Here is a 98410-nt window from a genome sequence, read left to right as displayed (position 1 = left end):
GAACCATAAGTGGCCGTTACCGAAGAAACGGATATGTACTCAGCCAGACTGAACATATCTCATACCCCCCAACCCACCACGCAACTATTGGTTACAAGTTGGTGATAACCTCACCGTTCCCCCACCCAGACCCGTCTCCCCGATGCCCAGTGAACCCGCGCTGCTGTTACGTCACCACCGCCCTTTCATCGCGTTCTGGCTGGCGCGGATCTTCACCGCCAGCGGTTTCCAGATGCTCACCGTGGCCATCGGCTGGAACCTCTACCAACTGACCGGCAACGTGCTGGACCTGGGCTTGGTCGGCCTGGTGGAGTTCGTACCGCGGGTACTGTTCATGCTGCACACCGGCCATGTGGCCGACCGCTATGAACGGCGCAAGGTCGCAGCCATCTGCCAGACCGTTCAAGCGTTGATCGCGCTATCCCTGGCAATCGGCGGACTGACCGGCAATGTCACCCGCGAGATGATTTTTATCCTGGCATTCCTGCTGGGCGCAGCCCGCTCGTTTGAAATGCCCACCACCCAGGCCCTGCTGCCGAGCATCGTGCCCACTGCACTGTTTCCCCGCGCCGTGGCGTCGTCGCAGTCGGCGCAGCAATTGGCCACCATCGTGGCGCCGGCGCTGGGCGGTCTGCTGTACGCCTTTGGCAGTGTCTGGGTCTACGGCCCCACGGTGGTGCTGTACCTGATCGCCTGCGTGCTGACCCTCAACCTGCCCGCGCGCCAGACGCCGCTGAACAAGGCCAAGGCGACCATGGATTCGTTGCTGGCCGGGATTCGTTTTATCCGCAGTCGGCCGGACATCCTCGGCGCGATTTCCCTGGACCTGTTCGCCGTATTGCTGGGCGGCGCCACGGCCTTGCTGCCGGTGTTCGCCAAGGACATTTTGCTGACCGGGCCGTGGGGCCTTGGGCTGCTGCGCTCGGCGCCAGCGGTCGGGGCGTTGTTGATGTCGTTGTGGCTGGCGCGGTTTGCCGTCGACCGGCATGTGGGGCGGATCATGTTTACGGCGGTCGGGGTGTTTGGCGTAGCCACCATCGCGTTCGGCCTGTCGACCTCGTTCTGGTTCTCCCTGGCGGTGCTGGTGGTATTGGGCGCAGCGGACATGATCAGCATGGTGATCCGCGCCTCGTTCGTGCAACTGGAAACCCCGGACGAAATGCGCGGCCGGGTAAGCGCGGTCAACGGGCTGTTTATCGGCGCGTCGAATCAGTTGGGCGAGTTCGAGTCCGGGATCACCGCCCACTGGTTCGGCACCGTGCCCGCCGTGGTCATGGGCGGCATCGGCACGCTGGTGGTGACCGGGGTCTGGATCAAACTGTTCCCGACCCTGGCCAACCGCGACCGCATGCATGTGCCGGTGGAAGAGCCCGCCAAGGTTTAGAAGACCTTGTCGAGGGTGACGGGAAAGTCCCGCACCCGCTTGCCGGTGGCGTGATACACCGCGTTGGCCACCGCCGCCGCCACCCCGACTATCCCGATCTCGCCGACGCCCTTGGAACCAAGGGCGTTGACGATCTCGTCGTGTTCTTCGACAAACAGCACATCTATCTCGCCGATATCCGCGTTTACCGGAATGTGGTATTCGGCCAGGCTGTGGTTCATGGAGCGACCCAATGCGTGATCGACCTGGGTCTCCTCATGCAACGCCATGCCGATGCCCCAGACCACCCCGCCGAGAATCTGGCTACGGGCCATCTTCGGATTGACCACCCGCCCGGCCGCAATCGCACTGACCACCCGGCTGACCTTGATGGTGCCCAGGTCCTCATCCACCCGCACTTCGACAAACACCGCCGAATGCGTGGCAGAGGCATAGCCTTCGCGCTGTTTGCCCGGCTCGCAATCCACCTGCACTTCCAGCGCCTGCTCGCCGCTGTCTTGCACCAATTGCGCCAGGGAGATGCGCTGGTCACCGGCGTGCATCTGGCCATTCTCAAACCGCGCCGACTCAGCGTCTTTGAACGCCGGGTACGTCTTGCGCGCAATGTCCAACAGCTTGGCGTTCAACGCTTCACAGGCCTGTTGCACCGCGCTGCCCACCGACGACACGGTAAACGAGCCGCCCTGCAACGGCGCCGTCGGCAGCGATGAATCCCCCAGCAGGAACGTCACATCGCCTACCGGCACGCCGCTGGCCTGGGCGGCGATCTGCGCCATGACCGTGTAAGTGCCGGTGCCGATATCGGTGGTGGCACTGCTGACCGTGAGCTTGCCGAGGTGGTCGATGCGTGCCTTGGCGCTCGCCTTCATTTGCAGGGCCTCCCACACGCCACCGGCCATGCCCCAACCGATCAGTTGGCGACCATCGCGCATGCTTCGCGGCTCCGGGTTGCGCTGGCTCCAGCCAAAACGCTCGGCACCTTCGCTGTAGCATTCGCGCAACGCTTTGCTGGACCAGGGCTTGTCTTCGTTCTGATTGCGCTCGGCATAGTTGATCAGCCGCAATTGCACCGGGTCGATGCCCAGGGCGCAGGCCAGTTCATCCATCGCGCATTCCAGGCCGATCACCCCCAGCGCTGCGCCGGGGGCGCGCATGTCCAGCGGTGTGAACACGTCCAGCGGCACCAGCTTGTAGGTCAGCAGCACGTTATCGCAGTGATAAAGCATGCCGCTCCATTCCACCACGTGTTCGCTGAAGTCCTCGAAGCGCGAGGTCTGGCCGATGGCGGTGTGGCCCAGGGCAAGCAAGCGGCCATTGGCGGCAGCACCCAGTTGCAGGCGCTGCAAGGTGCGCGGGCGATAACCGAAGGTGAACATCTGCTGGCGCGTGAGGGTGACGCGCACCGAACGCTTCAGGGCCAGCGATGCCATCACTGCCAGCGGCAACTGGTACTGCGGGCGCAGACCGGAACCAAAGGCGCCGCCGACGAACGCGGCGAAGATCCGCACCTGGCTTTTATCCAGGCCGAAGACTTTCTGCACATAGGCCTGGCAGTTCTGCGGGCCCTGGGTCTTGTCGTGGATATGCAGGGTGCCGTCCGGCTGATACAGCACGGTACTGGCGTGGGGTTCCATGGGGTTATGGTGTTCGATGGGCGTGCTGTAGTGCAGATCCAGGCTCGTGGCGGCGCCGGTCCATTCGGCCTGGAAGTTGCCGCGCGGCTTGGGCGGTGTTTGCGGCGACGGGTGCGCCTGCTCCTGCAAGGCCAGCAGATCGGTCTCGGCAGGCTCGGCGGCGTATTCGATCTGCACCAGGGAACCGGCGTGGCGCGCCAGCTCCAGGTTGTCGGCAATCACCAATGCCAACGGCTGGCCGCTGTAGAGCACGCGGTCGTTGTACAGCGGGCGAAACGGCGAGCCGTCGGCAGCATCGGCATCGGCGTAGCTGTCGTCGTAGCTGGCCAGTTTCGGGCGGTTGAGGTGATCAAGCACCATCACCACACCGGGCAGCGCCAGGGCTTGGGACGCATCAATGCGGATGACCCGGCCCTTGGCGATGTTGCTCGACACCACGCTGCCGTGCAGCAAGCCATCCTCGGGAAACTCACCGGCATAGCGCGCTTGCCCGGTGACCTTGAGCAGACCGTCGACCCGGTCCAACGGTTTGCCGATTGCGCTCATGACGTGGCTCCTGCAACAGCAGCATCGCTCAGGGCGCGAATGATCGCGCGGCGTGCCAGTTTGATCTTGAAGCCGTTGTGCTCCAGCGGCTCGGCGTCTAGGAGCAGGGTTTCGGCGGCAGTGCTGAAAGTTTCGCGGCTGACGGACTGGCCGATCAGCGCGGCTTCCACCGCGCGATCACGCCATGGCTTGTGGGCGACGCCGCCCAGGGCCAGGCGGGCGTCGACGATCACATCGCCATCCAGCTCCAGCGCCGCCGCGACGGATACCAGGGCGAAGGCGTAGGAAGCCCGGTCACGGATTTTAAGATAGTGACTGTGGGCAGCCAGGTGGTCGGCAGGCAACTCGATGGCGGTGATCAGTTCGTCGTCGGCCAACTGGTTATCCCGCTGGGGTGCATCGCCCGGCAGCCGGTGAAAGTCGGCGAACTCGATGACCCGCGCACCACCCCGGCCCTGCACATGCACCCGCGCATCCAGGGCGGCCAGGGCCACGCACATGTCCGAAGGATGGGTGGCGACGCACTGGTCGCTGGCGCCGAGGATCGCGTGGATGCGGTTCAAACCGACCCGCGCCGGGCAGCCACTGCCGGGCTCGCGTTTATTGCAGGGCACGGCGGCGTCATAGAAGTAGTAGCAACGGGTGCGTTGCAGCAGGTTGCCGCCGGTACTGGCCATATTGCGCAATTGCGGCGAGGCGCCGGCGAGGATGGCCTGGGACAGCAGCGGGTAGCGTTCCTCGATCAGCGGGTGCCAGGCCAGGTCGGCGTTGCTCACCAGGGCACCGATCATCAAGCCGCCCCCGGGAGTTTCTTCCACGTCGCGAAGTGGCAGCCCGGTGATATCAATCAGGTGCTCCGGGCGGCTGATGTTCTCTTTCATCAGGTCCAGCAGGTTGGTGCCACCGGCGATAAACCGCGACGCCGGGCTGACCAGGTGCACCGCCTCCTGCACGTCGGCCGGCTTGCTGTAATGGAAGGGATTCATTGCTCACCTCCCTGCACGCGGCACGCCGGCAAGGCTTCTTCGATGGCATCGCGGATGTTGTTGTAGGCGCCGCAGCGGCAAAGGTTGCCGCTCATCAGTTCCTGGATCTGCGCGGTGTCGTGGGCGCGGCCTTCACGGGCCAGGCCCACCGCCGAGCAGATTTGCCCCGGCGTGCAGTAGCCACACTGGAAGGCATCGTGCTTGATAAAGGCCTGTTGCATCGGGTGCAGGTCGTCGCCCGAGGCCAGGCCTTCGATGGTGGTCAATTCGGCACCGTCGCACATCACCGCCAGGGTCAGGCAGGCGTTCACCCGTTTACCGTTGAGCAACACGGTGCAGGCGCCGCACTGGCCGTGGTCGCAGCCCTTCTTGGTGCCCGTCAGGTCCAGTTGCTCGCGCAGCAGGTCCAGCAGGGTGGTCCAGGGCAATACATCCAGTTGGATGGGGTCCCGATTGAGGGTCAGGCGTATCGGATGACTGACGAACGGCTTGGCCGCCGCGCCATTGGGGGTTGCGCTCATAAACACCTCACGGATTGGTGTGCAATCGCGGCGTTCAGAAAAGTCGCCGTCTTAGCGGTCCGACTTCCGGAGTTTATGAGCGTTCAAGGCAATTGATGGGTGGCGATCAGCGAATGCCGAGGGTGGTGACCAACTGGTTGCGCGGTGGGTTGATCGAGGTGTTGCTGTACTGGAACGTGCCGCCGGCTTCGACATTATCCAGCTGGAACGTATAGATGTAGCCCATCAACGTTCCCGCGCCGCTGCATGGCTGGCTGATGGAACCCACCTGGCAGACGGCGGTGGTGCTGATACGGGGCACCGACGCGCCGTCGAAAAATGCCTGTGGGCTGTTGCCCAGGCCGACTTCCATCACGTACACCAGTGTCTGCCCGCGGTGCGTGCACATCTGGGTGCTGTCGGCCCGCTCGGGAATGGTTTCAGTGCACTTGGCCGACTGAACCTTGAATACCCGCACCTCGCTCAACGCCGGTGCAGGCGCGCCCCACGCCGGTGCCGCACCGAGCCACAGGCCGATGCAACCGAACAGAGCTAGACTCCAGGCGCTGGCTTTTTTCATGCTGTCGATGACCCTGTAATAAACGTCGGCGCAGTATGCCTCAAGGCCATGATCAAGCCTATGCGCCACTGGCCCTCGGCTGCTGGTATGATGCGCCGCTTTTTCCGATCCTCTCTGGAACCACAGGCGCTTGGCGCAGTTTGTGCTTTGACTTAGAGGTCAACAAATAACGACGCAAAATAGCGTCACAGGGAGCAGGCATGCTGGAAAAGCTGTTTCAACTCAAGGCACACAACACGAATGTGCGCACCGAGATTCTCGCGGGCGTCACCACCTTCCTGGCCATGGCCTACATCCTGTTCGTCAACCCGAGCATCCTCGGTGAGACCGGCATGGACAAGGGCGCGGTCTTTGTCGCGACCTGCCTCGCGGCGGCCATCGGTTCCACCGTGATGGGCCTGATCGCCAACTACCCGATTGCCCTGGCACCGGGCATGGGCCTCAACGCATTCTTCACCTACACCGTGGTCCTGCACATGGGCCACACCTGGCAAGTGGCGCTGGGCGCGGTGTTCATCTCGGCAGTGCTGTTCTTCCTGCTGTCGATCTTCCGCATCCGCGAATGGATCATCAACAGCATCCCGCTGCCCCTGCGCTCGGCGATTGCGGCGGGTATCGGCCTGTTCCTGGCGTTGATCGCCCTGCACAACGCCGGCATCGTGGTCAGCAACCCGGCCACCATGGTGGGCCTGGGCGACCTGAAACAACCCGCGCCGATCCTCGCCACCCTCGGCTTCGCGCTGATCGTTGCGCTGGAAGCCCTGAAAGTGCGCGGCGCGGTATTGATCGGCATCCTGGTGGTGACCATCGCCTCCATCGTGCTGGGCTTCACCCCGTTCGGCGGCGTGATGTCGATGCCACCTTCGCTGGCCCCGACCTTCCTGCAACTGGACATCAAGGGCGCCCTGGACATCGGCCTGGTGAGCGTGATTTTCGCGTTCCTGTTCGTCGACCTGTTCGACAACTCCGGCACCCTGATCGGCGTCGCCAAGCGCGCGGGTCTCATGGGCAAGGACGGCCACATGCCGAAAATGGGCCGTGCGCTGATCGCTGACAGTACGGCGGCCATGGCCGGCTCGCTGCTGGGCACCTCGACCACCACCAGCTACATCGAATCGGCGGCGGGCGTGAGCGCCGGTGGCCGTACCGGTTTGACCGCCGTGGTGGTCGCGATCCTGTTCCTGCTGGCGCTGTTCTTCTCGCCACTGGCGGCCAGCGTTCCGGCCTTCGCCACCGCACCGGCGCTACTGTTCGTTGCCGTGCTGATGACCTCGGGCCTGGCCGAAATCGACTGGGACGACATCACCGTCGCCGCACCGGTGGTGATCACCGCCCTGGCGATGCCATTCACTTATTCCATCGCCAACGGCATTGCCTTCGGTTTCATCGCCTGGACCGCCATCAAGCTGCTTTCGGGCCGCTACCGTGAGCTGAACCCGGCGCTGGTGATCCTGTCGATTCTGTTTGTGATCAAGCTGGGCTGGTTCAACGCATGACTTTTGACGCCGCAAGCTACACCTTTCAACTGGAAGAAAAGGTCACGCGCCTGCGTGACCTGCTGGCGCCGTTCGACGCGCCAGAGCCTCAGGTTTTCGACTCGCCGTTGCAGAACTTCCGCCTGCGGGCGGAGTTCCGCCTGTGGCGCGAAGAGGGTCAGCGCCACTACGCAATGTTCTCCCAGGACGACAAGCGCACACCGATCCTCATTGAAGAGTTTCCGATTGCCAGCCTGCGCATCAACCAATTGATGCCGCAACTCAAGGCCGCCTGGCAAGCCAGCGCCGCCCTGAGCCACAAGCTGTTCCAGGTGGAGTTCCTCACCACTTTGGCCGGCGACGCGATGATCACCCTGTGCTATCACCGACCGCTGGACGAGCATTGGCATACGGCGGCGAACAAGCTGGCGGCAGACCTGAACGTCAGCATCATCGGCCGCTCCAAGGGCAAGCGCGATGTGATCGGCCGCGATTACGTGGTCGAGAAACTCGACGTCGGCGGTCGCACCTTCAGCTATCGCCAGCCTGAAGGCGCGTTCACCCAGCCCAACGGCACGGTGAACCAGAAGATGCTCAACTGGGCATTCGAAGCCCTGGGCGATCGCAGTGACGACTTGCTGGAGCTGTACTGCGGCAACGGCAACTTCACCCTGCCCCTGGCCACTCGCGTGCGCAAAGTGCTGGCCACCGAGATCAGCAAGACTTCGGTGAACGCGGCACTGAGCAACCTCGATGAAAACGCGGTGGATAACGTCACCCTGGTGCGTTTGTCTGCCGAAGAGCTGACCGAGGCCTTGAATGAAGTGCGGCCGTTCCGCCGCCTGCACGGCATCGACCTCAAGAGCTACGAGTTTGGCAGCGTGTTCGTCGACCCGCCGCGTGCCGGCATGGACCCGGACACCTGCGAGCTGACCCGGCGCTTCGAGAACATCCTGTACATCTCCTGCAACCCGGAGACGTTGGCGGCGAACATTGCGCAACTGCATGACACGCACCGGATTACCCAGTGCGCCATGTTTGACCAGTTCCCGTGGACGCACCACATGGAATCGGGTGTGTTGTTGACCCGGCGTTAAATCCCCAGCACTGCAAAAATCAAAATGTGGGAGCCGTCGAGCTTTAGCGAGGCCGCGATGGCGGTGGGTCAGACAGAAAAATGTCATCAGCCCCGCCGCCATCGCAGCCTCGCCAAGGCTCGACAGCTCCCACAGTGGATCGGTGTGTTAGCCGATATAGCCATCATGCCGATGGCTGGAAATACCCCGCCAACGCCCGCAGGTCCTGCTCGTTCAGCAACCCTGCAAAATACTTCAGTTGTATCCGCGCCAGCAGATACGCATGCCGCGCATCCGCCAGGTCGCGGCGTGCCGTGAACAGTTGCTGCTCGGCATCCAGCACATCGAGGTTGACGCGCTCGCCACCGGTCACGCTTTTCTTCGTCGCCGTCACCAGGGCGGTGGCCGAGCTGACCGCCATTTCATACGCCCGCACTTTGGCCGCGCCGCTGGTGTTGAGGTTGAATTGCTTGCGCAGTTCGATCAGCGTCCTGGCGGTCTGCGCGTCCAGTTCATATTGGGCCTGGGACAGTTGATTGGCGGCCTGGCGCGTCGACGCCGACACCGAGCCACCGGCGAACAGCGGCAGGCTGACCTGGATGCCGACGCTGTTGGTGTCGTACTTCTGGTTGTAGCTGCTTTCCGAATCCGAGCTGGTCTGGCGGCTGCTCGCATACAGGCTGACCTTGGGCATGTGCCCGGCGCGCTTGCGCTCCACTTCGTATTCGGCGACGTCCAGCGCGTGGTGCTGGGATTTGAGCTCCGGGTTGTTGGCCATCGCCATTTCCCGCCAGGTCTCGAAACGGTTGGGCTCCAGCGGCGGGATCTCGAACTGGCGAGTCAGCGGCGCCAACTCGTCTACCTGCAACGGCTGGCCCACAATCGCTTCCAGCTCGCGCAAGGCTGCGTCCTGGGTGTCCAGGGACTCGATCTCTTCGGCCTGGGCCAGGCTCAGGCGTGCCTGGGTTTCCAGCACATCGGTGCGGGTGCCCTCGCCGCCCTTGAGCAGCCGTTCATTGAGTTGCAGGCGCTCGGCATACGCGCGTTTCTGGGCGCGGCTCAGCTCGATCCGCTCCTGGGCCAGCAACGCCTGGCTGTAGGCGCTCAACACCCGCACGGCCAGTTCCTGGCTCTTGCTGCGAAAGCGTTCATCGGCAAACAGCGCCTGCGCTGCACCCTGGCGATAGCGCGCATAGGCTTCGTAATCGAGCAGCGGTTGTTGCAGGGTCAGGGTCGAGGCATAGCTGCGGTAATCGCGGTCGCTGGTGACGTTGCCCACCGCCGTCGACTGGGTGACTTCGGACTCATTGCGCGAGTTGTTGTAGCTCCAGGACAGGTTCGGCAACAGCCCGGCGCGGCCGATGATGCGGTTTTCCTCGCCGGCCTCGCGCTCCTGGATTGCCGCCTGAAACGTCGGGTCGTTGCGCAGGGCCAAGTCATAGGCGTCGAGCAATCCCAGCGCCTGAACCGATCCACTGCAGGCACAACACAGACCGAATAACAGCGCCTTCATTCTTCCACCAACGCCATGTGAGTCCGATCCAGCAAGGGTTTGAACAGGTAGTTGAGCATCGAGCGCTCACCGGTTTTGACGAACGCTTCCACCGGCATGCCCGGGCGAATCTGCAAGCCGTCGAGCTGGCGCATGCCAGCTGCACTGACCTGGGCGCGCAAGGTGTAATACGGCTCATCGGTGCGCTCGTCGACCTGGCGGTCGGCCGACACCAGCGTCACTTCACCGGCAATGCGTGGGGTGGTGCTCTGGTTGAACGCCGAGAACAGCAACTCCACCGGCAAGCCCGGGTGCACCTTGTCGACCATCTGCACCGGCACCCGCGCTTCCACCAGCAGTGGTTCGCCCTGGGGCACGATGTCCATCAGCGCCTGGCCGGGCTTGATCACGCCGCCTTCGGTGTACACCTCCAGCCCCACCACCACGCCAGCCGCCGGCGCGCGCACCAGGCTGTTGGCCAGTTCGAATTCGGCCGAGGCCAACCGGTTGCGCAAGTCGTCGCTGCGGGTGCGGGTTTCGGCCAGTTGGCCGCGCAGGTCTTTCTGGAAGTCTTCGCCGAGCTGGCGGATGCGCAGGCGCAGTTCAAGGACTTGCCGTTGCAACTGGCCGATGCGGCCGAAATCCTCGGCAATCGCACCGTCGAGCTGGGCATACAGCCGTTCATTTTCCAGCAGCCGATTGCGCGGAATGTAGCCGTCCCGCGCCAGCTCGCGCAGGCCTTGCAGTTGTTCATTCATCGCGGTGCGTTGCAGCACTTTGCTGGCCTGGGATTCCCGGGTGCCGCGCAATTGTGCCTCGGCCCCGGCGATGGTTTCCCGCAGGCCTTGCTGCTCCGTGGCCAGGGCCTGGGCGCGACTGCTGAACAGTTGCCGTTGCAGGCTCAAGGTGGCGGCGGCCTCAGGCTCGTTCAGCAGTTCGGGACCGAAGACGATGGCCGACAAGCCTTCGCTCTCGGCACTCAAGCGCGCTTCGCTGGCCCGGGACGCAATGAACTGGCTGCGCAAAGACTGCATCTGCCCGCGCAACGGGGTTTCCTTCAGGCGGATCAATACCTGGCCGGCGCTCACCACCTCGCCATCGCGCACCTCGATCCGCTCGACGATCCCGCCCGCGGGGTGCTGCACCGTCTTGCGGTGCCCCGACACCATGACCTTGCCGGACACCGCCACGCCCTTGTCCAACGGTGCCAGCGCGGCCCAGCCCAGGAACCCGGCAAACCCGCCGAGCACCAGCAACCAGCCCAGGCGCGCGTATTTTTTATCGTCCAGCGCCAGCACGTTGTTCACCGGCGGCACGCTGTTGTCCGTCACAAGCACAGGTCGGCTCATGCTTTTTTTCCTTCACCGAGGCGGTAGCTCATGCTCATCGCCGACACCGGTTTGGGCGGCGCGGTCGCCGGTTTCTGCGTGGCCTCCAGCACCCGCGCCGTGGGCCCGAACGCCTGCAACTGGCCGTCCCGCAGAATCAGTAATTGGTCCGTCAACGCCAGCACAGGGGTCTTGTGGGTGATCAGCACCAGCGTGCGACGCTGCGCCTTGAGCAAGGTGATGGCATGGAGCAAGGCCTGCTCGCCGGCCTCATCGAGATTGGAATTGGGCTCATCCAGTACGATCAGCGCAGGCACGCCGTACAGCGCTCGCGCCAGCGCGACACGTTGCTTCTGCCCGCCGGACAACCCGGCACCGCCCTCCCCCAGTTGGGTGTCGTAGCCTTGGGGCAACTGCAGGATCAGTTGATGCACGCCGGCCATTTGCGCGGCAGCGAGCACCTTGTCCGAATCCACGGTGCCGAAACGCGCGATGTTGTCGGCGATGCTGCCGGCGAACAGCTGGATGTCCTGGGGCAGATACCCAATGTGCGGGCCGAGTTGCTGCTTGTCCCATTGCGCCAGGTCCGCGCCGTCCAGCCGCACCTTGCCGGCCAAGGGCGCCCAGGCCCCCACCAGCAACCGCGCCAGGGTCGACTTGCCGCAACCGGAAGGCCCGATCACGCCCAGCACGTCACCGGCAGGCAGGCTGAACCCGAGGTTGGCCAACGCAGGCCGACGACTGCCGGGCGCACACGCGCTTACCTGTTCGACCGTCAACTGGCCGCTGGGCGCCGGCAAGCTCATGCGCTCGGTGCGCGCCGGGTTGGCCGCCAGCATCAGGGTCAATCGCTCATAGGCCAGGCGCGCCGAACTCCACTGTTTCCACACGCCGATCAGCTGGTCGATAGGGCTCAGTACCCGCCCCATCAGGATCGAGCCGGCGATCATCATGCCCGGCGTAATAGCCCCCTGCACCGCCAGCAATGCGCCCAGACCGAGGACCAATGACTGCAACGCCAGGCGTACGCCCTTGGACCAGGCACTGATGGCAGCGGTCTTTTCACTGGCCAGGTTCTGCGCCGCCAGAAACGCCTGGTGCTGGGCAAACCAGCGCGCACGCAGGGTTGCCAGCATGCCCATGGCTTCGATGGCTTCGGCATTGCGCAGGTTGGCCGTGGCCTGCTGGCTGGCGCTGATCGACAGCTGATTGGCCTGAGTCAACGGTGCCTGGCCGATGTGCTGGTTGGCCCACGCCAGCGCCATCAGCATCAGCGCACCGGCCAGCGCCAGGACGCCGAGCCAGGGGTGGAACAGGAAGATCACCAGCAAGTACACCGGAAACCACGGCGCATCAAAAAATGCGAACAGCGCCTGGCCGGTGGCGAACTGGCGCAAGGTCGTCAGGTCGCTCAACGCCTGCCCGGCCGCCTGGGTGCCGCCCTTGAGTTGCGCCTCGAACGCGGCGTCGTACACCCGCTGGTTCAGGCGCATGTCCATCTGTGTGCCAAGGCGGATCAACACCTGGCTGCGCACCCACTCCAGCGCGCCCATCAAGCCGAACAAGCCAAGGATCATCAGCGTCAGCATCAACAGGGTCATCGAGTTGCCGGAGGCCAGCACCCGGTCGTAGACCTGCAACATGTACAGCGCCGGGGCCAGCATCAACAGGTTGATCACTGCCGAAAACAAGCCAATGTTGAGGAAGCCACTTTTATAGGCCGTGAGAGCGGCCAGGGTTTCGTTGCCGGCATGGCGCATCGAGGGAGTCTCATGGGGGAAATCGGGAAGCGCCGCCCGCGTTTGACACGCCGCGCGCCGCTGCGCAGAATTTGTCACCGCCGTCGCCCTGGCCTTCGAAACTCACGGCGACGACGGGGTTTACGCAGCGAATGGGAGAGCGATCTTCCATTCGCTTTTTTCATTGCGCAGCCACATCAGGCAGCGAGTGCCCAGTCCTGTGCAACGTCCTGCACGCCTACCAGGGCGACGTCGGTGGTGGTTGCCGTAGCGTGTGCTGCCAGGCCGGCCGAGATCTCGTCGAAGGTGTTGGCGGTGGACAGGCCGAAGTCGTCCAGCAGGTTGTTGAGCACGGTTTCCAGTGCCGAGGTGTTGCCTTGCATCAGGCTGTAGATCACGTTCTGAACGTCGTTGCCGACGCGGCCTGCACCTTGTGCCGCGCTCAAGTCAAGGCCGTTGAAAGCCACTTTGAACGCATCGAGGGTGAAGTCGCTGCCATTGCCGCCGCCCAGGCCGGTGCCCAGTTGAACGTTATCCAGGTTGCCCCACAGGTAGTGGTTTTCGTTGTGGCTGGCTGGCAGCGCCGGGTTGAATACGTAGTGCAGGCCGTTGCTGGTGTTGCTGTCGGCAATGAACGCGTAGTCGGAATTGTTGGCGCCGTGGGTCGAATACTGGTCGCCGCTCAGGGAGCCGTTGCTGAAGCCGCCGGTGTTGCTGCTGCCGTGACCCGCAGTGTTGAACCCCAGTGCCCAGTCGGTCAGGTAGTCCGAGACGGAGTAAGCACCGAGCGCAGCTTCGTAACTAACAGAAATAGTCATCACTTAACCTCATTATAAACAACACGATTGATCAGCACGCTCATACAGCGCACTTTTTGCCCACCCTTGGGCAAAACCGTTGGTTGATAAAGTGCCGTGGCACCTTGATCAGAACTTGTATTCGAGCATCCCGCTCAACGTTCGCCCGCGCGCCAGGCTCAGGTTATTGGCGTCCCCCATCGCAACGAAGTAGGCCTCATCGGTGGCGTTTTCCAGCGCCAGGGCGATGTTCAATTGGTCGGTCATCCAGTAGCTGGCGTACAGGTCATAGAGGGTGTACTGGGGCCATAGCGCCTGGTCGATGAAGTCATAACCTTGTGAGTCGAGGTTCTCGCCATTGCCTGAGCTGTAGCGCACGCGGACGCCCATATCGAGTCGCTTTTCCAGGAAGCGCGCGCCCAGGGTCAGCGAGCCGCGATCAGCCGGCATATAGGTGGCGTTGCCCATGATCCGGCCACAGCTTTCCTTGTTGTTGGCGACATCGTCGTCCAGCACCTCATACGTGGTCACCGGGCGCAGGCCGGTCGTGCCGTTTGGCCGGGTGTAGCGTTCATAGCGTGTGGTGGACGGCCCGTTCTTCTTCGCCCCGCCCATGTAATAGTTCTTCGAGCAGAACTCATTACTGCCGATCATGTGGGTGTAACTAAGGTTGGCGTACGCCCGCCCCATGTCGTAGTTGAGCTGGTACTCCACCCCCCGAAAGCGCGTGGGGTTGGTGTTATTGACGTACGCCATCGTGCCGAGAAAACCGCCGACGGAGGTCTCCGGCAAACTGACGCTGTGATTGAGGAAAGAGAAGTTCTCGATCCGGGTATCGAAGTAAGCCACCTTCATGCCCAGGCGGTCGTCACCGAACAGCAGTCCCTCTTTGAATACGTTCACGCCCATTTCCCAGTCCCGCGACTCTTCGGGTTTCAGGAACGGGTTGGGAAACACCCGCTCTGATGAGCTGCCACCGTGAGGACGCCCGGTCATGAAGGTTTCCGTTACCGCCGGCGGGCGCCAGCCCTTGCCCCAGCGGGCGTAGAGTTGCATCCAGTCCAGCCCCGGCTTTATGCCGATACCGAACGTGGGAGAGAACTGGCCCTCTTCTCTATCAATGTCGAACACTTCCTCGACACGCTTGGCACCTACCGTGCTGCTGTAGAACCGATCGCGCCGGTAGAGCGTCATCCCGGTGACCCCTTCCAGCCGATAGCGGTCGTACCGCAAGCCCGCATCCAGCGTCAGCCAGTCGCCATATTCGTACTGCAGGTTGTTGAACAGGCTGGCGATGGTGCGTTTGCCACCGGGCGTCCCGCCTTCAACGTAAGGCAACAGGCCGGAAAGGTTAGTGGCCTCGACCTTGTTGGTACTGGGCTTGAACTTGTCTTGATACACCTCCACGCCGTAGTTCCAACTCACATGACCCAACGCATCGAAGTCGAACCGCGATGTGTTGTCGCCCTGTACACCCCAGGTATCGGTCTGAAAATGATCCGTGTAGCCCGCCACATAGTTGCCGGAGGTCAGCGACGCGGTGTTGGGCGCATTGTCCCGGTCCATCTGTGTGGTGACGTAGTAGACCTTGGCCTTGAAATCGATCAGCGGGTTATCCGGCGTGTAGCGATAATCCAGTCCGACGTTCCTGGCATTGAGGTTGTTCTTGCTGACGCGTTGGTAGTACACGCTCTGGTTATCCGGGGCGGTGTAGGCCCACGCGTCATTGCTGTCGCTGTCACTTTCCAGGTAGCTCAGTTGCACCCGTTGGTCATTGGGCAGGTTCAGGCCGAACTTGACGATTTGCGAGCGGGTCACGCTGCCGGTGTCACCGACCTCACTGTTCAGCCAATCGTCGAAGGCCGCAGGCTGGGAGTCACGGGCGCGCAAATGAGTACCCAGTTTCTGGTCGTTGTGGGTACCGGCGCGGTAGTCGCCAAAATGCCGTTCGCTGTACCCCAGCAGCACGTCGCCGCGCTCGTCGCCAAAGGCAAACACACCGCTGCCGTTGAAATAGGTGCCGTTACCCAGTTCACCAATCCCGCTACCGGCACGCAGACGCCCGCCATAGTCCTTGCCATCGGCCAGGAACTCACTGGCCTCCAGGGTCTTGAAGGATGCAATCCCGCCCAACACGGCAGCACCGCCCTGCCCGGACTGGCTGCCCTTGTCGATTTCGATGCTGGAGATGAATTCCGGGTCGATCAACATCGTGCCGTTGCGCTGCTGGTGGCCGTTGACGTTGAAGTTCTGGCGCATGCCGTCGATGTTCATGTTGACCCGGCCGTAGTCCTGCACGCCGCGGATGTTCACCGACAGGCCCGGGTCACGCTGGTTGACGGCGGTGTACACGCCGGCGGTTTCTTCGAGCATGTCGGCGGCGTGGCGTGGTGGGCGTTTGTCGATCTGCTCGCGACTGATCACGGCCACCGAGCGCGGTGTGTCATACACCCAGTCGCTTGGCTTGCCGTTGGTGTTGCCGGTGATGGTGGTGGTGCCCACGGTCAGCGCACCGTCATGGTCGGCGCCGACGCGAGTCAGCGTCACCTGCCGGTCCCCGGTAAAGCGGTATTCCACCGGTGCACTGCCCACCAATCGGCCGAGGCCTTCCTGGGCGCTGTAACGGCCCTTGAGCGCGGTGCTGGTGAGGCCTTGCAGGCGCGCGCTGTCGAACAACACTTGCAACCCGGCCTGGTCGGCGAACGTCAGTACGGCAAGGCCCAAGGGTTGCGCCGCAATATCAAACGTCAACGTGACAGGCTGTGATTCACCGACTGGCGCCTCGGCGGCCTGCACCTGGCAGGCGGAGGCTAACAGCCCCAGGTGGATGGCAAGGGCCAACCGGCTACCGGTGTTGCGCCCCTTGGTGATTGCAGACATCGACGTTATCCCTTCGCTGACCATTCTTGTTTATGCGAATACTTCTCACTTAACAGGACGTGTCAGGCGTCGGAACTCAGTAAGGTTTTTTTGAAAGTTTTTTCAAAGGACGTAAACGGGGCCCGGCCCCCCATCAATAGATCAGGCTCAGCCCCGCCAGATCAAAGCGCTGCACCTGTAATTCTTCGGTCAGGGTGCCGAGGGCCGTGTCGAGCATATCGAGGCGGAACACGCCGCTGACTTCACGGGTGCCGAGGTCGGCATTGGTCAGCACCACCTTGCCCGGCCGGTAGCGGTTGAGCTGTTCGATGACCTTGGCCAGCGGCAAGCGGTCGAAGATCAGCACACCGCGACGCCAACTGGTGGCACGCTCCAGGTCGAAGTCGTCGAGGGCGACCACGCCGTTCTCCGGGCTGTAGCGCGCAGCCTGGCCTTCCTTGAGCACAGTTGCTTTCTGCGGCAGCGCCTGCAGCGTGACGGCCACACTGTGCTGCAACACTCCGACCCAGGCCTGCCGGTCGTCCTCACGCTCGACCACAAACCGCGTGCCCAGGGCACGGGTTTGCCCGCTGGCGCTGTGCACCACGAACGGCCTTTTTTCCTCACCGGCCATGGGCGCCACATCAAAGATGGCCGAGCCCTTGATCAGGCTGATGCGCCGCTGCACACCGTCAAACTCCAGCTTGATCGCACTCGCAGAATCCAGTTGCACGCTGCTGCCGTCCGCCAGGTGCACGGTGCGCACTTCGCCTTTTTGGGTGAAGTAATCGGCCTGCATCTGCAGCAGCGCCTCAGGCCCGCGCACCCAGCCGACGCCCGCCACCACCAGCAACAGCGCAACACTCGCCGCCATGCGCCACGGCCTGCGCCGACGAGGGCCGCGCACCGGCGCAGCGGTAGCGGGCGGCCGCTGGCGATGCACCGTCTCATCGCGATGCACCTCGCCCAGCGCCGCCCACGTCTGCTCGGCAAAACGCAGCGCCGCTTCATGGCGGCTGTCTCTGGCGATCCATTGGCGCAGCTCGGCCTGCTCCTGATCGGTCAGGGCGCCGGCGTGCAGGCGCACCGCCCAATCGGCAGCCGCCTCGGTAATGCTGTGCTGTTGCGGACCCGGGCTATTCACGTGTGAATCTCGAATTTTTCGTTATATAACGCTGTGACGTCTGACCCCAGGTTTGTCGGTAATTCATTCGTCGGACGGCCCCGCCTCACCTTCCTGCAAACGCTGCATGACATACGCCAGCGCCTTGGCCAGGTGCTTTTGCACTGAGCTGTCGGAAATGCCCAGGTGGCGCGCGACCTGGGCATGGGTCATGCCCTCGATCCGGTTGAGACGGAAAATCTGCCGGGTACGCTCCGGCAATTCCGCCAGTGCCTGCTTCAATGCCTGCCGCTGTTGCTGCGCCATCGCCTGAGCCTCCAACCCGGCCATTTCATCTTCAATCTCGGCCAGCGCCTCATGGGGCACGGAGTCGGTCTTGCGCCGCGCCTCCTGGCGGATATGGTCGATCAGCAGATTGCCGGCCGTGCGATAGAGATAGCCCTGGGAGTTGTCGATGCGCTCGCCGGCCGGCTTTTGCGCCAGGCGCAGGAAACTCTCCTGCACCAGGTCTGCGGCCAACTGCGGGTCCCGTACCTTGCGTGCGAGATACCCGCGCAGGGTATCGGCGTGCTTGAGAAACAGGCCTTTGAGATCCACGTCCGACAAACCGACTCCCTGGAATGTTAAGGAAACAGGCGGGCATCTTAAGCGTTGTCGAGAATGATTTTCAATTGATATCAACTCTGATCCACACAACGGTGGTTTTCATTCTGCGTTCGGTAATCGAACGGTTCCCACCCACGCGATTGACAAAATTAACCATTCAGTACATTTTATCGACATACATAAAAACAACAGTGGAGAACCCTCTATGCCGCCCATCGTGCTGGTGCTCAACGGCCCCAACCTCAACCTGCTCGGCACTCGCGAGCCCGCCACTTATGGCCATGAAACCCTGGCCGACCTTGCTGCCCTGTGTGGCCGCAGCGCCGAGCAACTGGGCCTGAAAGTCGAATTCCGCCAGACCAACCACGAAGGCGAATTGCTGGACTGGATCCACGGCGCCCGCGCCCGTTGCGCCGGCATCGTGATCAACCCGGCAGCCTGGACCCACACTTCGGTGGCGATCCGCGACGCGCTGGTGGCCAGTGAAGTACCGGTGATCGAAGTGCATTTGTCCAACGTGCATGCCCGGGAAGCGTTCCGTCATCACTCGTTCGTGTCGCCGATTGCCAAGGCGGTGCTGGCCGGGTTTGGCAGCCACGGTTATCACCTCGCCCTCGAACATTTCAGCAAGAACTTGAAGGGATGAGCGCGGTGTCCAAACGTCGAATTCTGGCCGGCCTGATAGGCGCCGGCATCCAGGCTTCCCGTACTCCGGCCTTGCACGAGCGCGAAGGCGATGCACAGGGCCTGCGTTACCTGTATCGCCTGATCGACCTCGACCAGTTGCAAACAGATGCCCGCGCGCTGCCCGACCTGTTGATGGCCGCCGAGCAGATGAACTTCACCGGCTTGAACATCACCTACCCGTGCAAGCAGGCGATCCTGCCGCTGCTGGACGAACTGTCGCCCGAAGCGCGGGGCATCGGCGCGGTGAACACCGTGGTGCTTTGCGACGGTAAACGCATCGGCCACAACACCGACTGCCTGGGCTTTGCCGAAGGCTTTCGCCGGGGCTTGAGTGATGTGGCTCGAAAGTTCGTGGTGCAGATGGGCGCGGGCGGCGCCGGGGCGGCAGTCGCCCATGCGCTGCTGGGTGAAGGCGTGGAACGCTTGAGTATTTTCGACATGGACGCCGAACGTGCCCGCAGCCTGGCGAACAACCTCAACCAGCATTTTGGTACCGGCCGGGCGCAGGCCGGCAATGACCTGGAAAGCGCCATGGCCGAGGCCGATGGCCTGGTGAATACCACGCCGATGGGCATGGCCAAGCTGCCGGGCATGCCCGTGCCGTTGGGCACCTTGCGCGCCGACTTGTGGGTAGCGGAGATCGTGTACTTCCCACTGGAAACCGAACTGCTGCGCAACGCCCGCGCCCTGGGTTGCCGCACCCTGGATGGCGGCAACATGGCGGTGTTTCAGGCGGTGAAGGCGTTTGAGTTGTTCACTGGCGAAGTGGCGGATGCAGAGCGCATGCTCGCGCACTTCCAGAGCATGACCACCCAACTGTAGAAACCGGATTAGAAATGTGGGAGCGGGCTTGCTCGCGAATGCGGAGTGTCAGCCACCGGATGTTTTACTGACCCACCGCATTCGCGAGCAAGCCCGCTCCCACATTTTGCTCGGTGTTGAACTCAAGCCTGCAGGTAGCGCAACACCGACTCGCAGATCATCGCCCGATGCCGCTGCTTGACCGCCTCATCCGACAACTCGATCTGAAAGATCTCGCTGAAGGTGTGGCGGTTCGACACCCGGTAGAAGCTGAACGAGTTGATCAGCAAGTGCACGTCCAGCGGCTCCAGCCCTTCCCGGAACAACCCCAACTCGGCGCCCCGGCGCAACGTGGTGCCAAGGGCTTCGAGGATGTTGCTGTTCATCGCCTTGATCGACGTCGACTGCTTTACATACTCGGCGTTGTGGATGTTCTCGATGCTCACGATGCGCACAAAATCCACGTTCTGATCGTGGTGATCAAAGGTGAATTCCACCAGCCGGCGGATCGCTTCCCGGGGCTCCAGGGCCGTCAGGTTCATCCGTGTCTCGGTGTTGCGAATGTCGCCGTAGAGTTTCTCCAGCACCTCGACGTAGAGCTGCTCCTTGCTGCCGAAGTAGTAATAGATCATGCGCTTGGAGGTCTGGATACGCTCCGCGATCGCGTCCACCCGGGCGCCGGAAAGGCCCTGGGTGACAAACTCGACGATGGCTTCCTGGAGAATGTTCTCGCGGGTCTTTTCCGGGTTGTTCTTGCGGCTCTTGCGCGGTGCGGTGGCCGCGGCGGGAAGCTCGGAGGTCAGGGTCATGGTGCGCTCACGGCCTTAGGTGCAGGCGCTGATTATGGGCCGCGCCGCACGCCGAAGGAAGCGCCGGCACCTTACAACCTGGCCTGGCGCACCGCACCGCTGCGGGACTTGGCCATGGCCGCCAGGCGCACCGCCACGTTGGCCGCACCGTAGCCGGCGTAACCGTTCTTGCGCTGGATGATCTCGAAGAAAAACCGGCCCTCGAACGGTTCGGTATAAACGTGAAACAGTTCACCGCCCTGGGCATCGCGGTCGTAGAGGACGTTGTAATACGCGAGCTGGCTGAGGAACTCGTCATCGAAATCAAACCGCGCCGCCAGGTCATCGTAATAGTTCAGCGGGATATCCAGCAGCGGCACGCCCGCATCCTTGGCCCGGCTGACCTCGGCGAAAATGTCCGCGCAGTCGAAGGCAATGTGGTGCACGCCCGAGCCGCGATAGCTCGACAGCGCGTGGGAAATCGCGGTGTTGCGGTTCTCGGAAATATTCAGCGGCAGGCGAATCGAGCTGCAACGGCTGCGCAGTGCACGGCTTTTCACCAGGCCATAGGGGTCCGGCAGCACCACTTCGTCGTCGGCTTCGAAATCCAGCAAGCTTTTGTAGAACAACACCCAACTGTCGAGGCTGTCGGCGGGCAAGGCCATGGCCATGTGGTCGATGCGCAGCAGGCCGCCGCTGGCGGCGTTCGCCGGTTGCAGGTTGAAGTCGGTGTCGTAGAGGCCGCCTTCGCTCTGATCGACGAGGTAGATCAGGCTGCCATCCGGTGCACGCACCGCTGCCAGCTCCAGCTCGTTGGGGCCGACCAGCCCACGATACTGCTGGCCCTTGTAGGCCACCGCCCGCTCCAGGGCCTTGGCGCTGTCCTTGACGCGGATCGCCGTGGCGCACAACGACGGGCCGTGGGCCTCGAAGAAGTTATGGGCGAAGGAATAGGGTTCGCAATTGAGGATCAGGTTGATATCGCCCTGGCGCAACAGGCTGACGCTCTTGGATCGATGCTGCCCGGCCTTGACGAAGCCCAGGCGCTCCAGCCATGAAGTGAGCTTGGCGCCGAGGTTCTCATCCACGGCAAATTCCAGGAATTCAATGCCGTCGTATTCGCTGGCGGCCGGGGTTTCAAACAGGATCTCGGGGACCTGCGTCGCTTCTTGCTCCAATCGCTGGCGGGTTTTCTCTTCGAGGTACAGCAGCGAGCGCAGGCCGTCGGCGGCATTCGCCCGGGTCGGCGCGGCGCGGAAGCCGTCGTTGAAGATTTCCAGGGACAACGGCCCGGTGTAGCCGCTCTTGATGATCGGGGCGAGAAAGCCCGCCAGGTCGAACTCGCCCTGGCCTGGGAAGCAGCGGAAATGCCGGCTCCATTCCAGTACATCCATCGCGAGGATCGGTGCATCGGCCATCTGCACAAAGAAAATCTTGTCGCCGGGAATCTCGGCAATCGCACTCGGGTCGCCCTTGAGAGACAGGGTGTGGAAGCTGTCGAGCAACACGCCCAGGCTCGGATGATCGATCTTGCGCACCAGGTTCCACACCTGCTGCCAGATGTTGACGTGCCGGCCCCAGGCCAGCGCTTCATAGCCGATGCGCAAGCCCCGGCGGCCAGCGTGTTCGGCCAGCAGGCTCAGGTCATCCAGCAGAATGCTTTCATCGCCCACGGAATCGGCTGACGCGTTACTGCACACCAACACCAGGTCGGTGCCCAGCTCCTGCATCAAGTCGAACTTGCGCTCGGCCCGCTCCAGGTTGCGTGTCAGGCGGTCGCGGCGGCAGCCCTCAAAGTCCCGGAACGGCTGGAACAAGGTGATGGCAATGCCGAGGTCGGCGCACATTTGCTTAACTTCACGCGGACTGCCGTCGTAATACAGCAGATCGTTTTCGAAGATTTCCACGCCATCAAACCCGGCAGCCGCGATGGCTTCGAGTTTTTCCGGCAAGGTTCCGCTCAAGGAAACGGTGGCGATGGAGCGTTGCATGGGGCGACTCCCGGCATTGAGGCATGTCTTGTTTACGGCAAATTATTGGCCGCCAGGTTCATCACAGCAATTGAAATGTACGAACCGGTTAGTTTTATGGGCGATTATCGAACAGAATGGCAATCGGCGAATTGACGATTTTTTAGCCGCTGCGCACCATCGACAGCACATTGAGCCCCGCTTCCATTGAGCGGCCTCGGTTAACCAAGACCCTGAACACACCATAAAAATTTCAAAAAAACGGGTACTTCCTCATGCCTTCGCAAAATCCCGCCGTGGCCGTGGGCCACAGCAATCCCCATAGCGGCATCGGTGACAAAATCCGTGGCGCCATGGCTGTCGGTAAAACCCGCTGGGGCATGCTGGCCCTGGTGTTTTTCGCCACCACCCTGAACTACATCGACCGCGCCGCCCTCGGCGTGATGCAACCGATCCTGGCCAAGGAAATGAGCTGGACGGCGATGGACTACGCCAACATCAACTTCTGGTTCCAGGTGGGTTACGCCATCGGCTTTGTGCTGCAAGGCCGGTTGATCGACCGGGTCGGCGTCAAGCGCGTGTTCTTCTGCGCGGTGTTGCTGTGGAGCCTGGCCACCGGCGCCCACGGCCTGGCCACCTCGGCGGTGGGCTTTATGGTCTGCCGGTTCATTCTCGGGCTGACCGAAGCCGCCAACTACCCGGCCTGCGTCAAGACCACCCGCCTGTGGTTCCCCGCTGGCGAGCGTGCCGTGGCCACCGGGATCTTCAACGCCGGCACCAACGTCGGCGCGATGATGACGCCGATGCTGCTGCCGCTGATCCTCCACGTGTGGGGCTGGCAGGCGGCGTTCCTGTGCATGTCGGCACTGGGCGGGATCTGGCTGGTGCTCTGGGGCTTGAAGTACTACAACCCGGAAGACCATCCAAGCGTGAAGCAATCGGAACTGGACTACGTGCAACAGGAAGTCGAACCGGAACAACCCCGCGTACCGTTCAGCCGGATCCTGCGGATGCGCGGCACTTGGGCCTTCGCCCTCGCCTACTCGATGACCGCGCCGGTGTTCTGGTTCTACCTGTACTGGCTGCCGCCGTTCCTGAATCAGCAATACAACCTGGGCATCAACGTGACCCAGATGGGCATCCCGCTGATCATCATTTACCTGACGGCGGACTTCGGCAGCATCGGCGGCGGGATCCTGTCTTCGTTCCTGATCGGACGCGGGATGAACCCGATCAAAGCGCGGCTGCTGTCGATGTTGCTGTTTGCCTGCTGCATCGTCGGAGTGATCATGGCCGCCGGCTCCAGCCACCTGTGGGTCGCGGTGTTTGCGATTTCCCTGGCCATCGGCGCGCACCAGGCCTGGACCGCCAACATCTGGAGCCTGGTGATGGACTACACGCCCAAGCACATGATGAGTACGGTGTTTGGTTTTGGCGGCATGTGCGCGGCCATCGGCGGGATGTTCATGACCCAAATCGTCGGCCATATCCTGACCGTGACCAACAACAACTACACCGTGCTGTTCACCCTGATTCCGGCGATGTACTTCATCGCGCTGATCTGGATGTACTTCATGGCGCCGCGCAAGATTCCGACCGTCGAGGTCTGAGTTTCCTACCTGCGCCGCTGCTGCCAGGCAGCGGCCAACCCGCTCAGGCAAATCACCCCGATCCCGACCACGGTGGTCAGGTCCGGGGTGTGGCTGAACACCAGCCAGCCCAACAACCCCGCAAACACGATCTGGCAATAGCCGAACGGCGCCAGCAGGGCCGGCGCTGCGAAGCGGAAGGCCTGGGTCAGCATCAAGTGTGCGGTCATCCCGCAAGTGCCCAGCGCCAGCATCAGCACCCCGTGCCACAGGCTCGGTACTTGCCAGAAGAACGGCACCAGCGCACTCATCACCAAGGTATTGCACAACCCGGCGAAGAAGTTGCTGGTGGTGGGGGTGTCGTACTTGCTGAGGATGCGGGTGAGCAGTTGGTAGAAGCAGAAGAACAACGCCGACGTCAGCGGCAACAACACCGCGGGGGTGAACAGCTCACCGCCCGGGTGCACAATGATCAGCACCCCGATAAACCCGCAAATCACCGCCAGCCATTGGCCGCGGGTCACGTGTTCGCCCAACAGCGGCACCGACAACGCGGTGACCAGGATCGGCGCAAGAAAGTTGACCGCCGTGGCCTCGGCCAACGGGATAAAGTGCAGCGCCGCCGTAAAGAACAGGCTGGTGCCCAGCAGGCACAACGCCCTCGCCACTTGCAGTAAAGGGCGTTTGCTGCGCAGTACCCGCAGGCCCGATTGCGGCAGGAAGATCCCGGCCATCAACAGCGTGTGCACCAGGTAGCGGGCCCACACCACCATCACGATCGGGTAGAACCCGGCCAGGTATTTGGACAGCGCGTCGTGGCTGGAAAACAGAAAGGTCGCCACCACAATCAGCAAAATGCCTTTGAGCGGGTGGTTGACGCCGGAAAGTGGGGTACTGAGGGTCATTGCATTCTCTTGAGTGGCAGGCTGAAATGACCGCCGCATACCGCGGCATAATCTAGAACGGGTAAAGCGCCTCGCTCAAGAGCATAACCAAACACTGTTCGAACAGCGCACTAAATTGCGGTTTTCCAGTCCAACGCTTCACGCCGCCCCGCCCACTGCGCGTTTTTTAACCAAGGCTTTCTCACCATGAAAAAAACCCTGTTGATTCTTTCGACCCTGACGCTGCTCAGCGCCTGCGACAAGCAAGCCGAGACCGCCAAGACGCCCGCCCCGCCGTCTGTCCAGGCAACGTTGGTACCGCAAGTGCTGCCCACCGACAAATGGGTCGGCAAGTGGATTGGCGTCGAAGGCCTGAACCTGACCATCGCCAAGGACGACAGCATCGGCCGCGGCCACTATGTACTGACCATGAAATACGGCCTGGATGACGACGATTCCGGCACCTTCAAGGGCCAGGCATCCGAAGACGGCATCACCTTTGAACGCCCGGACGGGCCGCAGATCCTGAGCGCTGGCGACGGCGAAGCCACTGGCCTGAAATGGCTGGCCGACAAGAAGGACTGCCTGATCGTCGACACCGGCGAAGGGTATTGCCGCGACTGACACAAGCTTCATACAGGTCGGACGACACAGCGTTTAGCATCGTCAGACAGCCGGACTGGCGCCAACCCTACACACCAACAACACTGAGCTGCAGGTTCACAAAGAGGATTGCCACATGCTATGGAAAAAAGGCCGACGCAGCGACAACGTGGTAGACGCCCGCGATGACAGCGGCGGCGGTGGCATGCGTTTTGGGGGCGGCAAGGGCCTGAGCCTGACGGCCATCGTGCTGATCGTCGGCATCGGCTGGCTGACCGGCCAGGACCCGATGCAGATCCTCGGGCAACTCAGCGGCCAGCTCACCGAGCAAGCGCCCTCCGTCAGCCCGCAAACCCGTCAGGCGCCGCCGGCCAATGATGAACAAGCCGACTTCGTGCGCGCCGTCCTCGGCGACACCGAAGACACCTGGGCCCAGGTGTTCCAGGAAAACGGCCTGACCTACAAGAACCCCAAACTGATCCTGTTCCGTGGCCGGGTGAACTCCGCCTGCGGTGGCGCCACGTCCGCCAGCGGGCCGTTCTATTGCCCGGCAGACCAACAGGTATACCTGGACCTGGATTTCTTCCGGGAAATGTCCCAGCGCTTCAAGGCCGCCGGCGACTTCGCCCAGGCCTACGTGATCGCTCATGAAGTCGGACATCACGTGCAGACGCTGCTGGGCATCTCGGCGAAGATTCAGGCAGCCCGCCAGCAAGGCCGGCAGATGCAAGGCGACGGCGGCCTGCTGGTGCGACAGGAGCTGCAAGCCGACTGCTTCGCCGGGGTGTGGGCCAACCGGGCGCAAAAGCGCCTGAACTGGCTGGAGCCCGGCGACATTGAAGAAGCACTGAATGCGGCCAACGCGATTGGCGATGACCGCTTGCAGCAACAGGGCCAGGGCCGCGTGGTGCCTGACTCGTTTACCCACGGCACCTCGGCACAGCGGGTTCGCTGGTTCAAGACCGGCTTCGCCCAGGGCCAGATCACTCAATGCGACACCTTTACCGCCAAGAGCCTTTAAATGAATAAACGACTGGGTCTGCTGTTAGGTTTGTTGATCACCTGTTCCTCCTCCACCTGGGCTGCCGAACATGGCGTCAAGGTGGTCAGTCCCGATCGTTTTCACCTGGATGCCGGCGACCTGAGCGTCGGCTTGAGCCAGGACTGGCGCCAGCCGCTGCCTCAAGTTACCCGCGCGCTGATCATCGTGCATGGCCGTTTGCGCAACGCGATGACCTACCTGGACAGCGGCGAAAAAGCGGCCGAAGCCGCAGGACAAAACGCCAATACCCTGGTGATTGCGCCACAGTTCCTCAACCAGACCGACCTCAAGCGCAACCAGATCGACAGCCAGACCCTGCGCTGGAACAGTAACGACTGGATGGCCGGCGAGCCGTCCACAGGCCCGGGCCAGATCAGCTCCTACGGCGCGCTGGACCAGATCATCAAGCACCTGGGCAACCGCAAGCTGTTCCCGAACCTGAAGGAAATCGTGGTGGCCGGCCATTCCGGTGGCGGCCAGGTGGTGCAGCGTTTTGCGCTGACCGGGCATGATCACCCGCTGCTGCAAACCGAGGGCATCAGCCTGCGTTATGTGGTGGCCAACCCGTCGTCCTACGCGTACTTCAGCCCACAGCGTCCGGTGAAATTCGATGTTGCCAGTTGCCCGGGCTTCAACGACTGGAAGTACGGCATGCAAAACCTGCCGGCCTACGCCAAGGGGCAAAGTGCCGAGCAGCTGGAGCAGGCTTACGTTTCGCGTAATGTCACTTACTTGCTGGGCCAGCAGGACACCGACCCGAATCACCCGGCGCTGGACAAGAGCTGCGGTGCTGAAACCCAGGGCGCGTATCGCTTGATTCGCGGGCACAATTATTTTGACTACCTCAAGCAGCGGCACCCGCAGTTGGGCCACAAGCTGGTTGAAGTGCCGGGGGTTGGGCATAACGGGGACAAGATGTTTACGTCGCCTGAAGGGCAGAAAGTACTGTTCCAATAACCGCTGAAGAAACCGGATCAAAAATGTGGGAGCGGGCTTGCTCGCGAATGCGGTGGATCAGTCAGCCTATGTATTGACTGACACACCGCATTCGCGAGCAAGCCCGCTCCCACATTGGATTTTCATCGACCGGACTAAATCATCCGGCGCAATACCGCGCAATCTTCGGCATGCCAATCCGCCAGCTCCGGCCACGGGTTTTCCGGCAGATTGACCAGCACAGTCTTCGTCCCCGCCGCCCGCCCGCAATCCAGATCAAACCGGTAATCACCGACCATCACCATCTCTTGCGGCGCCACTTCCCACGCTCGCGCCAGCTTCAACAAACCACCCGGGTCAGGCTTGGGCGGCGCATCATCACGCCCCAACACATCCTCGGCCGCAAAGCAGTCCGCCAGGCCGATCGCCTGCAATGTCACATGGGCCAGCTCCCGCGCATTGCGCGTCAGGATGCCCAGGCGATAACCCCGCCCGGCCAATTCCCGCACCAACTCCACCGCCCCCTCCGCCGCCACCGAACCCAGCGCCAACTCACGCTCATGCGCAAGCAACCACGCATGCTTGGCCGCTGCTTCATCGGCGGGCAACGCCGCCAGGTGCGTAAGAATGTCGTCAGTCGCCGGAATATCCAGGGCCACGCGGATCGCCGCAAAATCATGCACGGCCACCGTCAGGGTGCCATCCATGTCGAACACCCAGTGCTTCACATCACTGAGGCTCATGCCCAATCCTTGCGATGACGAATCAAGCCTTCCTGGGTAACCGATGCCACCAGTTGCCCGGCGCGGTTGTACACGCTGCCCCGGGAGAACCCACGGGAATTGCCGGCCCATGGGCTGTCCATGGCGTAGAGCAACCAGTCATCGGCACGCAGGTCGGCGTGGAACCACAGCGCGTGGTCGAGGCTGGCGACTTGCATGTCTTTCTGCCACACGGTCTTGCCGTGGGGCAGCAGCGAGGTGGTCAGCAGGCCGAAGTCCGAAGCGTAGGCCAGCAGGTATTTGTGCAGCGCCGGCGAGTCGGCCAGGGCGCCGTCCGCACGAAACCACACGTATTTGACCGGGTCGGACGGCTGCGGGTTGTACGGGTCTTTCTCGGTCACCGGCCTTACTTCGATCGGCTTGGGGCACAGCAGCTTTTCGCGCATGTGCTCGGGAATCAGGTGCGCGCGCTGCTGGGTCAGCTCCAGCTCCGACGGCAGGTTCTCCGGGCCGACCACCACGGGCATGGTGGTCTGATGCTCGAAGCCTTCTTCGTCGTACTGGAACGAAGCGCTGCAGGTGAAGATCGGGTTGCCCTTCTGGATCGCCGTCACCCGGCGCGTGCTGAAACTGCCGCCATCGCGCACCCGGTCAACCGAATACACCACCGGCAACGCCGCATCGCCGGGGCGCAGGAAGTAACCGTGCAACGAATGCACATGCCGCGCCTCTTCAACGGTCTGGCTGGCCGCCGACAGCGACTGGCCGAGCACCTGGCCGCCGAACAGCTGGCGAAAGCCCAGGTCCTGGCTGCGGCCGCGAAAGAGGTTTTCCTCGATCGGTTCCAGGGTCAGCAGGTCCACCAGATCTTCCAACACTTGGCTCATAGAGCATCTCCTACAACAATCTATTGGGCATTCCGGGCTGCTTATCCGTGCAGCGTGTCCAACCATTGGGCGCGGGTGATGCGATACAACACATGATGCCGCAAGGGGTCATCGGCTGCGACCTTGGGGTGTTCAAAATCTGCCAGGGGATCGTAATGCATACCGATGGCCTGCATGACTTTTTGTGATGGCAGATTGGCTTCAGTGGTAAACGAAACGATTTCGTCCAGCTTCAGCCGGTCGAAACCACAGCGCAGGGCAGTCCAGGCGGCTTCGCTGGCGTAACCCAGGCCCCAGTGTTCCCTGGCCAGGCGCCAGCCGATCTCCACCGCCGGAGTGAACGGGGCCTCGAAGCTCACATTCAGCAAGCCGGTGAGGCCGATGAACTCGCCGCTGTCCTTGCGCTGCAAGGCCCACAGGCCAAAACCGTACTCGGCAAAATGGCCGCGAATACGCCCGATCAGCGCAGCACTTTCCAGGCGGCTCAAGGTGGCCGGGAAATACCGCATCACCTGCGGGTCGGCGCACATGCGCGCAAACTCCGGCAAGTCGGCATCGCTCCATTGGCGCAGCACCAGGCGTGCGCTTTCCAATTGCAGTATCGGCTCCATTGGTCCCCCTCCCTTGCCATGTGCGTGAGTGTAACGCGCTGTTAAGATCCGTCGCTGGTTCCCGTCAGAAATCGCCATGCCCTTGCCATTGATCTACCACGACGACTACAGCCCCGAGTTCCCGGCAGACCACCGCTTCCCCATGGATAAATTCCGCCTGTTGCGTGACCATCTGGTGGAGAGCGGCCTGATACTGGACAGCCAACTGCTGCGCCCGGAACTCTGCCCCGCCGAGATTCTGGCCCTGGCCCATGAACCTGGGTATATCGAACGCTACATGAGCGGCGAGTTGTCGCGCGAAGACCAACGGCGCCTTGGCCTGCCTTGGAGCGAAGCCCTGGCCCGGCGCACCGTGCGCGCGGTGGGCGGCTCGTTGCTGGCCGCCGAGCAGGCCCTGGAGCACGGCCTGGCCTGCCACCTGGCCGGCGGCACCCACCACGCCCACTACGATTACCCGGCGGGTTTCTGCATCTTCAATGACCTGGCCGTGATCAGCCATTACCTGCTGGCCAGCGGGCGGGTCAACCGGGTGCTGATCTTCGACTGCGACGTGCACCAGGGCGACGGCACCGCACGCATCCTCCACGACACCCCGGATGCAATCACCGTGTCCCTGCACTGCGAAAAGAACTTCCCCGCGCGCAAGGCGCAAAGCGACTGGGACATCCCGCTGCCCATGGGCATGGGCGACGCGGACTACCTCAAGGTGGTCGACGATGCCCTCAACTACCTGCTGCCGCTGTATCAGCCCGACCTAGTGCTGTATGACGCCGGCGTGGATGTACACAAGGACGACGCCCTCGGCTACCTCAAGCTGACAGACCAAGGCGTCGCCGCCCGCGATGAAAGCGTGATGCGCCACTGCCTGGGCCGCGATATTCCGGTGGTCGGGGTGATCGGCGGCGGCTACAGCAAAGACCGCCCAGCCCTGGCCCGTCGCCACGGGATCCTGCACCACAGCGCGCAGCGCGTCTGGACGTCATCAGGCTGTCATTGAGTTATGCGCGTTACCCACAATCGCTGTGGAACTGCCTGTGGATAACCTGAGTGAAAGCCCCTGCAGGCCATAAGCCGCCTGGCCTGCAGAAGGCTGTATGTTTTTTGATCAGGCAGCATGAGCATCCTCGGGTAGAATGCTCGGCCTACTTTGCCGAACCGCAGTTATCCCCATGCCCCAGACTCAAACCCCGTCTCAACACGTCATCATCATCGGCGGCGGCCCGGCCGGGCTGATGGCCGCCGAAGTGTTGAGCCAGGCCGGGATCCGGGTCGACCTGTACGACGGCATGCCCTCGGTAGGCCGCAAGTTCCTGCTGGCGGGCGTGGGCGGCATGAACATCACCCATTCCGAACCGTACCCGGCGTTTCTGGCGCGCTATGCCGAACGGGCGCCGTGCATGGCGCCGTTGCTGCGTCAGTTCGGTGCCGATGCGTTGTGCGAATGGATACACGGGTTGGGGATTGAAACCTTTATCGGCAGCTCCGGCCGGGTGTTTCCTACTGACATGAAAGCCGCCCCGCTGCTGCGGGCCTGGCTCAAGCGCCTGCGCGACCAGGGCGTAGTTATCCACACCCGCCATCGCTGGCTGGGTTGGAATGCCGATGGCAGCCTGCTTATCCACAGCCCCGAGGGCGAAAAAAGCGTACGCGGTGATGCAGTGTTGCTGGCCTTGGGCGGCGGCAGTTGGTCGCGCTTGGGCTCGGATGGGGCGTGGCTGAAGTTGCTGGAAGACAAAGGCGTGCCTTACGCGGCGTTGCAACCGAGCAACTGTGGCTTCGAGGTGTCGGCCTGGAGCGAGTTGATGGTCAGCAAATTCGCCGGGGCACCGCTGAAAAACGTCGCCATTGGCCTGGCAGACGACAAGCCACGGCTGGGGGAATGTGTGGTCACCGCCACGGGCATCGAAGGCAGCCTGATCTATGCGTTGTCGGCACCGATTCGTGAGGCGATCAACCGGGATGGATCGGCCACGGTGCACATTGACCTGTTGCCGAGTAAGCCACTGGACAAGGTGATCGCAGCGCTGAGCAAGCCGCGCGGCTCACGCTCGATGAGCAAGCATTTGCACAGTCAGTTGGGACTGGATGGGGTGAAGGCGGCGCTTTTGCGCGAGCTGTCACCGGCGGAGCACTTCAATGATCCGGCGCAGCTGGCGGTGGATATCAAGGCGCTGCCGCTGACGCTGGTGAAAACCCGGCCAATGGATGAAGCCATCAGTACCGCAGGCGGCGTGCCGTTTGAGGCGCTGGATGAACGCCTGATGATCAAGCAATTGCCGGGCGTTTTTTGCGCAGGCGAGATGCTGGACTGGGAAGCGCCGACGGGCGGGTATTTGCTGACGGGGTGTTTTGCCAGCGGGCAGGCGGCAGGGCGCGGTGTTCTTGAGTGGTTGAGGCCGGCCACCCCGGCATGACCCACTCACCCCATCACCGCCCGGCAGCAAAGTTACCTCTGACTCAACTGGCTGTTAGATCGGGATAGGCACGTTTAAAAGCTGTTACTTGCTTCTGCAGGAAAGCATCCTCTTCAGGCAGTAAAATTTTCAGATTTTCTATATAACCTGAATACGCACTGAAGAGTCTGGAAGGATCGCCGTGTTTCAAATCGTTCCATTCCTGCTTGAAGGCGTAGCTGAGTTTCTGGCCCTCTTCCTGACTGGTATAAAGCATATCCTGTAGATACTTATCCAATGGCGCCCTTATCTCAGGACTGATCGAATAATTAGCCTCATACAACGACATCAACTCTCTGAACGAATGGATTGCCTGCCCATACTCGCCGCGCGCCGCATGGTCTTCAACCCGGGACCTTAATTCGGCCACACGCAACTCTACCTGCTTGAAAGCTTTCTCGTCAGCGGCCTTGCCTTTCTTGATTTCGCCCTCTACAACAACGCCGCCGATAATGCCCGCCGCCGCCAGGACCGGCAAAACAAAAGGTACTAAAAACACAGCCATATCTACATCTCCATCTAAGTTCGTCATTCAGAAATCAGTTTCTGACTCAACCTCAGTGGAAATGAAGCATTTTAAGTTCCAGCACTTAAACACGGCGACAATTACAAAAAATATCCAAATCACAAGCAATAACTCATCAAGGATGACGAGGCACAACTTGACGCGAGCGGAATTGCTCCGCTCACGGTAGTCACTATGCGTTTACTTGATAACCAACAAGCCCTACTTCTTTTTCCGCGGCCCGGTGTTAAACACGGGCACCTCACGCACTGGCTTGATCGAAGGCTCGACCGGCGTCGCCTCCCCGCTGTCCACCCACTTGCCCAGGTTACGCTTGCCACCACCGCCGCCCGAAGCCTTGGGTTTCTTCGGCTTTTTCGGCTTCTTCACCACCTGACCAGTGGCATCGGTATCCGGCACACGGTGCTCCGGTTCGAAGTCCTGCTCCATCTTCCGGGTCAACGTCTGACGGGTCAGCATCTCGATGGCCGACAGCATGTTCACTTCATCGGCGCACACCAGGGAAATCGCCTCACCGGTGTTGCCCGCACGACCGGTACGGCCGATGCGGTGGATGTAGTCCTCGGCCACGATCGGCAGGTCAAAGTTGACCACCAGCGGCAAGTCTTCGATATCCAGGCCACGGGCCGCCACGTCGGTGGCCACCAGGATCTGCACGTCGCTGCTCTTGAAGCGATCCAGCGCACGCTGGCGCGTGGCTTGTGGCTTGTCGCCGTGAATCCCGTCGGCATTGATGCCCAGGCCCTGGAGTTTTTCCACCAGCGCGTCCACACCGTTACGGGTCTTGGCGAACACCAGCACCTGCTTCCAGCGGCCCTTGCGCATCAGGTGCACAAACAGCTCGGCCTTGCGCTTCTTGTCCACCGGCACCACCCATTGCTTGACGGTGTTGGCGGCGACGTTGCGCGGGCTGACTTCGACGGTCAGCGGGTCGTTGAGCATCTGCCCGGCCAACTGGCGGATCTCGTCGGAGAAGGTTGCGGAGAACAGCAAGGTCTGGCGCTTTTTCGGCAGCATGCGGTAGATGTTCGCCAGTTCTTCGGAGAAGCCCAGGTCGAGCATGCGGTCGGCTTCATCCAGCACCAGGGTTTGCAGCTGGTTGAGTTTCAGCGCGTTCTGGCGGAACAGGTCGATCAGGCGGCCAGGGGTGGCGACCAGCACATCAACGCCTTTGCGCAGTTTCATCATCTGCGGGTTGATGCTCACGCCGCCGTACACGGCGTAAGTGGTCAGCGGCACGTTTTGGGCGTACTCGGCGACGCTCGCATGAACCTGCTCGGCCAGTTCGCGGGTCGGGCACAGGATCAGCGCGCGCACCGAGTTGGCGCTGACTTTCGGCCCTTCCATGGTCAGCAGTTGCAGCAGCGGCACGGCGAAACCGGCGGTCTTGCCGGTGCCGGTCTGGGCCGCAGCCATCAGGTCACGGCCTGCCAGCACCGCCGGAATGGCTTGCGCCTGCACCGGCGTCGGGGTCTGGTAGCCAAGCGTCTCAAGGGCGCGCAGCAAGGGTTCGATCAGGCCAAGTGTGGCGAAAGTCATGGAAATACCGTAGGAAAAAGTCAGCGCAAGGTCGCAATGCGCGGCAGTTTACCTTATTTCCGGTTTTGGCTTTCGCCACTGTGGCAGGCTGATCAGCAGCACCGCGCTGATAATCACCAACATCGCCAGGGCTTCCTCCGTGCCGATGGTCTCACCGACAAACACAATCCCGAGCAACACCGCCACCGCCGGGTTGACGTAGGCATAGCTGGTGGCCGCCGCCGGGCGTACGTGCTTGAGCAGGTACATATAGGCATTGAAGGCGATGATCGAGCCGAACACGGTCAAGTACGCCAGGGCCAGCCAGCCTTCCAGCGGCGGCATGGCTTGGAGGTGTTCGCCGCTGACGGCACTGAGCAACAGCAGCACGAAACCTGCGATCAGCATCTCCGCCGCACTGGCCATCGCGCCTTGAGGCAGCGGCAAATGCTTGCTCCACACCGAACCAAAGGCCCAGGCCGCCGCCGCAAAGATCAGCAAGGCCGCACCGGTGGGGCTCGATTGCAGGTTGGAGCCCATATTGAGCATGGCGATGCCGATAATCCCCAGCACCACCCCGGCCCATTCCAGACGGGTATTACGCGCGCCCCAGAAATAACCACAGAGCAAGGTGAACAACGGCACCGTCGCCACCGCCAACGCGGCAACCCCGGAAGCCACGCCCGTATGTTCTGCCACACTGACCGCACCGTTACCGAAGGTCAGCAGCAAAATGCCGATCTTCGCGGCAGCCTTCCACTGCACCCACGTCGGCGCCGGGGCCCCACGCCAGCGCAGGAAGGCATACATCAGCGCGCCCGCCGTCATAAAGCGAATCCCCGCCAGCAACAGCGGCGGCCAGTACTCCACACCAATGCGAATCACCAGGTAGGTAGACCCCCAGATCACATACAACGCAAAAAAGGCGGCGATCAACGGTAAGGGAAAGCGACGTGGGCCAGGCATTGGGCAGCTCTGTGGCAGGACAAGGGAGCGTTATTTTAGAGATCCCCGGCCGTAAACATAAGTTACAAAACCTGTTTAAAGCGCCAGTACACTTTTCAAAACATGGTTATCAAGGCTATAAACCGTGCTTTCGAAAGCTATGCATTCCCGGAGCCTTATCATGGACAAATACGACCGTATGCTTCTCAGCGCCCTGCTGGAAGACGGCCGCGCGTCCTACGCGCAACTGGCGCGCACCGTGAACCTGTCCGCGCCCGCCGTGGCTGAGCGAGTGGCGAAACTGGAAGCCAGTGGTGTGATTACCGGGTATCAGGCCAAGGTCGACCTGTCGAAGGTGGGGTTGCCGATCCAGTGCGTGATTGAGTTGCGGTTGACCAATCATGGGAGCCAGAAGGTTTACGACGCGCTGTCGGAAATTCCCGAGTTGACTGAATGCCATCGGGTGACGGGCGATCCGTGCGTGATCATGCAGGCGGCGGTGGGCTCGATGCCGGAGCTGGAGAACCTGATCAATCGGGTGGCGAAATTCGGGTTCAGCAAGACCTCGATCATCTTGTCGAGCGCGATAGAGCGGCGGGTGCCGTTGGGGCAGTTGGAGGGGAATGGGAAGAGTGACAACTGAACACGCCGCTCTGCAGCTCGTTCCCACGCTCTGCGTGGGAACGCATCCGGTGACGCTCTGCGTCACGACTTCAAGAGCGGACGCAGAGCGTCCAGGGCGGCATTCCCACGCGGAGCGTGGGAACGATCGCCATAGTTGACCGAGTTGCCTGAAACACCCTCGCTCAACTGTGGGAGCTGGCTTGCCTGCGATGACGTCAGTAGCTTCACTGATTCGAAGGTGATGGTGGATCGGTCGCTGGACTGCTTGCAGCCTCGATAACACCGCAAAACTAATGTGGGAGCGGGCTTGCTCGCGAATGCGGTGTGTCAGTCAGCGCATGTGTTTGCTGATACTCCGTATTCGCGAGCAAGCCCGCTCCCACATTTGGATCTTCGTCATGTTGAAGATGGAGTTCTGCTCAAGCGACTTAGAACCCGCGATGCTTCTTCAGATGATCATTGATCTTCGCCGCCGGAACCTTCTGCAAGCTGCACAGCAATTCGTGTGACAACTCCCGCAACCCGTGGGTGCGGCGCAGTTCCTCGGCCAGGTGAGCGGTAAGGTTCGCCGCCATCTCCGCGTCCGCCATCGCCCGGTGAGCCTTGCCGGTGTGGGGCAGTTGGGCAAACGAGGTCAGGGTACCCAGCTTGTGGTTCGGCGCCGCCGGCATCAAGCGTCGCGCCAGCAATAGCGAACAGGCAAACTTCTGCAAACGCGTACGCCGGATCAACCCCAGCTCGAAATCCCAGAACTTCTGGTCAAACGCGGCGTTGTGGGCCAGCAGCGGCGTGGTGCCGACAAACTCGTTCACCTCGTTCATCACCCGCTCCGCCGACGGTGCGGTGCGCAACATGGCGTTGCTGATGCCGGTCAGTTGCTCAATAAACCCCGGCACACGCACACCAGCGTTCATCAGGCTCTGGTAGCGGTCCACGATCTGGCCCTGCTCCAGGATGACCACGGCGATTTCCGTGGCCCGGCAGCTGCTGCTCGGCTGGATGCCGGTGGTTTCAAAGTCGATGACCGCTATACGTTCCAAACCTGTTCCAACTCCGTCAAAAATCTATTTAAGCAGCAACGCGCCTTCAATCGGCACGTAGCGGCTGGCGGCGCGTATCAATGAGTTGGCCGTCAGCCCCGGCACGCCGTAGGCCACGGCTTCGACGCCGTGCTTGCTGATGATGCGGTCCAGCAGCATGTCGAAATCACCGTCGCCGGAGGCCAGCACCACTTCGTCGACATGGGCGGCGGCGTCCATGATGTCGATGGTGATGCCCACGTCCCAGTCGCCCTTGGCCGAGCCGTCGCTGCGCTGGATGTAAGGCTTGAGCTTCACGGTAAAACCCAGGTTGCGCAGGATCTGCTGGAACTGCTGTTGCTTGCTGTCGCCACGGTCGATGGCATAGGCATACGCCTCGACAATCTGCCCGCGCTGGCTGATGTCAGCCCACAGGGCCGCGTAGTTGAAGTGACAGCCGTACGCCTGGCGCACGGTGTAGTAGAGGTTTTGTACATCGGCGAACACGGCTATCTTTTTCACCGCAAATCCTCATGACACGCGCATGGACCCCGGACTCAAAGGCCCGGAAAGGTTGCCAGTATGCCAGCCACACGGGAGTTTCCGAGAAAAATCAGCCCGGGGCGACGAAGCGCCCCGGTTGAGTGTGGGTCAGACGAAGGAATCGTCGTCGCCAAAGGAGGAGGAGTCGTCGGAATAGTCGTTGTCGGCGAAGCTGTCGGAGGCGTTGTCGCTGCCCCAGCTGTCGTTGCCGGCATATTTCTGGTCGTCGTTGCCCCAGTTGCCGTTGTCGCTGGCCGGGGCCGGCTCTTCGCGGATGATCTCTTCAACCACTTGCGGTTGTTGCGAGTTGTGGCTGAACAGGCTGCTGATGCCTTCTGCCAGCATCACACCACCGGCCACGCCAGCTGCGGTTTTCAGGGCGCCGCCGAGGAAACCGCTGCCAATCGGCGCTGCGGGTGCCTGTTGGGGCTGCTGATAGTTCTGCTGGGGAGCACCGTAGTTCTGCTGCGGCGCAGGTTGACCGCCAAACGACGGACGCGCTGGTTCACGCCAGCCACCGCCCGACGACGCAGGTGCGCTCTGGGTCGGCTGCGGGTCACGGGAACCGCCGCCGAAAATGCTCGACAGGAAACCGCCACTGCTCGGTGCAGGCTGCGCCGCCTGGGACCTGGCCTGTTGCAGTTGGTCCTGCAACTCCTGGATCTGCTGGGCCTGCTGCTTGTTCTGCGCATCGAGGCTCTTGATCGCGTGCTCTTGCACCAGAATCGACTGGGTCATGTAGTACGCAGCGGCCGGTTGGCGAGTGACGTGTTCCTTGATCCGCGCTTCAGCCTGGGCGTCGCGGGGGGCTGAGTCCGTTTCGGCTTGCTGCAACCGTGAAAACAGTCCGTCGATCAGGGTTTGTTCTTCGCTGTTCATGGCGACCTCGTTAGATTGCCGGTAGAAATCTTCGCCTTGCGCACGATGTGCAAGGTACAACCCAGTTATGGGGCTGTTGCTGATTGTTTCAATGGTCTTTACGCAAGGTTTACGTTTGCTTGCATCTGCTCTTGATCGGTTAAAGTAACGCCCTTGCTTTTCGGCCTGTGAAGACCCTGATGAATCCGTTAGACGTATTGCGCGACTCCTTCTTCTTTTTCAAGCGCAACCTGGGCGCCATCGTGCAGTTGTGCCTGCCACTGGTGATCCTCGAAGCCCTGCTGCAACAGGTGCTCGACCACACGCTCGGCCCAGACGCGTTTCCCGGTTACAGCGTGGTGATCGGGCTGCTGGTGTACCCGTTGTACACCGGCGCACTGATCCTGTTCCTCGACGCCCGCACCCGGGGTGAATCGCCGCGCACCCTGGATGTGCTGGCCATGGCCCTGACCCTGTGGCCGCGCTTTGCCCTGCTGACGGCAATCAGCACGCTGCTGATCCTGCTGGGCCTGTCGCTGTATTTCCTGCCCGGCCTGTGGCTGATGGTGGTGCTGGCTTTCGCCGAATACCTGCTGGTGCTGCGGGGCATGTCGGCGCTGTCGGCCATGAAGGAAAGCCTGCGCCTGACCCGTGGGCATTTCTGGCGGATCCTGGTGTGCCTGCTGTGCGTGATGACCCCGCTGTGGTTGCTCAAGGGCGCCAGCGTGGCCGTCTATCCGGACCCGAACCCGCTGCTGGGCCTGCTGATCGACAGCGCACAAAGCTTCCTGCAACTGTTCACCAGCGTGGTGTTGTTCCGCCTGTTCATGTTGATTGGTGGCGACGCCGACGCGCGGTGATATGCTCCGGGCCTGTCCTGCAACGCCATAAGCCGAGCCGATGACCCGACTACTGCGCATTACCTTGGTGGGCCTGCTGATCCTCGCGGCCCTGCTGACCGGCTTGATCTACAGCCTGACCTGGCGCCCTGCCGACAAGGAGACCCTGCCCATCCGCTGCGTCGCGCCCCGTGCGCCGACCCTGCTGCCTGGGCAGGCGCTAAAGGTCATGACCTGGAACGTGCAGTACCTGGCGGGCAAGAACTACGTGTTCTGGTACGACACCCCGGACGGCAGCGGCCCGGACGACCGCCCGACCGTTGAAGACATGGCTTCAAGCCTCGACGAAGTGGCGCGGGTGATCCGCGACGAGCAGCCCGACATCCTGCTGTTGCAGGAAGTCGACGAAGGCGCCAAGCCTTCCAGCTACCAGGACCAACTGGCCTTGCTCCAGGAGCGCCTGGCCGACCTCTACCCGTGCAGCGCCCAGGCCTTCGACTGGAAAGCCGACTTCGTGCCCGACCTGCATATCTTCGGCAGCGTCGGCCGCAAGCTGGTGACCATGAGCCGCTACCAGATCGAACACGCCGAGCGCCTGCAATTGCCGGTGGCACGCGCCAACCTGATCAGCCGTCAGTTCCAGCCCAAGCCCGCGTTATTGCTGACCTACCTGCCGTTGAGCGATGGCGGCCAGTTGGCCGTGCTCAATACTCGCCTGGACGGCGCGGCCCCCGGGCACAACGCCGTGCTGGAACAGGTGCAGGCGACCGTCAAGCTGGTGGATAAATTCGAGAGCCGCGGCACGCCATGGCTGATGGGTGGGGATTTCAACCTGCTGCCGCTGGGACAGTTCCTGCGCCTGGACCCCGGCAAGCGCGGGCAATACTCGCCGGACAGTGAGCTGCACCTGCTGTGGGAAAAGTACCCGATGATCCCGAGCAACAGCCAATCCAGCGGGATTGACCGGGACCAGTGGCTGACGTATTTCCCGAATGACCCAACCGTAGAGGGGCCGGATCGTACGCTGGATTACCTGTTCCACAGCTCGCGCATCAAGAAGGTTGAGAGCAAGGTGCGCCAGAGCGATACGGTGCGCATCTCCAATCATTTGCCGGTGATTGCGCGGTTCCTGTTGCCCGCCGCGCAGTAACTAACACTGCAAAACAGTGTGGGAGCTGGCTTGTGTGGGAGCCGGGCTTGCCCGCGATGCAGGCACCTCGGTCTATCCGACAGACCGAGGTGATGCCATCGCAGGCAAGCCAGCTCCCACATTAGATCTGCGATGTACTTACTTTCTCGGCTTGATCCGGGCAGTCGGTTCAGCAATCAACGGATCATCCGGCCAGTAATGCTTGGGATATCGCCCCTTCAAATCCTTCTTCACCTCGGCGTAAGTACTGCGCCAGAAGTTCGCCAGGTCCTGCGTCACCTGCACGGGCCGTCTGGCCGGCGACAACAGGTGCAGCTTGACCACCTGCCGCCCGCCGGCGATCCGCGGCGTATCCGCCAGCCCGAACAATTCCTGCAAGCGCACCGCCAGAATCGGCGGCTGCTCGCTGTAGTCCAGCCGCACCGACGAGCCCGACGGCACCTTCAGATGGTGCGGCGCCAGCTCGTCCAACCGCGCCGGCAACGGCCACGGCAGCAGGTTATGCAGGAAGCTGGAAATATCCAGACTGGCGAAATGGCTCAGGCGCGACACCTTGCCCAGGTACGGCATCAACCAATGTTCCAGGCTGGCAAGCAAAGCGCTGTCGCTGACATCCGGCCATTCACTGGCCTTGCCGCTATCCAGACCACGCAGCAGCATCACCCGCGCCTGCCATTGGCGCAGCTCCGGGGTCCAGGGCAACAGTTCGAGACCTTTGCGCCGCACCAGGTTGACCAGCGCCTGGCTGCGGGCGGACTCGTCGAGGCCGGTCAGCGGTTCGCGGCTGAGCACCAGTTCGCCGACCTTGCGCTGGCGTTCGGCCCGCAGCACGCCCTCGCGCTCATCCCAGTCAAGCTGGTCGACATTACGCACCTGCTCGGCCAACACCGAGTCGAACAGCGCCGGATCAAAATCCGCCGCGAGGTAAATCCGTTCTTCACGCTGGCCCTGGCGGCTGCCCAGATCGGCGATCACCAGCCAGGGTTGCTTCATCAGGCTGTCGGCTTCGGCGAACAACGCGGCACGGCCGTTGGCGAGGCGGTATTCGGCACCGCCCGCCCGCCGTTGCTGGGCGACGCGGTCCGGGTAGGCCAGCGCCAGCAAGGCTCCGAGCCAGCGCGGATGATCGGGATCAGCCACCGGCTGCTCTGCCTTGCCTCTTAAATAGCCACGGTATTGCCGCGCCAGTTGCCGGGCACGCTGCACGCCGCCCTGGGTGCCACGGGCCTTTTCTTCACCGGATAACAGGGCCAGGCGGCTGTGCAAATCCGCACCGGCACCACGCAGGATATCGCGCTCACCCAACAGTGCCGCCACGTCACAGGCCATGCTCGCCAGGCCCAGATCCTGACCACGCAGCAGCAAATGAGCGATTCGCGGGTGCGCCGGCAACCCGGCCATTTTCTGGCCGTGGGCGGTCAGCTTGGTATCGCTCAACGCTCCGAGGCGCTCGAGCAAATCCTGGGCCTGTGCGTAAGCCGCAGTGGGCGGAACGTCGAGCCATACCAACTGCGTCGGCGCCACGCCCCAGCGGCCCAATTGCAGGGCCAAACCGGAAAGATCCGCCGAGAGAATTTCCGCACTGGAATACGCCGCCAGCCCTTCATGCTGGTCCTCGGACCACAACCGATAACACACCCCCGGCTCCAGGCGCCCTGCCCGGCCGGCACGCTGGGTGGCGCTGGCGCGGGAGATGCGCTGGGTGTCGAGACGGGTCATGCCGCTGCCCGGGTCGAAACGCGGGACCCGCGCCAGCCCGGCGTCGATCACCACGCGCACGCCGTTGATGGTCAGGCTGGTCTCGGCAATGTTGGTGGCCAGCACCACTTTGCGCTTGCCGGCGGGCGCCGGGTCGATGGCGGCGCGCTGGGCGGCCAGGTCCAGTTCGCCGTGCAGCGGGCATAGCAGCACATCGGGGTTATCGCCCAGCGCGTCAGCCAATTGCTGATTAACCCGACGAATCTCGGCCTGCCCCGGCAGGAACACCAGCACGCTGCCGCCTTCATCATGCAGGGCTTCAAGGATGGTCTGCACCAACCGTGGCTCGATAAATTCGCCGGGCTGGAATGGCCGGCCCCAGCGCATCTGCACCGGGTACATGCGCCCTTCGCTGCGCAGGATCGGCGCGTTGTCCAGCAACCCGGCCAGGCGTTCGCCTTCCAGGGTGGCGGACATCAGCAGGATCTTCAGTGGCTGCTCGTCGCGAAACAGGTCTCGACCATTGAGACTAAGGGCCAGCGCCAGATCGGCGTCCAGGCTGCGTTCGTGGAACTCGTCGAAGATCAACAAACCCACGCCGTCGAGTGCCGGGTCATCCTGCAGGCGCCGAGTGAGGATGCCTTCGGTGACCACTTCAATACGGGTGTTGGGGCCGACCTTATTGTCCAGGCGAATGCGGTAGCCAACGGTTTCGCCGACCTTTTCCCCCAACTCGCTGGCCAGCCTTTCTGCCGCTGCACGGGCGGCCAGGCGGCGGGGCTCGAGCATCAGGATGGTTTGCCCGGCCAGCCAGGGTTCATTCAACAGCGCCAATGGCACCCGTGTGGTTTTACCGGCGCCGGGCGGTGCTTCGAGCACGGCTTCATGGCGCGTCGCCAGGGCGTCACGCAGGGCAGGTAAAACATCATCGATTGGCAACGAATTCATACTGGCTCCAAAGCAGAGCGGCGAGTATAACGGCGAACTGCCGGGTGTCGGTGGTGGTCTCAACGACACGGCCCCGTACTGACTGGAATGCGGTCAAAGGTGGGAGCGGGCTTGCCTGCGATAGCGGTGTGTCAGCCAACACCCCTGATACTGAACCACCGCCATCGCAGGCAAGCCAGCTCCCACACTTGATCATCGTCGCCTTGTAGACTGGCTTATAGTCACTTTCATTATGTTCAAGGAGAGTCCCATGCGTGTTGCTTCCCGTGTCATCGGCGGTGTTCTGGCCGTCACCCTGCTGAGCCAGTTGACGGCCTGCGGCTCGATTTTCTACCCCGACCGCCGGGGCCAGATCGACGGCAAGATCGACCCGGCAATTGCCGTGCTCGATGCGGTAGGCCTGCTGTTCTACGTGATCCCGGGCCTGATCGCCTTTGGTGTCGACTTCGCCACCGGCGCGATTTACTTCGAGCCTGGCAAGACCGCCCAGGTGGCCCCGGAAAAACTCCAGCAAGCCATCGGCGCCGACGGCAAGGTCGACAACGCCAAGCTGCAAACCATCATCCAGAAAGAAACCGGGCGCAATCTGCCGCTGGACGACCCGCGCATGATCCAGTTCAAGGGCAGCGTGCAACAACTCGCCACCCTGGGCCTGCAACCCGCCGCTTAAGGACTGACCCGCCCCATGACCACCAGTCCCGAACACGCCCGGCTGTTGCGCCTGGCCACCCGCGCTTCCGTCGGCGTGGCCTGTGTGCTGATTGTGACCAAGGCCATCGCCTGGTGGCTCAGCGGCTCGGTGAGCATGCTCGCCGGGTTGACCGACTCGCTGCTCGACGGCGTTACCTCGCTGCTCAACTTGCTGGCCGTGCACTACGCGTTGCGCCCGGCGGATGACGATCACCGGTATGGCCACGGCAAGGCGGAATCCCTGTCGGGCATGGCCCAGGCGCTGTTCATCGCCGGCAGTGCGGTGTTGATCGCCTTCCAGGCGTTCCAGCGTTTGCAGCATCCGGAACCTGTGGGCGCGCCATGGCTGAGTATTGGCGTGATCGTTCTGTCCCTGGCGTTGACGGCGGCGCTGCTGATCCTGCAATACCGGGTGATCCGCGAAACCGGCTCCAACGCCATCCGCGCCGACTCGCTGCACTATCGCTCAGACATGATGCTCAACGGCAGCATCCTGGTGGCGCTGGTGCTGGCGGCGTTTGGTTTTCATCAGGTGGACGCCTGGTTCGGCCTGGGCATCGCGGCCTACATTTTGTGGAGCGCCATCCAGATCGCCCGGGAAAGTTTTTCGGTGCTGATGGACGAGGAACTGCCGCCGGATGTCAGCCAGCACATGCTGGAACTGGCGTGCAGCGTGCCCGGTGTATTGGGTGCCCATGACCTGCGCACGCGGATTTCCGGCAGCCACTGGTTTGTGCAGCTGCACCTGGAGTTACCGGGGGAATTGAGTTTGTCCGTGGCCCACGGCATCAGCGACCAGGCCGCCGATGCCATCCACAACGCCTACCCGCGAGCCGAAGTGCTGGTGCACGCCGACCCGCAGGAAGTGGTCAAGGGCGAGAAGGCCTAGTACTGCACCTGATACCCGCGACTGCTCAGGCAGTTGCCCTGGGCCTGGCGGTAGGTTTGCACCACGGCCGGGTCGGGGGCGTAGGTGACGGTCCTTGGGTCAAAGCCACTTTGTTGCACCGCCCAGCGATAGCAGTCGTAACCATCCTGCTGGACCTGCGCCGGTGACTGGCCGTTGGCCGGGTAAGCCACCACGTCATAACCATTGCCCTGGGGCACGGGTTGCGGCGCTGGCGCGGCGGGTGGCGGCTGCACCACAACGTACTGCTGGCTGCTTTCTTCGTAGGTGTAATAGGCACCGGCGGCGAGGAAGAACAGCGCACTGCCCACCCACACTTCCCGCGCGTAGTCGGGCAGGTATTGCACGCGAATCCCGTAAGGCGGCGTCACGACGACATAGCGCGGGCCTTGTGGGCGATACCAGTAGCCACCCGAGAAGAAGTAGTCCTGGCCGCGATACGGCACGCGGTAATTGCGGTCGGGGAAGCGATCGACGATATAACCCGGACGGTATTGCGGGCCGGGCCCCCAGCCATTGCCGTGCCCGTCGGGGCGACCTGGCCAGCGGTGATCGTTGGGGTGGTTATTGCCACCGCCGTTACCCCCGTTGAAGCCGGGCCGGCCCGGGCCACCCTGGCCGCCATTGCCGGCCTGCCAATGCTGGTTGCCGTCGTTGCGACGCGGGATGTCCTGGTAATTGCCCTGACGCGGTTCCTGGGTCTGGCGCACGGTATCCGGGCGACCCTGGATCGGCAGGTTATTGGCCGGCTGCGGCGCCGGGTGCGGCGGTTGCTGCTGGTTGCCTTGTGGACGACCTTGCCACTGGCCACCCCCATTCGGGCGCTCGACATTCTGGTTCTGCGGCCGTGGCTGATTGTTTTCGAAATGCTGATTCTGCGGACGCGGCTGATTGTTCTCGGGCCGAGGGGCTTCAGGACGCGGTTGATTATTTTGTGGTCGCGGTTGGTTGTTCTGCGGCCGAGGCTGATTATTGCCTGGATGCCCTTCCGGGCCTCTTTCATGCTGACCACCGCCTTCCTGGCGTGGCGGGTCGTCGGCCATCACTTGCGCACCAACGCTCATCATCAGCAAACCAACACCTGCCAAACGCCAGATGCGCTTCATGCTATTCCTCACTGCGGATTAGGGCCTACACGTAAGACTGGAAAACCGGGGCCCGGTTCTGCGAGAGGTTATCAGTCACGAGAAGTATTTTCGCAGGCAATAAAAAGGGGCGACCCGTCGGTCGCCCCTTGAGAACTTCGTCCTGGCTCAACGCTTTTGACGTTGGCTCACCTCACGCCGTCTTGTGGACAGTGTGCAGCCCGGGGGCCGGGGCAACCCTGTGGGGTTGGCGGCCGCAGCCGGCCTTATTGGCGGGCTGCAGTGGACTGTATGTCCGGGCAGTGATTCTGTTGATAACTCTACGCCTCGGCCTCGGGCAGATGATTGCGAAGATTGCGTCAATAAACAGTGCTTGCGCAATTTTTAACCCTGGATAGATAATTCACCGCAATAGTTACGACAAAGGCCAGCCCCATGAGCAAACTTGACCGATACGACCTGAGTATTTTGGCGGAATTGCAGCGCGACGCGAGGATCTCCAACCAGGAGTTGGCCGAGCGCATCGGCCTGTCGCCTTCGCCGTGCTCACGCCGGGTCAAGCAACTCGAAGACGACGGCTACATCGCCCGCCAGGTCGCCTTGCTCGACCGCAAGATGCTCGGCCTGAGTCTCACGGCCTACGTGCTGATCGGCATGGACCGACACACCCCCGAACGTTTCGAGAACTTCGAAGCGGCCATCCGCACCTTGCCGCAAGTGCTGGAATGCAGCCTGGTGACCGGGATGGACGCCGACTATCAGCTGAAAGTGGTGGTGCCAGACATGGATCACTACCAGAAGCTGCTGCTGGGCCACCTGACCCGCATCGAAGGCGTCACCAGCGTGCGTTCAAGCTTTGTGCTGAACCAGGTGCTCAACAGCACCGAGCTGCCGCTGACCCACCTGCGCACTTAAGACCAGCGCGGAACAAATGTGGGAGCGGGCTTGCTCGCGAATGCGGTGTGCCAGGCACCGAATGTGCTGACTGATCCACCGCATTCGCGAGCAAGCCCGCTCCCACATTTTGACTGTGTTCCCGCAGGGTGGTAAGTCTGCGGCAGACCGACGCAGGTCAATGTCGCGCCGATTGCCCTGGCGTATAATCGGCGCCCTGCCCCAGCCGGAAACGACCCGATGAACTCGATTGATCCCGCCGTGTTTGAAGAATGGATGATGACCGGCCTGGTCAGCATCCTGATCATTTTCATGGGCTTTATCGTCTGGGACCTGGCGAAGAAATCCAAGGCCGGGCGCTTTGGCTCGATGATCCTGTTCTTCGTGCTGGGCCTGGGCGTTGCCGCGTTCATCATCAAGAGCGTGGTGATCGGCCTGATCGAGTCCGGCGCCTTATAAGCGCGCCGGCACTTCTTTCCATTGGCCTTGGTCCAGGCCGTCGATTGACCAGTCACCAATCCGCACCCGCACCAGACGCAGCGTCGGCAACCCCACCGCCGCCGTCATGCGCCGCACCTGGCGGTTACGCCCTTCACGAATCACCAGCTCCAGCCAATGGGTCGGCACGCTTTTGCGAAACCGCACCGGCGGGTTGCGTGGCCACAGTTGTGGCTCGTCCAGTTGCCGGGCTTCGGCGGGCAGGGTCATGCCGTCATTGAGCTCCACACCGTCGCGCAGGCGTTGCAGCTGTTCCTCGGTCGGTTCGCCTTCCACCTGCACCCAATAGGTTTTCGCCAGCTTGTGCTTGGGGTCCGCGATGCGCGCCTGCAATTGGCCGTCGTTGGTCAGCAGCAACAGGCCTTCACTGTCACGGTCCAGGCGCCCGGCCGGGTAAATGCCGGGGATGTCGATGAAATCCTTGAGGGTCGCCCGCCCGCCTTCATCGCTGAATTGGGTCAGCACATCGAAGGGTTTATTGAACAGGATCAACTTGGGATCGGCCGGTGGCGCCTTGGCGACACGACGCGGGGCTGACGAGGTTTGCGGACTTTTCACACCGGGGCGGCGGGAAACAGGACGGGCAGGACGGGACATGGCAAAGGAACATCTAACGGTCAGGACCGACAATGCTAGTGGCCTGACCGTTAAATAACCATCCCAACCGTTTAGCGGAACGGCGGCTCGTCGAAGCTGCGCAGTTTGCGCGAGTGCAGCGAGTTGAGTTCGGTGCGCAATAGATCCACCGCCTCGATGCCGATCTTCAAGTGCTGGCTGACCGCACGCTCATAGAACGCGTTGGCCGATCCCGGCAGCTTGATCTCGCTGTGCAGCGGTTTATCCGACACACACAGCAACGTGCCGTACGGCACCCGCAGGCGGTAGCCCTGGGCGGCGATGGTGCCGCTTTCCATGTCCACGGCCACGGCGCGGGACAGGTTGATCAGCGGCCGTTCCTGGGCCCAGCGCAGCTCCCAGTTGCGGTCGTCGTAGGTCAGCACGGTGCCGGTGCGCAGGCGCTTTTTCAGCTCTTCGCCTTTCTCGCCGGTGACGTTGGCCGCGGCTTGCTGCAAGGCCATCTGCACTTCGGCCAGGGCCGGGATCGGAATGTTCGGCGGCACTACCCGGTCGAGAATCCCGTCGCGACGCATGTAGGCGTGAGCCAGCACGTAGTCACCGATGGTCTGGGATTGACGCAGCCCGCCGCAGTGACCAATCATCAGCCAGCAATGCGGACGCAATACGGCGAGGTGGTCGGTGATGTTCTTGGCATTGGACGGGCCGACGCCGATGTTCACCAGGGTCACACCATGGCCGTCGCTGGCCTGCAAGTGGTAGGCCGGCATCTGATAACGGTGCCAGACCACGCCGGCAGCAATGGCAGACGCCTCGCCGTGGTCCATGCTCTTGTCGATGATCACATTGCCCGGCAGCACCATGCGGATAAAGCGCGGGTCGCTGCGCAACTGTTCCAGGCCATGCACGATGAACTGGTCAACGTAGCGGTGGTAGTTGGTCAGCAAAATCCACGGCTGCACATGGCGCCAGTCGCTGCCGGTGTAGTGCACCAGGCGGCGCAGGGAGAAGTCGACGCGGGCGGCATCGAACAATGCCAATGGCAGCGGGTCGGTGTTTTCCCAGTCGTACAGGCCGTCGGCGATGCCATCGGTGGCGGCAGACAGGTCGGTACTCGGGAACACCCGCGCCAGCGTGGCGGCAGTTACACCGGAGCCGGCCAGTTCGTCACCCTGCTCCACCACGTACGGGTAGGGAATGTTCTGCTGGCTGACGCCCACTTCCACCGTCACGGTGAAGTCGTGCATCAACGGCACCAGTTGCTCCAGCAGGTATTTGCGGAAGGCCGACGGATGGGTGACGGTGACGCTGTAGGTCCCCGGCAACTGAACCTTGGCATACGCCCGGGTGGTCTGTGGGACTTCGCCCTGTACCAAGTAGGTCAGGCGCAGTTCCGGGTAGCGAAACATCGCACGTTGTTCAGCGTCGGGTTCGACGCGGTCTTTGAGGTAGCGCTTGAGGGCTTGATTGAGCGCGCCGGTAGCACGCTCATGGAGAGCCGCCAGCCGATCCACGGCTTCTTCGGCGGTTTGAACGACAACAAAAGCTTCGGTCACGGTAAGCATCCTGTGTTCTGACTTGCAGGCCTTCATCTTGCCTGTATCCCTGGCGCACTGGAACACCGGAATTGGAATGCGATCAATAATGTGGGAGCGGCGGTGCGACGATTCGACTTGCTCGCGAATGCGGTAGGTCAGCACATGTATTGGCTGATCCACCGCCTTCGCGAGCAAGCCCGCTCGCACATTTTGCCCGCATTCATTCAGAGGATTTGAGGTGTCGACCGGGCGACGATGGCCTCCACATCCACACCGCGCGGCAAGGTGCCATAGACCCGGCCCGACGACTCGCCCAGTCGGCTGGCGATAAAGCCATCACTCACACTGGCATTGCCCGCCTCCAGCAGCAGCTTGGCCTGCAACGCCACCGCAATGTCCTCGGTCAATTGCCGGGCACGGTATTGGATGTCCTGGGTGTCCATGAACGCCGACTTCAACTGCTCGATATGCCGCGCCAGGTGCTTGTGGCCATGACCATCCCCCAGCTCGACAAACAGCGCCTCCAATACGCCCGGTTCTTTGGACAGGGCCCGCAGCACATCCAGGCATTGCACATTGCCGGAACCTTCCCACGTCGAGTTGACCGGCGCCTCACGGTACAAGCGCGGCAGGATACTGTCCTCGACATACCCCGCACCGCCCATGCACTCGGCGGCTTCGTTGATCATCGCGGGCGCGCGCTTGCAGATCCAGTACTTGCCCACCGCCGTCACCAGCCGGGCGAATTTGGCTTCCTGTTCGTTATCCAGATGGTCCAGCGCGCGCCCCATGCGCATGCTCAAGGCCAGGGACGCCTCGCTTTCCAGGGCCAGGTCGGCCAGTACGTTCTGCATCAACGGTTGCTCGCTGAGCACCCGGCCACCTACCAGGCGGTGAGCGCAATGATGGCTGGCCTGGGTCAGCGCCTGGCGCATCAGGGCGCTGGAGCCGACCATGCAATCGAAGCGGGTCATCGCCACCATCTCGATGATGGTCGGTACGCCGCGCCCTTCTTCGCCGATCATCCAGGCCAGCGCGCCACGAAACTCCACTTCGCTGGAAGCGTTGGAGCAGTTGCCGAGCTTGTTTTTCAGGCGCTGGATGTAGAACTCGTTGCGGGTGTCATCCGGGCGGTGCCGGGGCAGCAGGAAACAGGTCAGGCCCTTGTCGGTCTGGGCCAGGGTGAGGAAGCCATCGCACATCGGCGCGGAGCAGAACCACTTGTGCCCCACCAGCTCATACGCCTGGCCCGGGCCGCCGGCGCCCACCGGGTAAGCGCGGGTGGTGTTGGCGCGCACGTCGGTGCCACCCTGTTTCTCGGTCATGGCCATGCCGATGGTGGCGCCGGCCTTGTGGGCGATGCCGACGTTGCGCGGGTCGTATTCGGTGGCGAGGATTTTCGGCAGCCAGGTTTCAGCCAGGTCTGGCTGCAGGCGCAGGGCCGGGACGCAGGCGAACGTCATGGTCAGCGGGCAGCCGGTACCGGCTTCGGCCTGGCTGTGCAGGTAGGTCATCGCCGCGCGGGCCACATGGGCGCCGGATTGCGGATGGGCCCACGGCAACGACGGCAGGCCGTGTTCGACGGCGGTGCGCATCAGTTCGTGGTAGGCCGGATGAAACTCCACCAGGTCGATGCGATGGCCAAACCGGTCATGGCTGTTGAACACCGGTTTGTTCTGGTTGGCCAGGAACCCGGCTTCCATCAGCGGCCCGCCCGCCAGCGCACCATAGGTGTCGATGCGCTGCTCGGCCCAGCCGGCGCCGAAGCGCCGCGACCAGTCTTGCAGCGGCAAGTCGATACGGTACAGATTGGTGCCGTCGAGGGACGGTGGCTGGTTGGTGACGTCGTGGGTTTCGGCGAACTGGTGCAGGTGCATGACGGGCCTCCTGAAAAAAGGCCACGTTCATTGAGGCCTGAATTTCAGTTAAGCACCGTCACCCGGGTTAAAAAAGTGGCATAAACGCCTAATTGGCGGCGCTTTCACCCTCAACCATATGCAACAACCGCAGTTGCAGCACCCGTTGCAGGGCCTCGAAACGTACCGGTTTGGCCACTCGGTCGGTGATACCCACGCCGTGGCAGCGCTCGCGTTCCGGGGCTTGTAACGAGGTGCTCAAGGCGATCACCGGCAGCTCACCACAGCCGGGCAACGCACGGATCTGGCAGCACAGCGAAAAGCCGCCCTCGGGCACATCCAGCAACACTGCGTCGAAGGTTTGGCTCTGCAGCAACGCCAGGGCGGCCGGCCCATTGTCGACGGTTTTCACCCGATAACCGAGCTTGAGCAACATGCCGCGCACCACCAGTTGCGCCACGCTGTTGTCGTCCACCAGCAGCACCGTGCACTCCTGCGGCGTGCGTTGCGCCTGCGGTACTCGCCGCACGGCAGCCGGTTCTGGCTGGACGGGGCTGACTGCAAGTTCCAGCTGGAAGCGACTGCCGCGCCGCGGCTCGGAATTGTGGGTGAGGCGCCCACCGAGCAACTCGATCAATTGCCGGCAGATCGCCAGGCCAATGCCCATGCCGCCGTATTGGCGAGTGGTCGAGCCATCGAGCTGGAAGAAGCGCTGATACAGGGTCGCCTCATCGAGGTAGGCGAAGCCGATGCCGGTGTCAGTGACAATGAAGGTCAGGCGCAGCGTTCCGTCCGCCTGGGGCACACCGACCACCCGCACACGCACCGAGCCCTCGTGGGTGAACTTGAAGGCATTGTCCAACAGGCAATCCAGGCACTGCGCCAGCTTGCCGGGATCACCGTTGATGCGGTCCGGCAGGTCTTCTGCCAGATCAATGGAGAACGCCAACCCTTTGTTCTGGGCGCTGGCCGCGAACTGCTGGCGCAAGGTGTCGAGCAGCCCACGCAGGCTGAACACTTGGGGTTGCGGGCTGAGGCGCCCGGCCTGCAATTCGGTGAGGGTGAGGATGCCGTTGACCATGCGCATCATCTCGCGGGCCGCACCGGAGGCGGTTTGATGGTACTGCGCGAGGTCGCCTGGCAGCGGCTCGGTCTGCATCAATTCCAGGGAGCCGATCACACCGTTCATCGGCGTGCGCAGCTCGTGGGTCAAGGTGGCGAGGAATTCATCCTTGAGCTGGTTGCTGTGGGCCAGTTGCGTGTTGAGCACTTCGAGTTTCTGGCTGGCGTCGAACAGGATTTGCGCCTGTTGCTCGCGCATCGAATTGATCCGGTCGGCCAGCGCCAGGGACAGCAAGGCCACTTCCAGTGCCGAGCCGATCTGGCTGGCGTACATCGTGAGGAACACATTGGGCAGGTAGCCCAGCACCATCATCGTATTGACTACACCGCCCAGCAGGAACGCGGTCCAGGCGATGATGAAGTAGCGCGCCATGCGCTGGCCGCAATACCAGGCCTTGATGGCCGCGACGAAGATGGTCACGGTAAAGACCAGCGCCAGGGCGGTGGCCAGGCGCAGCGCCAGCGCATAACTGGTGAACAGGGCCAGCACCATCACCACCCCGCCGCTGACCGCCAGGGCCAGCAACAGCCGGTTGATCCAGCGACTGTAAAGCGCGGTGTGCAGGAAACTGCGGGCAAAGAGGCTGCCGAACAGCGCCGCCGAACCGATCAGGAAGGGCACCGCCGCGTTCGCCCACCACGGGTTATTCGGCCAGAAATACTGCACGGCCACACCGTTCACCGACAGCTGATACAGGCCGAACGAGGCGATATAGAGGATGTAATAGAGGTAGCTGGTGTCGCGCACGCTCAGGTAGATGAACAGGTTGTAGATCAGCATGCCGAGCAACACGCCGTAGATCACACCCAGCACGTACAGGCGCAATGGCTGTTCTTCGAGGTACGCGGTGGTGGACCAGAGGGTCAGCGGTGCCTGGATCGAGCCCTGGCTTTGCAGGCGCAGGTACAGGGTTTCCTGCTGGCCAGGGACGAAGTCGAGCTTGAACAGGTAGTTGCTCTGGCGGATTTCGCGGCTGGAAAACGGCAGGATGCTGCCGGTGCGCGACACCAGTCGATAGTTGCCGACACTGTCAGGCTCGTACAGCTCCAGTTGGTTCAACGGCGGGTAAGCCAGTTCCAGCAGCCAGCGGCGCGGGGCATCCGGGCGCTGTGCACGGTAATGCAAATCGACCTTGAGCCAGAACACCGAGCGCGAATAGCCGGCATTCAATGTGGCTTTGTCGTGGGTCTTGAAACGACTGGCGAGGACCGGCGAGCTGATATCGCCAATGGTCAGGGCGCCACTGGGGTCCTCAAGGACTTGCATCACTTGGCCCAGGGGCAACCGCGTGGTGGTCTCGTTGAACTCGACTGCGCCGGCCAGCATCGGCAGCCCGGTCAACAGTAACATCAGCAAATAGCGCATAGAGCCCCAGCGTGACCTGTCCGGTTATGTCAAAAGCCTCCATTCCTTTTGAGCAGACGTAAACCGGCGATACAGTTATTGGTTTGAATCCACTCTAGCATAGCCATTACAGGCCAAAAGACACCATTGAAATAATTTTTTGAAAGGCTCTAGAGCGGGCATTACAGGGCATTTGACCTGTATTTCAAGATGATAGCAAACAGCCACTTCCACCGTCCCCTCCGCTAAAAATTCAACCATCGCCCGACAGCCACCCAAAAAGCGTTTGGTGGTAAGCTCGCGCACCATGAATATCTACAGCTCTCGCCCCGTTGTCCTCTGTCTCTCCGGCCATGATCCCAGTGGTGGCGCCGGCTTGCAGGCAGATATCGAAGCCCTGCTCGCCCAGGGCTGTCATGCGGCCCCGGCCGTCACCGCGCTGACTGTGCAGAACACCGTCAACGTCAGCGATTTCCGCGTGCTGGATCGCGAGTGGGTGCTGGCCCAGGCCAACGCCGTGCTCGGTGACTCCGAAGTGGCCGCGGTGAAACTGGGCATGCTCGGTTCCCTGGAGATGGTCGACACCGTGGTCGAACTGCTCAAGGCGCACCCGCATTTGCCGGTGGTCTGCGACCCGGTGCTGCGTGCCGGCGGCGGCGGCAGCCTGGGCAAGGACGAGGTCGGCTACGCCATGCGCGAGCGGCTGTTGCCGCTGTCGATGATCGCCACCCCCAACCTGCCTGAAGCACGCATCCTCGCCGAATTGCCCGAGGGCACGGCGGACGAATGCGCAGCGAAACTGCTGCCGTTCATCAAGCACCTGCTGATCACCGGCGGCCATGGCGACGAGCACGAAGTGCACAACCGCCTCTACAGCCGCGACGGCACGCACCAGACCTTTACCTGCCAGCGCCTGCCCGGCAGTTACCACGGTTCGGGCTGCACCCTGGCCAGCGCGCTGGCCGGTCGGTTGGCACAAGGCGAAGGGTTGGTCAGCGCGGTGCAATCGGCCCTCAACTACACTTGGCGCACCCTGCGTGACGCTGAACAACTCGGCCAGGGGCAATTCGTGCCTCGTCGTCTGCCGTTGGATTTCTGCTCGTAACACCAAGAGGCCTGCCCGATGAAACTACGTGGCCTTTATGCCATTACCGACAGCCAACTGTTGGCCGGCAAGTTCCTGGCCTACGTCGAAGCGGCGTTGGACGGTGGCGTGACCCTGCTGCAATACCGCGATAAAAGCAGCGACGAAGCGCGCCGCCTGCGGGAAGCCGAAAAACTGCGAGAGCTGTGCTCGCGCTACAAGACCCAACTGATCATCAACGATGACGCCGAACTGGCCGCACGCCTCGGCGTCGGCGTGCATCTGGGCCAGACCGACGGCCCGCTGACCCCGGCCCGTGCGCTGCTCGGTTCCAAGGCGATCATCGGCTCCACCTGCCACAGCCAGATCGAACTGGCCGAGCAGGCTGCCCGCGAAGGTGCCAGTTATGTCGCCTTCGGCCGCTTCTTCAATTCCAACACCAAGCCCGGCGCGCCGGCAGCCACCGTTGAACTGCTGGCCCAGGCCCGCGCGCGGTTGCACCTGCCGATCTGCGTGATCGGCGGCATCACCCTGGAAAACGCCGAGCCGCTGGTGGCCCACGGTGCCGACTTGCTGGCAGTGGTCCACGGCCTGTTTGGTGCCGACAGCACCCAGGAAGTCACGCGCCGCGCCCGCGCTTTCAACGATCTTCTAAAATCTTGAATTCAGAGAACACGATCATGTCCCGTTCCGAAACCCTGTTTGCCAATGCCCAGAAACACATCCCCGGCGGTGTGAACTCTCCCGTGCGAGCGTTCAAGAGCGTTGGCGGCACCCCACTGTTCTTCAAGCATGCCGAAGGCGCCTACGTCACCGACGAAGATGACAAGCGCTACGTCGACTACGTGGGTTCGTGGGGCCCGATGATCCTCGGCCACAGCCATCCGGAAGTACTGGACGCGGTGCGCCAGCAGCTGCAACACGGCCTTTCCTATGGCGCACCGACCGCCATGGAAACCGAGATGGCTGACCTTGTGTGCTCCATCGTGCCCTCCATGGAGATGGTGCGGATGGTCAGCTCCGGCACCGAAGCCACCATGAGCGCGATACGCCTGGCCCGTGGGTTTACCGGCCGCGACAGCATCATCAAGTTCGAAGGCTGCTACCACGGCCACTCCGACAGCCTGCTGGTCAAGGCCGGTTCCGGTGCGCTGACCCAGGGCGTACCGAGCTCCGCCGGGGTGCCGGCCGCGTTTGCCAAACATACCCTGACCCTGCCGTTCAACGACATCGCTGCCGTCGAGCAGATGCTCAGCGAAGTCGGCCAGGAAGTGGCGTGCATCATCGTCGAGCCGGTGGCCGGCAACATGAACTGCGTACCGCCGGCGCCGGGTTTCCTGGAAGGCCTGCGGGAACAGTGCGACAAGCACGGCGTCGTGCTGATTTTTGATGAAGTGATGACCGGCTTCCGCGTTGCCCTCGGCGGCGCCCAGGCTTACTACGGCGTCACGCCGGACCTGAGCACCTTCGGCAAGATCATCGGCGGCGGCATGCCGGTGGGCTGCTTCGGCGGCAAACGCGAAATCATGCAACACATCGCGCCGCTGGGCCCGGTGTACCAGGCAGGCACCCTGTCGGGTAACCCGCTGGCCATGGCCGCCGGCCTGACCACCCTGCGCCTGATCAGCCGCCCGGGCTTCCACGCCGAGCTGACCGACTACACCACTCGCCTGCTGGACGGCCTGCAACAGCGCGCCGATGCCGCCGGCATTCCGTTCGTGACCACCCAGGCGGGCGGCATGTTCGGCCTGTACTTCAGCGGCGCCGACGACATCGTCACCTTCGACGATGTGATGGGCAGCGATGCCGACCTGTTCAAGCGCTTCTTCCATCTGATGCTGGAAGGTGGCGTGTACCTCGCCCCGAGCGCTTTTGAAGCCGGCTTCACCTCGATCGCCCATGGTGATGCCGAGCTGAAACTGACCCTCGATGCCGCCGAGCGCGCCTTCGCCGCCTTGAAATAAGCGGCGCAAAAATCCGACGTCGCCCCTGGCGGCGTCAGATTTGCTACTTTGCTTACAGGCATTTCCGTCTTTTTTCGAGAATTCACCTGCAATCCGGCAGATAACTTGCCCACGCAGCAGAAAAACGAGTAAAGACTTTGTAAGCAGGTGCCTGCTTATTTCATAATGCGCGCTTATTGGATCCCCCCGTGGGTCCCGCGCCCCGTCAGAGGTAAGTCGATTCCCATGAAACGCACCGGCCGCACCCTGGTTCTGGGCTGCCTGTTGCTCCTTCAGCCGCTGCTGGCGTATGCCCAGGCAGGCGGCAACTCGTTGTTAATCCCAGCGATGGGTCGTTGCACCCTCAATACCCAGCCGGAAAGCCAGGCCGAAGCCCTGAGCGCGTGCCAGAAACAGGCCGAAGGCGGGGATGCGCAGGCGCAATACGAGTTGGGCGAGTACTTCTACGACAGTAAAAACCCCGCACGCGACCTCAACAAAGCCTTGAGCTACTTCGAGAAAGCCTCGTTGCAGGGCCACGCCCAGGCGCAATTCCAGCTGGGCACCATGTTTTTCCACGGCGAAGGCGTACCGGCCAATAACGTCCAGGCGTACATCGTGCTGAAAATGGCGGCGGTGAACGGCGCCGAAGATGCACTGGACACGGCCGACGAAGTGGCCGAACACATGCAGCGCGACGAACTGGAAGTGGCTACCCAAGTGCTGGGACAGATTTTCCGCAACTACCTGCAGGAACTGCAGAGCGCAGATGGCAGCTCGCCGTTTTCGCCGCTGCCCTGAGTTTTGTAGCGCCTTTACTACCGCCTTCGCGAGCAAGCCCGCTCCCACATTCGACTGTATTCCAAAGGTGGAACTCGGTCGAATGTGGGAGCGGGCTTGCTCGCGAAGGGGTCGGCGCGGTGTTAAGCCTTACTTCTCAGGCATCGGCATCGGAAACGGCATGACATTGCTCATGCCCCGGGCCTCGCTGATTTTCGGCGTGCCCAGGCGCTCGACTTCGTCGATGCGCACGATCGAATGCATCGGCACAAAACTGCGCACCACGCCTTCGAACTGAGCCTTGAGTTTTTCCTCGCCCGGGTCGACGACCAGCTGCGTGCGCTCGCCAAAGACGAACTCTTCCACTTCCAGGAAGCCCCACAGATCACTTTGATAGATCTGCTTGGCGTACATTTCGAACACCTGGCCCTGGTTAAGGAAAATCACCTTGTAGATTGGAGCTTCACGTTTGGTCATGGTGGGCGGGTAACACATCGGGGGATTTAAAAGAGGGCGCGAACTATAGCATGGCGTCCGATGCACAGTGCTAGGAACCTATCGGCATGCCCCCTATAATGCGCGGTTCTTTACCACCAGTTGACGATCCCCATGGCCAAGAAGCTTTACATCGAAACCCACGGTTGCCAGATGAACGAGTACGACAGCTCGCGCATGGTCGATCTGCTGGGTGAACATCAGGCCCTGGAAGTCACCGCTCGCGCTGAAGACGCCGATGTGATCCTGCTCAATACGTGCTCGATCCGCGAGCGGGCCCAGGACCGGGTCTACTCGCAGCTGGGCCGCTGGCGTGAACTGAAACTGGCCAACCCGGACATGGTGATCGCCGTCGGCGGTTGCGTGGCCAGCCAGGAAGGCGCCGCCATTCGCGACCGCGCACCGTACGTCGACGTGGTCTTCGGCCCGCAGACCCTGCACCGCCTGCCGGAAATGATCGACGCCGCGCGCATCACCAAGCTGCCGCAAGTCGACGTCTCGTTCCCGGAAATCGAAAAATTCGACCATTTGCCTGAGCCGCGCATCGACGGCCCAAGCGCTTATGTGTCGGTAATGGAAGGCTGCAGCAAGTACTGCACCTTCTGCGTGGTGCCATACACCCGCGGCGAAGAAGTCAGCCGCCCGTTCGACGACGTGCTGGCAGAGATCATTCACCTGGCCGAGAACGGCGTGCGTGAAGTGACCCTGCTGGGACAGAACGTCAACGGCTACCGTGGCCAGACCCACGACGGGCGCCTGGCGGACCTCGCGGAGTTGATCCGCGTAGTGGCCGCCGTCGACGGGATCGAGCGGATTCGCTACACCACCTCGCACCCGCTGGAGTTCTCCGACAGCCTGATCCAGGCCCACGCCGAAGTGCCGGAGCTGGTCAAGCACCTGCACTTGCCGGTGCAATCGGGCTCGGACCGCATTCTCTCGGCCATGAAGCGCAACCACACCGCCCTGGAATACAAATCCAAATTGCGCAAATTGCGTGCGGCGGTGCCGGGGATCTGCATCAGCTCGGACTTTATCGTCGGCTTCCCAGGGGAAACCGAGAAAGATTTCCAGCAGACCATGAAGTTGATCGAAGACGTCGGCTTCGACTTCTCCTACTCCTTCGTCTACAGCCAGCGCCCGGGCACCCCGGCGGCTGACCTGCTCGACGAAACCCCGGAAGCGTTGAAGAAGGAGCGTTTGAACGCCCTGCAACACCGCCTCAACCAGCAGGGTTTCGAGATCAGCCGACAGATGGTTGGCTCGACCCAGCGTATCCTGGTGACCGACTACTCGAAAAAAGACCCTGGCGAATTGCAGGGCCGGACCGAGAACAACCGGATCGTCAACTTCCGCTGTGATAATCCGACGCTGATCGGGCAGTTCGCCGACGTGCACATCGACGCGGCACAACCGCACTCGCTGCGCGGTTCGCTGATTAACTGAGACTCCGGTTTTCAAGGCAAATGAAGATCAAATGTGGGAGCTGGCTTGCCTGCGATTGCGATACAACAGGCAGCATATATTTCGGCCGTGCCGGCCCCATCGCAGGCAAGCCAGCTCCCACAGTGGATCCCCGTTGTTCTTGAGAGCGGGCCCGGGCTATATAAGTGCTTTCGCACGCAGCCTGCTGGCGTTATCCTTGATTTCATCTTAATTGCCCCAGGGCGGCTAAAAACGACCTTGAACGCACCCATAGAACCACATCGTTTTCTCCTCGAGCCCTTTGAGGCTCGCCGTTTCGCCAATCTGTGCGGACAGTTCGACGAGCACCTGCGCCTGATCGAACAACGCCTGAGCATCGAGATCCGCAACCGCGGCAATCAATTCGAGCTGATTGGTGAACCCCAGCACACCACCTCGGCAGAAAACCTTCTGCGCCGCCTCTACCGGGAAACCAAAGGTAGCGAGCTGTCGCCGGAAACGGTGCACCTGTACCTGCAGGAATCCGCCGTGGAGGACCTGGCCAATAACCCGGTAGCCGAAGCCAGCGTCGCGTTGCGCACCAAGAAAGGCATGATTCGCCCTCGCGGCTTGAACCAGCAGCGCTACGTCAAAGAGATCCTGGGCAACGACATCAACTTCGGCATCGGCCCTGCCGGTACCGGCAAGACCTACCTTGCCGTGGCCTGCGCGGTCGACGCCCTGGAGCGCGAGCAGGTGCGACGCATCCTGCTGGTGCGTCCGGCGGTGGAAGCCGGCGAGAAGCTGGGCTTTTTGCCCGGCGACCTGGCCCAGAAGATCGACCCGTACCTGCGCCCGCTCTACGACGCGCTCTACGAGATGCTCGGCTTCGAATACGTGGCCAAGCTGATCGAGCGCCAGGTGATCGAGATCGCCCCGCTGGCCTACATGCGTGGCCGTACGCTGAACAACAGCTTCATCATTCTCGACGAAAGCCAGAACACCACCGTTGAGCAGATGAAGATGTTCCTGACCCGGATCGGTTTCGGCTCCACCGCCGTGATCACCGGCGACGTCACCCAGGTCGACCTGCCCAAAGGCACCAAGTCGGGCCTGGCCCAGGTGATCGACGTACTCAAGGACGTGCCGGGGATCAGCTTCACGCACTTCATGCCCAAAGACGTGGTACGTCACCCGTTGGTGCAGCGCATTGTCGAAGCCTACGAGCGCTTCGAACACCGCGACGACCAACCGGCCAAGGACACTCGCCGCGATGCTTGAGCTTGACCTGCAGCTGGCCACCGAAGCGCCCGCCCCCAGCGAAGAACAGTTCCGCCAGTGGTGCACCCTGGCCCTGCGCCAGCGCACCGCCGACTCGGAGCTGACCATTCGCCTGGTGGACGAGCCCGAAGGCCGTGAACTGAATCACACCTGGCGACAAAAAGACTACGCGACCAACGTGCTGTCGTTTCCCGCCGACGTACCCGATGAGCTGCTGGATATCCCGTTGCTGGGCGACCTGGTGATCTGCGTCGAAGTGGTCGAGCGTGAAGCAAAGGAACAGGGCAAGGAACTTGAGGCCCATTGGGCCCATCTAGTCATCCACGGCTGCTTGCATCTCTTGGGTTACGACCATATAGACGATGACGAAGCCGAAGAAATGGAAGCACTGGAACGAACGTTGCTTGCAGAACTGGGTCATCGTGACCCGTATGCAGACGACGAAATTGCAACTACACCTAACTGAAACAATAAAGGATTTAGAGTAATCGCTATGAGCGAAGACCGATCGAGCAACGGGCAAAAGTCATGGCTGGGGAAACTCACCCAGGCCTTTGCCCACGAGCCGAAAAACCGCCAGGAGCTGCTGGAGCTGCTGCGCGAGGCGCATCAGAACAAGTTGCTGGACAGCGAAGCGCTGGCCATCGTCGAAGGCGCCATCCAGGTCGCTGACTTGCAAGTGCGGGACATCATGGTTCCGCGCTCGCAGATGGTCAGCATCAAGGCGACCCAGACCCCACGGGAATTCCTCCCGGCCGTCATCGATTCGGCGCACTCGCGCTACCCGGTGATCGGCGAAAGCCATGACGACGTCATGGGCGTCCTGCTGGCCAAGGACCTGCTGCCGCTGATCCTCAAGGAGAACGGCGACAGCTTCAACATCAAGGACCTGCTGCGTCCTGCCACCTTCGTCCCTGAATCCAAGCGCCTGAATGTGCTGTTGCGCGAATTTCGTGCGAACCACAATCACATGGCCATCGTGATTGACGAGTACGGCGGTGTAGCGGGTTTGGTGACCATCGAAGACGTGCTGGAACAGATCGTCGGCGACATCGAAGACGAGCACGACGTCGAAGAAGACAGCTACATCAAGCCGCTGCCCAGCGGTGATTTCCTGGTCAAGGCCCTGACGCCGATCGAGAACTTCAACGAGTTCTTCGACAGCGAATTCTCCGACGATGAGTTCGACACGGTTGGCGGCCTGGTGATGAGTGCGTTCGGGCACCTGCCCAAGCGTAACGAGACCACCGAGATCGGTGCCTATCGCTTCCGCATCCTGAATGCTGACAGCCGCCGTATTCACTTGATCCGTTTGACACCTATTGCCCGCTAAGGACTGACATGCGCCGTATGATTGCACCCGGCTGGCCCGGTAACTTGCTGGCCGTGGTGGCCGGCGCCATCACCACCCTGGCGCTGGCGCCGTTCGACCTCTGGCCGTTTGCGCTGGTGGCGGCCGGGTTCTTTTATGCGGGATTGCGTGAACTGACACCGCGCCAGGCCTTGTGGCGCGGCTGGTGTTTCGGTTTCGGCCTGTTTGGCGCCGGTACCAGCTGGATCTACTACAGCATCCACCACTTCGGCGGCGCTTCGGTGCTGCTGGCGGGCATGCTGATGCTGGCGTTTACGGCGGCCATTGCCTGGTTCTTTGCCCTGCCCGCCTGGCTGTGGGCGCGCTGGCTGCGCCGCAACGAAGCGCCACTGGCCGATGCCCTGGCCTTCGCGGCCTTGTGGGTTGGCCAGGAAGCGTTTCGCGGCTGGTTCCTCACCGGTTTTCCCTGGCTCTATTCCGGTTACAGCCAGCTCGACGGTCCTCTCACCGGCCTCGCGCCGCTGGGCGGGTTGTGGCTGATATCCTTTGCCCTGGCGCTGACCGCCGCACTGATCTGCAACCTGCCGCGTCTGCTGGCGGCTAAGCGCAACCTGTTCATCGGTGCCGGCTTGCTGTTGTTGGTGGCGCCATGGGCCATCGGCCTGGCACTCAAGCATCATGCATGGACCACCCCCGCCGGCGCGCCGCTGACGGTGGCGGCTATCCAGGGCAACGTCGAACAAAGCATGAAGTGGGACCCCGAGCAGCTCAATGCGCAGCTCGCGCTGTACCGCGACATGAGCTTCAGCTCCAAGCCTGTCGACCTGCTGGTATGGCCGGAAACCGCCGTGCCGGTGCTCAAGGAATCCGTCGAGGGCTACCTGGGCATGATGGGCAAGTTCGCTGCCGACCGGCACACCGCGCTGATCACCGGTGTACCGATCCGCCAGGAAGTGCATCACCACAAGCGCTTCTTCAACGGCATCACGGTGGTGGGCGAAGGCGACGGCACCTACCTGAAGCAGAAGCTGGTGCCGTTTGGCGAGTACGTGCCACTGCAGGACATGTTGCGCGGCTTGATCGCGTTCTTTGACCTGCCGATGTCGGACTTCGCCCGCGGGCCGTCCGACCAGGCTTTGCTGCAAGCCAAGGGCTATCAGATTGCGCCGTTCATTTGCTATGAAGTGGTGTACCCGGAGTTCGCCGCCGGCCTGTCGGCCCGCAGCGATTTGTTGCTGACCATCAGCAACGACACCTGGTTCGGCCGCTCCATCGGCCCGCTGCAACATTTGCAGATGGCCCAGATGCGCGCCCTGGAAGCCGGGCGCTGGATGATCCGCGCCACCAACAACGGCGTCACTGGCCTGATCAACCCGTACGGGCAGATCACCGTGCAGATCCCGCAGTTTGAACGCGGGATTCTCTACGGCGAGGTCGTGCCGATGCACAACCTCACGCCTTACCTGGAATGGCGTTCGTGGCCGTTGATCATCCTGTGCCTTGGCCTGTTTGGCTGGGCGCTGTTAGCGGGCCGGATGTCCAAAACGGTTTAACAGAAATACTCGGACGACAATGTGGGAGCGGGCTTGCTCGCGAATGCGATCTGTCAGTTAAAGCACCAGTGACTGACACACTGCATTCGCGAGCAAGCCCGCTGCCACATTTGCCCGGCGGTATTACCTGTAAAACATCCGGTAACCCACCTGCCCCACCGCTTCATTCAGCAACTGCCCGCTCTGCCATACCGACTTGAACTCCGGCATCCAGCCCCCCAATGGCCGGGCATTGTCCAAACCAAGAAACCCCACTGGCGCCGGAACAACCGTGAACCCGGCCTTTTCGAAGCTCCAGCGCGAGCGCGGCATATGCCAGGCCTGAGTCACGACCACCACACGCTTGATCCCCTGCGGCAGCAGAATCTCGGCACTCATCTGCGCGTTTTCCCACGTGGTACGGCTGCGCTCTTCCTTCCAGCGCACGCTCACGCCAAAGTCATCCTGCATCGATACCGCCATCAACTCCGCCTCGCTGGGCGGTGTGCCGTAGTGCAAGCCGCCGGTGGTCAGCACCGGCAATCCCGAAGCCTTGGCCAGGCGGGCTGCATAGCGCTGGCGCTCAAGGCCGATACCCGTCGGCTGATCGGAGCCCCACGCCGGATCCCCGCGCTCACGCCCCGAGCCCAACACCACGATGGCATCAGCCCGCTGCGCCAGGGTCGCCCATTCATCACGGGCCAGAGGCGGCTCGGTCTCCAGGGCCTTTGCGCCCCATTGAACCGCCACCGGCAGGCTCATCAGCCACATCCCGCCAAATCCCAGGGCAAAGCACACGGCCGCAAGCCGCGGTCGGCTGCGACGAAACCACCAGGCAAGGGCCAGCAACAGCAACAGGATGCCGGGCGGCAACAACAATTGTTTAATGAAATAGCGAATAGGCATCGGGCATCTCCAAAGATGCCCGAAGCCTAAGGTGTAACGGGGTTAAGCGACAATCTTTACAGGAACAGACGCTGAGAAGGCTACAGATCACTAACGCGGTACTTCACTTGAAACGCACGGACCGGAGTTTTTCCGGGCTGCGACCGGCCGAAAAATCCTTGAGCCATACCACCTTGGCCGATCGCGAAAACTCCTGGGCTGGCGGGGAGGCCATGCCATGGGACGCGCGATGCTCATTCAACTCCAGATACACCCTGATCACGTCCAGCTCTGCCTGGCTCAAGCCACGCAGTTCCAACTCCAGAGGCCGTTCATCACACAATCGGCCTGCGGTTTTTGCTGCATCCAGTGCTCGACCCAAACGGTCGATCAGTCCTTCGTACACCTGCGGTTTCGTTAAAGTTCGCTGCGAATCAACCATCCCTCACCTCATTGAAGATAAGACTCACTCCCCACTAAACAGCGTAGTCCTGCTTGCCCTGCCTGCCTGGCGCCGCGACCAACGGCCTCGGCGGCGCAATCAGGGTTTCCCTCGATAGAGTGGGGTCATGTATGCTACGGCGCTTCCTGTAACTCCACTTCCCGCAGGGTTTGGGCACGGACGCGCCGCTTTTTGGTGTCGATCAACCTGAACGTTGCACCGAAGAGGATTAGGCCACCCCTATTCAGTTCAAAAGTAGCCATGCACGAACAATATCAGCCCCGTGAAATAGAAAATGCCGCCCAGTCGTTCTGGGATGAGCAAAAGTCCTTTGAAGTCAGTGAACAGCCAGGCAAGGAGACTTTCTATTGCCTATCGATGTTCCCTTACCCCAGCGGCAAGCTACACATGGGGCATGTGCGCAACTACACCATCGGCGACGTCATCTCCCGCTACCAGCGCATGCTGGGCAAGAACGTCCTGCAACCCATGGGTTGGGACGCCTTCGGCATGCCGGCGGAAAACGCCGCGATGAAGAACAACGTAGCGCCCGCCAAGTGGACCTACGAAAACATCGCCTACATGAAGACCCAACTGCGCAGCCTGGGCCTGGCGGTGGACTGGTCCCGCGAGGTGACCACCTGCAAGCCTGATTACTACCGCTGGGAACAATGGCTGTTCACTCGCCTGTTCGAAAAAGGCGTGATCTACAAGAAGAGCGGCACCGTGAACTGGGACCCGGTGGACCAGACCGTACTGGCCAACGAACAAGTGATCGACGGCCGCGGCTGGCGTTCCGGCGCGCTGATCGAAAAGCGCGAAATCCCGATGTACTACTTCAAGATCACCGCCTACGCGGATGAACTCCTGTCGAGCCTCGACGATTTGCCGGGCTGGCCCGAGCAGGTCAAGACCATGCAACGCAACTGGATCGGCAAGTCCCGTGGCATGGAAGTGCAGTTCCCCTACAACGTCGACTCCATCGGCGCAGAAGGTGTACTGAAAGTCTTCACCACCCGTCCGGACACCCTGATGGGCGCGACCTACGTCGCCGTGGCCGCCGAACACCCGCTGGCCACCCAGGCCGCACAGAACAACCCTGAGCTGCAGGCGTTCATCGCCGAATGCAAGGGCGGCAGCGTCGCCGAAGCCGACGTCGCCACCCAGGAGAAAAAAGGCCTGCCGACCTCGTTGTTCGTCGAGCACCCATTGACCGGCGAGAAGCTGCCGGTGTGGGTCGCCAACTACGTGCTGATGCACTACGGTGATGGCGCAGTAATGGCTGTGCCGGCCCACGACGAGCGCGATTTCGAATTCGCCGTCAAATACAACCTGCCGATCAAGTCCGTGGTGCGCACCAGTTCGGGCGACACCAACCCGGCTCCGTGGCAGGACGCGTACAACGAACACGGCACACTGATCAATTCCGGCGAGTTCGACGGCCTGGATTTCGAAGGCGCCTTCGACGCCATCGAAGTCGCGCTGATCAAGAAAAACCTCGGTGCCTCGCGCACCCAGTTCCGCCTGCGTGACTGGGGCATCAGCCGCCAGCGCTACTGGGGCTGCCCGATCCCGATCATCCACTGCGAAACCTGCGGTGACGTGCCGGTACCGGAGGACCAACTGCCGGTCGTATTGCCCGAAGACGTGGTGCCGGACGGTGCTGGCTCGCCATTGGCGCGCATGCCCGAATTCTACGAGTGCACCTGCCCGAGCTGCGGTGCCCCGGCCAAACGCGAAACCGACACCATGGACACCTTCGTGGAGTCTTCGTGGTACTACGCCCGCTACGCCTCGCCGCACTATGAAGGCGGCCTGGTGGAAAAATCCGCGGCCGACCACTGGCTGCCGGTAGACCAGTACATCGGCGGTATCGAACACGCCATCCTTCACCTGCTGTACGCGCGCTTCTTCCACAAGCTGATGCGTGATGAAGGCCTGGTGAGTTCCGACGAGCCGTTCAAGAACCTGCTGACCCAGGGCATGGTGATTGCCGAGACTTATTACCGCCGCGAAGCCAATGGCGCCTACACCTGGTTCAACCCGGCAGATGTCGAGCTGGAGCGTGACAGCAAGGCCAAGGTGATCAGCGCCAAGCTGAAATCCGACGGCCTGCCGGTGGAAATCGGCGGCACCGAGAAGATGGCCAAGTCGAAGAACAACGGCGTCGACCCACAGTCGATGATCGACCAGTTCGGCGCGGACACCTGCCGCCTGTTCATGATGTTCGCCTCGCCGCCTGACATGAGCGCGGAATGGTCGGACTCCGGCGTCGAAGGTTCGCATCGCTTCCTCAAGCGCGTCTGGCGCCTGGCGCACGCCCATGTCAGCCAAGGCTTGCCGGGCAAGCTGGACGTGGCGGCCCTGAGCGATGAGCAAAAAGTCATTCGCCGCAGCACCCACCTGGCCATCAAGCACGCCAGCCAGGACGTGGGCCAGCACCACAAATTCAACACCGCCATCGCCCAGGTGATGACGCTGATGAACGTGCTGGAGAAAGCGCCGCAGGCTACCGAACAGGACCGCGCACTGGTACAGGAAGGCCTGGAAACGGTCACCCTGCTGCTGGCGCCGATCACGCCACACATCAGCCACGAACTGTGGAACCAGTTGGGCCACAGCGGTGCCGTCATCGATGCCGGCTGGCCGGTACAGGATGAAAGCGCCCTGGTACAGGACACGCTGCAACTGGTGATTCAGGTCAACGGCAAGCTGCGTGGCCAGATCGACATGCCGGCCAGCGCCAGCCGTGAAGACGTCGAAGCCGCCGCCCGTATCAATGAGAACGTGCTGCGCTTCACCGAAGGCCTGACGATCCGCAAAGTGATCGTGGTGCCCGGCAAACTGGTCAATATCGTCGCTAGCTAATCGGATCGGGCGCCGAGGGAATAACCCTGGCGCCGAACAAAACCTCCAGGGCCTCGATAAGGCCCACATGGTTTCAAGGGGAGCATCAAAATGATCAAACGCAATCTGCTGGTTATGGGCCTTGCCGTGCTGCTGAGCGCTTGCGGCTTCCAGCTGCGCGGCACCGGCACCACCGAACTGGCGATCAAGGAACTGGACGTCACCGCCCGCAACTCCTACGGCGAGACCGTGCAACAGCTGCGCCAGGTCCTGGAAAACAGTGGCGTCAAAGTCTATTCAGGCGCGGCTTACAAACTGAACCTGGTGGATGAAAAAGAAGAGCAGCGCAGCCTCAGCTACGCCAGCGCCGGGCGTGCTTCGGACATTGAGCTGAGCACCACGCTCTTCTTCGAAATCCAGGGCCATGACCACCTGCCGCTGATGGGCGACAAGATCCAGATACAGAAAGTCGTGAGCCACGACGGCAACAACCTGGTGGGTTCGGACTCCGAAACCATCCAGGTGCGCAAGGAAATGCGTCGCGAACTGGTGCAGCGCATGGTCCTGCGCCTGCAACTGATCACGCCGGAGCAACTGGATAAGCTGCAGCAAACCGCGGATGCCAAGGCCAAGGCAGATGCCGATGCGCTGAAAGCTGCGCAAGAGTATGAAGACAGCCAACCTAAACAGTCGCCTGTCGAAGTTCCTGTCGAGTAAGCCAGACGGGGCGCCCCAGGCGCCCCGTTCGCCCTGCCTATGAAACTCGCCCCCGCCCAACTCGCCAAGCACCTGCAAGGCAGCCTTGCGCCCGTCTACATCGTCAGCGGTGATGACCCGCTGCTGTGCCAGGAGGCTGCGGACGCAATTCGCACCGCCGCCCGCCAACAGGGCTTCGATGAACGCCAGGTATTCAGCGCCGACGCCAGTTTCGACTGGGGTACGCTGCTGCAAGCCGGGGCGAGCATGTCGCTGTTCGCCGAAAAACGCCTGCTGGAACTGCGCCTGCCTTCGGGCAAGCCCGGCGACAAAGGCGCGGCGGCTTTGATGGAATACTGCGCACGCCCTGCCGAAGACACGCTGCTGCTGATCAGCCTGCCCAAGCTCGATGGCAGTGCGCAGAAAACCAAGTGGGGCAAGGCGCTGGTGGAAGGTGGCCAGACTCAGTTCATACAGATCTGGCCGGTGGACAGCAGCCAACTGCCGCAGTGGATTCGTCAGCGCCTGTCGCAATCAGGGCTGAGTGCCAGCCAGGATGCGGTGGAGCTGATCGCGGCGCGGGTGGAAGGCAACCTGTTGGCCGCCGCCCAGGAAATCGAAAAGCTCAAGCTGATGGCCGAGGGTGGCCAGATCACCGTCGAAACCGTGCAAGGCGCCGTGGCTGACAGCGCGCGCTTTGACGTATTTGGCCTGGTGGATGCGATCCTCAACGGCGAACCCGCCCACGCCCTGCGCATGCTCGAAGGGCTGCGCGGCGAAGGCGTCGAGCCGCCGGTGATTCTCTGGGCCCTGGCGCGAGAATTACGGCTGCTGGCCAATATTGCCCTGCAGTACAGCCAGGGCATCCCACTGGACAAGGCCTTCAGCCAGGCGCGGCCACCGGTATGGGACAAGCGCAAACCACTGATCAGCAAAGCCCTGCAACGGCACTCGGCGCAACGCTGGGCGCAATTGCTGCTGGAAGCCCAACGCATTGACGCGCAGATCAAGGGCCAGGCGGCTGGATCGCCGTGGATGAGCCTGAGTCGTTTGTCACTTTTGATGTCAGGACAGCGCTTGGCGCTGCCTGCTGAATAGTCCTACGTATCGCTGGGCTGGACAGAATCCAAACTTCGGCAGATGATTCGCACCGCATCATCAACCTGCCAGAGAGTACCCATCATGAGCAAAAAGCCATCCAAGCATGGCCCCAACAAGGCCAAATCCATCATCGCCCAGCCGTTGTTCCGCAGTCGCCAGGAACGAGCCGGCAAAGGCAAAGGCAGCTACCGCCGCGAAGCCTTCCAGTCTAATAGCTGGGAGGCTTCTTACTTTCTGGCTGCCTGAAGGCAAGCGCCCCTCCGGCATGATAAGGTCTGTACCTGATTCGTATTCCCTGGACCTGTGCATGCCCTCTAGTCTTTCCCGTCGTTGGCACCTTCGCCAACTGATCGCTGCCTCCAGCCTCATTCTGTTAGTCGCCTGCGCGGAAAAACCCACCGCTGCCGATGCCCAACCCCTGCCCCCGCTCCAGACTGCACCGGTAGCTGCGCCTGCCGTCGTTGCGCCACTGGTGGCAGACAATCTTGATATCCAGCCGACCCAGACCTTTGCCGAATGGCAGGCGGGGTTTCGCGTGGAAGCCTTGAAGGCCGGTATCACGCCGCAGGTTTTCGACACGGCCTTTGCCAATGTCGTACCCGACATGGCGGTGATCCGCGCCGACCGCAGCCAGCCGGAGTTCTCCCGCCCGGTATGGGAATACCTCGATGGCGCGCTGTCGCCGCTGCGGGTGCGCAATGGCCAGTCGCTGCTGGTGAAGTACGCCGACATTCTGCAACGCATTGAGGACCGTTACGGCGTCGACCGCCAGGCGCTGGTCTCGGTGTGGGGCATGGAGAGTAACTTCGGCCAGTTCCAGGGCAACAACTCGGTGATCCGCTCACTGGCGACCCTGGCCTATGAAGGCCGTCGCCCGGCCTTCGCCCAGGCGCAGCTGCTGGCGGCGCTGCAAATCATCCAGCATGGCGATATCGCCGCCGACCAGATGAAAGGCTCCTGGGCCGGGGCCATGGGCCAGACCCAGTTCATCCCGACCACCTATAACACCCACGCCGTAGACTTCGACGGTGACGGCCGCCGCGATATCTGGAACAGCCCGGCCGACGCCCTCGCCTCCACCGCGCACTACCTGCAAAGCTCCGGCTGGCAGAAAGGCCAGCCCTGGGGCTTCGAGGTGCAGCAACTACCGTTGAATTTTGATTACGCCCTGGCCGATGGCAGCGTACGCAAGACCGTTGGCGAGTGGCTGAAACTGGGAATCCAGGTGCCGCCGGGCGCCAGCGTGCCGGCCAACGTCGACCAGCTTTCCGCCGCCCTGTTGCTGCCGGCCGGCTATCGTGGCCCGGCGTTCCTGGTGCTGGATAACTTCCGCGCGATCCTCAAGTACAACAACTCGTCGTCCTACGCGTTGGCAGTTGGGTTGTTGTCGGAACGCTTCGGGGGCGGTGGCTTGATTCGTGGGAGCTGGCCGAAAGATGAGCTGCCGTTGACTCGCTCGCAGCGAATTGACTTGCAGACGGTGCTCAGTGCCAATGGTTACGACGCAGGCAACCCGGACGGGATCATCGGTGCGAATACCCGCAAGGCGATTCGTGCCGCGCAGCAGTCCCTGGGCTGGCCGGCGGATGGGTATCCGACGGTGAAGTTGCTGGAGTCGCTGCAAAGCCGATAGATCGGCGTATGGCTGCTACCGCATTCGCGAGCAAGCCCGCTCCCACATTTTGACCGTGCACTTCCTGAAGGAACGCGATCGAAATGTGGGAGCGGGCTTGCTCGCGAAGAGGCCTTTATCGGCGCTACAAAGTTCAGGCCTTAAACACCACATCCTGTTCCAACACCAACCGCTTCTCCCCCGCATCCAGCCGCACCCTGGCGCCCAACGGCAAGGTCAGGTTCGGGTTGCAGTGCCCGCTGCGCCAGCCGGATAGCACAGGAATGCACAACGGCCCGAAGGTCTGCTTCAGCAAGCGCTCAAGCGCAAGGCTATCAACCCCAGCCACATCCCCCACCACCACGCCCGCCACCTGGGCCAGCTTGCCCGCCAGGCGCAAATGGGTGAGCAACCGGTCAATGCGGTACAACGGCTCGTTCACATCTTCGATAAACAGAATGATGCCCTCGGCATCAATCTCGTAATCCGTGCCCATCACTGCTGCGATCATCGATAGATTGCCGCCCAGCAGCCGCCCACAGGCGATGCCTGGCTCGACGGTGGTCAGCGGGTAGGCCACAGGGTGAGCCAGCTGGCTACCGGCTTTCACTTGCCCACGCAGCATGCTGAACAGCGACGACTCGGTAGGCTGTTGCTTTTCACCTAACAGGTCAGCGTTGAACATCGGACCATGGAAGGTGACGAAACCGGCATACCGGTTGATCGCCAGGTGCAGGGCGGTGATATCGCTGTAGCCTACGAATGGCTTGGGGTTGGCCCGCAGCAGGTCAAAGTCCAGGCGGTCCAGCAGGCGTGGCGTGCCATAGCCGCCGCGCAGGCAGAAAATCGCGTCGATGGTCGAATCGGCGAACGCAGCGTGCAGGTCATCAAGGCGTACCTCATCACTGCCGGCCAGATAGCCATCACGCTGGCTCACGCCCGGAAAGATCCGCAGTGTGTAGCCCCGGGCGCGCATCCATTGCGTGGCCGTGTCGATATCCAGCTCGGCCGGCCCGGCAGGGGCAATCAGCCCGATCACGCCTTCGGCGCGCAGCGCAGGTACCGCACAAGTGGTCAATTGAGTCGTCATCCATGGTTCTCCTCGTGTGGATTGCCCAAGGCACTCTAAACAGCAATGGTTGCAAACAGAAGAGGAAGAGTCAGTAGCAAATGTGGGAGCGGGCCTGGGGGGGAGCGGGCTTGCTCGCGAAGACGGTCAGTCAGTCACCGGACAGGTCAACTGATCCAACGCATTCGCGAACAAGCCCGCTCCCACTCAAGCCGGCTCCCACATGGGTCCTGCAGTGTCCGGCGTTCCGCGTATCAGGACACCAGGCTGGCCTTGACCAGTTTCGCCTGCTCGTCGGCGTGGTACGAGGAACGTACCAGCGGGCCGGAAGCGACGTTCTTGAAGCCCATCTTGTAGCCTTCTTCGGCAAACCAGGCGAACACATCCGGGTGCACGAAACGCTGTACCGGCAAGTGGCTGCGGGACGGCTGCAGGTACTGGCCGAGGGTCAGCATGTCGATGTCGTGTTCGCGCATGCGCTTCATGACTTCGATGACTTCTTCGTCGGTTTCGCCCAGGCCCAGCATCAGGCCGGATTTGGTCGGAATGTGCGGCATCATCTGCTTGAATTTCTGCAGCAGGGTCAGCGACCACTGGTAGTCCGAACCCGGACGCGCAGCCTTGTACAGGCGCGGCACGGTTTCCAGGTTGTGGTTGAACACATCCGGCGGCTCGGCGGCAGTGATTTCCAGCGCCACGTCCATACGGCCACGGTAGTCCGGCACCAGGGTCTCGAGCATCACGTTCGGCGACAGCTTGCGGATCTCGCGGATGCAGTCGGCAAAGTGCTGGGCACCGCCGTCACGCAGGTCGTCACGGTCTACCGAGGTAATCACGACATACTTGAGTTTCAGGTCGGCGATGGCGATAGCCAGGCTTTCCGGCTCGTTGACGTCCAGTGGCTTCGGCCGGCCGTGGCCAACGTCGCAGAACGGGCAACGACGGGTGCAGATGTCACCCATGATCATGAAGGTCGCGGTGCCACCGGAGAAGCACTCGCCCAGGTTCGGGCAGGACGCCTCTTCGCACACGCTGTGCAGCTTGTGTTTGCGCAGCAGGGCCTTGATGCGGTCGACTTCCGGCGAAACCGGGATACGCACGCGAATCCAGTCAGGCTTTTTCGGCAGTTCGGTGGTCGGAATGATCTTCACCGGGATGCGTGCAACCTTCTCGGCGCCGCGCAGCTTGACGCCGGCTTCTACCTTGGCACGCGGGGCCGGACGCTCGGTAACATCCAGCGTCGGGATCATGGTTTGCACTGCATCAGTAGTCATAATCAGTCGATTCCGCCCGTTAGGGTCGTCTGCTCAGCATAGTCGAGGTGTTTGACGAGCTGCGCGCGCAGCCGGGCACTTACCTCGGCAAATTCTAGTGGTGTTGCGTGATCGCTCAACTGGGTCATCGCCAAACCGGCGTAGCCGCAGGGATTGATCCGTCGAAACGGCGCCAGGTCCATGTCCACATTCAAGGCCAGGCCATGAAAGGAACAACCGTGGCGAATCCGCAAGCCCAGGGAGGCGATTTTCGCGCCATTAACATAAACCCCCGGTGCATCCGGCTTGGCCGCGGCGGTCACACCGTAGCTGGCCAGCAGCTCGATCAGGCATGACTCCATGCGACTGACCAGCTCACGTACGCCAAAACCCAGCCTGCGCACGTCCAGCAACAGATAAGCCACCAATTGACCTGGGCCATGGTAAGTCACCTGCCCGCCGCGGTCGACCTGCACCACCGGGATTTCTCCCGGCAGCAGCAAATGCTCGGCCTTGCCGGCCTGGCCCTGGGTGAAAACCGGCGGGTGCTCCACCAGCCAGATTTCATCCGGGGCTTCGGTGCCGCGCTCGTTGGTGAACCGCTGCATGGCGTGCCACACCGGTTCGTAAGCCATTTGGCCGAGCTCGCGAAAGCCCAGGGTCTGTGACATCACAACACCATGTGCACGAAGCCGGTAGCCCGCAGTTCGCTGTTGATGTTGTACAGCTGGTCCTGGTCAGTCGCCACGATGTGCAACTGAATAGTGGTGTACTTGCCGTTGGTGCTTTGACGCTCATCCACACGGTCATGGTTGATCGTTGCGTGTTTCTTGACGATCTCGATGATCTTGTCCTTGTTGCCCACGCCCGTATCGCTGATCACCTTGACGGGATAGTCCACGTTTGGGAATTCGATCTTTGGCGCCTTTACTTCGGTATCGGTCATGGCGTAACGGCCTCGTAAGCGTAAGCCGTGGCGACGGGCATAACCCCGCGCCGGATCAGCGCGGGGTCATGCAGGTGCACACTATCAGTTGAACAAGCTGTAGAAGAATAGACGGATGCTATCCCACACGCGTCGGAAGATACCACCTTCGTCGACGGCGTCCAGAGCGATCAGATCGGCGCTGTGCACCACCTTGTCGTCCAGCTTCACTTCGACTTTACCAATCACATCGCCCTTGGCGATCGGTGCGACCAGTTGCGGGTTCATGGTCATGCTGGCCACCAGCTTCTTGAGCTGGCCTTTAGGCATGGTCAGGGTCAGGTCTTCAGCCAGGCCGGCCTTGACTTGATGGGTCGCGCCTTTCCACACAGGGGCCTGAGCCAGCTCGGTGCCTTTCTGGTAGAAGGTCTGGGTTTCGAAGAAACGGAAGCCATAGGTCAGCAGCTTTTGCGTCTCGGCCGCACGGGCCTGCTCGCTGTTGGTACCGAATACCACGGCAATCAGGCGCTGGCCGTCACGGACAGCGGACGACACCATGCAGTAGCCGGCTTCTTCGGTGTGGCCGGTTTTCAAGCCATCGACAGTCTTGTCACGCCACAGCAACAGGTTGCGGTTAGGCTGCTTGATGTTGTTCCAGAAGAACTCTTTCTGGGAGTAGATCGCGTAGTGCACCGGGTCGACACGAATGATCGCGCGAGCCAGGATCGCCATGTCGTGAGCCGACGAGTAGTGCTCAGGGTTCGGCAGGCCGGTCGGGTTCATGAAGTGGCTGTTGGTCATGCCCAGGTCGGCCACGGTTTTGTTCATCATGTCGGCGAACGCATCTTCGCTGCCGGCGATGTGCTCGGACAGGGCTACGCTGGCGTCGTTACCCGACTGGATGATGATGCCGTGCAGCAGGTCGCTGACGGTCACTTGCGAGCCGACCTTGATGAACATCCGCGAACCGCCGGTGCGCCAGGCGTTTTCGCTGACGGTCACCGGATCGTTTTCGCCGATCTGGCCGCGACGGATTTCCAGGGTCGCGATGTAGGCGGTCATCAGCTTGGTCAGGCTGGCTGGGGGCAGGCGCTGGTCACCGTTGTTCTCCACCAGCACGTTGCCGCTGGCGGCGTCCATCAGGACCCAGGCCTTGGCAGCCAGTTGCGGGGAAGCTGGCACCATTTCAACCGCCCAGGCGGCCGGGGTGATGATCAGCGAAAGAAGCAGGCACGTGCGTTTGGCTAAGGTGGTGATGTTCATCCGTCTCTCGAAATTGCTTATGGAAACTTGCCCTCGCGGGCAAAACTATTCAGACAGCCCGTCGCCAGACTGTCGCGTGTTCGGTTGCATGCCCACCCCTTGCCCCTGGGTTTTTATTGTTCAACGAGCCAACAACCAGGGCTCAAACCCGCATGCGAGCCTGAGCCATCAATCCTTTGTACTGCTTACTCGGCGGTGACCACGCTGGGTTGCCCCAGGTTGGCCAGGCGCACGCTGTTCTGCACTTGCGCAACTTCACTCGGCGAGCCGATCGGCCCCATGCGCACACGGTGCAGGGTCTGCTGGTTACGCACAATAGAGCTGATAAAGACTGGCGCGCTGACCATCCCGCTGAGCTTGGACCTTAGCAGCTCTGCCGCGTCCGGGTTGGCGAAAGCGCCGACTTGCAGGTACTGGCCGCCCACGGTAGAGGCTCCCGGTGCTGCATGCGGAATGACCACCGTGTCCGGGGCGTGCTGCGCCGGCGGCGGGGTCCACTGTTCGATCTTGCCGGCCGAGGCCGTGACTTGCGGTTGCGGGGTTTGCGGTTCGTTGAGCATCAACGGCGCCGGCTTGCCGCGCTGGGCCCAGTACTGGGCCGGGTCGATACCTTCGACCTTCACCCGGGCGGTGCCGATTTCGGCATACCCGAGTTTCTTGGCGGCGGCGTAGGACAAGTCGATGATCCGGTCCGAATAGAACGGCCCACGGTCATTGACCCGCAGGATTACCGAGCGGTTGTTGTCCAGGTTGGTCACGCGTACATAGCTGGGCAGCGGCAGGGTCTTGTGCGCCGCGCTCATGCCGTACAGGTCATAGACTTCGCCGTTGGCGGTGTTCTGGCCGTGGAACTTGGTCCCGTACCAGGACGCCGTACCTGATTGCACGTAGGTCTTGGAGTCTTGCAGCGGGAAGTAGTTTTTGCCCAGCACGGTATAGGGGTTGGCCTTGTAAGGGCCGGTGTGCAGGGTCGGCGTGGCATCCGGGATCTTCGAAACATCCACATCCCACCACGGCGCGCCGTCTTTGTGGGCGCGGTTGATATCCAGCCCCGGCTGGGAGCGGATCGCCGTGCCAGCGGTTTTTTGCACCGGTGCACGACTGGTGGAGCAACTGACCACCAATAACGACAATGCGGCGTACGCCAACAGCTTCAGGGGTTTGTACATCGGTGATACCGGCATTACTTGACGCCCCGTGCTTGGACCAGCATGTCTGACAGTTGATGCACGGCCATGGCGTACATCACGCTGCGGTTATAACGCGTGATTGCGTAGAAATTCTTCAGGCCCATCCAGTATTCGGGGCCATTTTCGCCTTCGAGGCGGAACGCCGTCACCGGCATATCATCGCGTGGCGCATTCTGACTCGACCAGCCCAGCGCCCGCAACTCCCCGACCGTCTTGACCGGCTCGATACCCTGGGTCAGGCCTTCATCGGCGCGCTCACCGGTCACATCGGCGCGAATCACCACCGGCTCGCCGGCTACCCAGCCGTGACGCTTGAAATAGCTGGCGACGCTGCCGATAGCGTCATCGGGGTTGCTCCAGATATTGATATGGCCGTCGCCGTCAAAATCCACGGCGTAGGCGCGAAAGCTGCTCGGCATGAACTGCGGCAAGCCCATGGCCCCGGCGTAGGAGCCCTTGAGGGTCAACGGGTCGACCTGCTCTTCACGGGCCAACAACAGGAACTCGCGCAGCTCTTTGCGGAAGAATTCGGCGCGTGGCGGGTAGTCAAAGCCCAGGGTCGACAAGGCGTCGATCACCCGGTAGCTGCCGGTGTTGCGGCCGTAGAAGGTTTCGATGCCGATGATTGCCACGATCACCTGGGCCGGTACGCCGTATTCCTGCTCGGCGCGGGCCAGCGCCGCTTCGTGCTGGCGCCAGAAGTCCACGCCCCGCGCCACGCGGGCGTCGGTCAGGAACATCGGGCGATATTCCTTCCACTGCTTCACGCGCTCGGCGGGCCGGGAGATGGCGTCGAGGATCGCCTGCTTGCGCTGGGCCTCGCGGAACACGCCCATCAGCTGTTCACCGGCGAAACCATAGTCACGGGTCATCTCACCGACAAACTCGGCGACCTGGGGCGAACCGTCGTAGTCGCCGGCCTGCGCTTCCTGCACAGCGGCTCCCAGCAGGCCCAACAGGCCCATCCAGGACACGTGCCGGGCAGCCCAGCCGCGCATTACTTGCATTGACATCTTCACCTTATTCAAACCTGTGCGATCCACTTACGATGGGTATGGATCGACATCAAAACCCCAAACGCTGACAGCAATGTCACCAGCGAAGTTCCGCCGTAGCTAATGAACGGCAACGGCACCCCAACCACCGGCAACAGGCCACTGACCATACCGATGTTGACGAAAACGTAAACAAAAAACGTCATGGTGAGGCTGCCGGCGAGCAATTTGCCAAACAGGGTTTGCGCCTGGGCAGTAATCACCAGGCCGCGCCCGATCAGCAGCAAGTAAATCAGCAACAGTGCGCAGATGCCCACCAGGCCGAACTCCTCGCCCATCACCGCGATAATGAAGTCGGTGTGGCTTTCCGGCAAAAAGTCCAGGTGCGACTGGGTGCCCAGCAGCCAGCCCTTGCCGAATACGCCGCCGGAACCGATGGCCGCCTTGGACTGGATGATGTTCCAGCCGGTGCCCAGCGGATCGCTCTCCGGGTCGAGGAACGTGAGGATTCGCTGCTTCTGGTAGTCGTGCATGAAGAAGAACCACATGGCCACGGCCACCGGCACGGCCGCGGCCAGCACGCTGAGGATCCAGCGCCAGCGCAGCCCCCCCATGAACAGCACGAACGCGCCGCCCGCCAGGATCAGCAGCGAGGTGCCGAGGTCGGGCTGGCGCACGATCAGGATAAACGGCACGCCGATCAATATCAGGCTGATGCCCACGTGCTTGAGCTGGGGCGGCAGTGTGCGTTTTGACAGGTACCAGGCGATGGTCGCCGGCATCAAAATCTTCATGAATTCCGACGGCTGGAAGCGAATCACCCCCGGGATGTTGATCCAGCGCGTCGCACCCATGGCGTTGTGGCCCATGACATCCACCACCACCAGCAGCAACACCCCGGCGACATACCCCAGCGGCACCCAGCGCGCCATGAAACGCGGCTCCAGCTGGGCGATCACCACCATCGACAACAGGCCCAGGCCAAACGACGACGCCTGTTTGATCAGCAAGTCCCAGTTCTTGCCACTGGCCGAATACAACACGAACAGGCTGCCGGCGGCCAGGGTCAGCAGCAGGATCAGCAACGGGCCATCAATGTGCATGCGCTGCAGCAAAGTGGCGCGGCGGCGCATCACATCCTCGCTGGAGAGGATGCGGTCAAAATTACTCTTCAAGGGCCGTAGCCTCCACACTGGATGGGGTGCCGCCATATTCGGGCTTGAGCTTGCCGTCTTCGGTCAACAGCCAGGCATCCATGATCTGACGCACCACGGGCGCTGCTACGCCGGAACCGGATTCACCGTTCTCGACCATCACCGCCACGACGATCTTCGGGTTGTCGGCCGGAGCAAAGCCGACGAACAAGGCGTGGTCACGGTGGCGTTCCTGAACCTTGGAGCGGTCGTATTTCTCGCCCTGCTTGATCGCGACCACCTGGGCCGTACCGCTCTTGCCGGCAATCCGGTATTGCGCACCGGCTGCCGCTTTACGAGCGGTACCCCGGGCGCCGTGCATCACTTGCTGCATGCCGTGGTTGACCTTGGTCCAGTCGGACGGGTCGCGCAGCACAATGTCGGGAATCGGGTTTTCGTCCACCGGGCGTTCGCCCTCGATGGTCTTGGCCAGGTGCGGGCGGTTCCACACCCCTTTGTTGGCCACCAGCGCGGTGGCCTGGGCCAGTTGCAGCGGCGTGGCCTGCATGTAGCCCTGGCCGATCCCCAGGATCAGGGTTTCGCCCGGGAACCAAGCCTGGCGCCGGGTCGCACGCTTCCACTCGCGGGACGGCATCAGGCCAGGGGATTCTTCGAACATGTCCAGGGAGACTTTCTGACCAAGGCCGAACTTGCCCATGTAGGCCGACAGCCGATCAATCCCCAGCTTGTGGGCCAGGTCATAGAAGTAGGTGTCGTTGGAACGCATGATCGCCGTATCCAGGTCCACATAGCCGTCGCCGGTGCGGTTCCAGTTACGGTATTTGTGATCGTAGTTGGGCAGCATGTAGTAGCCGGGGTCGAACACCCGGCTCGACGCCGTGACCACGCCCGAGTCCAGGCCGGCAATCGCTACCGCCGGCTTGATGGTCGAGCCCGGCGGATACAGGCCGCGCAATACGCGGTTGAACAGCGGCCGGTCGATGGAATCACGCAGCTCGGCGTAGGCCTTGAAGCTGATCCCGGTGACAAACAGGTTGGGGTCAAAACTTGGCTGGCTGACCATCGCCAGCACTTCGCCAGTGCTCGGATCCAGTGCCACCACGGCACCCCGACGCCCGCCCAGGGCCATCTCCGCCGCTTCCTGCAACTTGATGTCCAGGCTCAGCACGATGTCCTTGCCGGGCACCGGGTCGGTACGCTTGAGCACCCGCAGCACGCGGCCACGGGCGTTGGTCTCGACTTCCTCGTACCCCACCTGGCCGTGCAGTTCCGGCTCGTAGAAACGCTCGATGCCGGTCTTGCCGATATGGTGGGTGCCGCTGTAGTTGACCGGGTCGAGGGTCTTCAGCTCTTTCTCGTTGATCCGGCCCATGTAGCCGACCGAATGCGCAAAGTGCGCCCCTTGCGGGTAGTGGCGAACCAACTGCGCCACCACTTCCACACCCGGCAGACGGAACTGGTTCACCGCGATCCGGGCGATCTGCTCTTCGGTCAGCTCGAACAGGATCGGCACCGGCTCAAACGGCCGGCGCCCCTGTTTCATGCGCTTTTCGAAAATCACCCGGTCTTCCGGCGTCAGTTGCAGCACCTCGACGATCACATCAAGGATCTGCTGCCAGTCACCGGAGCGTTCGCGGGTCATGCTCAGGCTGAAGCTGGGCCGGTTATCCGCTACCACCACGCCATTGCGGTCGAAAATCAGCCCACGGGTCGGCGGAATCGGCTGCACGTGCACCCGGTTGTTTTCCGACAATGTGGAGTGATAGTCGTACTGGATCACCTGCAGGAAATACAGGCGCGCAATCAGCACCCCCAGCAATGCCACCACCAAAATCGCGCCAAACACCACCCGCGCGCGTACAAGACGTGCGTCTTTCTCGTGGTCCTTGATGCGGATCGGCTGGGTCATCAGGCAGGGCGCAGATTATTTGTGGTAAGGGTGCCCGGACAGAACTGTCCAGGCGCGATACAGCTGTTCACCGATCAGAATTCTTACCAGCGGGTGCGGCAGTGTCAGGGGCGACAGCGACCAGCGCTGGTCCGCCCGCGCGCACACTTCCGGCGCCAGCCCCTCGGGGCCGCCGACCATGAAGTTGACCGTGCGCGAATCCAGGCGCCAGCGATCCAGTTCCACCGCCAACTGCTCGGTGCTCCAGGGCTTGCCGTGCACTTCGAGGGTCACGATCCGCTCGTTGGGCCCGACCTTGGCCAGCATGGCTTCGCCTTCCTGACGGATAAAGCGGGCCACGTCGGCGTTCTTGCCCCGGGTATTGAGCGGTATTTCCACCAGTTCCAGCGCCAATTCGGATGGCAGGCGCTTGGCATATTCATGCCAGCCTTCTTCCACCCACTTGGGCATGCGTGAACCGACAGCGATCAGACGCAGGCGCACAGCCGTTCCTTATTCCTGGTCTTTGTTGAGCTTGTCGAAGTGCGCGTGGCCGACTTCAGGGCTGTGGTGCTTGCCATCGGCGGCACGGCTCTGCTCGGCGCCTTTCCACAGACGCTCCAGGTCGTAGAACTGACGGGCGTTGCTGGTCATCATGTGAACGATCACGTCGTCCATGTCCAGCAGTACCCAGTCGCTGTCGCCCTTGCCTTCTTCACCCAATGGCTTGACGCCCTGGGCTTTGACCGCTTCGCGAACCTTGTCCAGCATCGCGCCGATCTGGCGGTTGGAGGTACCGGTGGCGATGATCATGAAGTCGGTGATGCTCTGCTTGTCGCGCACGTCCAGGACCTGGATGTCCTGGGCCTTCACGTCTTCCAGGGCAGCCACGGCAACCTTCACCAGCTCTTCGCCGGCCAGCTCAGGGCCGGTGTGGGCTTCTACTGGCAGAGGAGCGCTCTTGAACGTGCCTTTGCGCTTAACTTTGCTTACGTCTTTGTTCGTCATATAAAACTCGTTTTGCTCGTATGTTCGGGCGCTCGCTGCACGACTGTTCGTGCGTTCAAGCGCGCCTTTTCAGTTCGACGCACGGTAAAGCCCGTGCGCATCGATGTAGGCCAGGACCGCGTCAGGCACCAGGAAACGTACCGACTTCCCGCTGGCCAGCAGTTGACGGATCTGGGTGGCAGACACCGCAAGCGGGGTTTGCCAGACGAATGCAATATTCCCGCTCGGCCCGGTCAGGGCCAAAGGGTCACTTACCGACCGCGCCGCCAGCAGGTTGCGCAAGGCATCCGGCGATTCTGCGTCGGCATCCGGGCGTTGCAGCACCAGGATGTGGCAATGCTGGAGCAACTCTTCCCAGCGATGCCAAGTGGGCAGGCCGCAAAACGCGTCCCAGCCCAAAAGTAGAAATAACTGGTCATCGGCGGCCAACTCGGCCCGCATCAGTTCCAGGGTGTCGACAGTGTAGGACGGTTTGTCGCGCTTGAGTTCGCGGTCGTCCACCACCAGCGGTGCAATGCCGGCCACAGCGAGGCGGACCATCTCCAGGCGCTGCTGCGCAGACACCTGCGGCGTATCGCGATGGGGCGGCCGGGCATTCGGTGCCAGGCGCAGTTCATCCAGCCCGAGGGCGTCCGCGACTTCCAGTGCACTGCGCAAATGGCCGATGTGCACGGGGTCGAAGGTGCCGCCGAGCAGCCCGATGCGTTTACCCATCAAGTGCGCACATGACCGTCACCGAACACCACGTACTTCTCGCTGGTCAGCCCTTCCAGGCCAACCGGGCCGCGTGCGTGGAGCTTGTCGGTGGAGATACCGATCTCCGCCCCCAGGCCGTACTCGAAGCCGTCGGCAAAGCGCGTCGAGGCGTTGACCATCACCGAAGCGGAATCCACTTCGTTGAGGAAACGCCGGGCATCACTGAAATGCTCGGTGACAATGGCGTCGGTGTGCTTGGAGCCGTATTGATTGATGTGTTCGATGGCCTGGTCCAGGTCGTCGACGATGCGGATCGACAGGATCGGCGCCGTGTATTCGGTGTACCAGTCCTGCTCGGTGGCCTCGATCACGTCGCTGCCGAGGATCGCCCGGGTACGCTCGCAACCACGCAGTTCAACGCCCTTGTCGCGGTAGATGGCAGCCAGCGGCGGCAGCACGCGATCGGCAATGCCGACGTGCACCAGCAGGGTTTCCATGGTGTTGCACGGGGCGTAGCGGTGAGTCTTGGCGTTGTCGGCGATGCGGATCGCCTTGTCGAGGTCAGCTGCGATGTCGATGAACACGTGGCAGACGCCATCCAGGTGCTTGATAACTGGCACCTTGGCATCACGGCTCACGCGTTCGATCAGGCTCTTGCCACCCCGTGGCACGATCACGTCGACGAACTCAGGCATGGTGATAAGCGCACCAACGGCAGCGCGGTCAGTGGTCTCGACCACCTGCACCACTTCGGCGGGCAGCTCGGCCACGGCCAAGCCCTGCTGAATGCACGCGGCGATGGCACGGTTGGAATTGATGGCCTCGGAACCGCCCCGCAGGATGGTGGCGTTGCCCGACTTGAGGCACAGGCTCGCGGCGTCGATGGTCACGTTCGGGCGCGACTCATAGATGATGCCGATCACGCCCAGGGGCACGCGCATCTTGCCGACTTGAATGCCGGAGGGCAGGTAGCGCATGTCGCGGATTTCACCGATGGGGTCAGGCAGCTTGGCCACCTGACGCAAGCCTTCGATCATGTCGTCGATCCGCGCCGGCGTCAGCGCCAGGCGATCCAGCAATGCAGGCTCCAGGCCATTGGCGCGACCGTTGGCCAAATCCTGTTCATTGGCTGCGCTCAGCTCGGAGCGCGAAGCATCCAGAGCGTCGGCGGCCGCCAGCAAGGCGCGGTTCTTCTGCGCAGTGCTCGCACGGGCGATCAACCGCGAGGCCTGACGGGCAGCGCGACCCAGGCGGGTCATGTAGTCAAGAACGGACTCAGTCATGGTCTGGTGGGGTCTTGGCAAAGAGGAAAGCGGCAGATTATAGCTGTGACGCCGTCCTACGGACAGCGGTGAGGGGCGGATGGTCGAAATGAACTGTAAAAACCCGACGTTCAGCGGGAATTAAGGCTGGAGTTGTTATCATCCTGTCACATTTAGCCGTATTACCTTTAATCGCCATGTCCAGTTTTTCGCCGCTGATCCCCGCCAACGCCCTGCCCGACGGCTTTTTCGACCGTGACGCGCAACTGCTCGCGCGCGAATTGCTCGGAAAAGTCATTCGCCATCGTGTTGGTGATTTGTGGCTGTCGGCACGAATTATCGAAACCGAAGCGTATTACCTCGCCGAAAAAGGCAGCCACGCGTCCTTGGGCTACACAGAAAAGCGTAAGGCTTTGTTTCTGGATGGCGGGCACATCTATATGTACTACGCCCGCGGCGGTGATTCGCTGAACTTCAGCGCCCACGGTCCGGGCAATGCGGTGCTGATCAAATCAGCCTATCCGTGGGTCGACGAAGTCTCCGGCCCGGCCAGCCTGGCGCAGATGCTGCTGAATAACCCGGACGCCAGCGGCAGGCCACGCCCCTCGCAAAAGCTGTGCGCCGGCCAGACCTTGCTGTGCAAGGCGCTGGGTTTGAAGGTGCCGATGTGGGACGCCAAGCGCTTTGACCAGGAACTGCTCTACGTGGAAGACGTAGGGCTGGCGCCAGCGCAGATCATCCAGACCACCCGCCTGGGCATTCCCGGTGGGCGCGATGAACACCTGATGTACCGCTTCGTCGATGCCGGTTATGCGCCGTATTGCACACGGAACCCGCTGCGCCGGGGCCAGGTCGAAGGCCGCGACTATTTTTTGATTTGAAAACATACATAAACCTGTAGGAGCCCGGCTTGCCCGGCGATAGCGGACTCAAGGACGCCATCGCCGGCAAGCCGGGCTCCCACAAGGACGATCTACAAAAGGGAGTTGATTGTATGGGCCCATGGCTCGATAGCATTACCGGCTGGCTGACCCTGAACCCGCAATGGCTGGCCGTGGCGGTGTTTATCGTGGCGTGCGTGGAGTGCCTGGCCATTGCCGGCCTGATCGTACCTGGCACGGTATTGCTGTTTGCCATCGCCGCCCTGGCCGGCAGCGGCGCACTGTCACTGGGAGAAACCCTGTTGCTGGGCTTCCTCGGCGGCGTGCTGGGCGATGTTGTTTCCTACTTCCTCGGTCGCCATTTCCACCAGAACATCCGGCGCCTTCCCGGCCTGCGGCATCACCCGGAATGGATGAGCGGCGCCGAGGCCTACTTCCAGAAGTACGGCATCGCCAGCCTGTTGGTAGGCCGCTTCATTGGCCCGCTGCGGCCAATGTTGCCGATGGTTGCGGGCATGTGCGACATGCCCTTCCCACGTTTTGCCGCCGTGAGCCTGCTGGCCGGCGCAGGTTGGTCGGTGGCGTATCTGTTGCCGGGTTGGGCCACCGGCGCGGCCTTCCGCCTGCCATTGCCCGAAGGCTTCTGGCCGGAGGCCGGGATTGTCGCCGCCTGTCTCGCAGTGTTGATCGGCGTAAGCCTCAACAGCAGCCTGCGCGGCCATCGGCGCGCCACCCTATGGATTGGCTGCATTGGCGGCACACTGTTGATCGCGTTGTTTATCGGCTATCCCTACCTCAACGACTTTGACCAGGGCTTGATGGCACTGGTGCAGGAACACCGCGGCCCTGCGATCGACCGGGCAATGGTGATGGTGACCCAGCTCGGCGAGTTCAAGAAGATGTTTGTCGCCAGCGCGGTGCTGACCGGCCTGCTGGTGGTGGCGCGGCAATGGCGCCAGGCAATCTTTGTCGGCGCCACCCTGCTGGGCGCGGCGCTGATCAATACCGGGACCAAGCTGTTTTTTGCGCGGATGCGCCCCGAAGTGCTGACCGACCCACTCACCAGCTTCAGCATGCCCAGCGGCCATGCGTCCGGCTCGTTTGCATTCTTCCTGGCCTTGGCAGTGCTTGCCGGTCGCGGTCAACCGACACGACTGCGCCTGACCTGGCTGGTGCTTGGCTGCATTCCCGCCGCCACCATCGCGATTTCCCGGGTGTACCTGGGTGCACACTGGCCGACGGACATCCTGGCCGGCACCCTGCTGGCAATGACGGTGTGCGCCTTCAGCCTGACGTTAAGCCAGCACCGCAGCCTGTTGCCACCGATGCCGCCGAGAGTCTGGTGGCTGATCCTGCCGGTGTGTGGCGCGGTGCTCGGGTTCATTGCGTTTACCGGCACTTCCCACGCGCTGCTGAGGTATGCCTACTAGGCAGGCCCCAGCCAATCCAGGGGTGCAGCGCGGCGTTCGACGCTGCGCTCGCGCCGCTCCAGAAGCATTTCGTCAGCCATCTCCGCGGCGCGTTCGGCGATGTACTCCGCGCCGCGACCGTCGTTCATATGAAGAATTTGCGTGGTGACGGCCATAAAAAACGCATCCCACACGACTTGCTCCGATTGCGAAAGCCGAATCATCCTTTCCCCCTGATCATCGTTACGTGACTGCCAACTATTTCAGGCAACGGGATCAGGACAACCACGGAAAATCTGAAGACCGGGAAGGACAAGTCCGAGTGACACTCGCGGGTCAGGTGAACAGCTCGCCCTGCAACTCATCCAGCAGCAACTGGATCGCGTCCAGGCGCTGTTGCGGGTCATCGAGTTGCAACAGGTCGATCTTGTCGGCCTCGGTAAAGGGCAGCAGATAGGCCAACTGATTGCCCAGGGCTTGCTGTCCATCGGCGTGGGTGCCCATATCCAAAGACGCCACCATCGGATGCTCGGCCAGGGCATGAAGCAACGCCAGCAAGTCAGCGTCTTCCTCTTCCAGCGGTTGCTCGGGATGCTCGTGCAGCCATTGCACCTCGGCCACCAGCAACTGGTCCTTCTGCACACCGGCATCACGCACGCGGAAACGCCGGCCACCCTCGACCCGAATCCCCAGCAGGCCATTGTCCTGCTGCTTGAAGTCGCGGATCAGCGCCTCGCAGCCAATCAACGCATAGCCATCCGGCGCCAGCCCCACTTCCTTGCCGTCGAGGATGCACACCACGCCAAAGCTTTCGCCCTTTTTCATGCAGCGGCTGATCATGTCCAGGTAACGCGCCTCGAACAGCTGCAGGTCGAGGGTGCACCCGGGAAACAGCACGGTATTGAGCGGGAAAAGCGCCAGACTCATAAAGGTTTCCTTAAACCCGACTTAAATAACCAGCGACACGGCCAACGGCAGGAACACCGCCGTGGCCACGCCCATCAGACTCATGGCCAGCGCCGCAAAGGCGCCGGTCTCTTCGCTTTCCTGCAAGGCCACCGACGTACCTACGGCGTGGGCGGTCATGCCCAGCGCCATACCGCGCGCTTCGGGGCTGTGCACGCCCAGCCGTGACAGATACGCCGGACCGATCATCGCACCGATCACCCCGGTAATCAGCACGAACACCGCCGCCAGTGCCGCCACGCCGCCGATCTGCTCGGCCACCAGCATCGCAATCGGTGAGGTCACGGACTTGGGTGCCATGGTCATCAGCATCATGTGTTCGGCGCCAAACCACCAGCCCAACAGCACGCACAGGCCGGTGGCCAATACGCCTCCCACCACCAGCGTAGTAAAAATCGGCCAGAACAATTGGCGAATTCGTCGCAGATTCAGGTAAAGCGGCACCGCCAGGGCTACCGTCGCCGGGCCCAGCAGGATGCTCATGATCTCGGTGCTCTTGCGGTACTCGACGTACGTCAGGCCACAGCCGAGCAACACGCCGATCACCAACAGCATCGACACCAGCACCGGTTGCAGGAAAATCCAGCGGGTTTTCTCGAAACCGGCCAGCACCAGCTGATAGGCGCCGAGGGTGATGCCGATGCCGAACAACGGGTGATGAATCACGGCGGCCCAGGCGCCCTGCCAGTCCAGTGTCATTGGCCGTCCTCCCGCTGCGCCTGGCGCTTGACCAGTTTCTGCATCAGCACGCCGACAAAGCCCATGGCGATCACCAGCGACAGCACCAGCGCGCCGACGATGGCCCAGAAGTCGGCGGCAATGTCCTTGGCATACACCATCACACCGACCGCAGGCGGCACCAGCAGTAGCGGCAAATAACGCAGCAGACTGCTGGCCGCCAGGCTCAGGGGTTCACCGACTTCGCCGCGCCACACCAGGAAGGCCAGCATCAGCAGCAGCCCGATAATCGGCCCCGGCAGCACCGGGACAAACAAATGATTGATCGCCGTGCCGAGTAATTGAAACAGCACCAGCCATGTCAGACCGCGTAACAGCATCCGTTCTTCCCCCCAAAAGCGTGTCGGCATTATAAGCACGCTGCCTCTATGGAGCGGCATTCGCCAAAAGCATGGTGGGTTGACCGGGCCAAGTGCCCGTGATGATCTACATTGGTTCTCTGGACCTGTCCAAAACTACAAAAACGATGAAGCCAACCGAGCAAAGAAGGAGAGTCGCAATGCCCTCAGTACCCGTAGCGCAACTCAAAGAATATGTCGGCAAGGAACTGGGACGTTCTGCATGGCTCACCATCGACCAGGAACGTATCAACCTGTTCGCGGAAGCCACCGGCGATTTTCAGTTCATCCACGTCGACCCGGTGAAAGCCGCCCAGACCCCGTTTGGCGGCACCATCGCCCACGGTTTCCTGTCGCTGTCGCTGATACCCAAGCTGATCGAAGACATCCTGATCATGCCCGAAGGCCTGAAGATGGCGGTCAACTATGGCCTGGACAGCGTGCGCTTCATCCAGCCCGTGAAGGTCGACTCCAGGGTTCGCCTGGCCGTGACCCTGACCGACGCCACCGAGAAAAAACCTGGGCAATGGTTGCTTAAAGCCACCTGCACCCTGGAAATCGATGGCCAGGAAAAACCGGCCTACATTGCAGAATCGTTGTCACTCTGCTTCGTCTGAAGCCTGGCTGTGGTGAGCGCGTCCGCTCACCACAATTCATGTAAATTTATGTATAGATCTCGCAGCTGCGGCATACTCGGCGCTCAATTATCCGGATCCCGCTATGCGCCCACTCGCTCCCCTTGCTCTTGTCCTGTTGCTCACCGCGTGCGGCGACGGCGAATCGCTGTTGCCGCCCGATGCGCGGCTGCCCGATGGCGGTCGTTACCGTGGCGATGTGGTCAATGGCTTGCTGCAAGGCCAGGGCCGGGTGGATTACCCCAATGGCAGTTGGTACGCGGGCCAGTTCGATAAAGGCCAGTGGCACGGCCAGGGCGAATGGCATGGCAGCAACGGCGAGGTCTATAAAGGCCAGTTCCAGCAGGGCCTGTTCGACGGCCAGGGCAGCCTGACCACGGCGGGCAACAGCTACGTCGGCGGTTTCAAACAAGGCAAGCGCAACGGCGAAGGCACCCTCAAAGAGGGGCAGATGACCTATCGCGGCGAATTCAAGGACGACCAGTATTCCGGCCTCGGCCGCCTCGAGCTGGCCGACGGCAGCCAGTACCAGGGCCAGTTCGCCCACGGCAAGCCCAACGGCGAAGGCCAGCGCAACGACGACAGCGGCAACCAGTTCAGCGGCCGCTTCGTCGATGGCCAGCTGGAGGGCAACGGCACCTTCAACAGCGCCGACGGCGACATGTACATCGGCCATTTCAAACAAAACCAGCTCAACGGCAAGGGCCGCTACGAAAACGCCGACGGCGACGTATGGATCGGCGAATTCAAGGAAGGCGCCCTCAGCGGCAAGGGCGAACTGATCGGCGTCGATGGCAGCCACTACGTCGGCCAGTTCGTCGACTGGCGCTTCACAGGCACAGGCCGCCTGAACCTCACCGACGGCAGCTTCTATATTGGCGGCTTCGACAGCGACAGCTATCAAGGTCGTGGCACTTTGGTGCTCACCGACGGCACCGTGCAGGCCGGCACCTGGGTCAACGGCATGCGCGTGCGCGACGCCGAGGGCAAATTGTTGCCTGACCCGCTGGAAATCGGCCTGTTTGCCCAGGGCCACTTGCTGGATGCCGCCCTCGCCGCCGTGCCCGCGTCCAAATCGGGGGTGGAGCTGTACACCCTGGTGGTGGCCGGCGACGGCAAACAAAGCGTGTTCCTGCGCGAAGCCGACTACGTCAGCAACATGCTTGCCACGCGCTTCGGCGCCTACGGCCAGATCCGCCTGGTGAACCATCGCGACCATATTGCCGACCGCCCGATGGCCACTCGCGAAAGCCTGCGCCGCGCAGTCCAGACCCTGGCCGAACGCAGTGGCCCGCAAGACCTGGTGTTTATCTACCTGACCAGCCACGGCACCCACGAGCACGAACTGGTGCTCGACCAGCCGCGCATGGAGCTGGCCGACCTGCCGGCCGATGAGCTGGCCGCCGTGCTGGCACCGCTGAAGAACCGCGACAAGATCATCGTGATTTCGGCCTGCTACTCCGGCGGGTTCATCCCGGCCCTGAAGGACGAACACACCCTGATCATGACCGCCTCGCGCGCCGATCGTGTGTCGTTCGGCTGCTCCGAAGAAGCCGACTTCACCTACTTCGGCGACGCCCTCTTTGCCCAGGCCTTCAACCAGACCGACGACTTGCAGCAAGCCTTCAAGCTGGCACAGACCCACGTGGCCGAACGCGAACAGGCGGACAACTTCGAAGCCTCCGAACCGCAGATCTGGGCCCCCAAAGGCGTAATCGCCCATTGGCAATTATTACGCAAACAGCAGGCACGAAAGGCGCTCGAAAGCGTCTCAATGAATAGCAAGGAAGCCAAGAGCAACTAAGCTGAATCTGTATCAAGGGGGAAACATCATGTACCTGACGCCTCAGCATATCTTGCTCGCCGGAGCCTCCGGCCTGACCGGGGAGCACCTGCTGGACCGCCTGCTCAACGAGCCGACCGTGACCCGCGTGCTGGCACCCAGCCGCAAGCCTCTGGCCGAGCATCCACACCTGGAAAACCCGGTGGGCGACCCGGCAGTATTCCTGCCGCAACTGAGCGGCCAGGTGGACATCGCCTTCTGCTGCCTGGGCACCACCATCAAGCAGGCCGGCTCCGAAGAAGCGTTCCGCGCCGTCGACCTGGACATGGTCGTGGCCTTTGCCAAGCGCGCCCGGGAAATGGGGGCGCGGCACCTGATCGTGATCAGCGCAATCGGTGCCGACCCGAAATCCTCGATCTTCTACAACCGCGTCAAGGGCGAGATGGAACAGGCGTTGAAAGCCCAGGATTGGCCGCAGTTGACCATCGTCCGACCTTCGCTGTTGTTGGGTGAGCGATTGGAACCGCGGCTGGCCGAGCAACTGGCCGGGCCATTGTCGCGGCTGATTCCGGGCAAGTACCACGGCATTGAAGTGTGCGAACTGGCGCGGGCGATGTGGCGACTGGCGCTGGAAGAGCAGGATGGGGTGCGGGTTATAGAGTCGGACGAGCTGCGCAAGCTCGGCAAATAACACGTAATTCCAGGCAGGACACCATCCAAATGTGGGAGCGGGCTTGCTCGCGAATGCGGTGGATCAGTCAATGATACAGTGACTGATCCACCGCATTCGCGAGCAAGCCCGCTCCCACATTGGATTTCTGTTAATACTGGGATTAAGTACTACAGCCCGCCCGTCGCATTGAACCCAACCCCCAGCACCGTCAGCACCGACAGCGGCAACAGCAGCGTGTCGAGCAAGGCACTGGCCGGCAGGTCGACATGGGGATAGCTCGGCGCCTCGGCCCCAAAACGGTCCATCGCGCAGCACCCGCCCTGAATCGCATACATGTCCAGCCGCGTGCCGGCATACACCACCGGCGCGCCGGGCTGGGCGGCGTCCAGGGTTCGCGCAGTCGCACACCCGGTCAGTTGCAGCGCCAGCAGCACCATCAATAGTTTATTCATCACTGCTCAAATGGTGCTCGCCCCAGCGCGGCAGCATGTCCTGGGGAATGTTCAGCAGGTTGAGAATCCGCGCCACCACAAAGTCCACCAGGTCATCGATGGTCTGCGGCTGGTGATAGAAGCCCGGCGACGCCGGCAAGATAGTCACGCCCATGTTCGACAGCTTGAGCATGTGCTCCAGATGGATGCTCGAATACGGCGCTTCGCGTGGTACCAGAATCAACTGGCGACGCTCCTTCAAGGTCACGTCCGCCGCACGCTCGATCAGGTTGTTGCAGGCGCCCGTGGCAATCGCCGACAGGGTCCCGGTGGAACACGGCACCACCACCATCGCGGCCGGCGCACCGGAGCCCGACGCCACCGGTGACATCCAGTCTTCCTTGCCATAGACCTTGATCTGCCCCGCCGCCGCACCGGTGTACTCGGTGAGGAAGGCCTGCATCATCTGCACTTTGGGCGGCAACGCCACATCGGTCTCGGTGGCCAGCACCAGTTGCGCGGCCTTGGAGATCAGGAAGTGCACCTCGCGGTCTTCGCGCACCAGGCAGTCCAGCAGGCGCAAGCCATAGGGCGCGCCGGACGCACCGGTCATCGCCAGGGTGACGCGTTCCGGGCCGCTCACTTCAGGGCCTCGGCGAGTTTGCCATGCAGGCCGCCAAAGCCGCCGTTGCTCATGATCACCACGTGAGTGCCGGGCCTGGCCTGGTGTTTCACGTGTTCGATGATGCCTTCCAGTGAGTCGCGGCAAATCGACGGCACCGTGCACAACGCGGCGATGGCAGGCAGGTCCCAACCGAGGTTGGCCGGCGCGTACCACACAACCTGGTCGGCATCGTTGACGCTTTCCGGCAAACCATCACGGTGGGCGCCCAGCTTCATGGAGTTGGAGCGCGGCTCGATAATCGCGATCACCTGGGCATCACCCACACGCTTGCGCAAGCCATCCAGGGTAGTGGCGATGGCCGTCGGGTGGTGGGCAAAGTCGTCATAGATGGTAATCCCATTCACTTCGGCGACCTTTTCCATCCGGCGCTTGACGCTTTTGAACGCGCTCAAGGCCGCAATGCCCATGGACGGCACCACGCCGACATGCCGCGCAGCCGCCAGGGTGACCAAGGCATTGGCGACGTTGTGCTGGCCGGTCATGTCCCAATCGACGATGCCTTGGGCGACGCCTTCGAACAGTACTTCAAATTTGGAGCCATCTTCGCTCAGCAGTTTGACCTGCCATTGGCCGCCAGCACCGGTGGTTTGTACCGGGGTCCAGCAGCCCATCTCGATAACTCGCTGCAGGGCAGGCTCGGTGGTGGGGTGAATCACCAGGCCTTCGCTGGGAATGGTGCGCACCAAGTGGTGGAACTGCCGCTCGATGGCCGCCAGATCAGGGAAGATGTCCGCGTGATCGAACTCCAGGTTGTTCAGGATCGCCGTACGCGGGCGGTAGTGAACGAACTTGGAGCGTTTGTCGAAGAACGCGCTGTCGTACTCATCGGCCTCGATGACAAAAAACGGGGTGTCGCCGAGGCGCGCCGACACCGAGAAATTCTGCGGCACGCCACCAATCAGGAAGCCCGGGCTCATGCCCGCATGCTCCAGCACCCAGGCCAGCATGCTGCTGGTGGTGGTCTTGCCATGGGTACCGGCAACGGCGAGTACCCAACGGCCTTGCAACACATGGTCGGCCAGCCATTGCGGGCCAGACACGTACGGCAAACCTTTATTCAGTACATATTCGACTGCCGGGTTACCGCGCACCATGGCATTGCCGATCACGACAAGGTCCGGGACCGGGTCGAATTGCGCCGGGTCATAACCTTGGGTCAGCTCAATGCCCTGGGCCTGCAGTTGCGTGCTCATGGGTGGGTAAACGTTGGCATCGGAGCCAGTAACATGATGGCCCAGTTCTTTGGCGAGCACCGCCATGGAGCCCATGAACGTGCCGCAAATACCGAGAATATGAATGTGCATAGTCGACCTCGTAAAACATCGAGGCAGGTTAGCGCAGGGAAGGGAAAATCGCACTCTTTAGCTGTAGCACGCAGGCCTTGGGGGGTAGCCGCCATTGTTTGTCAGAGCGTAGGGGAATATTCGATAAGTCCGGTGCCACAGGATGCATGCATGGCATCGGACCCATCGCCAGTTTGACTGAGCATCATCCATGACTCGAAAGTTTACGCGGGGTTATGTCACACGACTTTTGTTTCGGCAGACTCTGCCGGTAATGACAGCGTTCCCATGTGCAACAACTTCCCTATGAACTTGTTTAATGCGTCGAATTTTTTATCAATAACATCCAGACGGCCTTTGTCATCGGTGCCGTCTGCGGGAGTGGCAATGTAAGGCCGGAATACCATGTCGTTTTCGTCCGCCAGTTTTTTAAGCTGTTCCTCCGCAGTTTTATACAAGGCCTCAAGCGTTTCCAGGCGCTCGCTTGGCGTACGCGACGAGGAGTCGCTCATTTTAAGTGCCGGAGCATTCGTTCCTTGACGCATTGCCATAATATTGTTGGCAATGACTTCCATGCGCAACTCGGCCAGGCCCAAGCGCGCGGTCGTGGCACCCGTGTCGGTGTCCTGCGTGGCGACGACCGATGTTGTCCCGTCGGTTTTCGCGGCAGGCACCTGCGTGCTTGGAGCCGGCTGGTGAGCCGGAGGGAGTAGTGGCGTATTGTTTGTAAACTGCGCCTTGATTGTCTCGCCAGACCAAACCGAGCCTGCGTAGGTACCAATACTCAGGGGAGCACTGACCAATCCGCTTACACCCGCACTGACAAAGGCGTCGCGGGCTACCGTCGCAGCCTGGGGCGAGGTGTCGAACACCTTAGCCTTGACCAGGCGATCAGCAACCATCAGGTTTTGAGTCACCTGTGCCATATCTTTAGGATCTGCGCTGGCCTGAGGCTTGAACGGCCGGTTGGCAGACCCTTGGTTCATCAATTTTTGTTGTGTCAGCGTTTGAAAGGTATTGGTTTTCTCGGGCTTGGGTTGGGGTGTGGGGGTTTCTGTGGCCGGATTTTTCCCTAACCGGGGTTTAGGTTGGGGAGCTTTTGGAGGGGTGTTGCCCTGGCCGCCGGGACGTACTACCGGAGGCGTTACACCGCCATTGCGCGTGACCGGTGGTGTATTCACTGGAGGTATATTGACCGTGGTGGGCCGAGATCTAGTAATGTTCATGGTTATTATCTCACTTGTTGTTACTATTTACGCATAAGCGCTATCAGCGAGTTATCGAGAAAATCGATAACCGCCAACTTAGTAACTAAACAGATAATGAACGTTCCAGAAGACAGTCACCTACGCACAAAAATACATGACAAAACATTAGTACGGTGCGACGCCAATTATTTAACGCACAGTCGCTCACAACACAGATTGATCACTCACAGTCAGAACAGTTAACGTCATCATTAAACCTGACGCGCTATACCATACTTACGTAACTTTCTATAAAGCGTATTTCTACTGACTCCAAGCACGGTCGCCACGTGCGTCATATGCCAGCGTTGCTGCACCAATGTTGCCAGCAATGCCTGGCGCTCGGCAGCATCCAGCAATGAGTTTGCCGGTTCACTCACCACCACCGGCACGGTTTGCACGGCACGAATCTGTGCAGGCAGGTCATCAAGCCTCACCCGCCCGTCCTCACACAGTGCGGCGAGGGTGCGCAACACCGTGCGCAACTGCCGCACGTTGCCCGGCCACGCGAACGCCAACAGGGCCTGGCGGGCCTCGCCGTCAAGCTGCACCGCCTGATTTCCCGCTTCTTCGGCCAGCAGGAAGTCCAGCAGCTGCAATTTGTCACTGCGCTCGCGCAACGGCGGCAAGGCCACTTCCAGGCCATTGAGCCGGTAATACAGGTCTTCACGAAAACTACCGTCCTGCACCCGATCAAGCAGATTACGGTGGGTAGCGCTGATAATTCTGACGTCCACCGCTTGCGGTTCACCGCCGATGGGCACTACCAAGCGGTCTTCAAGCACCCTTAATAGCCGGGTTTGCAAAGCCAGCGGCATATCGCCGATTTCATCCAGAAACAACGTGCCACCATCCGCCTGCTGCAGCTTGCCGCGCATGCCTTCCTTGCGGGCGCCGGTAAAACTGCCGCCGCGATAACCGAACAGCTCGCTTTCGATGAGGCTTTCCGGGATGGCTGCGCAGTTGAGGGCCACAAAGGCTTTATCTGCGCGCAGGCTTGCATGGTGCACGGCCTTGGCAAACGCCTCTTTGCCAGACCCGGTTTCCCCCTGGATCAGCAAAGGCACATCACGCTCGAACACCCGCAAGGCTCTGCGGAAATCGTTTTGCAGCGCCGCGTCTCCAAGGCAAATGCCCGGCAATCGCGGCCGCTCCGGCAAGGCGTGGGCCACCGGTACCGGTACGCTGCGTGGCTGGCCGCGCAACACCGCGAACAAGCCACGGCCATCGCGGGTACGCAGGGGCCAGCTGGCGCTGGCGTTCGCGCTGGCACGCCCGAGCAACTCATCGAGCGAACAATCGAAAAACGCCTCGACCGGCTGCCCCAACAACCCGCCACGGATTTGCCCGAGCAGGTTCAACGCACTCTGGTTAACCGCACAAATGCGCCCTTCACCATCGAACGCCAGCAGCCCTTCGCTGAACAGGCCCACAGACTCGGCCTGCAAATGAAAGCGCAGCAACCAGTGGTGCTCAAAATGGCGCAGGAAGTAACAGCTCTCGATCATCTTCGCCGAAAGATTGACCAGTGCCATGGTGTGGAACTGGCTCTGGCGCGACACCGCCTCCCGGGCCGAAGACACATCCAGCACCGCCAGCAGTTCGCCATGAGGGTCGAACACCGGGCTGGCCGAGCAGGTCAGGCCGGTATGTCGGCCACGAAAATGTTCATCGCGATGAATCGTCAGGGACTGGCGCTCCACCAGGCAGGTGCCGATGCCGTTGGTGCCTTCGCAGGCCTCGCTCCAATCGGCACCCAGCCACAGCCCGGCACCCTCGAAGATCTTGCGCTCGCTGGGGGCGGTGACGCAGTTGAGGATCACCCCACGGGCGTCGGTCAGCAGCACCGCATGGCCGGCGCCGGAGAGCTGTTGATGCAGGCTGTTCATTTCATTGCCGGCGATGCTCAGCACTTGTTGCAGGCGTTCGCGGCTTTCCAGCAGGCGGCCATGTTCGAGCACCGTGGGCGCGATGGTCAATGCGGGGTCGAGGTGATAGTCCTCAAGACAACGCAGCCAGGAGCGGGCGATGGACGGATCGCTGCCGGGGCCATGCAGCGGGTCCTGCCCACGGGTGACCGTCAGGACTTGTTGGGCATGGCGACTGAAATGATCGTTTTGCATGTTCTTATTATTCTCCCTGCGTGAAGTACACCGCGCGCGAGTGCCCAGCATCCTCCAGCCTCCCGACCATTGCAATCCCGGGCAGACCCACCGGTCACAGGCTGTACCGCTTATGGCACAAACTGTCACCCAGGCTGTACCAAGCCTGCCACAGCACCGATTTGCAACAACCTCTAAACCCTTGATTTACAGGCTCTACGAGGCACTGGCCCGACCTTTGCTCTACGCTTTAACAAGCACAACCGTGCGTCCTCCAATAAACACAAAAAAGCCAGGAGATACCCACCATGCGTTACGCACACCCCGGTACTGAAGGCGCTATCGTTTCGTTCAAGGCCAAGTACGGCAACTACATCGGCGGTGAGTTTGTCGCGCCGGTCGATGGCAACTATTTCACCAACACCTCGCCGGTCAACGGCAAGCCCATCGCCGAATTCCCGCGCTCCACTGCCAAGGATATCGACAAGGCCCTGGACGCCGCCCACGCCGCCGCTGACGCCTGGGGCAAGACCTCGGCCCAGGACCGCTCGCTGGTTCTGCTGAAAATCGCCGACCGCATCGAACAGAACCTCGAACTGCTGGCCATCACCGAAACCTGGGACAACGGCAAGGCCGTGCGCGAAACCCTGAACGCCGACATCCCGCTGGCCGCGGACCACTTCCGCTACTTCGCCGGCTGCATCCGCGCCCAGGAAGGCAGCAGCGCCGAGATCAACGAACACACCGCCGCTTACCACTTCCACGAACCGCTGGGCGTGGTCGGCCAGATCATCCCGTGGAACTTCCCGCTGCTGATGGCCGCCTGGAAACTCGCGCCAGCCCTGGCCGCCGGTAACTGCGTGGTGCTCAAGCCTGCCGAGCAAACCCCGCTGGGCATCAACGTGCTGATGGAACTGATCGGCGACCTGCTGCCGCCGGGCGTGCTGAACGTGGTGCACGGCTACGGCAAAGAAGCCGGCGAAGCCCTGGCCACCAGCAAGCGCATCGCCAAGATCGCCTTCACCGGCTCCACGCCGGTGGGCTCGCACATCATGCACGCGGCCGCCGAGAACATCATTCCGTCCACCGTTGAGCTGGGCGGCAAGTCGCCGAACATCTTCTTCGCCGACATCATGAAAGCCGAACCGCAATTCATCGAGAAGGCCGCCGAAGGTTTGGTGCTGGCGTTCTTCAACCAGGGCGAAGTGTGCACCTGCCCTTCCCGCGCGCTGGTGGAAGAGTCGATCTACGACGACTTCATGAAAGTGGTGATGAAAAAGGTCGAGTCGATCAAACGTGGCGACCCGCTGGACACCGACACCATGGTCGGCGCCCAGGCGTCCGAGCAGCAATTCGACAAGATTTTGTCCTACCTCGAAATCGCCAAGGGCGAAGGCGCCGAGCTGCTGACTGGCGGCAAGGTCGAGAAGCTGACCGGCGATCTGGCCACCGGCTATTACATCCAGCCAACCCTGCTCAAGGGCACCAACAAGATGCGGGTGTTCCAGGAAGAAATCTTTGGCCCGGTGGTGAGCATCACCACGTTCAAGGATGAAGCCGAAGCCCTGGCGATTGCCAACGACACCGAGTTCGGCCTGGGTGCCGGCCTGTGGACCCGCGACATCAACCGCGCGTACCGCATGGGCCGGGCGATCAAGGCCGGGCGTGTATGGACCAACTGCTATCACCTGTACCCGGCGCATGCCGCGTTCGGTGGTTACAAGAAGTCCGGTGTGGGCCGTGAGACTCACAAGATGATGCTTGATCACTATCAGCAGACCAAAAACCTGCTGGTGAGCTACGACATCAACCCGCTGGGCTTCTTCTAACTCACAACCCGCTCCCACA

At 62.0% G+C, this 98410-nt stretch carries 92 protein-coding genes; 38 read left to right on the top strand and 54 right to left on the bottom strand.

The window, feature by feature from the left end; genetic code table 11:
* Positions 1 to 142: 142 nt before the first annotated feature.
* Positions 143 to 1384 carry an MFS transporter gene (locus tag HX807_RS24470; RefSeq protein ID WP_063026986.1) on the top strand — a complete coding sequence of 414 codons (1242 nt, stop codon included), beginning with the start codon at positions 143 to 145 and terminating at the stop codon, positions 1382 to 1384.
* Here HX807_RS24470 and HX807_RS24465 read toward each other — a convergent pair.
* The 4 genes from HX807_RS24465 to HX807_RS24450 all read right to left on the bottom strand — a co-directional run bounded on the left by HX807_RS24465 (position 1381) and on the right by HX807_RS24450 (position 5630).
* Positions 1381 to 3564 (bottom strand): xanthine dehydrogenase family protein molybdopterin-binding subunit, encoded by a 2184-nt coding sequence (locus HX807_RS24465; protein WP_008436635.1) that lies wholly within the window; start codon positions 3562 to 3564, stop codon positions 1381 to 1383. The two genes, HX807_RS24470 and HX807_RS24465, sit on opposite strands and share 4 nt — an antisense overlap.
* Positions 3561 to 4550 carry a xanthine dehydrogenase family protein subunit M gene (locus tag HX807_RS24460; RefSeq protein WP_177045455.1) on the bottom strand — a complete coding sequence of 330 codons (990 nt, stop codon included), beginning with the start codon at positions 4548 to 4550 and terminating at the stop codon, positions 3561 to 3563. Before HX807_RS24460 ends, HX807_RS24465 begins: the two co-directional genes overlap by 4 nt.
* Positions 4547 to 5071 (bottom strand): (2Fe-2S)-binding protein, encoded by a 525-nt coding sequence (locus HX807_RS24455; protein ID WP_003215562.1) that lies wholly within the window; start codon positions 5069 to 5071, stop codon positions 4547 to 4549. Before HX807_RS24455 ends, HX807_RS24460 begins: the two co-directional genes overlap by 4 nt.
* A 106-nt stretch (positions 5072 to 5177) precedes the next feature.
* Positions 5178 to 5630: a DUF4879 domain-containing protein gene (locus HX807_RS24450; RefSeq protein WP_177020966.1), complete on the bottom strand. Its 453-nt coding sequence runs from the start codon at positions 5628 to 5630 to the stop codon at positions 5178 to 5180.
* 200 nt (positions 5631 to 5830) lie between these two features.
* Between HX807_RS24450 and HX807_RS24445 the strand changes: the two genes are divergently transcribed.
* Both HX807_RS24445 and trmA read left to right on the top strand, forming a co-directional pair.
* Positions 5831 to 7126, top strand: coding sequence for an NCS2 family permease (locus HX807_RS24445; RefSeq protein WP_003215557.1), 1296 nt, complete (start codon positions 5831 to 5833; stop codon positions 7124 to 7126).
* Complete coding sequence (trmA, locus tag HX807_RS24440; protein ID WP_177051335.1) at positions 7123 to 8202, top strand: tRNA (uridine(54)-C5)-methyltransferase TrmA; 1080 nt, start codon at positions 7123 to 7125, stop codon at positions 8200 to 8202. Before HX807_RS24445 ends, trmA begins: the two co-directional genes overlap by 4 nt.
* A gap of 163 nt (positions 8203 to 8365) precedes the next feature.
* On the opposite strand, the gene HX807_RS24435 is transcribed toward trmA, so the two are convergent.
* The 7 genes from HX807_RS24435 to HX807_RS24405 form a co-directional block, all read right to left on the bottom strand.
* Positions 8366 to 9694, bottom strand: a complete 1329-nt coding sequence (locus tag HX807_RS24435) for a TolC family outer membrane protein (RefSeq protein WP_102369945.1) — start codon at positions 9692 to 9694, stop codon at positions 8366 to 8368.
* Entirely contained in the window at positions 9691 to 11022 is a 1332-nt protein-coding gene (locus HX807_RS24430; protein ID WP_003215553.1) for an HlyD family type I secretion periplasmic adaptor subunit, read from the bottom strand. The genes HX807_RS24435 and HX807_RS24430 overlap by 4 nt, the downstream gene beginning before the upstream one ends.
* The gene (locus tag HX807_RS24425; RefSeq protein WP_177051333.1) at positions 11019 to 12761 is read right to left on the bottom strand and encodes a type I secretion system permease/ATPase; all 1743 of its coding nucleotides are present in this window, start codon (positions 12759 to 12761) and stop codon (positions 11019 to 11021) included. The genes HX807_RS24430 and HX807_RS24425 overlap by 4 nt, the downstream gene beginning before the upstream one ends.
* Positions 12762 to 12937: 176 nt before the next feature.
* Positions 12938 to 13558, bottom strand: a complete 621-nt coding sequence (locus HX807_RS24420; protein ID WP_003215551.1) for a heme acquisition protein HasA — start codon at positions 13556 to 13558, stop codon at positions 12938 to 12940.
* Between the two features lie 108 nt (positions 13559 to 13666).
* Positions 13667 to 16417 carry a TonB-dependent receptor gene (locus HX807_RS24415; protein ID WP_102369949.1) on the bottom strand — a complete coding sequence of 917 codons (2751 nt, stop codon included), beginning with the start codon at positions 16415 to 16417 and terminating at the stop codon, positions 13667 to 13669.
* Positions 16418 to 16550: 133 nt separating this feature from the next.
* Positions 16551 to 17540, bottom strand: a complete 990-nt coding sequence (locus HX807_RS24410) for a FecR family protein (RefSeq protein WP_177045443.1) — start codon at positions 17538 to 17540, stop codon at positions 16551 to 16553.
* A gap of 63 nt (positions 17541 to 17603) precedes the next feature.
* The gene (locus HX807_RS24405; protein ID WP_003215543.1) at positions 17604 to 18125 is read right to left on the bottom strand and encodes an RNA polymerase sigma factor; all 522 of its coding nucleotides are present in this window, start codon (positions 18123 to 18125) and stop codon (positions 17604 to 17606) included.
* Between the two features lie 205 nt (positions 18126 to 18330).
* Here HX807_RS24405 and aroQ point away from each other — a divergent pair, with 205 nt between their 5' ends.
* Positions 18331 to 18771: a type II 3-dehydroquinate dehydratase gene (gene aroQ, locus HX807_RS24400; RefSeq protein ID WP_003215541.1), complete on the top strand. Its 441-nt coding sequence runs from the start codon at positions 18331 to 18333 to the stop codon at positions 18769 to 18771.
* The gene (locus tag HX807_RS24395) at positions 18768 to 19634 is read left to right on the top strand and encodes a shikimate dehydrogenase (RefSeq protein ID WP_177051331.1); all 867 of its coding nucleotides are present in this window, start codon (positions 18768 to 18770) and stop codon (positions 19632 to 19634) included. Before aroQ ends, HX807_RS24395 begins: the two co-directional genes overlap by 4 nt.
* 122 nt (positions 19635 to 19756) lie before the next feature.
* On the opposite strand, the gene HX807_RS24390 is transcribed toward HX807_RS24395, so the two are convergent.
* Complete coding sequence (locus HX807_RS24390) at positions 19757 to 20422, bottom strand: TetR/AcrR family transcriptional regulator (protein WP_003215538.1); 666 nt, start codon at positions 20420 to 20422, stop codon at positions 19757 to 19759.
* A 71-nt stretch (positions 20423 to 20493) separates the two neighbouring features.
* Entirely contained in the window at positions 20494 to 22392 is a 1899-nt protein-coding gene (gene quiC / locus HX807_RS24385) for a 3-dehydroshikimate dehydratase QuiC (RefSeq protein ID WP_177051329.1), read from the bottom strand.
* Between the two features lie 254 nt (positions 22393 to 22646).
* Between quiC and HX807_RS24380 the strand changes: the two genes are divergently transcribed.
* Positions 22647 to 23981, top strand: coding sequence for an MFS transporter (locus tag HX807_RS24380; protein ID WP_003215533.1), 1335 nt, complete (start codon positions 22647 to 22649; stop codon positions 23979 to 23981).
* 5 nt (positions 23982 to 23986) lie between these two features.
* On the opposite strand, the gene HX807_RS24375 is transcribed toward HX807_RS24380, so the two are convergent.
* Positions 23987 to 24865, bottom strand: coding sequence for a DMT family transporter (locus HX807_RS24375; RefSeq protein ID WP_177040853.1), 879 nt, complete (start codon positions 24863 to 24865; stop codon positions 23987 to 23989).
* 186 nt (positions 24866 to 25051) lie between these two features.
* On the opposite strand from HX807_RS24375, the gene HX807_RS24370 reads away from it, so the two are divergent.
* From HX807_RS24370 to HX807_RS24360, 3 genes are all read left to right on the top strand, one after another.
* A complete protein-coding gene (locus HX807_RS24370) occupies positions 25052 to 25468 on the top strand; it encodes a hypothetical protein (protein ID WP_003215528.1) in 417 nt (138 codons plus the stop codon).
* Positions 25469 to 25583: 115 nt separating this feature from the next.
* Complete coding sequence (locus HX807_RS24365) at positions 25584 to 26468, top strand: neutral zinc metallopeptidase (RefSeq protein WP_102369952.1); 885 nt, start codon at positions 25584 to 25586, stop codon at positions 26466 to 26468.
* On the top strand, positions 26469 to 27446 hold the full coding sequence (locus tag HX807_RS24360; RefSeq protein ID WP_003215523.1) for a hypothetical protein: 978 nt from the start codon (positions 26469 to 26471) through the stop codon (positions 27444 to 27446).
* 134 nt (positions 27447 to 27580) lie between these two features.
* Here HX807_RS24360 and HX807_RS24355 read toward each other — a convergent pair whose 3' ends face one another.
* The 3 genes from HX807_RS24355 to HX807_RS24345 are packed head-to-tail and all read right to left on the bottom strand — an operon-like array spanning position 27581 to position 29645.
* Complete coding sequence (locus HX807_RS24355) at positions 27581 to 28168, bottom strand: HAD family hydrolase (protein ID WP_177021504.1); 588 nt, start codon at positions 28166 to 28168, stop codon at positions 27581 to 27583.
* Positions 28165 to 29034 carry an acyl-CoA thioesterase II gene (gene tesB / locus HX807_RS24350; RefSeq protein WP_003215520.1) on the bottom strand — a complete coding sequence of 290 codons (870 nt, stop codon included), beginning with the start codon at positions 29032 to 29034 and terminating at the stop codon, positions 28165 to 28167. The genes HX807_RS24355 and tesB overlap by 4 nt, the downstream gene beginning before the upstream one ends.
* 41 nt (positions 29035 to 29075) lie before the next feature.
* Positions 29076 to 29645 carry a GNAT family N-acetyltransferase gene (locus HX807_RS24345; protein WP_003215518.1) on the bottom strand — a complete coding sequence of 190 codons (570 nt, stop codon included), beginning with the start codon at positions 29643 to 29645 and terminating at the stop codon, positions 29076 to 29078.
* Positions 29646 to 29721: 76 nt separating this feature from the next.
* On the opposite strand from HX807_RS24345, the gene HX807_RS24340 reads away from it, so the two are divergent.
* The gene (locus HX807_RS24340; RefSeq protein ID WP_177051327.1) at positions 29722 to 30642 is read left to right on the top strand and encodes a histone deacetylase; all 921 of its coding nucleotides are present in this window, start codon (positions 29722 to 29724) and stop codon (positions 30640 to 30642) included.
* 172 nt (positions 30643 to 30814) lie between these two features.
* Positions 30815 to 32059 carry a TIGR03862 family flavoprotein gene (locus HX807_RS24335; RefSeq protein WP_087693558.1) on the top strand — a complete coding sequence of 415 codons (1245 nt, stop codon included), beginning with the start codon at positions 30815 to 30817 and terminating at the stop codon, positions 32057 to 32059.
* Between the two features lie 43 nt (positions 32060 to 32102).
* On the opposite strand, the gene HX807_RS24330 is transcribed toward HX807_RS24335, so the two are convergent.
* The 3 genes from HX807_RS24330 to yedA all read right to left on the bottom strand — a co-directional run bounded on the left by HX807_RS24330 (position 32103) and on the right by yedA (position 35108).
* Positions 32103 to 32630 (bottom strand): hypothetical protein, encoded by a 528-nt coding sequence (locus HX807_RS24330; RefSeq protein ID WP_256349583.1) that lies wholly within the window; start codon positions 32628 to 32630, stop codon positions 32103 to 32105.
* A gap of 195 nt (positions 32631 to 32825) precedes the next feature.
* Complete coding sequence (locus HX807_RS24325) at positions 32826 to 34163, bottom strand: DEAD/DEAH box helicase (RefSeq protein WP_177051325.1); 1338 nt, start codon at positions 34161 to 34163, stop codon at positions 32826 to 32828.
* A 48-nt stretch (positions 34164 to 34211) separates the two neighbouring features.
* Positions 34212 to 35108: a drug/metabolite exporter YedA gene (yedA, locus tag HX807_RS24320; protein WP_008436601.1), complete on the bottom strand. Its 897-nt coding sequence runs from the start codon at positions 35106 to 35108 to the stop codon at positions 34212 to 34214.
* A 160-nt stretch (positions 35109 to 35268) separates the two neighbouring features.
* Between yedA and HX807_RS24315 the strand changes: the two genes are divergently transcribed.
* Positions 35269 to 35730, top strand: a complete 462-nt coding sequence (locus tag HX807_RS24315; protein ID WP_177028994.1) for an Lrp/AsnC family transcriptional regulator — start codon at positions 35269 to 35271, stop codon at positions 35728 to 35730.
* A gap of 409 nt (positions 35731 to 36139) precedes the next feature.
* Here HX807_RS24315 and HX807_RS24310 read toward each other — a convergent pair whose 3' ends face one another.
* The 3 genes from HX807_RS24310 to HX807_RS24300 form a co-directional block, all read right to left on the bottom strand.
* On the bottom strand, positions 36140 to 36751 hold the full coding sequence (locus HX807_RS24310; RefSeq protein WP_003215504.1) for a PolC-type DNA polymerase III: 612 nt from the start codon (positions 36749 to 36751) through the stop codon (positions 36140 to 36142).
* Positions 36752 to 36775: 24 nt separating this feature from the next.
* On the bottom strand, positions 36776 to 37252 hold the full coding sequence (locus HX807_RS24305) for an NYN domain-containing protein (protein ID WP_003215502.1): 477 nt from the start codon (positions 37250 to 37252) through the stop codon (positions 36776 to 36778).
* A gap of 129 nt (positions 37253 to 37381) precedes the next feature.
* On the bottom strand, positions 37382 to 38152 hold the full coding sequence (locus HX807_RS24300; RefSeq protein WP_008436594.1) for a DUF2076 domain-containing protein: 771 nt from the start codon (positions 38150 to 38152) through the stop codon (positions 37382 to 37384).
* Between the two features lie 179 nt (positions 38153 to 38331).
* On the opposite strand from HX807_RS24300, the gene HX807_RS24295 reads away from it, so the two are divergent.
* Positions 38332 to 38991, top strand: a complete 660-nt coding sequence (locus tag HX807_RS24295) for a YciC family protein (RefSeq protein ID WP_003215498.1) — start codon at positions 38332 to 38334, stop codon at positions 38989 to 38991.
* A gap of 40 nt (positions 38992 to 39031) precedes the next feature.
* A complete protein-coding gene (locus tag HX807_RS24290) occupies positions 39032 to 40120 on the top strand; it encodes an endonuclease/exonuclease/phosphatase family protein (protein WP_177021499.1) in 1089 nt (362 codons plus the stop codon).
* Between the two features lie 138 nt (positions 40121 to 40258).
* On the opposite strand, the gene hrpB is transcribed toward HX807_RS24290, so the two are convergent.
* Positions 40259 to 42766: an ATP-dependent helicase HrpB gene (hrpB, locus tag HX807_RS24285; protein WP_177051323.1), complete on the bottom strand. Its 2508-nt coding sequence runs from the start codon at positions 42764 to 42766 to the stop codon at positions 40259 to 40261.
* A gap of 250 nt (positions 42767 to 43016) precedes the next feature.
* Here hrpB and HX807_RS24280 point away from each other — a divergent pair, with 250 nt between their 5' ends.
* Together HX807_RS24280 and HX807_RS24275 are read left to right on the top strand one after the other, a co-directional pair.
* Positions 43017 to 43436, top strand: coding sequence for a hypothetical protein (locus HX807_RS24280; RefSeq protein WP_003215492.1), 420 nt, complete (start codon positions 43017 to 43019; stop codon positions 43434 to 43436).
* Positions 43437 to 43451: 15 nt separating this feature from the next.
* A complete protein-coding gene (locus HX807_RS24275; RefSeq protein WP_003215490.1) occupies positions 43452 to 44345 on the top strand; it encodes a cation diffusion facilitator family transporter in 894 nt (297 codons plus the stop codon).
* Here the strand turns inward: HX807_RS24275 and HX807_RS24270 are convergent.
* On the bottom strand, positions 44342 to 45469 hold the full coding sequence (locus tag HX807_RS24270) for a DUF6515 family protein (RefSeq protein ID WP_102604764.1): 1128 nt from the start codon (positions 45467 to 45469) through the stop codon (positions 44342 to 44344). The genes HX807_RS24275 and HX807_RS24270 overlap by 4 nt on opposite strands.
* A 414-nt stretch (positions 45470 to 45883) precedes the next feature.
* Here HX807_RS24270 and HX807_RS24265 point away from each other — a divergent pair, with 414 nt between their 5' ends.
* A complete protein-coding gene (locus tag HX807_RS24265; protein WP_003194418.1) occupies positions 45884 to 46363 on the top strand; it encodes an Lrp/AsnC family transcriptional regulator in 480 nt (159 codons plus the stop codon).
* A 228-nt stretch (positions 46364 to 46591) separates the two neighbouring features.
* The gene (locus HX807_RS24260) at positions 46592 to 46801 is read left to right on the top strand and encodes a DUF2788 domain-containing protein (RefSeq protein WP_026077819.1); all 210 of its coding nucleotides are present in this window, start codon (positions 46592 to 46594) and stop codon (positions 46799 to 46801) included.
* On the opposite strand, the gene HX807_RS24255 is transcribed toward HX807_RS24260, so the two are convergent.
* The 4 genes from HX807_RS24255 to HX807_RS24240 form a co-directional block, all read right to left on the bottom strand.
* On the bottom strand, positions 46796 to 47437 hold the full coding sequence (locus HX807_RS24255) for a pseudouridine synthase (RefSeq protein ID WP_003215483.1): 642 nt from the start codon (positions 47435 to 47437) through the stop codon (positions 46796 to 46798). The two genes, HX807_RS24260 and HX807_RS24255, sit on opposite strands and share 6 nt — an antisense overlap.
* A 71-nt stretch (positions 47438 to 47508) precedes the next feature.
* Entirely contained in the window at positions 47509 to 49008 is a 1500-nt protein-coding gene (amn, locus tag HX807_RS24250; RefSeq protein ID WP_172834544.1) for an AMP nucleosidase, read from the bottom strand.
* A gap of 170 nt (positions 49009 to 49178) precedes the next feature.
* Positions 49179 to 50831, bottom strand: coding sequence for an acyl-CoA dehydrogenase family protein (locus HX807_RS24245; protein ID WP_177008848.1), 1653 nt, complete (start codon positions 50829 to 50831; stop codon positions 49179 to 49181).
* Positions 50832 to 50919: 88 nt separating this feature from the next.
* Entirely contained in the window at positions 50920 to 53298 is a 2379-nt protein-coding gene (locus HX807_RS24240) for a hybrid sensor histidine kinase/response regulator (RefSeq protein WP_008436587.1), read from the bottom strand.
* Between the two features lie 286 nt (positions 53299 to 53584).
* On the opposite strand from HX807_RS24240, the gene HX807_RS24235 reads away from it, so the two are divergent.
* The 4 genes from HX807_RS24235 to HX807_RS24220 all read left to right on the top strand — a co-directional run bounded on the left by HX807_RS24235 (position 53585) and on the right by HX807_RS24220 (position 57105).
* The gene (locus HX807_RS24235) at positions 53585 to 54382 is read left to right on the top strand and encodes a hydroxymethylpyrimidine/phosphomethylpyrimidine kinase (protein ID WP_177008849.1); all 798 of its coding nucleotides are present in this window, start codon (positions 53585 to 53587) and stop codon (positions 54380 to 54382) included.
* 18 nt (positions 54383 to 54400) lie between these two features.
* On the top strand, positions 54401 to 55024 hold the full coding sequence (gene thiE, locus HX807_RS24230; protein WP_177020941.1) for a thiamine phosphate synthase: 624 nt from the start codon (positions 54401 to 54403) through the stop codon (positions 55022 to 55024).
* A gap of 17 nt (positions 55025 to 55041) precedes the next feature.
* The gene (hemL, locus tag HX807_RS24225; protein WP_003215470.1) at positions 55042 to 56325 is read left to right on the top strand and encodes a glutamate-1-semialdehyde 2,1-aminomutase; all 1284 of its coding nucleotides are present in this window, start codon (positions 55042 to 55044) and stop codon (positions 56323 to 56325) included.
* A gap of 225 nt (positions 56326 to 56550) precedes the next feature.
* Positions 56551 to 57105, top strand: a complete 555-nt coding sequence (locus HX807_RS24220; RefSeq protein WP_134327361.1) for a tetratricopeptide repeat protein — start codon at positions 56551 to 56553, stop codon at positions 57103 to 57105.
* 129 nt (positions 57106 to 57234) lie between these two features.
* Here the strand turns inward: HX807_RS24220 and HX807_RS24215 are convergent, their stop codons facing one another.
* Positions 57235 to 57561 carry a DUF1820 family protein gene (locus HX807_RS24215; RefSeq protein WP_003215457.1) on the bottom strand — a complete coding sequence of 109 codons (327 nt, stop codon included), beginning with the start codon at positions 57559 to 57561 and terminating at the stop codon, positions 57235 to 57237.
* Positions 57562 to 57693: 132 nt separating this feature from the next.
* Between HX807_RS24215 and miaB the strand changes: the two genes are divergently transcribed.
* The 5 genes from miaB (at position 57694) to lnt (ending at position 63126) form a co-directional block, all read left to right on the top strand.
* Entirely contained in the window at positions 57694 to 59022 is a 1329-nt protein-coding gene (miaB, locus tag HX807_RS24210; protein ID WP_003215455.1) for a tRNA (N6-isopentenyl adenosine(37)-C2)-methylthiotransferase MiaB, read from the top strand.
* 237 nt (positions 59023 to 59259) lie between these two features.
* Entirely contained in the window at positions 59260 to 60261 is a 1002-nt protein-coding gene (locus HX807_RS24205; protein WP_003215453.1) for a PhoH family protein, read from the top strand.
* Positions 60254 to 60727, top strand: a complete 474-nt coding sequence (gene ybeY / locus HX807_RS24200) for an rRNA maturation RNase YbeY (protein WP_003215452.1) — start codon at positions 60254 to 60256, stop codon at positions 60725 to 60727. The genes HX807_RS24205 and ybeY overlap by 8 nt, the downstream gene beginning before the upstream one ends.
* Before the next feature lie 27 nt (positions 60728 to 60754).
* Entirely contained in the window at positions 60755 to 61594 is an 840-nt protein-coding gene (locus HX807_RS24195) for an HlyC/CorC family transporter (RefSeq protein ID WP_003215451.1), read from the top strand.
* 8 nt (positions 61595 to 61602) lie between these two features.
* Positions 61603 to 63126 carry an apolipoprotein N-acyltransferase gene (lnt, locus tag HX807_RS24190; protein ID WP_177051321.1) on the top strand — a complete coding sequence of 508 codons (1524 nt, stop codon included), beginning with the start codon at positions 61603 to 61605 and terminating at the stop codon, positions 63124 to 63126.
* A gap of 123 nt (positions 63127 to 63249) precedes the next feature.
* Here lnt and HX807_RS24185 read toward each other — a convergent pair whose 3' ends face one another.
* Both HX807_RS24185 and HX807_RS24180 read right to left on the bottom strand, forming a co-directional pair.
* Entirely contained in the window at positions 63250 to 64011 is a 762-nt protein-coding gene (locus HX807_RS24185) for a YdcF family protein (protein WP_008436576.1), read from the bottom strand.
* Between the two features lie 103 nt (positions 64012 to 64114).
* A complete protein-coding gene (locus HX807_RS24180) occupies positions 64115 to 64432 on the bottom strand; it encodes a hypothetical protein (protein WP_008436575.1) in 318 nt (105 codons plus the stop codon).
* A gap of 261 nt (positions 64433 to 64693) precedes the next feature.
* Between HX807_RS24180 and leuS the strand changes: the two genes are divergently transcribed.
* From leuS to HX807_RS24155, 5 genes are all read left to right on the top strand, one after another.
* Positions 64694 to 67300, top strand: a complete 2607-nt coding sequence (gene leuS / locus HX807_RS24175) for a leucine--tRNA ligase (protein ID WP_177051319.1) — start codon at positions 64694 to 64696, stop codon at positions 67298 to 67300.
* 90 nt (positions 67301 to 67390) lie between these two features.
* Entirely contained in the window at positions 67391 to 67996 is a 606-nt protein-coding gene (gene lptE, locus HX807_RS24170; protein ID WP_008436571.1) for an LPS assembly lipoprotein LptE, read from the top strand.
* A 39-nt stretch (positions 67997 to 68035) separates the two neighbouring features.
* A complete protein-coding gene (gene holA, locus HX807_RS24165; RefSeq protein WP_008436560.1) occupies positions 68036 to 69073 on the top strand; it encodes a DNA polymerase III subunit delta in 1038 nt (345 codons plus the stop codon).
* Between the two features lie 84 nt (positions 69074 to 69157).
* Positions 69158 to 69322, top strand: coding sequence for an alternative ribosome rescue factor ArfA (gene arfA / locus HX807_RS24160; RefSeq protein ID WP_003176285.1), 165 nt, complete (start codon positions 69158 to 69160; stop codon positions 69320 to 69322).
* 61 nt (positions 69323 to 69383) lie between these two features.
* Positions 69384 to 70709, top strand: a complete 1326-nt coding sequence (locus tag HX807_RS24155; protein ID WP_003215443.1) for a lytic murein transglycosylase — start codon at positions 69384 to 69386, stop codon at positions 70707 to 70709.
* A 133-nt stretch (positions 70710 to 70842) separates the two neighbouring features.
* Here the strand turns inward: HX807_RS24155 and HX807_RS24150 are convergent, their stop codons facing one another.
* The 13 genes from HX807_RS24150 to HX807_RS24090 all read right to left on the bottom strand — a co-directional run bounded on the left by HX807_RS24150 (position 70843) and on the right by HX807_RS24090 (position 83412).
* Positions 70843 to 71778, bottom strand: a complete 936-nt coding sequence (locus tag HX807_RS24150; protein ID WP_003215442.1) for an LD-carboxypeptidase — start codon at positions 71776 to 71778, stop codon at positions 70843 to 70845.
* Between the two features lie 233 nt (positions 71779 to 72011).
* A complete protein-coding gene (lipA, locus tag HX807_RS24145) occupies positions 72012 to 73031 on the bottom strand; it encodes a lipoyl synthase (RefSeq protein ID WP_003215441.1) in 1020 nt (339 codons plus the stop codon).
* 2 nt (positions 73032 to 73033) lie between these two features.
* Complete coding sequence (gene lipB / locus HX807_RS24140) at positions 73034 to 73681, bottom strand: lipoyl(octanoyl) transferase LipB (protein ID WP_177051317.1); 648 nt, start codon at positions 73679 to 73681, stop codon at positions 73034 to 73036.
* Complete coding sequence (locus HX807_RS24135) at positions 73681 to 73956, bottom strand: DUF493 domain-containing protein (protein ID WP_003215438.1); 276 nt, start codon at positions 73954 to 73956, stop codon at positions 73681 to 73683. Before HX807_RS24135 ends, lipB begins: the two co-directional genes overlap by 1 nt.
* Before the next feature lie 84 nt (positions 73957 to 74040).
* Positions 74041 to 75198 carry a D-alanyl-D-alanine carboxypeptidase family protein gene (locus HX807_RS24130; protein ID WP_003215437.1) on the bottom strand — a complete coding sequence of 386 codons (1158 nt, stop codon included), beginning with the start codon at positions 75196 to 75198 and terminating at the stop codon, positions 74041 to 74043.
* Positions 75199 to 75383: 185 nt separating this feature from the next.
* On the bottom strand, positions 75384 to 76382 hold the full coding sequence (locus tag HX807_RS24125) for a septal ring lytic transglycosylase RlpA family protein (protein WP_003215436.1): 999 nt from the start codon (positions 76380 to 76382) through the stop codon (positions 75384 to 75386).
* Positions 76382 to 77395 carry a lytic murein transglycosylase B gene (gene mltB / locus HX807_RS24120; protein ID WP_177051315.1) on the bottom strand — a complete coding sequence of 338 codons (1014 nt, stop codon included), beginning with the start codon at positions 77393 to 77395 and terminating at the stop codon, positions 76382 to 76384. Before mltB ends, HX807_RS24125 begins: the two co-directional genes overlap by 1 nt.
* A gap of 17 nt (positions 77396 to 77412) precedes the next feature.
* Complete coding sequence (rodA, locus tag HX807_RS24115) at positions 77413 to 78516, bottom strand: rod shape-determining protein RodA (protein ID WP_050442794.1); 1104 nt, start codon at positions 78514 to 78516, stop codon at positions 77413 to 77415.
* A gap of 31 nt (positions 78517 to 78547) precedes the next feature.
* Positions 78548 to 80446: a penicillin-binding protein 2 gene (gene mrdA / locus HX807_RS24110; RefSeq protein WP_003215433.1), complete on the bottom strand. Its 1899-nt coding sequence runs from the start codon at positions 80444 to 80446 to the stop codon at positions 78548 to 78550.
* 15 nt (positions 80447 to 80461) lie between these two features.
* Positions 80462 to 80929: a 23S rRNA (pseudouridine(1915)-N(3))-methyltransferase RlmH gene (gene rlmH, locus HX807_RS24105; protein WP_003185785.1), complete on the bottom strand. Its 468-nt coding sequence runs from the start codon at positions 80927 to 80929 to the stop codon at positions 80462 to 80464.
* 9 nt (positions 80930 to 80938) lie between these two features.
* Complete coding sequence (gene rsfS / locus HX807_RS24100; RefSeq protein ID WP_003215432.1) at positions 80939 to 81433, bottom strand: ribosome silencing factor; 495 nt, start codon at positions 81431 to 81433, stop codon at positions 80939 to 80941.
* Positions 81434 to 81502: 69 nt separating this feature from the next.
* Positions 81503 to 82147, bottom strand: a complete 645-nt coding sequence (gene nadD / locus HX807_RS24095; protein ID WP_003215431.1) for a nicotinate-nucleotide adenylyltransferase — start codon at positions 82145 to 82147, stop codon at positions 81503 to 81505.
* Positions 82147 to 83412 (bottom strand): glutamate-5-semialdehyde dehydrogenase, encoded by a 1266-nt coding sequence (locus HX807_RS24090; RefSeq protein WP_003215430.1) that lies wholly within the window; start codon positions 83410 to 83412, stop codon positions 82147 to 82149. Before HX807_RS24090 ends, nadD begins: the two co-directional genes overlap by 1 nt.
* Before the next feature lie 176 nt (positions 83413 to 83588).
* Between HX807_RS24090 and HX807_RS24085 the strand changes: the two genes are divergently transcribed.
* Together HX807_RS24085 and HX807_RS24080 are read left to right on the top strand one after the other, a co-directional pair.
* Positions 83589 to 84272, top strand: a complete 684-nt coding sequence (locus tag HX807_RS24085) for a DNA-3-methyladenine glycosylase (protein ID WP_102369965.1) — start codon at positions 83589 to 83591, stop codon at positions 84270 to 84272.
* Between the two features lie 113 nt (positions 84273 to 84385).
* Positions 84386 to 85702: a bifunctional DedA family/phosphatase PAP2 family protein gene (locus tag HX807_RS24080; RefSeq protein WP_003215428.1), complete on the top strand. Its 1317-nt coding sequence runs from the start codon at positions 84386 to 84388 to the stop codon at positions 85700 to 85702.
* On the opposite strand, the gene HX807_RS24075 is transcribed toward HX807_RS24080, so the two are convergent.
* The 4 genes from HX807_RS24075 to HX807_RS24060 all read right to left on the bottom strand — a co-directional run bounded on the left by HX807_RS24075 (position 85699) and on the right by HX807_RS24060 (position 87705).
* Positions 85699 to 85905 carry a hypothetical protein gene (locus tag HX807_RS24075; protein WP_003215427.1) on the bottom strand — a complete coding sequence of 69 codons (207 nt, stop codon included), beginning with the start codon at positions 85903 to 85905 and terminating at the stop codon, positions 85699 to 85701. The genes HX807_RS24080 and HX807_RS24075 overlap by 4 nt on opposite strands.
* A 112-nt stretch (positions 85906 to 86017) precedes the next feature.
* On the bottom strand, positions 86018 to 86608 hold the full coding sequence (locus tag HX807_RS24070) for an LON peptidase substrate-binding domain-containing protein (RefSeq protein WP_003215426.1): 591 nt from the start codon (positions 86606 to 86608) through the stop codon (positions 86018 to 86020).
* A 21-nt stretch (positions 86609 to 86629) separates the two neighbouring features.
* Positions 86630 to 87346, bottom strand: coding sequence for an LrgB family protein (locus HX807_RS24065; RefSeq protein ID WP_003215425.1), 717 nt, complete (start codon positions 87344 to 87346; stop codon positions 86630 to 86632).
* Complete coding sequence (locus tag HX807_RS24060; RefSeq protein ID WP_003215424.1) at positions 87343 to 87705, bottom strand: CidA/LrgA family protein; 363 nt, start codon at positions 87703 to 87705, stop codon at positions 87343 to 87345. The genes HX807_RS24065 and HX807_RS24060 overlap by 4 nt, the downstream gene beginning before the upstream one ends.
* 179 nt (positions 87706 to 87884) lie before the next feature.
* Between HX807_RS24060 and HX807_RS24055 the strand changes: the two genes are divergently transcribed.
* The 3 genes from HX807_RS24055 (at position 87885) to HX807_RS24045 (ending at position 90832) form a co-directional block, all read left to right on the top strand.
* Complete coding sequence (locus tag HX807_RS24055; protein WP_003215423.1) at positions 87885 to 88340, top strand: MaoC family dehydratase; 456 nt, start codon at positions 87885 to 87887, stop codon at positions 88338 to 88340.
* Between the two features lie 103 nt (positions 88341 to 88443).
* Positions 88444 to 90162, top strand: coding sequence for a C13 family peptidase (locus HX807_RS24050; RefSeq protein WP_003215422.1), 1719 nt, complete (start codon positions 88444 to 88446; stop codon positions 90160 to 90162).
* A 28-nt stretch (positions 90163 to 90190) separates the two neighbouring features.
* Complete coding sequence (locus HX807_RS24045) at positions 90191 to 90832, top strand: oxidoreductase (RefSeq protein ID WP_003215421.1); 642 nt, start codon at positions 90191 to 90193, stop codon at positions 90830 to 90832.
* Positions 90833 to 90981: 149 nt separating this feature from the next.
* On the opposite strand, the gene HX807_RS24040 is transcribed toward HX807_RS24045, so the two are convergent.
* The 5 genes from HX807_RS24040 to HX807_RS24020 form a co-directional block, all read right to left on the bottom strand.
* Positions 90982 to 91266, bottom strand: coding sequence for a YceK/YidQ family lipoprotein (locus HX807_RS24040; RefSeq protein ID WP_023659172.1), 285 nt, complete (start codon positions 91264 to 91266; stop codon positions 90982 to 90984).
* A complete protein-coding gene (ubiX, locus tag HX807_RS24035; protein ID WP_003219402.1) occupies positions 91259 to 91888 on the bottom strand; it encodes a flavin prenyltransferase UbiX in 630 nt (209 codons plus the stop codon). Before ubiX ends, HX807_RS24040 begins: the two co-directional genes overlap by 8 nt.
* On the bottom strand, positions 91885 to 93234 hold the full coding sequence (gene mpl / locus HX807_RS24030) for a UDP-N-acetylmuramate:L-alanyl-gamma-D-glutamyl-meso-diaminopimelate ligase (RefSeq protein ID WP_003219401.1): 1350 nt from the start codon (positions 93232 to 93234) through the stop codon (positions 91885 to 91887). The genes ubiX and mpl overlap by 4 nt, the downstream gene beginning before the upstream one ends.
* Before the next feature lie 218 nt (positions 93235 to 93452).
* The gene (locus HX807_RS24025) at positions 93453 to 94439 is read right to left on the bottom strand and encodes a hypothetical protein (protein ID WP_256349582.1); all 987 of its coding nucleotides are present in this window, start codon (positions 94437 to 94439) and stop codon (positions 93453 to 93455) included.
* A 233-nt stretch (positions 94440 to 94672) separates the two neighbouring features.
* On the bottom strand, positions 94673 to 96583 hold the full coding sequence (locus HX807_RS24020; protein ID WP_134327367.1) for a sigma-54-dependent Fis family transcriptional regulator: 1911 nt from the start codon (positions 96581 to 96583) through the stop codon (positions 94673 to 94675).
* A 287-nt stretch (positions 96584 to 96870) separates the two neighbouring features.
* On the opposite strand from HX807_RS24020, the gene HX807_RS24015 reads away from it, so the two are divergent.
* Positions 96871 to 98391 (top strand): aldehyde dehydrogenase family protein, encoded by a 1521-nt coding sequence (locus tag HX807_RS24015; RefSeq protein WP_003219398.1) that lies wholly within the window; start codon positions 96871 to 96873, stop codon positions 98389 to 98391.
* Positions 98392 to 98410: the final 19 nt, after the last annotated feature.

The organism is Pseudomonas sp. D8002, from assembly GCF_013385695.1.
Lineage (GTDB): Bacteria > Pseudomonadota > Gammaproteobacteria > Pseudomonadales > Pseudomonadaceae > Aquipseudomonas.
Note: the sequence above shows the minus strand (reverse complement) of the source record. Positions and strands in the feature narration are given on the sequence as shown.

Excerpts from the sequence above, each read along its gene's own strand:
- HX807_RS24470 (WP_063026986.1), top strand. The coding sequence starts at position 143 with ATGCCCAGTGAACCCGCGCTGCTGTTACGTCACCACCGCCCTTTCATC.
- HX807_RS24465 (WP_008436635.1), bottom strand. The coding sequence starts at position 3,564 with ATGAGCGCAATCGGCAAACCGTTGGACCGGGTCGACGGTCTGCTCAAG.
- HX807_RS24460 (WP_177045455.1), bottom strand. The coding sequence starts at position 4,550 with ATGAATCCCTTCCATTACAGCAAGCCGGCCGACGTGCAGGAGGCGGTG.
- HX807_RS24455 (WP_003215562.1), bottom strand. The coding sequence starts at position 5,071 with ATGAGCGCAACCCCCAATGGCGCGGCGGCCAAGCCGTTCGTCAGTCAT.
- HX807_RS24450 (WP_177020966.1), bottom strand. The coding sequence starts at position 5,630 with ATGAAAAAAGCCAGCGCCTGGAGTCTAGCTCTGTTCGGTTGCATCGGC.
- HX807_RS24445 (WP_003215557.1), top strand. The coding sequence starts at position 5,831 with ATGCTGGAAAAGCTGTTTCAACTCAAGGCACACAACACGAATGTGCGC.
- trmA (WP_177051335.1), top strand. The coding sequence starts at position 7,123 with ATGACTTTTGACGCCGCAAGCTACACCTTTCAACTGGAAGAAAAGGTC.
- HX807_RS24435 (WP_102369945.1), bottom strand. The coding sequence starts at position 9,694 with ATGAAGGCGCTGTTATTCGGTCTGTGTTGTGCCTGCAGTGGATCGGTT.
- HX807_RS24430 (WP_003215553.1), bottom strand. The coding sequence starts at position 11,022 with ATGAGCCGACCTGTGCTTGTGACGGACAACAGCGTGCCGCCGGTGAAC.
- HX807_RS24425 (WP_177051333.1), bottom strand. The coding sequence starts at position 12,761 with ATGCGCCATGCCGGCAACGAAACCCTGGCCGCTCTCACGGCCTATAAA.
- HX807_RS24420 (WP_003215551.1), bottom strand. The coding sequence starts at position 13,558 with ATGACTATTTCTGTTAGTTACGAAGCTGCGCTCGGTGCTTACTCCGTC.
- HX807_RS24415 (WP_102369949.1), bottom strand. The coding sequence starts at position 16,417 with ATGTCTGCAATCACCAAGGGGCGCAACACCGGTAGCCGGTTGGCCCTT.
- aroQ (WP_003215541.1), top strand. The coding sequence starts at position 18,331 with ATGCCGCCCATCGTGCTGGTGCTCAACGGCCCCAACCTCAACCTGCTC.
- HX807_RS24395 (WP_177051331.1), top strand. The coding sequence starts at position 18,768 with ATGAGCGCGGTGTCCAAACGTCGAATTCTGGCCGGCCTGATAGGCGCC.
- HX807_RS24390 (WP_003215538.1), bottom strand. The coding sequence starts at position 20,422 with ATGACCCTGACCTCCGAGCTTCCCGCCGCGGCCACCGCACCGCGCAAG.
- quiC (WP_177051329.1), bottom strand. The coding sequence starts at position 22,392 with ATGCAACGCTCCATCGCCACCGTTTCCTTGAGCGGAACCTTGCCGGAA.
- HX807_RS24380 (WP_003215533.1), top strand. The coding sequence starts at position 22,647 with ATGCCTTCGCAAAATCCCGCCGTGGCCGTGGGCCACAGCAATCCCCAT.
- HX807_RS24375 (WP_177040853.1), bottom strand. The coding sequence starts at position 24,865 with ATGACCCTCAGTACCCCACTTTCCGGCGTCAACCACCCGCTCAAAGGC.
- HX807_RS24370 (WP_003215528.1), top strand. The coding sequence starts at position 25,052 with ATGAAAAAAACCCTGTTGATTCTTTCGACCCTGACGCTGCTCAGCGCC.
- HX807_RS24365 (WP_102369952.1), top strand. The coding sequence starts at position 25,584 with ATGCTATGGAAAAAAGGCCGACGCAGCGACAACGTGGTAGACGCCCGC.
- HX807_RS24360 (WP_003215523.1), top strand. The coding sequence starts at position 26,469 with ATGAATAAACGACTGGGTCTGCTGTTAGGTTTGTTGATCACCTGTTCC.
- HX807_RS24355 (WP_177021504.1), bottom strand. The coding sequence starts at position 28,168 with ATGAGCCTCAGTGATGTGAAGCACTGGGTGTTCGACATGGATGGCACC.
- tesB (WP_003215520.1), bottom strand. The coding sequence starts at position 29,034 with ATGAGCCAAGTGTTGGAAGATCTGGTGGACCTGCTGACCCTGGAACCG.
- HX807_RS24345 (WP_003215518.1), bottom strand. The coding sequence starts at position 29,645 with ATGGAGCCGATACTGCAATTGGAAAGCGCACGCCTGGTGCTGCGCCAA.
- HX807_RS24340 (WP_177051327.1), top strand. The coding sequence starts at position 29,722 with ATGCCCTTGCCATTGATCTACCACGACGACTACAGCCCCGAGTTCCCG.
- HX807_RS24335 (WP_087693558.1), top strand. The coding sequence starts at position 30,815 with ATGCCCCAGACTCAAACCCCGTCTCAACACGTCATCATCATCGGCGGC.
- HX807_RS24330 (WP_256349583.1), bottom strand. The coding sequence starts at position 32,630 with ATGACGAACTTAGATGGAGATGTAGATATGGCTGTGTTTTTAGTACCT.
- HX807_RS24325 (WP_177051325.1), bottom strand. The coding sequence starts at position 34,163 with ATGACTTTCGCCACACTTGGCCTGATCGAACCCTTGCTGCGCGCCCTT.
- yedA (WP_008436601.1), bottom strand. The coding sequence starts at position 35,108 with ATGCCTGGCCCACGTCGCTTTCCCTTACCGTTGATCGCCGCCTTTTTT.
- HX807_RS24315 (WP_177028994.1), top strand. The coding sequence starts at position 35,269 with ATGGACAAATACGACCGTATGCTTCTCAGCGCCCTGCTGGAAGACGGC.
- HX807_RS24300 (WP_008436594.1), bottom strand. The coding sequence starts at position 38,152 with ATGAACAGCGAAGAACAAACCCTGATCGACGGACTGTTTTCACGGTTG.
- HX807_RS24295 (WP_003215498.1), top strand. The coding sequence starts at position 38,332 with ATGAATCCGTTAGACGTATTGCGCGACTCCTTCTTCTTTTTCAAGCGC.
- HX807_RS24290 (WP_177021499.1), top strand. The coding sequence starts at position 39,032 with ATGACCCGACTACTGCGCATTACCTTGGTGGGCCTGCTGATCCTCGCG.
- hrpB (WP_177051323.1), bottom strand. The coding sequence starts at position 42,766 with ATGAATTCGTTGCCAATCGATGATGTTTTACCTGCCCTGCGTGACGCC.
- HX807_RS24280 (WP_003215492.1), top strand. The coding sequence starts at position 43,017 with ATGCGTGTTGCTTCCCGTGTCATCGGCGGTGTTCTGGCCGTCACCCTG.
- HX807_RS24275 (WP_003215490.1), top strand. The coding sequence starts at position 43,452 with ATGACCACCAGTCCCGAACACGCCCGGCTGTTGCGCCTGGCCACCCGC.
- HX807_RS24270 (WP_102604764.1), bottom strand. The coding sequence starts at position 45,469 with ATGAAGCGCATCTGGCGTTTGGCAGGTGTTGGTTTGCTGATGATGAGC.
- HX807_RS24265 (WP_003194418.1), top strand. The coding sequence starts at position 45,884 with ATGAGCAAACTTGACCGATACGACCTGAGTATTTTGGCGGAATTGCAG.
- HX807_RS24255 (WP_003215483.1), bottom strand. The coding sequence starts at position 47,437 with ATGTCCCGTCCTGCCCGTCCTGTTTCCCGCCGCCCCGGTGTGAAAAGT.
- amn (WP_172834544.1), bottom strand. The coding sequence starts at position 49,008 with ATGAAGGCCTGCAAGTCAGAACACAGGATGCTTACCGTGACCGAAGCT.
- HX807_RS24245 (WP_177008848.1), bottom strand. The coding sequence starts at position 50,831 with ATGCACCTGCACCAGTTCGCCGAAACCCACGACGTCACCAACCAGCCA.
- HX807_RS24240 (WP_008436587.1), bottom strand. The coding sequence starts at position 53,298 with ATGCGCTATTTGCTGATGTTACTGTTGACCGGGCTGCCGATGCTGGCC.
- HX807_RS24235 (WP_177008849.1), top strand. The coding sequence starts at position 53,585 with ATGAATATCTACAGCTCTCGCCCCGTTGTCCTCTGTCTCTCCGGCCAT.
- thiE (WP_177020941.1), top strand. The coding sequence starts at position 54,401 with ATGAAACTACGTGGCCTTTATGCCATTACCGACAGCCAACTGTTGGCC.
- hemL (WP_003215470.1), top strand. The coding sequence starts at position 55,042 with ATGTCCCGTTCCGAAACCCTGTTTGCCAATGCCCAGAAACACATCCCC.
- HX807_RS24220 (WP_134327361.1), top strand. The coding sequence starts at position 56,551 with ATGAAACGCACCGGCCGCACCCTGGTTCTGGGCTGCCTGTTGCTCCTT.
- HX807_RS24215 (WP_003215457.1), bottom strand. The coding sequence starts at position 57,561 with ATGACCAAACGTGAAGCTCCAATCTACAAGGTGATTTTCCTTAACCAG.
- miaB (WP_003215455.1), top strand. The coding sequence starts at position 57,694 with ATGGCCAAGAAGCTTTACATCGAAACCCACGGTTGCCAGATGAACGAG.
- ybeY (WP_003215452.1), top strand. The coding sequence starts at position 60,254 with ATGCTTGAGCTTGACCTGCAGCTGGCCACCGAAGCGCCCGCCCCCAGC.
- HX807_RS24195 (WP_003215451.1), top strand. The coding sequence starts at position 60,755 with ATGAGCGAAGACCGATCGAGCAACGGGCAAAAGTCATGGCTGGGGAAA.
- lnt (WP_177051321.1), top strand. The coding sequence starts at position 61,603 with ATGCGCCGTATGATTGCACCCGGCTGGCCCGGTAACTTGCTGGCCGTG.
- HX807_RS24185 (WP_008436576.1), bottom strand. The coding sequence starts at position 64,011 with ATGCCTATTCGCTATTTCATTAAACAATTGTTGTTGCCGCCCGGCATC.
- HX807_RS24180 (WP_008436575.1), bottom strand. The coding sequence starts at position 64,432 with ATGGTTGATTCGCAGCGAACTTTAACGAAACCGCAGGTGTACGAAGGA.
- leuS (WP_177051319.1), top strand. The coding sequence starts at position 64,694 with ATGCACGAACAATATCAGCCCCGTGAAATAGAAAATGCCGCCCAGTCG.
- lptE (WP_008436571.1), top strand. The coding sequence starts at position 67,391 with ATGATCAAACGCAATCTGCTGGTTATGGGCCTTGCCGTGCTGCTGAGC.
- holA (WP_008436560.1), top strand. The coding sequence starts at position 68,036 with ATGAAACTCGCCCCCGCCCAACTCGCCAAGCACCTGCAAGGCAGCCTT.
- arfA (WP_003176285.1), top strand. The coding sequence starts at position 69,158 with ATGAGCAAAAAGCCATCCAAGCATGGCCCCAACAAGGCCAAATCCATC.
- HX807_RS24155 (WP_003215443.1), top strand. The coding sequence starts at position 69,384 with ATGCCCTCTAGTCTTTCCCGTCGTTGGCACCTTCGCCAACTGATCGCT.
- HX807_RS24150 (WP_003215442.1), bottom strand. The coding sequence starts at position 71,778 with ATGACGACTCAATTGACCACTTGTGCGGTACCTGCGCTGCGCGCCGAA.
- lipA (WP_003215441.1), bottom strand. The coding sequence starts at position 73,031 with ATGACTACTGATGCAGTGCAAACCATGATCCCGACGCTGGATGTTACC.
- lipB (WP_177051317.1), bottom strand. The coding sequence starts at position 73,681 with ATGTCACAGACCCTGGGCTTTCGCGAGCTCGGCCAAATGGCTTACGAA.
- HX807_RS24135 (WP_003215438.1), bottom strand. The coding sequence starts at position 73,956 with ATGACCGATACCGAAGTAAAGGCGCCAAAGATCGAATTCCCAAACGTG.
- HX807_RS24130 (WP_003215437.1), bottom strand. The coding sequence starts at position 75,198 with ATGAACATCACCACCTTAGCCAAACGCACGTGCCTGCTTCTTTCGCTG.
- HX807_RS24125 (WP_003215436.1), bottom strand. The coding sequence starts at position 76,382 with ATGCCGGTATCACCGATGTACAAACCCCTGAAGCTGTTGGCGTACGCC.
- mltB (WP_177051315.1), bottom strand. The coding sequence starts at position 77,395 with ATGCAAGTAATGCGCGGCTGGGCTGCCCGGCACGTGTCCTGGATGGGC.
- rodA (WP_050442794.1), bottom strand. The coding sequence starts at position 78,516 with ATGCGCCGCCGCGCCACTTTGCTGCAGCGCATGCACATTGATGGCCCG.
- mrdA (WP_003215433.1), bottom strand. The coding sequence starts at position 80,446 with ATGACCCAGCCGATCCGCATCAAGGACCACGAGAAAGACGCACGTCTT.
- rsfS (WP_003215432.1), bottom strand. The coding sequence starts at position 81,433 with ATGACGAACAAAGACGTAAGCAAAGTTAAGCGCAAAGGCACGTTCAAG.
- nadD (WP_003215431.1), bottom strand. The coding sequence starts at position 82,147 with ATGGGTAAACGCATCGGGCTGCTCGGCGGCACCTTCGACCCCGTGCAC.
- HX807_RS24090 (WP_003215430.1), bottom strand. The coding sequence starts at position 83,412 with ATGACTGAGTCCGTTCTTGACTACATGACCCGCCTGGGTCGCGCTGCC.
- HX807_RS24085 (WP_102369965.1), top strand. The coding sequence starts at position 83,589 with ATGTCCAGTTTTTCGCCGCTGATCCCCGCCAACGCCCTGCCCGACGGC.
- HX807_RS24080 (WP_003215428.1), top strand. The coding sequence starts at position 84,386 with ATGGGCCCATGGCTCGATAGCATTACCGGCTGGCTGACCCTGAACCCG.
- HX807_RS24075 (WP_003215427.1), bottom strand. The coding sequence starts at position 85,905 with ATGATTCGGCTTTCGCAATCGGAGCAAGTCGTGTGGGATGCGTTTTTT.
- HX807_RS24070 (WP_003215426.1), bottom strand. The coding sequence starts at position 86,608 with ATGAGTCTGGCGCTTTTCCCGCTCAATACCGTGCTGTTTCCCGGGTGC.
- HX807_RS24065 (WP_003215425.1), bottom strand. The coding sequence starts at position 87,346 with ATGACACTGGACTGGCAGGGCGCCTGGGCCGCCGTGATTCATCACCCG.
- HX807_RS24060 (WP_003215424.1), bottom strand. The coding sequence starts at position 87,705 with ATGCTGTTACGCGGTCTGACATGGCTGGTGCTGTTTCAATTACTCGGC.
- HX807_RS24055 (WP_003215423.1), top strand. The coding sequence starts at position 87,885 with ATGCCCTCAGTACCCGTAGCGCAACTCAAAGAATATGTCGGCAAGGAA.
- HX807_RS24050 (WP_003215422.1), top strand. The coding sequence starts at position 88,444 with ATGCGCCCACTCGCTCCCCTTGCTCTTGTCCTGTTGCTCACCGCGTGC.
- HX807_RS24045 (WP_003215421.1), top strand. The coding sequence starts at position 90,191 with ATGTACCTGACGCCTCAGCATATCTTGCTCGCCGGAGCCTCCGGCCTG.
- HX807_RS24040 (WP_023659172.1), bottom strand. The coding sequence starts at position 91,266 with ATGAATAAACTATTGATGGTGCTGCTGGCGCTGCAACTGACCGGGTGT.
- mpl (WP_003219401.1), bottom strand. The coding sequence starts at position 93,234 with ATGCACATTCATATTCTCGGTATTTGCGGCACGTTCATGGGCTCCATG.
- HX807_RS24025 (WP_256349582.1), bottom strand. The coding sequence starts at position 94,439 with ATGAACATTACTAGATCTCGGCCCACCACGGTCAATATACCTCCAGTG.
- HX807_RS24020 (WP_134327367.1), bottom strand. The coding sequence starts at position 96,583 with ATGCAAAACGATCATTTCAGTCGCCATGCCCAACAAGTCCTGACGGTC.
- HX807_RS24015 (WP_003219398.1), top strand. The coding sequence starts at position 96,871 with ATGCGTTACGCACACCCCGGTACTGAAGGCGCTATCGTTTCGTTCAAG.